The 114,806-nt window shown below is 46.2% G+C and carries 115 protein-coding genes and 3 tRNA genes (1 of these 118 running past the window's edge); 48 read left to right on the forward strand and 70 right to left on the reverse strand.

Features of this window, described 5'->3' with window-relative positions; translation table 11 throughout:
- Positions 1 to 154: 154 nt before the first annotated feature.
- The 8 genes from D6024_RS16185 (at position 155) to D6024_RS16220 (ending at position 5,638) form a co-directional block, all read left to right on the forward strand.
- Positions 155 to 943 (forward strand): hypothetical protein, encoded by a 789-nt coding sequence (locus tag D6024_RS16185; protein ID WP_162944806.1) that lies wholly within the window; start codon positions 155 to 157, stop codon positions 941 to 943.
- A gap of 121 nt (positions 944 to 1,064) precedes the next feature.
- The gene (locus D6024_RS16190; RefSeq protein ID WP_162944807.1) at positions 1,065 to 1,538 is read left to right on the forward strand and encodes a hypothetical protein; all 474 of its coding nucleotides are present in this window, start codon (positions 1,065 to 1,067) and stop codon (positions 1,536 to 1,538) included.
- Between the two features lie 169 nt (positions 1,539 to 1,707).
- Positions 1,708 to 2,271, forward strand: coding sequence for a hypothetical protein (locus D6024_RS16195; protein ID WP_121355703.1), 564 nt, complete (start codon positions 1,708 to 1,710; stop codon positions 2,269 to 2,271).
- Positions 2,272 to 2,434: 163 nt separating this feature from the next.
- Entirely contained in the window at positions 2,435 to 3,046 is a 612-nt protein-coding gene (locus tag D6024_RS16200; protein WP_162944808.1) for a hypothetical protein, read from the forward strand.
- A gap of 237 nt (positions 3,047 to 3,283) precedes the next feature.
- Positions 3,284 to 3,706, forward strand: coding sequence for a hypothetical protein (locus D6024_RS16205; protein WP_121355705.1), 423 nt, complete (start codon positions 3,284 to 3,286; stop codon positions 3,704 to 3,706).
- Positions 3,707 to 4,059: 353 nt separating this feature from the next.
- On the forward strand, positions 4,060 to 4,338 hold the full coding sequence (locus tag D6024_RS16210) for a hypothetical protein (protein WP_121355706.1): 279 nt from the start codon (positions 4,060 to 4,062) through the stop codon (positions 4,336 to 4,338).
- A gap of 165 nt (positions 4,339 to 4,503) precedes the next feature.
- Positions 4,504 to 5,052: a hypothetical protein gene (locus D6024_RS16215; protein ID WP_162944809.1), complete on the forward strand. Its 549-nt coding sequence runs from the start codon at positions 4,504 to 4,506 to the stop codon at positions 5,050 to 5,052.
- A gap of 163 nt (positions 5,053 to 5,215) precedes the next feature.
- Positions 5,216 to 5,638: a UPF0158 family protein gene (locus D6024_RS16220; RefSeq protein WP_121355708.1), complete on the forward strand. Its 423-nt coding sequence runs from the start codon at positions 5,216 to 5,218 to the stop codon at positions 5,636 to 5,638.
- A 1-nt stretch (position 5,639) separates the two neighbouring features.
- On the opposite strand, the gene mobC is transcribed toward D6024_RS16220, so the two are convergent.
- The 4 genes from mobC to D6024_RS16240 form a co-directional block, all read right to left on the reverse strand.
- Positions 5,640 to 7,628, reverse strand: coding sequence for a conjugal transfer protein MobC (mobC, locus tag D6024_RS16225; protein ID WP_121355709.1), 1,989 nt, complete (start codon positions 7,626 to 7,628; stop codon positions 5,640 to 5,642).
- A gap of 12 nt (positions 7,629 to 7,640) precedes the next feature.
- Complete coding sequence (locus D6024_RS16230) at positions 7,641 to 8,930, reverse strand: relaxase/mobilization nuclease domain-containing protein (protein WP_121355710.1); 1,290 nt, start codon at positions 8,928 to 8,930, stop codon at positions 7,641 to 7,643.
- Positions 8,918 to 9,307, reverse strand: a complete 390-nt coding sequence (locus tag D6024_RS16235) for a plasmid mobilization protein (protein WP_121355711.1) — start codon at positions 9,305 to 9,307, stop codon at positions 8,918 to 8,920. Before D6024_RS16235 ends, D6024_RS16230 begins: the two co-directional genes overlap by 13 nt.
- Positions 9,308 to 9,556: 249 nt before the next feature.
- Complete coding sequence (locus D6024_RS16240; RefSeq protein WP_121355712.1) at positions 9,557 to 10,429, reverse strand: toprim domain-containing protein; 873 nt, start codon at positions 10,427 to 10,429, stop codon at positions 9,557 to 9,559.
- Between the two features lie 159 nt (positions 10,430 to 10,588).
- Between D6024_RS16240 and D6024_RS16245 the strand changes: the two genes are divergently transcribed.
- A complete protein-coding gene (locus tag D6024_RS16245) occupies positions 10,589 to 10,879 on the forward strand; it encodes a hypothetical protein (RefSeq protein ID WP_121355713.1) in 291 nt (96 codons plus the stop codon).
- Entirely contained in the window at positions 10,869 to 11,216 is a 348-nt protein-coding gene (locus tag D6024_RS16250; protein ID WP_121355714.1) for a hypothetical protein, read from the forward strand. The genes D6024_RS16245 and D6024_RS16250 overlap by 11 nt, the downstream gene beginning before the upstream one ends.
- 36 nt (positions 11,217 to 11,252) lie before the next feature.
- Here D6024_RS16250 and D6024_RS16255 read toward each other — a convergent pair whose 3' ends face one another.
- The 10 genes from D6024_RS16255 to D6024_RS16305 all read right to left on the reverse strand — a co-directional run bounded on the left by D6024_RS16255 (position 11,253) and on the right by D6024_RS16305 (position 23,456).
- Positions 11,253 to 11,780: a hypothetical protein gene (locus D6024_RS16255; RefSeq protein ID WP_162944810.1), complete on the reverse strand. Its 528-nt coding sequence runs from the start codon at positions 11,778 to 11,780 to the stop codon at positions 11,253 to 11,255.
- Between the two features lie 76 nt (positions 11,781 to 11,856).
- Positions 11,857 to 12,327: a JAB domain-containing protein gene (locus D6024_RS16260; RefSeq protein WP_121355716.1), complete on the reverse strand. Its 471-nt coding sequence runs from the start codon at positions 12,325 to 12,327 to the stop codon at positions 11,857 to 11,859.
- 375 nt (positions 12,328 to 12,702) lie between these two features.
- The gene (locus D6024_RS16265; RefSeq protein ID WP_121355717.1) at positions 12,703 to 13,086 is read right to left on the reverse strand and encodes a single-stranded DNA-binding protein; all 384 of its coding nucleotides are present in this window, start codon (positions 13,084 to 13,086) and stop codon (positions 12,703 to 12,705) included.
- Positions 13,087 to 13,123: 37 nt separating this feature from the next.
- Positions 13,124 to 13,381 carry an endonuclease gene (locus D6024_RS16270; RefSeq protein ID WP_121355718.1) on the reverse strand — a complete coding sequence of 86 codons (258 nt, stop codon included), beginning with the start codon at positions 13,379 to 13,381 and terminating at the stop codon, positions 13,124 to 13,126.
- A 659-nt stretch (positions 13,382 to 14,040) separates the two neighbouring features.
- A complete protein-coding gene (locus D6024_RS16280) occupies positions 14,041 to 14,385 on the reverse strand; it encodes a DUF5763 domain-containing protein (protein ID WP_121355720.1) in 345 nt (114 codons plus the stop codon).
- A 12-nt stretch (positions 14,386 to 14,397) separates the two neighbouring features.
- Positions 14,398 to 17,517: a type I restriction endonuclease subunit R gene (locus tag D6024_RS16285; protein WP_121355721.1), complete on the reverse strand. Its 3,120-nt coding sequence runs from the start codon at positions 17,515 to 17,517 to the stop codon at positions 14,398 to 14,400.
- Between the two features lie 12 nt (positions 17,518 to 17,529).
- Positions 17,530 to 19,530, reverse strand: coding sequence for an ATP-dependent nuclease (locus D6024_RS16290; protein WP_121355722.1), 2,001 nt, complete (start codon positions 19,528 to 19,530; stop codon positions 17,530 to 17,532).
- 6 nt (positions 19,531 to 19,536) lie between these two features.
- Positions 19,537 to 20,808 (reverse strand): restriction endonuclease subunit S, encoded by a 1,272-nt coding sequence (locus D6024_RS16295; protein WP_121355723.1) that lies wholly within the window; start codon positions 20,806 to 20,808, stop codon positions 19,537 to 19,539.
- Between the two features lie 6 nt (positions 20,809 to 20,814).
- Complete coding sequence (locus tag D6024_RS16300) at positions 20,815 to 21,861, reverse strand: PDDEXK nuclease domain-containing protein (RefSeq protein WP_121355724.1); 1,047 nt, start codon at positions 21,859 to 21,861, stop codon at positions 20,815 to 20,817.
- A 38-nt stretch (positions 21,862 to 21,899) separates the two neighbouring features.
- Positions 21,900 to 23,456: a class I SAM-dependent DNA methyltransferase gene (locus D6024_RS16305; protein WP_121355725.1), complete on the reverse strand. Its 1,557-nt coding sequence runs from the start codon at positions 23,454 to 23,456 to the stop codon at positions 21,900 to 21,902.
- Between the two features lie 275 nt (positions 23,457 to 23,731).
- Between D6024_RS16305 and D6024_RS16310 the strand changes: the two genes are divergently transcribed.
- The 19 genes from D6024_RS16310 to D6024_RS16410 all read left to right on the forward strand — a co-directional run bounded on the left by D6024_RS16310 (position 23,732) and on the right by D6024_RS16410 (position 39,955).
- Positions 23,732 to 24,298 (forward strand): Crp/Fnr family transcriptional regulator, encoded by a 567-nt coding sequence (locus D6024_RS16310; RefSeq protein ID WP_121355726.1) that lies wholly within the window; start codon positions 23,732 to 23,734, stop codon positions 24,296 to 24,298.
- A gap of 71 nt (positions 24,299 to 24,369) precedes the next feature.
- Positions 24,370 to 25,689, forward strand: a complete 1,320-nt coding sequence (locus D6024_RS16315; protein ID WP_121355727.1) for a hypothetical protein — start codon at positions 24,370 to 24,372, stop codon at positions 25,687 to 25,689.
- Positions 25,690 to 25,702: 13 nt separating this feature from the next.
- Positions 25,703 to 26,131: a hypothetical protein gene (locus D6024_RS16320; protein WP_121355728.1), complete on the forward strand. Its 429-nt coding sequence runs from the start codon at positions 25,703 to 25,705 to the stop codon at positions 26,129 to 26,131.
- A 70-nt stretch (positions 26,132 to 26,201) separates the two neighbouring features.
- On the forward strand, positions 26,202 to 27,359 hold the full coding sequence (locus D6024_RS16325; protein ID WP_162944811.1) for a hypothetical protein: 1,158 nt from the start codon (positions 26,202 to 26,204) through the stop codon (positions 27,357 to 27,359).
- Positions 27,360 to 27,686: 327 nt separating this feature from the next.
- A complete protein-coding gene (locus D6024_RS16335) occupies positions 27,687 to 27,920 on the forward strand; it encodes a helix-turn-helix domain-containing protein (RefSeq protein WP_121355731.1) in 234 nt (77 codons plus the stop codon).
- 152 nt (positions 27,921 to 28,072) lie between these two features.
- Positions 28,073 to 28,576, forward strand: a complete 504-nt coding sequence (locus tag D6024_RS16340; protein ID WP_121355732.1) for a hypothetical protein — start codon at positions 28,073 to 28,075, stop codon at positions 28,574 to 28,576.
- Between the two features lie 152 nt (positions 28,577 to 28,728).
- Positions 28,729 to 29,007, forward strand: a complete 279-nt coding sequence (locus D6024_RS16345) for a DUF4134 domain-containing protein (RefSeq protein ID WP_240410065.1) — start codon at positions 28,729 to 28,731, stop codon at positions 29,005 to 29,007.
- A 35-nt stretch (positions 29,008 to 29,042) separates the two neighbouring features.
- On the forward strand, positions 29,043 to 29,375 hold the full coding sequence (locus D6024_RS16350; RefSeq protein ID WP_121355734.1) for a DUF4133 domain-containing protein: 333 nt from the start codon (positions 29,043 to 29,045) through the stop codon (positions 29,373 to 29,375).
- Positions 29,359 to 31,836, forward strand: a complete 2,478-nt coding sequence (locus D6024_RS16355; RefSeq protein WP_121355735.1) for a TraG family conjugative transposon ATPase — start codon at positions 29,359 to 29,361, stop codon at positions 31,834 to 31,836. Before D6024_RS16350 ends, D6024_RS16355 begins: the two co-directional genes overlap by 17 nt.
- Before the next feature lie 44 nt (positions 31,837 to 31,880).
- On the forward strand, positions 31,881 to 32,558 hold the full coding sequence (locus D6024_RS16360) for a conjugal transfer protein TraI (RefSeq protein ID WP_121355736.1): 678 nt from the start codon (positions 31,881 to 31,883) through the stop codon (positions 32,556 to 32,558).
- Positions 32,559 to 32,565: 7 nt separating this feature from the next.
- Positions 32,566 to 33,213, forward strand: a complete 648-nt coding sequence (locus tag D6024_RS16365) for a hypothetical protein (protein WP_121355737.1) — start codon at positions 32,566 to 32,568, stop codon at positions 33,211 to 33,213.
- Positions 33,214 to 33,215: 2 nt separating this feature from the next.
- On the forward strand, positions 33,216 to 33,848 hold the full coding sequence (locus D6024_RS16370) for a TerB family tellurite resistance protein (RefSeq protein ID WP_121355738.1): 633 nt from the start codon (positions 33,216 to 33,218) through the stop codon (positions 33,846 to 33,848).
- A 9-nt stretch (positions 33,849 to 33,857) separates the two neighbouring features.
- Positions 33,858 to 35,078 carry a conjugative transposon protein TraJ gene (traJ, locus tag D6024_RS16375; protein WP_121355739.1) on the forward strand — a complete coding sequence of 407 codons (1,221 nt, stop codon included), beginning with the start codon at positions 33,858 to 33,860 and terminating at the stop codon, positions 35,076 to 35,078.
- Between the two features lie 19 nt (positions 35,079 to 35,097).
- On the forward strand, positions 35,098 to 35,715 hold the full coding sequence (gene traK / locus D6024_RS16380) for a conjugative transposon protein TraK (protein WP_121355740.1): 618 nt from the start codon (positions 35,098 to 35,100) through the stop codon (positions 35,713 to 35,715).
- A gap of 259 nt (positions 35,716 to 35,974) precedes the next feature.
- Positions 35,975 to 36,220: a hypothetical protein gene (locus tag D6024_RS26775; protein WP_162944812.1), complete on the forward strand. Its 246-nt coding sequence runs from the start codon at positions 35,975 to 35,977 to the stop codon at positions 36,218 to 36,220.
- A 1-nt stretch (position 36,221) separates the two neighbouring features.
- The gene (gene traM / locus D6024_RS16390) at positions 36,222 to 37,571 is read left to right on the forward strand and encodes a conjugative transposon protein TraM (RefSeq protein ID WP_121355742.1); all 1,350 of its coding nucleotides are present in this window, start codon (positions 36,222 to 36,224) and stop codon (positions 37,569 to 37,571) included.
- A 39-nt stretch (positions 37,572 to 37,610) separates the two neighbouring features.
- Positions 37,611 to 38,462, forward strand: coding sequence for a conjugative transposon protein TraN (gene traN, locus D6024_RS16395; RefSeq protein ID WP_121355743.1), 852 nt, complete (start codon positions 37,611 to 37,613; stop codon positions 38,460 to 38,462).
- 29 nt (positions 38,463 to 38,491) lie between these two features.
- Positions 38,492 to 39,292: a hypothetical protein gene (locus tag D6024_RS16400; protein ID WP_121355744.1), complete on the forward strand. Its 801-nt coding sequence runs from the start codon at positions 38,492 to 38,494 to the stop codon at positions 39,290 to 39,292.
- A 345-nt stretch (positions 39,293 to 39,637) separates the two neighbouring features.
- Positions 39,638 to 39,955, forward strand: a complete 318-nt coding sequence (locus tag D6024_RS16410; RefSeq protein ID WP_121355746.1) for a helix-turn-helix domain-containing protein — start codon at positions 39,638 to 39,640, stop codon at positions 39,953 to 39,955.
- Positions 39,956 to 40,261: 306 nt separating this feature from the next.
- Here the strand turns inward: D6024_RS16410 and D6024_RS16415 are convergent.
- The 4 genes from D6024_RS16415 to D6024_RS16430 form a co-directional block, all read right to left on the reverse strand.
- Positions 40,262 to 40,347 (reverse strand) — tRNA-Leu (locus D6024_RS16415).
- Between the two features lie 79 nt (positions 40,348 to 40,426).
- A tRNA-Gly gene (locus D6024_RS16420) sits at positions 40,427 to 40,499 on the reverse strand.
- An 86-nt stretch (positions 40,500 to 40,585) separates the two neighbouring features.
- The gene (locus tag D6024_RS16425; RefSeq protein WP_121356014.1) at positions 40,586 to 40,819 is read right to left on the reverse strand and encodes a hypothetical protein; all 234 of its coding nucleotides are present in this window, start codon (positions 40,817 to 40,819) and stop codon (positions 40,586 to 40,588) included.
- Positions 40,820 to 40,867: 48 nt separating this feature from the next.
- Entirely contained in the window at positions 40,868 to 41,914 is a 1,047-nt protein-coding gene (locus tag D6024_RS16430) for a glycosyltransferase family 2 protein (protein ID WP_240410066.1), read from the reverse strand.
- A gap of 117 nt (positions 41,915 to 42,031) precedes the next feature.
- Here D6024_RS16430 and D6024_RS16435 point away from each other — a divergent pair, with 117 nt between their 5' ends.
- From D6024_RS16435 to D6024_RS16445, 3 genes are all read left to right on the forward strand, one after another.
- On the forward strand, positions 42,032 to 43,210 hold the full coding sequence (locus D6024_RS16435; protein WP_121355747.1) for a sensor histidine kinase: 1,179 nt from the start codon (positions 42,032 to 42,034) through the stop codon (positions 43,208 to 43,210).
- A 26-nt stretch (positions 43,211 to 43,236) separates the two neighbouring features.
- Positions 43,237 to 43,320, forward strand: a tRNA-Leu gene (locus D6024_RS16440).
- Between the two features lie 368 nt (positions 43,321 to 43,688).
- Complete coding sequence (locus D6024_RS16445) at positions 43,689 to 44,798, forward strand: site-specific integrase (protein WP_162944813.1); 1,110 nt, start codon at positions 43,689 to 43,691, stop codon at positions 44,796 to 44,798.
- 52 nt (positions 44,799 to 44,850) lie between these two features.
- On the opposite strand, the gene D6024_RS16450 is transcribed toward D6024_RS16445, so the two are convergent.
- From D6024_RS16450 to D6024_RS16575, 27 genes are all read right to left on the reverse strand, one after another.
- Positions 44,851 to 45,090, reverse strand: coding sequence for a hypothetical protein (locus tag D6024_RS16450; protein ID WP_121355749.1), 240 nt, complete (start codon positions 45,088 to 45,090; stop codon positions 44,851 to 44,853).
- A gap of 12 nt (positions 45,091 to 45,102) precedes the next feature.
- Positions 45,103 to 46,038 carry a P-loop NTPase family protein gene (locus D6024_RS16455; protein WP_162944814.1) on the reverse strand — a complete coding sequence of 312 codons (936 nt, stop codon included), beginning with the start codon at positions 46,036 to 46,038 and terminating at the stop codon, positions 45,103 to 45,105.
- A gap of 532 nt (positions 46,039 to 46,570) precedes the next feature.
- Positions 46,571 to 52,066: a JAB domain-containing protein gene (locus D6024_RS16460; RefSeq protein WP_162944815.1), complete on the reverse strand. Its 5,496-nt coding sequence runs from the start codon at positions 52,064 to 52,066 to the stop codon at positions 46,571 to 46,573.
- Complete coding sequence (locus D6024_RS16465; RefSeq protein WP_121355752.1) at positions 52,066 to 52,782, reverse strand: hypothetical protein; 717 nt, start codon at positions 52,780 to 52,782, stop codon at positions 52,066 to 52,068. Before D6024_RS16465 ends, D6024_RS16460 begins: the two co-directional genes overlap by 1 nt.
- A 2-nt stretch (positions 52,783 to 52,784) precedes the next feature.
- Positions 52,785 to 52,955 carry a hypothetical protein gene (locus D6024_RS26780; protein ID WP_162944816.1) on the reverse strand — a complete coding sequence of 57 codons (171 nt, stop codon included), beginning with the start codon at positions 52,953 to 52,955 and terminating at the stop codon, positions 52,785 to 52,787.
- Positions 52,956 to 52,969: 14 nt separating this feature from the next.
- Positions 52,970 to 53,620 (reverse strand): hypothetical protein, encoded by a 651-nt coding sequence (locus D6024_RS16470; RefSeq protein WP_121355753.1) that lies wholly within the window; start codon positions 53,618 to 53,620, stop codon positions 52,970 to 52,972.
- Positions 53,617 to 53,868: a hypothetical protein gene (locus D6024_RS16475; RefSeq protein ID WP_121355754.1), complete on the reverse strand. Its 252-nt coding sequence runs from the start codon at positions 53,866 to 53,868 to the stop codon at positions 53,617 to 53,619. Before D6024_RS16475 ends, D6024_RS16470 begins: the two co-directional genes overlap by 4 nt.
- A gap of 73 nt (positions 53,869 to 53,941) precedes the next feature.
- Positions 53,942 to 54,541, reverse strand: a complete 600-nt coding sequence (locus D6024_RS16480) for a hypothetical protein (protein ID WP_121355755.1) — start codon at positions 54,539 to 54,541, stop codon at positions 53,942 to 53,944.
- Positions 54,542 to 54,561: 20 nt separating this feature from the next.
- Positions 54,562 to 54,957, reverse strand: coding sequence for an N-acetylmuramoyl-L-alanine amidase (locus D6024_RS16485; RefSeq protein WP_121355756.1), 396 nt, complete (start codon positions 54,955 to 54,957; stop codon positions 54,562 to 54,564).
- Positions 54,958 to 54,966: 9 nt separating this feature from the next.
- Positions 54,967 to 55,908, reverse strand: coding sequence for a peptidoglycan-binding domain-containing protein (locus D6024_RS16490; RefSeq protein ID WP_121355757.1), 942 nt, complete (start codon positions 55,906 to 55,908; stop codon positions 54,967 to 54,969).
- A 4-nt stretch (positions 55,909 to 55,912) separates the two neighbouring features.
- Positions 55,913 to 56,608 (reverse strand): hypothetical protein, encoded by a 696-nt coding sequence (locus tag D6024_RS16495; protein WP_121355758.1) that lies wholly within the window; start codon positions 56,606 to 56,608, stop codon positions 55,913 to 55,915.
- A 23-nt stretch (positions 56,609 to 56,631) separates the two neighbouring features.
- On the reverse strand, positions 56,632 to 56,814 hold the full coding sequence (locus tag D6024_RS16500; RefSeq protein WP_121355759.1) for a hypothetical protein: 183 nt from the start codon (positions 56,812 to 56,814) through the stop codon (positions 56,632 to 56,634).
- Positions 56,815 to 56,819: 5 nt separating this feature from the next.
- Positions 56,820 to 57,647: a hypothetical protein gene (locus D6024_RS16505; RefSeq protein WP_121355760.1), complete on the reverse strand. Its 828-nt coding sequence runs from the start codon at positions 57,645 to 57,647 to the stop codon at positions 56,820 to 56,822.
- Entirely contained in the window at positions 57,631 to 57,969 is a 339-nt protein-coding gene (locus D6024_RS16510) for a hypothetical protein (protein ID WP_121355761.1), read from the reverse strand. The genes D6024_RS16505 and D6024_RS16510 overlap by 17 nt, the downstream gene beginning before the upstream one ends.
- Entirely contained in the window at positions 57,966 to 58,910 is a 945-nt protein-coding gene (locus tag D6024_RS16515) for a hypothetical protein (protein WP_121355762.1), read from the reverse strand. Before D6024_RS16515 ends, D6024_RS16510 begins: the two co-directional genes overlap by 4 nt.
- The gene (locus D6024_RS16520) at positions 58,910 to 59,287 is read right to left on the reverse strand and encodes a hypothetical protein (protein WP_162944817.1); all 378 of its coding nucleotides are present in this window, start codon (positions 59,285 to 59,287) and stop codon (positions 58,910 to 58,912) included. The genes D6024_RS16515 and D6024_RS16520 overlap by 1 nt, the downstream gene beginning before the upstream one ends.
- Positions 59,288 to 59,306: 19 nt before the next feature.
- Positions 59,307 to 59,840 carry a glycoside hydrolase family 24 protein gene (locus tag D6024_RS16525; protein ID WP_205573303.1) on the reverse strand — a complete coding sequence of 178 codons (534 nt, stop codon included), beginning with the start codon at positions 59,838 to 59,840 and terminating at the stop codon, positions 59,307 to 59,309.
- Positions 59,841 to 59,843: 3 nt separating this feature from the next.
- Positions 59,844 to 60,560 (reverse strand): hypothetical protein, encoded by a 717-nt coding sequence (locus tag D6024_RS16530; protein ID WP_121355765.1) that lies wholly within the window; start codon positions 60,558 to 60,560, stop codon positions 59,844 to 59,846.
- A gap of 38 nt (positions 60,561 to 60,598) precedes the next feature.
- On the reverse strand, positions 60,599 to 61,198 hold the full coding sequence (locus D6024_RS16535) for a hypothetical protein (RefSeq protein ID WP_121355766.1): 600 nt from the start codon (positions 61,196 to 61,198) through the stop codon (positions 60,599 to 60,601).
- Between the two features lie 24 nt (positions 61,199 to 61,222).
- Positions 61,223 to 63,085, reverse strand: a complete 1,863-nt coding sequence (locus D6024_RS16540; RefSeq protein WP_121355767.1) for a hypothetical protein — start codon at positions 63,083 to 63,085, stop codon at positions 61,223 to 61,225.
- Between the two features lie 10 nt (positions 63,086 to 63,095).
- Entirely contained in the window at positions 63,096 to 63,578 is a 483-nt protein-coding gene (locus D6024_RS16545) for a hypothetical protein (RefSeq protein ID WP_121355768.1), read from the reverse strand.
- The gene (locus tag D6024_RS16550; RefSeq protein ID WP_121355769.1) at positions 63,575 to 63,760 is read right to left on the reverse strand and encodes a hypothetical protein; all 186 of its coding nucleotides are present in this window, start codon (positions 63,758 to 63,760) and stop codon (positions 63,575 to 63,577) included. Before D6024_RS16550 ends, D6024_RS16545 begins: the two co-directional genes overlap by 4 nt.
- A 12-nt stretch (positions 63,761 to 63,772) precedes the next feature.
- On the reverse strand, positions 63,773 to 64,009 hold the full coding sequence (locus tag D6024_RS16555; RefSeq protein ID WP_121355770.1) for a MerR family transcriptional regulator: 237 nt from the start codon (positions 64,007 to 64,009) through the stop codon (positions 63,773 to 63,775).
- A gap of 21 nt (positions 64,010 to 64,030) precedes the next feature.
- Positions 64,031 to 64,588, reverse strand: a complete 558-nt coding sequence (locus tag D6024_RS16560; protein WP_162944818.1) for a hypothetical protein — start codon at positions 64,586 to 64,588, stop codon at positions 64,031 to 64,033.
- Between the two features lie 215 nt (positions 64,589 to 64,803).
- A complete protein-coding gene (locus D6024_RS16565; RefSeq protein ID WP_121355772.1) occupies positions 64,804 to 66,246 on the reverse strand; it encodes a hypothetical protein in 1,443 nt (480 codons plus the stop codon).
- 57 nt (positions 66,247 to 66,303) lie between these two features.
- Positions 66,304 to 66,546, reverse strand: a complete 243-nt coding sequence (locus tag D6024_RS16570; protein WP_162944819.1) for a DUF4248 domain-containing protein — start codon at positions 66,544 to 66,546, stop codon at positions 66,304 to 66,306.
- A 10-nt stretch (positions 66,547 to 66,556) separates the two neighbouring features.
- Positions 66,557 to 67,588, reverse strand: coding sequence for a helix-turn-helix domain-containing protein (locus tag D6024_RS16575; protein WP_121355774.1), 1,032 nt, complete (start codon positions 67,586 to 67,588; stop codon positions 66,557 to 66,559).
- A gap of 1,083 nt (positions 67,589 to 68,671) precedes the next feature.
- Between D6024_RS16575 and D6024_RS16585 the strand changes: the two genes are divergently transcribed.
- The 4 genes from D6024_RS16585 to D6024_RS16600 all read left to right on the forward strand — a co-directional run bounded on the left by D6024_RS16585 (position 68,672) and on the right by D6024_RS16600 (position 71,317).
- Positions 68,672 to 69,715 carry an SH3 domain-containing protein gene (locus D6024_RS16585; RefSeq protein WP_121355776.1) on the forward strand — a complete coding sequence of 348 codons (1,044 nt, stop codon included), beginning with the start codon at positions 68,672 to 68,674 and terminating at the stop codon, positions 69,713 to 69,715.
- A 7-nt stretch (positions 69,716 to 69,722) separates the two neighbouring features.
- Positions 69,723 to 69,968, forward strand: a complete 246-nt coding sequence (locus tag D6024_RS16590) for a hypothetical protein (RefSeq protein WP_121355777.1) — start codon at positions 69,723 to 69,725, stop codon at positions 69,966 to 69,968.
- 419 nt (positions 69,969 to 70,387) lie between these two features.
- Positions 70,388 to 70,636 (forward strand): hypothetical protein, encoded by a 249-nt coding sequence (locus tag D6024_RS16595; protein ID WP_121355778.1) that lies wholly within the window; start codon positions 70,388 to 70,390, stop codon positions 70,634 to 70,636.
- Between the two features lie 105 nt (positions 70,637 to 70,741).
- The gene (locus D6024_RS16600) at positions 70,742 to 71,317 is read left to right on the forward strand and encodes a D-sedoheptulose-7-phosphate isomerase (RefSeq protein WP_121355779.1); all 576 of its coding nucleotides are present in this window, start codon (positions 70,742 to 70,744) and stop codon (positions 71,315 to 71,317) included.
- Positions 71,318 to 71,319: 2 nt separating this feature from the next.
- On the opposite strand, the gene D6024_RS16605 is transcribed toward D6024_RS16600, so the two are convergent.
- The 16 genes from D6024_RS16605 to D6024_RS27625 all read right to left on the reverse strand — a co-directional run bounded on the left by D6024_RS16605 (position 71,320) and on the right by D6024_RS27625 (position 88,244).
- Positions 71,320 to 73,002, reverse strand: coding sequence for a DUF262 domain-containing protein (locus D6024_RS16605; protein ID WP_121355780.1), 1,683 nt, complete (start codon positions 73,000 to 73,002; stop codon positions 71,320 to 71,322).
- Positions 73,003 to 73,058: 56 nt separating this feature from the next.
- On the reverse strand, positions 73,059 to 73,376 hold the full coding sequence (locus D6024_RS16610) for a ferritin family protein (protein WP_121355781.1): 318 nt from the start codon (positions 73,374 to 73,376) through the stop codon (positions 73,059 to 73,061).
- A 35-nt stretch (positions 73,377 to 73,411) separates the two neighbouring features.
- A complete protein-coding gene (locus D6024_RS16615; protein ID WP_121355782.1) occupies positions 73,412 to 73,639 on the reverse strand; it encodes a hypothetical protein in 228 nt (75 codons plus the stop codon).
- Positions 73,640 to 73,649: 10 nt separating this feature from the next.
- A complete protein-coding gene (locus tag D6024_RS16620) occupies positions 73,650 to 74,978 on the reverse strand; it encodes an Nramp family divalent metal transporter (RefSeq protein ID WP_121355783.1) in 1,329 nt (442 codons plus the stop codon).
- A gap of 543 nt (positions 74,979 to 75,521) precedes the next feature.
- Positions 75,522 to 76,409 carry a cation diffusion facilitator family transporter gene (locus tag D6024_RS16630; protein ID WP_121355785.1) on the reverse strand — a complete coding sequence of 296 codons (888 nt, stop codon included), beginning with the start codon at positions 76,407 to 76,409 and terminating at the stop codon, positions 75,522 to 75,524.
- 17 nt (positions 76,410 to 76,426) lie between these two features.
- A complete protein-coding gene (locus tag D6024_RS16635) occupies positions 76,427 to 77,047 on the reverse strand; it encodes a DUF305 domain-containing protein (protein ID WP_121355786.1) in 621 nt (206 codons plus the stop codon).
- 40 nt (positions 77,048 to 77,087) lie between these two features.
- Positions 77,088 to 77,333, reverse strand: coding sequence for a hypothetical protein (locus D6024_RS16640; RefSeq protein ID WP_121355787.1), 246 nt, complete (start codon positions 77,331 to 77,333; stop codon positions 77,088 to 77,090).
- 7 nt (positions 77,334 to 77,340) lie between these two features.
- Entirely contained in the window at positions 77,341 to 79,344 is a 2,004-nt protein-coding gene (locus tag D6024_RS16645; RefSeq protein WP_121355788.1) for a heavy metal translocating P-type ATPase, read from the reverse strand.
- Between the two features lie 10 nt (positions 79,345 to 79,354).
- A complete protein-coding gene (locus D6024_RS16650) occupies positions 79,355 to 79,936 on the reverse strand; it encodes a hypothetical protein (RefSeq protein WP_162944820.1) in 582 nt (193 codons plus the stop codon).
- A gap of 50 nt (positions 79,937 to 79,986) precedes the next feature.
- The gene (locus D6024_RS16655) at positions 79,987 to 80,436 is read right to left on the reverse strand and encodes a hypothetical protein (RefSeq protein ID WP_121355790.1); all 450 of its coding nucleotides are present in this window, start codon (positions 80,434 to 80,436) and stop codon (positions 79,987 to 79,989) included.
- A gap of 58 nt (positions 80,437 to 80,494) precedes the next feature.
- Positions 80,495 to 80,962 (reverse strand): MgtC/SapB family protein, encoded by a 468-nt coding sequence (locus D6024_RS16660; protein ID WP_121355791.1) that lies wholly within the window; start codon positions 80,960 to 80,962, stop codon positions 80,495 to 80,497.
- A gap of 199 nt (positions 80,963 to 81,161) precedes the next feature.
- Positions 81,162 to 81,533 (reverse strand): four-helix bundle copper-binding protein, encoded by a 372-nt coding sequence (locus D6024_RS16665; RefSeq protein ID WP_121355792.1) that lies wholly within the window; start codon positions 81,531 to 81,533, stop codon positions 81,162 to 81,164.
- A gap of 50 nt (positions 81,534 to 81,583) precedes the next feature.
- The gene (locus D6024_RS16670) at positions 81,584 to 82,009 is read right to left on the reverse strand and encodes a hypothetical protein (protein ID WP_162944821.1); all 426 of its coding nucleotides are present in this window, start codon (positions 82,007 to 82,009) and stop codon (positions 81,584 to 81,586) included.
- 56 nt (positions 82,010 to 82,065) lie between these two features.
- Positions 82,066 to 83,253: an efflux RND transporter periplasmic adaptor subunit gene (locus D6024_RS16675; protein WP_162944822.1), complete on the reverse strand. Its 1,188-nt coding sequence runs from the start codon at positions 83,251 to 83,253 to the stop codon at positions 82,066 to 82,068.
- A 21-nt stretch (positions 83,254 to 83,274) separates the two neighbouring features.
- Complete coding sequence (locus D6024_RS16680; protein ID WP_121355795.1) at positions 83,275 to 87,666, reverse strand: CusA/CzcA family heavy metal efflux RND transporter; 4,392 nt, start codon at positions 87,664 to 87,666, stop codon at positions 83,275 to 83,277.
- Positions 87,667 to 87,920: 254 nt separating this feature from the next.
- On the reverse strand, positions 87,921 to 88,244 hold the full coding sequence (locus D6024_RS27625) for a DUF6660 family protein (RefSeq protein ID WP_394338470.1): 324 nt from the start codon (positions 88,242 to 88,244) through the stop codon (positions 87,921 to 87,923).
- A 629-nt stretch (positions 88,245 to 88,873) separates the two neighbouring features.
- Between D6024_RS27625 and D6024_RS16685 the strand changes: the two genes are divergently transcribed.
- Entirely contained in the window at positions 88,874 to 89,344 is a 471-nt protein-coding gene (locus tag D6024_RS16685; RefSeq protein ID WP_162944823.1) for a DUF305 domain-containing protein, read from the forward strand.
- A gap of 629 nt (positions 89,345 to 89,973) precedes the next feature.
- Here D6024_RS16685 and D6024_RS16700 read toward each other — a convergent pair.
- Positions 89,974 to 91,020 carry a hypothetical protein gene (locus tag D6024_RS16700; RefSeq protein ID WP_121355799.1) on the reverse strand — a complete coding sequence of 349 codons (1,047 nt, stop codon included), beginning with the start codon at positions 91,018 to 91,020 and terminating at the stop codon, positions 89,974 to 89,976.
- 233 nt (positions 91,021 to 91,253) lie between these two features.
- Between D6024_RS16700 and D6024_RS16705 the strand changes: the two genes are divergently transcribed.
- The 4 genes from D6024_RS16705 (at position 91,254) to D6024_RS16725 (ending at position 97,289) form a co-directional block, all read left to right on the forward strand.
- Positions 91,254 to 92,768, forward strand: coding sequence for an SMEK domain-containing protein (locus D6024_RS16705; protein WP_162944824.1), 1,515 nt, complete (start codon positions 91,254 to 91,256; stop codon positions 92,766 to 92,768).
- Positions 92,768 to 94,213, forward strand: coding sequence for an argonaute/piwi family protein (locus D6024_RS16710; protein WP_121355801.1), 1,446 nt, complete (start codon positions 92,768 to 92,770; stop codon positions 94,211 to 94,213). Before D6024_RS16705 ends, D6024_RS16710 begins: the two co-directional genes overlap by 1 nt.
- 814 nt (positions 94,214 to 95,027) lie before the next feature.
- Positions 95,028 to 95,561, forward strand: a complete 534-nt coding sequence (locus D6024_RS16720) for a hypothetical protein (RefSeq protein ID WP_121355803.1) — start codon at positions 95,028 to 95,030, stop codon at positions 95,559 to 95,561.
- Positions 95,562 to 95,876: 315 nt separating this feature from the next.
- Entirely contained in the window at positions 95,877 to 97,289 is a 1,413-nt protein-coding gene (locus D6024_RS16725) for a sugar porter family MFS transporter (protein WP_121355804.1), read from the forward strand.
- A 307-nt stretch (positions 97,290 to 97,596) separates the two neighbouring features.
- Here D6024_RS16725 and D6024_RS16735 read toward each other — a convergent pair whose 3' ends face one another.
- The gene (locus tag D6024_RS16735) at positions 97,597 to 97,974 is read right to left on the reverse strand and encodes a hypothetical protein (protein ID WP_121355806.1); all 378 of its coding nucleotides are present in this window, start codon (positions 97,972 to 97,974) and stop codon (positions 97,597 to 97,599) included.
- A gap of 261 nt (positions 97,975 to 98,235) precedes the next feature.
- Between D6024_RS16735 and D6024_RS16740 the strand changes: the two genes are divergently transcribed.
- Complete coding sequence (locus D6024_RS16740; protein WP_121355807.1) at positions 98,236 to 98,820, forward strand: WG repeat-containing protein; 585 nt, start codon at positions 98,236 to 98,238, stop codon at positions 98,818 to 98,820.
- A 341-nt stretch (positions 98,821 to 99,161) separates the two neighbouring features.
- Here the strand turns inward: D6024_RS16740 and D6024_RS16750 are convergent, their stop codons facing one another.
- Positions 99,162 to 99,569, reverse strand: a complete 408-nt coding sequence (locus D6024_RS16750; protein ID WP_205573304.1) for a hypothetical protein — start codon at positions 99,567 to 99,569, stop codon at positions 99,162 to 99,164.
- A 343-nt stretch (positions 99,570 to 99,912) separates the two neighbouring features.
- Complete coding sequence (gene cphA, locus D6024_RS16760; protein ID WP_121356019.1) at positions 99,913 to 102,552, reverse strand: cyanophycin synthetase; 2,640 nt, start codon at positions 102,550 to 102,552, stop codon at positions 99,913 to 99,915.
- A gap of 246 nt (positions 102,553 to 102,798) precedes the next feature.
- Here cphA and D6024_RS16765 point away from each other — a divergent pair, with 246 nt between their 5' ends.
- The gene (locus D6024_RS16765) at positions 102,799 to 103,668 is read left to right on the forward strand and encodes a cyanophycinase (RefSeq protein WP_121355810.1); all 870 of its coding nucleotides are present in this window, start codon (positions 102,799 to 102,801) and stop codon (positions 103,666 to 103,668) included.
- Between the two features lie 25 nt (positions 103,669 to 103,693).
- On the opposite strand, the gene D6024_RS16770 is transcribed toward D6024_RS16765, so the two are convergent.
- From D6024_RS16770 to D6024_RS16780, 3 genes are read right to left on the reverse strand one after another with little or no spacing between them, the layout of a single operon-like run.
- A complete protein-coding gene (locus tag D6024_RS16770; RefSeq protein WP_121355811.1) occupies positions 103,694 to 104,425 on the reverse strand; it encodes a tRNA1(Val) (adenine(37)-N6)-methyltransferase in 732 nt (243 codons plus the stop codon).
- Between the two features lies 1 nt (position 104,426).
- Positions 104,427 to 105,431, reverse strand: coding sequence for a tRNA (adenosine(37)-N6)-threonylcarbamoyltransferase complex transferase subunit TsaD (gene tsaD / locus D6024_RS16775; protein WP_121355812.1), 1,005 nt, complete (start codon positions 105,429 to 105,431; stop codon positions 104,427 to 104,429).
- A gap of 26 nt (positions 105,432 to 105,457) precedes the next feature.
- On the reverse strand, positions 105,458 to 106,702 hold the full coding sequence (locus tag D6024_RS16780; protein WP_121355813.1) for an ABC transporter permease: 1,245 nt from the start codon (positions 106,700 to 106,702) through the stop codon (positions 105,458 to 105,460).
- A gap of 129 nt (positions 106,703 to 106,831) precedes the next feature.
- On the opposite strand from D6024_RS16780, the gene D6024_RS16785 reads away from it, so the two are divergent.
- Positions 106,832 to 107,197, forward strand: a complete 366-nt coding sequence (locus D6024_RS16785; protein WP_121355814.1) for a response regulator — start codon at positions 106,832 to 106,834, stop codon at positions 107,195 to 107,197.
- A 47-nt stretch (positions 107,198 to 107,244) separates the two neighbouring features.
- Here the strand turns inward: D6024_RS16785 and D6024_RS26785 are convergent, their stop codons facing one another.
- A complete protein-coding gene (locus D6024_RS26785; RefSeq protein ID WP_162944825.1) occupies positions 107,245 to 107,445 on the reverse strand; it encodes a hypothetical protein in 201 nt (66 codons plus the stop codon).
- A gap of 424 nt (positions 107,446 to 107,869) precedes the next feature.
- Here D6024_RS26785 and D6024_RS16795 point away from each other — a divergent pair, with 424 nt between their 5' ends.
- The 4 genes from D6024_RS16795 to D6024_RS16810 all read left to right on the forward strand — a co-directional run bounded on the left by D6024_RS16795 (position 107,870) and on the right by D6024_RS16810 (position 113,691).
- Positions 107,870 to 109,456, forward strand: a complete 1,587-nt coding sequence (locus D6024_RS16795; RefSeq protein ID WP_121355816.1) for a peptide chain release factor 3 — start codon at positions 107,870 to 107,872, stop codon at positions 109,454 to 109,456.
- 231 nt (positions 109,457 to 109,687) lie between these two features.
- Complete coding sequence (locus tag D6024_RS16800) at positions 109,688 to 111,355, forward strand: T9SS type B sorting domain-containing protein (protein WP_121355817.1); 1,668 nt, start codon at positions 109,688 to 109,690, stop codon at positions 111,353 to 111,355.
- Positions 111,356 to 111,493: 138 nt separating this feature from the next.
- A complete protein-coding gene (gene bshB1, locus D6024_RS16805; protein ID WP_121356021.1) occupies positions 111,494 to 112,225 on the forward strand; it encodes a bacillithiol biosynthesis deacetylase BshB1 in 732 nt (243 codons plus the stop codon).
- Between the two features lie 155 nt (positions 112,226 to 112,380).
- Positions 112,381 to 113,691 carry a serine hydrolase gene (locus tag D6024_RS16810; RefSeq protein WP_121355818.1) on the forward strand — a complete coding sequence of 437 codons (1,311 nt, stop codon included), beginning with the start codon at positions 112,381 to 112,383 and terminating at the stop codon, positions 113,689 to 113,691.
- A 292-nt stretch (positions 113,692 to 113,983) separates the two neighbouring features.
- Here D6024_RS16810 and D6024_RS16815 read toward each other — a convergent pair whose 3' ends face one another.
- Positions 113,984 to 114,806, reverse strand: partial view of an AI-2E family transporter gene (locus D6024_RS16815; RefSeq protein ID WP_121355819.1) — the 3' portion only. Its footprint extends 326 nt past the window's final position; 823 of the gene's 1,149 nt are visible here — the last part of the coding sequence; the start codon falls outside the window, past its right edge; it ends in the stop codon at positions 113,984 to 113,986.

Genomic DNA, 114,806 nt, shown 5'->3' on the forward strand with positions numbered 1-114,806 from the left:
GCCTGCAACATTTTCATCGACTTTTTACTTGTGCCGGAAAAAGACCACCGCCGTGAGCTTTTAAATCACTTTATTCATGCGTAGTTTTGGAAACTAACCGTAGTTTTTAGACAAACTGACGTTGGCCGCAACGTATCCTAACGACAATATCGTAATGAAAAAACAAGACGTTCTAAGAATTGTTGCCTTATCATTAGTTCTCAATGTTATTCTCATTTTGACTATCTGCTTTTTACTTGGTTCGGCATTCCAAGACCTCAAATCTTCGCCAGACTTTGTAATCAGTTGGCTGAATCGCATGGTCTTAATTGCTAGTATATCCACGGCTTTTGGATTTATTATAAGCCTCCTTCTTCCATTAATGTTGTACCATCCCAATAGGCTTAAAATTGCGATAGGCAGTCAAATCGGCTCTTCTCTCATTTTATGGCTGCTTCTTTGCTGGGCTACCTTGAATGGTTTGCCACCAGACGAAAAACGAACGAGTGCAGAAATTGGAACCGGCGCTTCGACAAAAAATTTATCTTTGCAAAGCACATTGAATTTTCTGGTGAAAGATTTCGAGCACAATTATTTAACTGCAACAAGCGCAAACAGGCCAAAAATTTATCATGCTACTGTTGCATCAGTTGATTCGATTTTGAAATATGTAGGCGCAAACGAGTTAGTGTATTCCTACAACGAAATTGAAAAGAGTGGTAATTCAATAACATTTGGTAAATCGGGCGAATACTTATCAATACAATGTAAGCACGGTAATTACGTTGATGCTTCTAAGTATCTAGATATTGATTCAGTAGGAAAATTTGTTTTGACGGGTGAAATCAGACTAGTTGAACCGACCGATGGTAAGCGTGCCAACTTGATTCTTTTTCGAACTCAAAGATTCCTCAATGAGACTGCGGCCAACAGTAGCTTTGCTAAAGTTGGGCTGATGAATTAAATTTAAACACTCAATATCTATTCAGCATTTGTGCAATTGTTAAGCGGGCGAACAATAAATGCCCAGCCTTTGCAAAGCTGATAAATGTTATGGGAAACCCAGTTCAAGATTTCTTATGGCAATGGGGAAATTTGACAAGACTGTACTTTCGATAAGTGACGACACGGGCCTGTTAGCACTTGTAAATGCAGAGAGATATATTTCCTTTGTTTGCTCTGACTGGAGCTTAGAACAACTACAGCAACGTTTTACAGAACAGGCAGAAGCTAAAACAATTCTTATTTGGAGAACAGGCGGCGAGGGCTTTCACAAGGTTGCAATTCTGCCAGAGTCTACCAAGAGAGATGCTACAAAACAATTTAGTGGCGAAATAGAAGTTACAAGCGGATGTCTACACCTAACCAATTATGAGGACTTGTCGATGGCGGCGCAGTTCGAGGACGAAACACTACCGGCTGCGCACAATAGTGATTTGCTAATCTCACTTCCTAATGCTCTTTACAATGTAACCGTTCGTCAACTGAATTACCGTGACGATGCAATTGAGGAAGAGGAAAAGATAGACTTTGAAATATGTCTGACCGCGCAATTCTAACGGGTATGCCCAAAACACAGGCTTTTGCCAATACAGGCAGAAGAATATGGCTTAAACTAAAGAATTACTATTTTGCTTCGGCAAATGAGCAAGGCGGTAGAATACAAAATACCTGTACTGGCTAAAGCCTCTGCCCATTACCAGCAAGGCTAAAGGCAGTCCTTTAACTATGACATACGACTTTTACGCTGACCAGAGTGACAAACTCTCTATACTTAACTATATTTTCAATGAAACAGACCTGCAAGTCTATGATTTGGCTTCTCTTTACGGACAGCAAATCCGCCACTACAAAAGCTCCGATGAAATAGCAGCAAAGTTTGACCTTATTAACGGAGACAAATTTGCCGTGGCCTTTCAACTTTGGACACCACGACACGGGAGCAAACCTATAATCAGAAAAGTTGACCTCGACCCAAAGCATTGTAATGGACACACCTTTCGGTATTCAACAGATGGTTTGGGAATGATACAATTGTATTTTGGCGGCGTAAAAAACGGCACGTTGTCGCTGTCACACATCGGACATTTTAGCGAGAAGGATGCAGCGAAATGGGAAGAAACAAATAAACTCAATGGCAGTATAGAGGATTGGGACTGGAAAGAAGTGCAGGCAACATCAAAAAAGTTGAAACAATACGTTCGTAGTAAACTTGCTGTACAGAAATTGGGAATTTTAGATATTTTACCTGGAGCAAGCAGACTGCAAGAGCTAGGAATAAAATTGCGGTAAATATCAACTGACAAGAAGCCCTGCTGGTAACATGGGCTTCAAAAATTACGGCTGAAAAACTATATTTAACCTGCAAACAAAAATTTGGCTGTAGTGCAAAGTTGAAGCAGCGTATATTCAAATGCCGCTACTTCTTAAAGCCCCACACGTTACGCGCAACTGAATGAAAAATTCCGGCACTATAATATGGAAGGATGAAACAGTCGGCACGGTAACGAATATCATATCCGACATGTGGTATCTGGATGCCGATTGGATACCCAATCATTCTGACGCCTGCGCAAAGTTTATAGAATTTGCTTCCAAGTTAAAAGGAGAAGATGTTATAAAGGAGCCGTCAAATGGTGTTGTTGCACGCTTACAATACAATGAAGCTTTCGCAAGTGCTCACTACGTTTTGATTTTATCGGTTGACAATTCCAAAATCTTCATGCGCAGCATCAGCGACGAAGTCGCCGACTATGCAGACAGACAACTTTTAAAACCTTGGCAACCGACGGATAATCCTTCTTTTTATGAAACGGAACTCAAAAACGAAGTCAGCTTTTTTCACCCTCTTTACTGGAAAAGAGTTCGGGCAATCGCCAACCGCACAGACCGTGACGACGTTCTTTTTGAGTTGCTCGATGAAAAGTCAAAATATGCGGTCGTACACCTGACTTGGAGAAAAGAAAGTTTAAGAAAGTGGCCAACGACACATTTCTACAAAGATTGGCAAGAAGTTTTCGTAAAATGCATAGTGGAAGACCATAAAGAATGGAAGGCTGACCCGTAATGCGCCTAACATTAGGCTTGGCGTTATGTCGGTGGACTGAACGCAGGTGCTCGACTTCACCTATCTATCAGCTTCAGTCCCAGCGTTACGAACAACGCCAAACTTTAGTTCTTGAAATCAACTTTTGTACATTTATCAGTAACAGTCTGGGCTGACGTTTTTCAAAATCCGCCACAAACGCCAAGCCTTTTCCGTTGGCTGCAACTTGGTCGTATAGAATACAAACATCTTTAAGAAATGACTGACTTACCCTACTTGTTTCCGTTCTTTTTTATCGGCATGTTTGTTTTTGTCCTATTCTTTCTCTCTAAAAAGGGTTGGTCAGATTTGGCGAAGGAATACCAATTTGACAATACATTTGAAGGTGAACGTGTAGGAGTTATTTCAGCAGCTATAAACGGTGTAAACTACAACAACTGCCTCTTATTGAAGTATAACGATGAGGGTTTCTATTTACGGCCAGTTTTCATCTTCCGCCTCTTTCACAAGCCGCTGTTCATTCCCTGGAAAGCAATCAGAGACATTCGAGACAAAAAGATACTTTTTGTACAACTGAAAGAACTGGTGATTGGTAAGCCGACAATAGCTATTATGCAAATCCGAAAAACTGCGTTTTCTAAGATTGAGAGAATAGCGATTTTAAAGGCACATACGAAATAGCGATGCGCACAACACAGGCTTTCCCAAAATACAGGCGGCAGTCCAGGTGCCGAACAAGCCAATTCTATTTAACTTTAACTTAATCGTGAGGCTGAAGAAACACAGAATGCCTGTACTTCGGAAAGTCTCGTTACGTTAGCGGCGAATTGCACACCTCCCATAGATTACATCCCTTTATGGAAAAAGTACAAAAAACCTAGAAAAATAGAATGAAAGAGCGGCTTGGGGTATAGCGACCAATTCTTTTATTCGTTGTCATTGGCTTCATAGTCTGCATTTTCGTTTCCGAGAGTGCCTACACAACTGACCAATTTAGCGCATTACAAGGAAAAGAACCCACAATCAAAGTTGAATTGACTGTAACATCGGATGCTGGCGTGAACAAGGTTGTGTTGACTGATCGAAAACTATTGGACAGTATCGATAGCGCTTTTAAAACAGCACAGCAGCAAGATATTCAAAAGGGCGGTGCCTTCGAGAAATTAGCAAATGTTACCGTTTATAAAGGCAGCAAAAGGTTAGAGGTCTATATCGCATTTTCAATCTATGATGGTTGGTTTATAGAGGTGGGAAACGAGATGCTCATTAGCGACCATATGTTTGCTTTGGTGAAGCGTTATGAGAACCAGTAGCAGAGAAACAGCGCCGTTAACAGGCACTTGTCAAAAAAGCGGCTGGACGAATTGATTTGAGGCTGACGAATAAATTGTAAACGCAATATCTTTAATTGGCGCTTGTGCCCAATGCCTTCGGTTGGGGTAGGCTCTTGGCATAATAGGGAGATAAAAAATATTGCAGTGACTCTTGACACAGCCGAATACCACCAGTACATAAGTACGCACCTCGGACTGTTGTACTTTGTAGGGATCAGGGAACACGTTATTCCTGCAACGGTGAGTTTTATGGATTTTCTCGACTACCATTCCGACCGAAAGTTTCGCTGTCGAGAAGCCTTTTACCGCAATATGGGAGAGCTATTGGATGTTTACATCAAGGAAAACAAGGGGAGGCTCTCAGCAGCTGACCTGCAGATTCTCAATAACTTTCGCAGGAGCATCCAAGGCGATTTCGTCATCCTGAAGTGCTTGAGCAAGCACGCGATCTTTATGGACACAAGTAGCAGCTCCTTTTATGCGGTGAAAGCCTTGGCAGACCCCTTCCCGGTCTTTTTCAGGACCTTTCCGGCTATGTGCAGGACCACGCTTTTTCCATACGGAAACAAGATCATATACGATGGCTTTCTTGAGCCGTACGACATCCTGTTGGGCCCAAGAATTAAAAGAAGCCTGGAAGATGATTATAGGAAAGCCAGGGCCAATAAAGCCATTATCACCGAGATCATCTGAGCGACTGCCATTAACAGTTTCTTACCGAAAAAACTGGCTGAACGAACCACCATACGGCTGGCAAAAAATCGGTAAAAAGTCTAATTTTATAGAGCAATGAAGCTGCCGGCGCCGCTCCTTCGGCCAGCGGAAGCCGCCAGGAAAAAGCAAAACCGACATTCTTATGACCCAGATTCCACAAGAGACGGTCCAGGAAATTGCCGACCACCTGGGTATGGGCTTCCGGGTTTTTCTTCACCGCGAGACATGGGAATTGGTCACTTATCCCAACGAGGACAAGAGCGCAAGTTTTGAACCCTCCATGTGGAAAAAGGAAATCAAGGCTGTCAGAAAAGAAAGGGATAAATACCATGAAATTGAGGGGATGGAGCCACATGACTCCTTTCGGATAATGGAAGATTTTATTGCCACGGTCAATGACCTGCCACTAAAGGACAGGCTTTTAAGGGCCATTGAGCAAAAAAAGTTCTTTGCGCACTTCAAAGGGCACATCGATCACTCAAGCGTTTACCGGGAGAGGTGGTTCCAGTTCCGGGACCAAAAAATGATGGTGTGGGTCCAAGAGCAACTGGGACGGCTTGCTTAGGCTATTCTCCTTTTTTAATAATCAGATGCGTCAATCCCGGATCGCTTAGCAATCGCTCCATCTGCGACTGCACCAGATCCGCTACATCCTGTTTGATCTGCAAATAATTCCGCTGAACGATGGCACTATCCAGCTTCTTGAATACAGGGATCTCTTTATAATTCTCTTGTTCCTTTTTTAAACTTCTATGGTCGTTCAAGATTTCACAATGAAAGGCTTTTAGTTCTATTTTTTGCTCCGGATTGTCTGCCACCATCCCTACGAACTCACCGGATGAAAGGGCTGCAATGCTGGAGGGTGGGATAGCGGCTTCCAGTTGTTTGGAATGGCTAATGGATGTATCGGCACTGTTGATGGAAAAGCTGGACCGGTCCTGCATGATTTTGCCAAATCGTTCGGAGAGTTGCCTGGCGGTATCACCGGTTACCTGCCCGCTGATGATGTTGCCGGTGATGTTCAGGATCACGTCTGCCTGCTCTCGGCCATAGTCTTTCCGGAGCTGGCTAAAGTCCTGAACACCCAGTGTTGTTGCCACTTTATTACTCCGTGCCGTGGCAACCAGGCTGTCCATGCCACTTAGGTAAATGGTGGGGAATTCATCGAAAATCAGGCTGCTTTTCTGCATGCCTCTTTGGTTTACCAATTTAACCAGCCGATTGACATACAGGGAAATGACAGCGCCATATATTCCGATTTTCTGTGGGTTGTTTCCCATGCAAAGGATTTTCGGGGCGTCAGGGTTATTGATGTCTAGGGTAAAATCACTACCGGACAAGACATAATACAACTGGGGTGAGGAAAGCCGGGCCATGGCCACTTTTGCTGCCGCAATTTGCCCTTCCAACTGCTCCATGGCATCATTCAGGTAAGCAGTGATAAAGGGGTTGATCAGTACCTCAATCTCCTTTTCGGTGCGGAGCACTGAAAAAAGTGTATCGTAGTCCACCTGCATAAGTTCAATTACATGCGGCAGCGTACAGAATTCCCCGTTACGGTACCGGCGCAAAAACCAGATCACGGCACAAAGGAAATTGATCGGCGATTCGACAAAAAAATCACCTTGCCGCTTGATCCACTCCCGGTTGAGCCCCACGAGGATCGTCCTGGCGGATTCGGCTGCATTGATAATGTCAGACATGGTGGATGGTTCCAACGGATTGCAGCGGTGGCTCCGGCTTAGATCGTCAAAGTTGATGACATAGAAGTCTGGTGCAACTGGGTAGAGGGGCTTGTGTTTTAAGTAGGTGTTGTAGGCAATGCAGGATAGATCTGAAAACTTGAAGTCATAAACAAACAGGGTGAATCCTTTTCTTATGTGCTGGGTAATAACATGGCGGATGACAAAGTAAGACTTGCCTGACCCGGGTGAGCCCAGGACCAGCAAGCCCCGGAAGGGATTTATGATGTTGATCCAGCTCCGGCGCCACTTGCCCCTTAGGTTATAACGAGCCGGCAGGTTGATGGAAAACTCGTTTTCAATGAGCCGCTCTTCCTGTGTAAACCTCTCCGCCTCCTTATTGAAAACGTCCCTGGGGCTGAGCTTTCCCTTAATAACACGGGACAAAAGGGTGCCTCCTGTCAGCATCAGAATAAAGCCAATCGTTGTTACAACCATATAGCATACAGTAGCTGTTCCAGGAGCTGAAATGGATTTTAAACACAAATGGCTACTGAAATAAAGCAACAGGCCAGCAGCGATACAGGAGCCCCCTTTTTTGTGGTTTACCTTCTCGTTCTTCCTTCCTTTGGCACCCAATAAGGAGATACCAAGAAAGGCAATTGCTATCAGTTTAGACGTGTAAAACCGGTTGAACAAACCTGTCCTTTGAATATTCTGGAGTACTCTATCCGTTAGGGCGGCTGTCAATTGCCACTGCGCAAAAGCGCTGTAGCAGTAATAATAAAAATGTAAGGCCAGTAACACGATGCCCATCAGCCGGGTCATGTCCAAGATCTTGCGCAAGCCATGCTCGTTTTCGCCGGTATGCATAGGTGTCCAATTTTATGGGTGATGAGAGATGCGTTTCCGCTTTTTCTTTTTGGCACTTTTGAGTTGATGAGGTACGTAAGTAGCAGCTTGTGTGGGCTGTAGCAGGTCATCCACTGCTTTCGGAATGGTTATCGAAGCAGCTGGCCCGATGGAAACTTTTTGGCCAGGGTCTACCGGCTGAATTTCTTCTGCTTGGCGCTTCACGAGGCTTTGCCCAACTGCGGCCCTCAGCTCCAGTTGTTCTTCCTGATAGCACCGTTCCTGGAGACCTTTTGCACTGTAGGCTTTTCCCAGATTGCTGCCGTTAAACACGCATTTGGTACGGTGGTCAACATAGGTAACACCATAGATCAACCCTTGTTCATTTTGCCGAATGGCGGAAGCAATGCCTTCCTTCTCCAACGACTTTGTGAGGCTTTGCAGGGTGTGTTTGGGGTTCTTCAGCAGGGCCAGGTCAATGGCATTTTTCACCCGTACCTTGTGCGATTGCCGTGCCGATTCATTCGGCCCAAACCGCTCTTGCAGGTATTTTAAAGTAGGCTTTTGGTAAAAATCGCTGGCTTTAATGGGTACACCGGTTTTCTTTCCCTCTGCATCCACGATCCGGTAAACCAGGCCGTTGCTCCGGTAAATGCGGGAATGCTCATCGCCTCTGTCGGCCACCACGTTATACTGCTGCAGGACAGCATTCAACTCGGGTAGCGAGGTGTATCTATAGTTCGTTAGCACATGCTCCAGCACGCCAGTGATAGCTCTTTTTGTTTCAGTTTTCCCATATTGCACCTTCTCTGCATAGATGGGCTTTAGCTCAAAGGCCTGCTTTTGTTTGTGCGTATCTGCCTTTACCAGTCCAAAGGCCTGTTCAATTTCTTTTCGTGCTTTCTCAGACTGGTTGCGGCCGATGTTTTGGGTGTCTATCCGGCTACCGTCCGACCTTACTTTGATACTTACAATATGAACATGCGGATGGCCTGCATCATGATGCTGGTACACCAAAAAAGGCTGACCACTAAAGCCAATCTTCGTCATGTACGCTTCGGAGATTTCTCCTAATCGGGCATGTGAAAGATTCTTTTCTGAAGGGTCAAAGTTGAGTGAGATGTGCACACTGCCACGGGTTACATTTTCATTCAAAGTGGCTTGATTCAACAGACGCTGAAGCTTGTTGGAAAGGGTTAGTTGGGAAACATCCTTGGGGTAATTCACGGCTGCAATACACTCCGCCACGCCTGCTTTTACCTTCTGTTCATTGTACAGCAAGGTCCGGTGAATGGACGTTCCTGTTTTGATTACTGCAACCATTGATCGGCGATTTTGTTGATGCGGTTTTTGATTTCCTCCACCTTGTTAAAAAGGGTTTGCTTTTCCAGTTCGTAGGTAATGATCCAACTTCTGAATTCCGGAATTTGGCCCAGCGTGTGCAGTTTTTTTACAGCTTGGTTGACGTTATTGCCAATGCTGTTTAACTCACTTCGTAGCCTCATCATCTCTGTCATAAAGTCATCAAGGGACTGGTTGCGGTACGTGGAAACAAGGGGTTTTCTCAGCAGGATTTTACGGGAATAGTCACTGATTTTCCGGCAGGTTGTTTTCTTAAAGTCCTTGTGGAGTTTGTCGTATTCCTCCGGCTTTAGGCGCAGGTGCAACCACTTTGTCCGGTTATTTTTTTGTTCGCTCATCACATTTTCATTTTCATGGTTTACTCAATCATTCCTTTTTAGCAGCACCGCCCACGACTTCGGAGGTTGGGCGGCTAGTGGCGGTTGTGATACAACCGGACATCTGGCCGATTGCGAAAAGGCGGCAATCTTCCCAGCCTTTAAAAGTCTACAGAGGCTGGCTACACGTTTTTCTTGTTTTACTTCTCACTTTTGCTGTGCAAACCATTATCTATTAGCAAGCTTTTATTCAGATGGTGTTTGTTGATATTACTTGCCAATGTTCATCATCCAATCGTTCAAATCCTTGTGGTGCTTGTATAAGTCGCTGTTGTCTCTGTATTTTCCACTGAGCGATAAAGCATACCGGGTGTAATTTTGTCCGCTTTTATCCCTATCCAAATAGAGGTTTATCGCATCATGTCGCTCTATAAAAGGCCTTGCTTTTTCAAAAAAGGAAAGAGAGTTTAAGACAACTGTGCTGCTATTTGCAGGTGGTTGGTTCTGATGAATGGTTTGAAAAGAAAGAAAGTCAAAAAAACCTTCAAATACATCTACCTTCTTTGCTCCGATGTCGATCACAGTGAGATCTTTTGGTGTGCTGCTGCCTTTGAAATATGGGTTTCGTAGTTCGTATCCGCCAGCATTGTTTTTGAACCCAATGGCGAAGTAGGTTCTTCCGTTCAGTGCATACACGACTTCATTGCAAAACCGTTCGGCTACGGCAACCGGTATTCTCCGTTGATACAAATAGCGCAGGAGTGTGAAAGAAGTGAGTGTGTGCTCTCTTAGGATGGTTATGCGCTGCTCCTTCTCTCTTTTGGAACCTTCCAAATAGAGGAGCGCAGGCTGATGAAAGAAAAGAGCAGGGTTGATTTTACCAAGAAACTCCCCAACCGTACAATCGCTGTACAAAACCGCAAAGTCTATCAGGTTGCCACCTTTTCCCAAACCATGATCATACCACCGGTTCAGCTTACGATTGACTTTGAAAGACGGGGTTTTCTCCTGCCGTAATGGAGAAAGATACCAGTAGTCAAGGTTCCTGATTCGGACAGGCTCGTATCCCAATGAAGATAGATAGGTTACCATATCGATTTGCCTTGCCTCCTCGCAGGAGACCTGTTGCTTTCTGAAAACCATAACACATCGTTTATCGTTTGCACTCGTTCAGTTAAAGCGAATACGAATTTACTCTGGTGATATGGCAGAACCTATCCTCTTTAAATTTTAAAGGGGATCAGTACAGTGATTCAAAATACTTTTGTATCTGAAGTGATTGATGAAATTAAATGTGTCGTTATGCTTACCACAACAGATGTCGCCCAGGTGTATGGTACCATTTTGAGTATCCCGGGCATGAATGAAACCGTGAAGATTGATTTGAAGATCTCCCGTAAAAACATTTTGCTTTTGAACCAGGTTATCGAACGGGGATTATCCCTCAAAGGCGATGAGGTTTCGTCCAATCTACTGGACATCATGCCTGAAGACTCTTTGCAGGAGTTGACCACGATTTCGGATGATTGCCTGAAAAAAGCTGGGTTGGTGGAATTAAGTGAGAAGTTGAAATCTTTCAACCATGGAAAGTAATGTGTTGTCCTGGAATGCTGCTTTACAAAAAGGGCATGAGCCACGGCTATATCCTTACGCAACTGAGACTGTACCCTTCGGTAGATATTACGCGGTACTTGATTTTAAAATATGGGCAAAGAAGGCGATAGCCATTGGCTGCTATTTTACACAAAAAAGCACAGGAATAAAATTTCAAGTCACGGTGTACCGGAGACAAACAGACAAACTGTACCGGTTGGAAGGAGGAGATGTTGATTTCAAAGTTTGTCCCGTTTGTGCTGTGTATGCCATCACTGTGTTTCTGAACGGGGCAGGGAACGTGGCTCTTAGAAATGCTGTCTCCTGCGGGAAGTAGCCAGCAGCAAATGGATGCAGTTGGTAAGAAAGTGCGCTATTTTGCCAATCTCCACCCATCGTCATACAGCACGACGTTTGCTTTACGGGGGGACTGCTGCTTGAAATCCTTCGAGGATAAACCTGCAAACGGTGTGATGTTTTTAAAGGCAGTTGTGTATTCGACAACTGCCTCTTTTCCGGATGATCCGGTGTTGACGCCGGTCACTTCAACCAACTCTTCATCGGCCAGCTTTACCTTCTGAATGTTACTGGATTGATCACCTGGTGGTGTCGGGAGTAAATAAGGCTTGGCTTTGTCCGTGAACCGGATCAGTGGTTGGCCAGCTTCTCCTAATTTCTGTGTGCGCTGTACAGTAACAAGGCCCTGGGTTTCCAACCCTGCGTCGATCACTTTTTTCGCAAACAACGGGTCGCCGCAGTAAAGATCATACTCGATAATCCTGGGATAGTTCCAGCCTTGCCGGATGATCCGGAAAGCTTCTTTCCGGCTTATTTCTTTCTTTGAGCTACATCCGACGATCATCAAGGATAATAGACAGAGGAGGTGGGGCAGCTTCTTCATGGCCAGAGGTGTTTTTACATTCGTAAATTTACTAATTTCTTTTGGCGGCAACATTCAAGAAGCGTTAAAAGGAGCCTTACAGCAGCCCTTCGTCTGCGAAGGAGAAGTATCGTTCGCTGGAAACAATCAGGTGATCCAGTACTTTCATGTCCAGGAACATTCCGGCACCTTTGATCTTTTGAGTCAGTTCTTCATCCTGGCGGGAAGGTTTCAGGGCGCCGGAAGGATGATTGTGACAAAGAACCAAACTGACCGCATTCACCTTGAGCGCTGCCGAAAAGATCAGTCTTGGATCGGCCACTGTGCCCGTAATGCCACCTGTTGAAAGATTGTAGAGGCAAAGTACCTTGTTGGCCCTGTTCAGGAAAAGGACCTTGAATTGTTCAACGAGGTTTAGTTTCCCTTCTTCCCAAATCGCGATAAGAATTTCATAGGCATCTTTGGAAGAAGCAACTTGCGGCCGTTCAGAGGGTTTTACTTTTGACCTGTACACCAGCTCTACTTCAGCTACTTTACTCAGAATGTCTGTAATGATTTTCTTTTCCATAATCTAGGTTTTTATTTGTTTTGAAATGATTATGGAGCCTCCGCCGGTCTTCCCCGCCACCTGGCGCAAGGAGGAACTGAATAAATCCGTGGGTAACGAATGTTGACGACTTGTTTTAGCCCGTGCAGGGTAAAAAGCAGAACCGGTGCCGTGGCGTTTTATGCGGTAGTTCCTTGTCGCTTGTGGCGGGGAAGACCGAAATTTGTGCAATGATCCAATGACAATACCTCCCTCTTTGAATCATCTATCATCGTAAACCACCGCCCGTAAGGGCGCATTTTTTTTAGGCCGGATCCAGAAACGGTTGAAAGCGATTCGTCTCCCCAATAGGTTGGACAATGCACCGGCAGGCGAGCTGCCGGTGCCGGTGAGGGTTTAAAAAGGATCGTCGTCGCTACCGGTGTCGTTGGCAAATGCGTTTTGTGTTGCTGTGCCAATCACGTCCACTTCCTTTGGCCATGCGTGAATTTTCAGGCTGTTCACATGGCAGTTCAGCGAGGCCTTTGCTGTTCCGTCTTTGCCGACATAGGGAGCAACGTAAATGCGGCCGGCCGCTTCAACCAAGGTTCCTTTTTTCAGGTGCTCAGCCATCTTCTGGTTGAGCCAATAAGAGCAGTTGCAAAAGGTGGTAACCTTTACCCGTTCCCTGCCTTTTGGTTTGTAGCTTTCATTAATGGCAATGGAAAAGTTCACGACTTTCCGGTCGTCTTTTAGCGTGTTGACCACGGCATCTTTTGTGATACGTCCAACGATTGTCATGGCTGTTTATTTTAAAGTGAAGAAATACGGTTATTCATTACAGGTGACCGCCGCAGATGGGGCAAAAACAGCGGGCTTTTTTGTAGTTCTTTAGCTTGCGTTCAAAGCAGCGGTCTGCACCCCGCCAGATGCGCACCACGTGCCATTCGATTCCCTGTTCGTTGACAGCTGCTAACAGTTTGGCCCCTCTGCTCATTTTGTGTTGGGCAATGCGCTGCCCTAAGTCTCCTTCCACAAACCCGATATAATGCTGTGCATGATACAGTTTGCTTTCGAAGTGTATCAGGTAAACCATAAAAAACTGTTTTGAAAAAGAAAAAAGGGAAAAAAAGAAAGCACAGGAAGGAGCGGCTTCGGGGATAAGCCAAAAGGAAACGGAATAAACGATGGCCTTTTGCGGGTGGGTTTTGTGTTTATGCCGTAAGCTTTTGGCCGGCGGGCTTTAGCCTTGTTTGGCTCTGTTGTGCGGAGGGGAAGCCGCTAACTTCGCGACCCTTTTGATCCCTTTGTTTTTTCAAAACGGCTTGAAGAAAAGCTGGAAAGATTGTCTTTTCAAAGTCTCGCCGGCTCTTGTGAGGAAGGAGCATGTGCCGGCGCAATGGCTTAATAAGTTGCAGTTCCTGAAACTCTTTGTTGCTCAGTCATATCCTTCAGGTACTGCAACGGTCTTGATAATATTTCAAATTCTTTTCTCCTCTGTGTAAAATAGTTATAGAAGTGCGGTTCAGTCTTCATGGTTTGAGAGAATCCTATTGGGATCAATTTGATGCTGGAAGCGAGTCTGTTGAATTTAAGTGCTATGACAAAGGAAATGCTTCTCCCTACGGGAACCCGAATTGCAGCATAGGCTTACTGAACGTAGAAGTGGGTGACACCGCGGAAGTTCATTAGGGGAATCGAAGCAGGAGAAAGGAGGAGTATTTACCTTTTTAAACTTGGGTTGTTCCAGAAGACCTATTCTTTCGGACGATGTTGGAAACAATAACCATCAGCGATACTGGTCATGTGCCGGCAACGGGTACCACTTTTCGTGTATCCTTTGCATTGGACCGTTTTGCTTTCTCCTTTGGCTTTGTTGACCAGGTTTTGCTGTACGGGAACCACGTCAGGCTTGCATATTTTACAGGGTTTAAGCCCTAGTTCAGCCGCTTCCTGCAGGGTGATCTTTTGCGAGACGTTTTTCACCGTTTTACAGGTCTCCAGATGATACTTTTTTCCGCTGGGTGTTTTATACACCGATTGCGCCGGGCTCCATAAGCCGGTAAAAAGGAGAAGCAGCAGAAGGGTAAGTCGGGCCATAAACTTTTTTTCCTAGGATGTACTCCAGTAATCTGCCAGCAACTCCGCCTGTGCCAGCACTTTGCTTACAGAGGTGGTATATTCACCGGTTGCCGGGTCATCCGGGGGGTATTTGTATTTACGCAAAATGCGTTTGATCAAGGTCCGCATCTTGGCCTGCACGCTTTCTTTCAGCTGCCAGTCAATGGAGGTATTTCTGCGCACGCTTTCCACCAGCTCATGGGCAATGGCTTTCAGCGTGGCATCGCCTAAAATCGTTTCAGCCGTTGGGTTTTCCGCCAGTGCATCATAAAAAGCCAGTTCGTCCTCCCGTAAGTTCATCTTCTCGCCACGGTCACTGGCCCCGCGAATGTCCTGCGCCATTTTAATCAGTTCTTCGATGACCTGGGCGGCTTCGATCAATCCGCTTTGGTAGCGCTTGACGGCCGCTTCCAGCATTTGGGAGAACTTCTTGCTTTGCGAGAGATTGCTCCGGGCCCGGCTCGTAACCTCATCCTCCAGCAGGCGTTTGAGAAGTTCCAGTGCCAGGTTCTTTTGCGGCAGCCCTTTGATCTCGGCCAGGAATTTGTCATCCAAAATGGAGATATCCGGCTTTTTGATGCCGGCTGCATCAAAGACGTCGATCACATCTTCGGAGATCAGGGCATCGTTGACTATTTGGCGAAGGGCTGTTTCAATTTCCTGGTTCGTTCGTTTGCGCCGGTTCTCGTCAAACTTTGAGATGCGGGCTTTGATGGCCTGGAAGAAGGCCAGGTCATCGCGGATGGCCATGGCATCGGGATGGGTGATGGCAAGGGCAAACGCCTGCGAGAGCCGTGTTACGTGGTCTTTAAACCGCTGCTTGCCGTTGCGGGTAAGATTGCCTTCCTTATCCACTTCAGTAAGGCTTAAGATGTAGTTTGCGGCTTCTAGGATGAACTGCATCTTCTGCCGCGGCGTTTGGGAAAAATAGGCCCTGAAGTGAAAGCCGTCAAACAGCCCCACCACAATCTCGTAGAGCTCCATCATTTTGGCAGTCGCCTCGTTGATGTCATGGGTCAGCTTACCCTTACCCTTGCTCTCGGTGTAAATGGCCAGGGCTTTTTTCAGGTCTTGGGCAATGCCAATGTAATCCACCACCAGCCCGCCCTGCTTGTCGCCAAACACCCGGTTGATGCGGGCAATGGCCTGCATGAGGTTATGGCCGCTCATGGGTTTGTCCACGTAAAGGGTATGCAGCACCGGTGCGTCAAAGCCGGTGAGCCACATATCGCGGACGATCACAATCTTTAGGCCATCCTCCGGGTCTTTCAGGCGGTCGCCGATTTCGGTGCGGCGCTTTTTGTTCCGGATGTGCTCCGCCCACTCGGGGCCATCCGAACTGCTGCCGGTCATGATCACTTTGATGGCGCCTTTGTCATCGTCCTTACTGTACCACTGGGGACGAAGCTTCACAATCTCGTCGTGCAGTTCCACCGCAATGCGGCGGCTCATGGCCACAAACATGGCCTTACCCTTGCTGCCCCTGGTGCGTTCTTCAAAATGACGCACCATGTCAGCAGCTATTTGCTGCAATCGCTGATTGCTTCCCACTACGGCTTCTTTGCTGGCCCATTTGGCAAAGCGCTTTTGTTTGTCCGTCAGTTCTTCGTCTTCGGTAATCTCTTCCACCTGCTGGTCCATCACGGCCTTGTCGGCATCGCTGAGCCGGATCTTTGCCAGCCTGCTCTCGTAATAAATGCGCACCGTGGCACCATCGGCCACGGCCTGCTGGATGTCGTACACGTCGATGTAGTCACCAAACACGGCCTGGGTGCTGGCGTCCTGCTTTTCAATGGGGGTGCCAGTAAAGCCAATAAAGGAGGCATTGGGCAGGGCATCCCGCATGTGGCGGGCAAAGCCGTCAATAAAATCGTACTGGCTGCGGTGGGCTTCGTCGGCTACCACTACCACGTTGCGCCGTTCAGTGAGGGTAGGGAAGGTGTCGCCTTTTTCCTCGGGCAGAAACTTTTGAATGGTGGTAAACACAATGCCGCCGGAGGCAACCGACAGGAGTTGCCGGAGTGTTTTGCGGTCAATGGCCTGTTTGGGCTCCTGCCGCAGGAGCTGCGAACAGTTGCAAAAGGTATCAAAAAGCTGGTCGTCCAGGTCATTGCGGTCGGTGAGGACAACAATGGTGGGATTGTCCATGCGGGGCTCCACTACCATCTTGCCGGTGTAAAACACCATGCTGAGGCTCTTACCGCTGCCCTGGGTGTGCCAGATCACGCCGGCCCGTTTGTCGCCCTGCTGCCCGGAAGCTGTTACAGTAGTGACAATGGCTTTGTTTACGGCGTAGTACTGGTGATAAGCCGCAATCTTTTTAATGGTCTTGTCCTTTCCTTTTTCAAACACGATAAAGTGGCGCAGAATATCCAGCAGCGCTTTTTTATTGAGCATGCCTTTGAGCATCGGCTCCAGTTCTGCTTCATGTTCGGTGTCTACAATGTGTTCGCCATCGGCGGTTTTCCATTCCATGAAGCGGCTGTAATCGGAACTGAGCGTACCGGCTTTGGCAAACCAGCCATCGGAAGCGATCAGGAAGGCATTGTAGTGGAACAGCGAAGGAACCGTTTGCTTATAAGTTTGCAGTTGCTGGTAGGCGGTGTAAATGTCGGCGCTTTCGTCGGTGGCGTTCTTTAGCTCCATCACCACCAGCGGAAGGCCGTTGACGAACAGCACAATGTCTGCCCGCTTGTTGTTGCCGTTCTCAATCACGGTGAATTGGTTCACGGCCAGGAACTGGTTTTTGGTGGAGTTGGGTGTATAATCAATAAGCCAAACCTTATCGCTGCGGGTGCCGCTTTCAGTGCGAAACTTCACATCAATGCCATCGGTGAGCAGTACATGAAAAGCCTCGTTGTTGGTGAGAAGATAAGGGGAGAGGGTGCGCAGCACTTTTTTATAGGCTTCTTCCCTGGCTTCTGCAGGGATGGAAGGGTTGATGACATCAATGGTCTGGCGAAGACGATGGGTTAAGACTACCTCATGATAAGTGCGTTCGGCGTTATCGCCTTCGGCAAAGTAGGGACCGAAGAGGGTTTCGTATCCGAGATCATCCCGAAGGATTTCTAGGGTAAGTTGTTCTATTTCGTCTTCTGTGAGTAAGTTCATTGATTTCTTTATTTAGTCAGCATTTGCTACTCCTGGTGTAGCACTTAAAGAAATGACTGGGCGAAGTACTTCTTCTTCATTTATCAACCTCTTTAGGTTAAGGAATTTTTCGATAAAAACTTCAAAAAGGTTAAAGTACTCTGTTACGTCAACGTACTCGCTTAATGGTTTTTGTTGTTCAATAACTTTCCCCATTGTTTCTACCACTCCTGCTTCTTTAGTGAAGGCAGGGCTTTGTAGGTAAAAATTTTCTAATTCGCCTGTAAATACAAACACTGAATGTTGAAGCATATTTTGAAAGAATGCTCTTACATTGATTTGTAGTTCGTCTGGCAATTCACCAATGTTTTTATACTTGCCGCTGACTTCGCCGGCAATTTGCGACTTAAGTGCATTCAAATCGTCACATAGGTCTTGTTCAAATCTTAATTGGGTAAGATAGTTGCTAAGTCCATCCCGTAAAAAGTCAAAGTCTGCAGTTGTAATAAAACTAATGTGTAGCTCTTTCAAAATCTCAACATATTTCCACAACTCTGCTTTTCCGCTACAGTTAACAATAGAAATGTTATACTCGTTTAACCAATTCTCATTCAGCGTAACTAGCTTCCCATCCGGCGTCAAAAATTTCGCTTTCAAAGCATATTCTTTCGCTGCCTCTTCGATAAAGTATTTTTCGGCCCCTTCTGTTAAAATGACCGTATCAGCGAAAAAGAGTTCTGCGTTTTGCTTTTTTATTAAAATTTGTTTCCGCTTTGGTGTATCAAAGCGAATATTTCTTGCTTCAGTTGCAGTATTATTCTTTTTTACTGCAATGATGTTTTGAGATTCGGAAATATTAGAAATAAATTCCGGAGTATGGGTTGTAAGAATTACTTGGTTCTTGCCGTTGCTTGCAAATCTAGATAAACGATCAGAAATAACTCTACGTCCATGAGGATGCAAATAGAGTTCTGGCTCTTCAACACCTAAAAGTGAGCTGCCAGAATGGGCGACATTTTTTATGTAGAAGTCATAAAGACTTATGGTAACGGCGCTTTGAATACCTGCACCCTTATCTTTTAATTCACTATTAAATCCGTCATCTACATAGATTAAGGTGCTTTTATGAATGTCTTGCTTTGTATCAGGGTTAAATTGAAATGAAATTGTTGTATTTGGAAAAGCCACATCAATCTCCTTGTCGGTAACTTTTGTTTTCAGTTCCTTAAACATTTCATCTGAAGCAGACTTCACTGAAGCGAAGGCATTTTGCAAGTCTTCATTATCGCTTTTAACGTAGGCCTTTAAAAGCTTTCCAAACCATGAATAGGAATTTATGCGGAGTTGATCTTTGGGATCTCTAAAAGCAGGAATTACTGCGCTTTGTAGTAATATATTTCTGATGTTGCAATTGATACCTTGGATCCATTCTACTTGCTCATTTTCACGATAGAGAATTACCAAGTCTTTTTCTAATTTTTTGGTGTCATTCTTTTTGCAAAGAAATGCAATAGCGAATCGTGCTTTATCTGAAAATTCAGTTCTGAAACTTGACTTGCAATACTGTTTCCCACCTATCCATTTTTTACCAAATTGGTTGCTATCAATTTTCATTTGACCGTCTTCTGAACAGAATTCAAATATCTTTTCCTTCTCGGCTTGGGGAAAATTTGTTGTGGAAATTCGTATTTCTTCATTTAAATATTTGTCGAGATAGACACGAAAGAAGGCTGTTTTCTCAACATCTGTAAAATCAATTTTCTCTAGTGAGTTATCCGGCAAAACATTTCGAGTTAACTCACACCAAATAAATATAGGTTCATCTGTTTTGCCGCAGTGGAAGTCGTTCTCTGTAACATTCTCCGTCTTACTGTAAGTAGGCGAATATTCCCCTAGCACGAGATCAATAGCCTTCAGGATATTACTCTTGCCGCTGTTGTTGCGACCTACGATCACGTTTTTACCTGGCTCAAATTTCAAGTCAAGTTTTTGAATTGATCTATAGTTTTCAATGTATAGCCTCGATAGATACATAAGCAGTTATAATTTAATTTCTCCCTTTACCAATTTCGGCAACAAGCTATCTCGCAGTTGGGTAAGTGTTTTAATTTGTTGAAAGTTTGCTTCTATCATATCTATTATTGGTTGAATAACCAGGTTAAACCTATTCAGAATTTCTACAGGCGGAATTACGCTTCGATACTCACAAATTCTGGAAGGAGATGTATGCCGAACAGTTGATCCCGTTGCGCTCCCTAATACGAAATTTCTGTAGTCATCTTGCTGCAGTAAGAAATATATGTAATGGTTAAACTCCTTTTCGCTGAAAAGAATCTTTCCAATCCGTTGATTATGCAATAATCGTTTGCCTTCTATATTAGGAACTAATGCGGAATACCCTAATGTGTCACCGTCTTTGCTCAAATCAGTCATTGTGACAACGATATCACCTTGATTGAGGGTGTATTCAGATGGAAACTCTCCTTTGTAGTATTTGAACTTCGAGTAATTGAATCCACCACCGATTTTGAAATTTCCTGGGGTCAAAAGAATATCATTTGTTTCTTCATCGGAAAAAAATTCTCCTTTAAAGGCGAAGCCATGTTTTATGCTTATTACTTCTGATAAAGCTCCAACTCGCCATCCTTTCGGTATCTCACCCAATTCACTTTCCTGCATTTCACCGGTAGCACCGGGAAAGTTGAAATCCACAAACCATTCTTTAAAGATGGCTTGGGCAATGGCTTCAAGGGTTTGTGCTATTTGACGGTTGAGTTCTATTTTTTCATCTAACGAGGAAAGAATGGATGCAATTTGAAGTTGAACATCAAGTGATGGAATTGAAATGTCAATTTCTTTCAAGGATTTTGTAGGGCTGGCAATGGCAGGAACTCCTACTTGGGAAGTATTCTTCAGTAGTTCATATTGTCCTATTGGAGATCGAAAAAAGTAGTAAAGGAAACGTGGGTGTAAATATTTTTTATTTACTGTCAGTTTCATTTGACTTTGAGAGACAAGATATTTTGGATGCTTGTCTTTTGGAATTATTCCTACTTGCCCGATTGTTCCTCTATGAGTAAAAACCAAATCGTCGGGGAATGCTAAACTTCTTTTTAATGATTGAGCTTTTTCTTCAGAAATAAATACGAAATGGTTATCCTCAAAATATCCTTCATTAAGGTTAGACCCTCGTATCACTGGTACTCCTGAACTGATAAAGTTGTCAGTTTTAATATTTGATCCAAATGGGCCCATTGCAATGTCGTCAACAATGTCTCCTAACTTATAACTTCTCCATTCATCCATATTCATATGCACTCAAAGATTTTCTATTCGCTTTCTTTCGGTTTCAATTACTGCATGTAGCTTTTGTTGCAGCAAGCCTTTATCCGGCAGTTCGGTTAAATACTCCGCTACCTTAATTCCGGATTTGCCCAGTTGCAACAGCTCTATTTGTTCCTTGTTGCCTTCGGCACAAAGGATAAGGCCAATGGGCGGCTCTTCGCCGCTTTCCATTTCATGCTTTTCCAGCCAGCGCAGGTAAAGCTCCATCTGTGCTTTGTAGGCCGCTTTAAACTTTCCCAGCTTCAGGTCAATGGCCACCAGGCGGCGCAGGCGGCGGTGGTAGAACAGGAGGTCGAGTTTAAAATCTTCCCCGTCAATGATCATGCGCTTTTGCCGCTGGATAAAACTAAAGCCCTGTCCCAGCTCCAGGATAAAGCGTTCCAGTTCCCGCAGGATGGCTTCTTCCAGGCTTTTCTCGCTATAGGTATTCTCCAGGCCCAGAAAGTCGAGGATATAGGGGTCGCGGAACACCAGGTCGGGTGTCACGGTGCCTTCTTCCCGGAGGGCTTTGAGGTCTTGTTGGATCAGCTTCTCGGGCTTTTTGCTGATGGCGGTGCGTTCGAACAGCAGGCTATCTATTTTCTCCCTTAAGGTTTTCACGCTCCACTTCTCCAGGCGGCACATCTCGGCGTAAAACTCCCGCTGCAGGGGATCTTTCAGCGGGATGAGGGCAATAAAATGCGTCCAGCTTAATTGTCGTATCGCCGATACGACAATTGCTTCGTCGGGGAACACCTCGTGAAACTGCATCATGCGGCGGATGTTCTTTTCGGAAAAAGAGGGTCCGTATTGCTCGGAGAGTTGTTTGCCCAAGGTGGCCACCACCGCCTTTCCGTAACTGGCCCGCTTGCCCTCGAGCACTTCTTCGTTGATGCGCTTTCCGATGCGCCAGTAGAGCATCGTCAGGGCACCGTTTACCGTTTGCGCCACAAAGGATTTGCTCTCGCTGATCAGGCGGGCAATGTCGGTCAACAGCGCCTCGGGCTTTTCGATATGGGTGCTGCTTTTACGGGGCTCCATGTTTTACTCCCTGTTTTAAAGTGCTGTTGGTATAAAGGCTAAAATTCATAGCCAATGCTTTTGAGGTTTTCGCGGATCTCCGCTTCCAGGGTGTGGCCTTTGGCAAATTGCTCGGCCAGTTTGGTGGTCAGGGCAGAAATCTTATCCTTGAACAAAATGCCGTCGTCTTCTTCGGCTTCGGTGCCCACGTAGCGGCCAGGCATCAACACATAGTTGTTGCTGCGCACTTCGTCCATGGTCGCCGCCTTGCAAAAGCCGGGAATGTCGGCATACTCGCCATCGGTGTTTCGCCAGTTGTGGTAGGTGCCGGCAATCTTTTGGATGTCGGCGTCAGTGAGTTCGCGGTTGCGGCGGCTGATCATGACACCCAGCTTGCGGGCATCGATAAACAATATCTCGTTGCTTCGATCCCGGTACTTGCCATTGGTCTTGTTTCGGGCGAGGAACCAAAGACAGGCCGGGATCATGGTGTTGTAAAACAGTTGGGCGGGCAGGGCCACCATGCAGTCGATGAGGCCCGCTTCAATCATGGCCTTGCGGATCTCGCCTTCCGAGCCGGTGTTGCTGTTCATGCTGCCGTTAGCCAGTACAATGCCCGCCGTGCCGTTGGGCGAAAGCTTGTGCACAAAATGCTGCAGCCAGGCATAGTTGGCATTGCCCACCGGCGGTGTACCGTATTTCCAGCGGATGTCTTCCCGCAGTTGCTCACCGCTCCAGTCCGAAATATTGAAGGGCGGGTTGGCCATGATGTAATCCGCCTTCAGATCCTTGTGCCGGTCGTGCAGGAAGGTGTCGCCAAGTTCAATTTTGGCATCAATGCCGCGGATGGCCAGGTTCATTTTGGCGAGGCGCAGGGTGGTGGGGTTGCTTTCCTGCCCGTAGATGGAAATATCACCCAGGCGGCCGCCGTGCTGCTCGATAAAGGTTTCCGACTGCACAAACATGCCACCCGAGCCGCAGGCACCATCGTACACACGGCCCCGGTAGGGCTCCAGCATTTCCACCAGTAGCTTGACAATCGAGGCCGGCGTGTAGAACTGGCCACCGCTCTTGCCTTCGGCATCGGCAAACTGGCCGAGGAAATATTCATACACTCTTCCCAACAGGTCCTTGGCTTTGTGTCCGGGTTCGTTAAAGCCGATGGTGCCCATGAGGTCAATGAGTTCGCCCAGGCGCTGTTTGTTCAGGTCGGGATCGGCGTAGATCTTCGGCAGTACGCCTTTTAGTGAAGGGTTGACCTTTTCGATTTCGTCCATGGCGTCGTCCACCAGCTTGCCGATCTCGGGTAGCTTGGCTTTGGACTGCAGGAAGCTCCAGCGGGCTTTTTCGGGAACATAAAAGATGTTATGGCTGGTGTATTCGTCCTTGTCGTTCAGGGTGTGGTAACGGGCCTCTTCCTCCTCCACAAACCATTCGCTTTTGGGGTCTTCCAGTTCCAGCTTCAATTGCTCGTAACGGCCGTTGAAGGCATCGGAAATGTATTTGAGGAAAATAAGGCCAAGCACCACGTGCTTGTATTCGGCGGCGTCCATGTTGCTGCGCAGTTTGTCGGCAGCGGTCCAAAGGGTTTTCTCCAGATTCTTGAAATCACTCATTCGGTTTGTGGCATTTAGTTCCGGTGAAGCAAAGTACAGAATTTAGAGTTCCTAAGCCTATGATTAACAGCAGATTTTTCCGAATACCCCTTTTGGGGTATAAGGGCTGTAACCCGCATGGAACCGGGTAAGGTGAATTCAGTATGTCCTGCCTAAATTAAATTGCTTCCAGCCAAGATGTAAATGCAGAAGATTTGTTACCTTAATAAAATCCTTCTTTTTCGTATTTCTCAGTTTTGAATAAATGTTATCTCATCACGCCGAAAAGCTAACCTATGGATGAGCTACTCAAATATTTAGAGTCCATTCATGCCATGAGCGATGGATTAAAAGAGCACCTTGCTGTCACGCTGAAAGAAAAGCGGCTCCTCCGCAAAGATTATCTTTTGAGAGCTGGCCAGGCCTCCCGGCAGATTTACTTTATTTCCCGTGGCCTGCTTCGTTGTTTCTACATCAAGGAGGATCAAGAGGTGAGTTCGTGGTTCATGAAAGAAGGCGACGTCATTGTTTCCGTAGAGTCATTTTTTGGTCAAAAGCCAAGCTATGAATCGATTGTGGCTCTGGAAGATTGCCTGCTGTATTACATTACCTACGACGAACTTCAATACATCTACCGGCATTTTCCTGAGTTCAATTTTATAGGCCGGGCACTACTTGAAAAATATTATACGCTAAGTGAGCAGCGGCTTTATTCCCTGCGCATGCAGCGTTCACAGGAGCGCTACGAGTATCTGCTAAAGCATCATCCTGATTTGGTGCTTCGCGTGCCCATGAAACACCTGGCGTCTTATCTGGGAATAACCGAAGAAACCCTTAGCCGTATCCGAAGCAAGCTGAATTAATTGACAAATGTCAATACGAGTGACATCTCTTCAGAAGTAGCTTTATACCACCATCAAAACACCCATGAATTATGAAATACCTTCTACTCATTGGGTTTTTATCACTAACTATATTTAGTTGCCGAAAAGACCAGCCACCAGGCAACAGCGATTACCTGGAAACAGCGAAGAAGGCGTTGGGCGATAGCCTGCGTAGCACGGATTTTACTGCTTTGGATTTTGAGAAGGCAGCCCGGTTGCGGGTCGATAGCATTGGTTTTTTTGCATTGCGGGTGCCATTCAAAGACAAAGTTCCCCGTACGGATTTTGTGATAGTCAAAACGGATGCGTGGGGCCATATTTTAAACGGCAAAATTGTCCATCTGGAAGGCAAGGCCAGCGACGAAGTAAAAGGAGAGGTGAGGAGGAAACGATGGGACGGGCAGGTTCTCCTTAGCTCATTGGATAGAAAGGATGCCTTTCAATCCCCAGTTGTCAATGGCTATATCACCGGCTATCACCAAGGGTGGACCTACCGGGCGGCAACAGAAGTGGTCGAGGGGCTGATGCCGGAGATAATCATTACGTACACAAGGACCTCTTATGGATTGTCTTGGTCAGACATGTACATGATCCAAAGCCTTTTTGGAAGTGGTGGGGGCATTGCCAGTGGCTATTACACACCGTTTTCTGGTGGTGGCAGTGGTGGCGCTGGTGACCCCTGGAGCGGGGGAGGGTCTGCCGGAAGTGGTTCCAGCGATCCTGTATTCCTCATCGACATGGAAACTCAGGATGAGGACCAGCCCATCGACCTCGAGAAATTTCTCAACTGCTTCAATGCCATTCCTGACGCAGACGCGATCTGTTCAATTGAAATTTTTGCTGATATTCCAGTGGATACCGATCCTGATAAAATGTTCAATCTGGGAAGCCAATCGCCCGGGCATACCTTCCTGAACATTCGCAAGAGTAATGGCAGCCAAAGTGTTTCACAGAACATTGGCTTTTATCCAAAATACGGTTGGAAGACCCTTTTATCTTACGGACCCGTGGAAGGTAAATTTGTTGATAACGGACAGCACGAGTTTAATTGCGGGTACAAAATCAACGTCTCCCCGCAACAGTTGAAGGCTGCGCTTGTCCAAATGATCCAGAGCAAGGACGTTGAGTATGACATTGATGATTTTAATTGCACGGATTGGGCGCTCAACGTTTTCAATTCGGCTGGTGGCGATTTGCAGGTGCCATTCTACAACATTCCGCTGGATCCAAGCCCTGGCGGAACAAGGATGCCCAATGGTGTTTATAAAAAGCTACAGGAACTCAAAGCCCTTGGCGGACCCAATGCGGCAAACATCCAGATTGGCTTTCTGAAAGGATATGCAGGAAACAGCACCGGACCCTGTAACTGATAAATAGCTTACTATGAAAATCATCAGGATTTTTGGACACCCGGTAAGTGTCATGTGTGTTTATCTTCTATTGCTGATCAGTGGAAAAAGCATCGGCGGCTTCTACGTGCTCTATATTCTAATGCGTTTGCGTTACGGTGTGCCGGATGCAATTGTTTCCTCGCTTGGTTTGGTGGTCATGCTCGCTGCCTCTATGGTTAGCCAAAAGAAGTTGCCGCCGCTGAAACCTACGCTCTGCATCTTAGCGGATATTGTATTGATTGTTGGGCTTTTGCTGTTTTTTCAAGCCAGTGAAGGTTACAACGATGCCACTTTCAGGCAGACTGTGCCATTGCTCTCCTTTACGCTTTTCGCTGCGTGTATGTTCAGCAATGTTTTGCTTTCGGTCATGCTGTTTGGCCAGGGTGGCAAAAGTGACGTCAAGCCGGTACAAACATCCTAAATACTGTAGGGGAGAAATGCCACAGGTACAATTGTAAGCTGGCTTGTGAATTTGTGGTTGAATAAACAGGGTGGTTATGCCAGTAACAGTCCAAAGTTGGGAGGAGCTTATTACCGGTAGTTTGCAGCCATCCAGACTCACCCTCATTCCTCTGGCAGATGAGGTTATTGAGGCTTTTATACGGCAATCAGAAAGGGAAAGGGACCATGCACGCAACTTACTTATCGAGGGCATCATCAACCGGCCGGAGATCAGGGACAAGCAACAATTTGTACAGCTTAACCAGGCTTTGCTGATACGGCTGCTGGACCGAGTTTACAATTATAGACAAACAGAAGGCCTGGACCGGAAGCTTGTTGAGATGTATAGCATCATTGTTCAGCATCTTGAAGCAACCTTGCAATTTATCGAGGACTTTTTCGGTACCTATTTTGACCAGGACGAAAACGTTCCGTTGCCTTATTTCTTTTACGCAACCAGTGAACTTTCCAGGCAAGCGCAATTGTTGAAAACAAAGCTGGAAACCAGCGATGACGTAGATGCTTTACTGATTGCTATTCTCCTTAAAAATTTCAATCGAATTTGCGAGAAGAAAACGGGGACAGCCACTTACAACGAGCTGGTTTATCAGCGGAGTTTGATGAATGGGCTGCTATCCGAAGAAACACCTGCATCAGAGGTATCTATCCGGCAGGTTTTGTACTTCTTCAATTTTAATGATGACGACTACATCGCTTACAACTATCGTCAGTTCACCAACCTGTTGGACCTTCAGGCTACAAAGCAGGAAAAGATTGCTGCTTTACGGTACGAGCAGAAGATGATCAACCAGCTTCGAACAAAACTCCATACACAATTCAACCCTGATATGCCGTCACTTAAAGAACAGTTGAACCAATGGATTACTGAAGAGATAACGTTTTTGCAAGCAGAACCGGCAAGTGAAACCAGTCCAAAAGCGGAAAATGATCCGGAGGATAAAATCCATACCTCATTATCCGTCGCAAAGCTTGCACTGATATTACGGCTGATGGTCATTGATAAAATTATCGTTAACCGGGTAGTCGCACAGGTGTTGCGGATAACAATAAAAACGGTAACGACTGTCAAGAGAGAAAATATTGCCTTTGGGAGCATTGAAACAAAGTATCACAACCCGGACAGGGGAACGATCAGTGCTGTCAAGGATATGCTTTTCAAGTGGATCAATATCTTGAACAAGCTATGAGTTGGAGGTTTTCAGCAGGTGCAAAGAGTTATTCTGTATAAGAAAATTTCGCAGTTCCTGGAATTGGTGTTGGGTAAAGTCCTCGTGCATCAATAGCACACTTGCCGGCCAAACCAATATATCCTGTAATGTGCGGAAGTCGTGGCGGTGTGCCATTTCCTTGAAGCTGTTAGAAAGGGGAAGCTCTGGGATAGGTTTTTGTAAGATTGTCTGGTCCATCGCTGAAATAAAGTTATCAAAGTAACGAACAAATATTGAAGTGCGGTCTTTTTAGGCCGCACTTTATTTATTGCTTTTTTACAATTTGCGTTCCTCATTCAACAAGGTTTGGTTAGGGACAGCGATAAAAAAAATTTAGAAAAGCTTGGTGCAAACATCAAAAGGCTTCGGGAAGCAAAGGGCTTTAGTCTTCGGCAGCTTTCCAATTCCTGTCATGTAGATAATAGCAAAATCGCCAAGATTGAAAAAGGTCAAATCAATGTTACGTTTACCACGTTGATGCAACTCGCTAATGCGCTGGAAGTGCACCCTTCTGAACTGCTTAACACGGATTTTGCTTAGAATTTTAAAATTTTATCTCCTTCATTTTCACTGAGGTAAGTGGGGTTGTCCTACCTCGTTGACTGTTCCGGCGCTGTCTGTCAACCGCATATTTGCATTGAAAAGTAACACTGGCTGCCGAGCCAGTATCATTCAGAATAAAAGTGCGGAATATGCTGAACACCATTTCCTGGGCCGGTTACCTGTCCTTTGTCGTTTTGCTTTTGCTGGTGTATTACGCTGTCGTTGGATGGAGGTTTTACTCCGTGGAAATAAAAGATTGGTTGTTCGGCAAACGTCTGTCTTCCCTTCCTCGAGCTTCTGCTATTTCCAGTGTCCGGGAAGAAGTAGAATCGGACATTGACCTTAAGCCGGTACAGCCGGTGTCACCTGAATCCAAGACTAAACAGGAGCCCGCCGTTGAAGAAAAGGTAGATATCCTTGAACAAATAATGGAGCTGACTCCTAGCTTAAAAGCAACGATTGCCAAAGCTGTGGAGAAAAATTACATCAAAGAGGAATTCTTTCTTTCCCTTCAAGTGCTACTCAAACGATATGCTTTTTTAAAAGGTACGCCTTCGTTTGCTGCCATCAACAACCTGATCGCGTCGGAATGCGAAAAGTATGGCTACCACCAGCTCAGTGCTGAAGACTGTGTGTTGTTATGGAATGACTGAACGGAACGCCAATACCCCGGGAGTCTCTCTGCCTCCGGGCAGAGGGGCGAACGGGAGCAAAATCCTGACTTTTTTTTAAAAAATAGTGATGTATGAAAATGAGGCGACCGAAGTTGATAACTCCAACCAAAAGACAATTGTTGATGGTTAGTATGGCCATTGTTCTTACGCTGGCCGAATTGAGCACTATGGCGCAGGATGCCAATGCGGGAATCAATGAAGCCAACCAAAAGGTGAGAAGTTATTTTGACTCCGGCACGAAACTGATGTACGCCGTAGGGGCCATTCTTGGCATCATTGGCGCTGTGAAGGTGTACCAGAAGTGGAATGCCGGTGACCCGGATACCTCCAAAGTTGCTGCTGCCTGGTTCGGCTCCTGTGTGTTCCTGGTGGTGGTGGCGACAGTGATCAAGTCCTTCTTTGGCTTGTAAGCGTCGGGTCAATTCATGTGTAAAAAACGTGTGTGATGGGAAACAGTGTGTATCCAATCAACAAAGGCATTAATAAGTCCATTGAGTTCCGTGGCTTGAAGGCGCAATACATCTGGTATCTGGGTGGATGCATCCTGGCGTTATTGATTCTTTTTGCCATCCTCTACATCCTGGGCATTAATCTGTTTCTCGGCATTGGTTTGATTCTTCTCCTTGGAACCCTTTCCATCATCAGGATTTACGGCATGAGCAACAAATATGGCGAGCACGGATTGATGAAGAAAGTAGCCAGACACCATGTCCCCCATGCCATCAAATCTTATTCGAGGAAAACCTTTAAAAAACAAAGCAATGGAAAAGCATCTTGAAGACTTGTTTCCCCTTATGGGGGTGGAGCATGATTGCATTCTTTCCAAACAAGGCGACATTACCGTTGTTTTTGAGGTGGAGTTGCCGGAGATATTCACCCTTTCCGACCAGGAATACGAGGCTTTTCATCAGGCGTGGGTAAAGGCAGTAAAAGTGCTTCCCAAACACAGCGTTTTTCACAAGCAGGACTGGTTTGTTCGTAGCAAATTCCAGCCTGACTTCACCACAGGAGACACCAGCTTTTTGAGCCGGAGCAGCGAACGGTTCTTCAATGAGCGCCCTTTCCTGGATCACAAATGCTACATTCTTCTTACAAAAAAGCCGATGGGCAGAAAGGTTTCCACCTCCTTGTTCTCGAACCTGCTCCGCAAATCCATTGTACCGCCACAGGTCTTAAACCCTCAGCTTTTGCAGGATTTTCTGGACAGCGCCGGTCAATTCAAACGCATCCTGGAAGACAGCGGTTTTGTAACGCTAAAAAGGTTAAAGGAAGGAGACCTGCTGAGCATGGACCGGCGAATTGGCCTGATTGAAAAATATTGCTTCTTGTCCGAAAATGATCGCGAATTCTTCACCAGGGACATTCATTTCAAAGAGGGCATCCAGGTCGGTGATCAACACTGTCAATTGTACACCTTGGGTGACGCAGCGGATTTGCCGGCCTTGTGCGGTTCGCGCATCAATTATGACAGATATTCTACCGACAAGGCAAAGTTCAGCGTTGGCTTTGCTTCTTCGCTCGGTCAGCTGTTGCCGTGCAATCATATTTACAACCAGTACATTTTTATTGAAAATGCCGGGAAGACAGTTCAGAAACTTGAAAGCAAACGGTTGCGCCTGCAGTCTCTTTCGGCTTACTCCCGGGAAAACATGATTGCCCGGGATGCGACTAATGACTTCCTGAACGAAGCCATCAGCCAGCAGCGATTGCCAGTCAAAGCCCATTTTAATTTACTCGTCTGGACAGACAGCAAAGAAGAAGCAAAAGACCTGAAAAACCTGGTGTCTTCTGCTTTGGCCCAGATGGATGCCGCAGCCAAGCAGGAAACCATCGGTGCCCCGCAGATCTTTTGGGCCGGGATCCCGGGCAACGAAGCTGACTTTCCCATCAACGACACGTTTGACACGTTTGCAGAGCAGGCCACCTGCTTTCTGAACATGGAAACAGCTTATCGGTCATCCCTGAGCCCTGTAGGGATTCGCCTGGGAGACCGGTTGACCGGCAGACCGGTGCATGTTGACATTTCAGACGAGCCGGTGAAAAGAGGAATTTGCACCAACCGGAACAAGTTCATCTTAGGGCCAAGCGGAAGCGGTAAGTCCTTTTTCACCAATCACATGGTCCGCAGCTATTATGAGCAGGGAACGCACATCGTTCTGGTGGATGTAGGCCATTCCTACAAAGGACTGTGTGATTTGGTGAAAGGCTATTACTTCACCTATGATGAAAAGAACCCAATCCGGTTCAATCCTTTTTACATTGGCGAAGGCGATACCCTGGACACGGAAAAGAAAGAAAGCATTAAAACACTCTTGCTTGCACTTTGGAAAAAGGACAACGAGTCGTTTAACCGGTCCGAATACGTGGCGCTGAGCAATGCCTTGCATCTCTACTACGAGAAGCTGGAAAAACAACCGTCTCTTTTCCCCTGCTTTAATACGTTCTATGAATTCCTGCAGGTGGAATTTGTCTCCGTATTGCAAACCGATAAAGTCAAAGAGAAAGACTTTGATGTGGCCAATTTCCTTTATGTTCTCCGGCCTTATTACCAGGGAGGTGAGTTTGACTACCTCCTCAACGCAACCGAAAATTTAGACCTGCTAAATGAACGGTTTATTGTTTTTGAACTGGACAACATCAAAGAACATCCCATCCTGTTTCCGGTCGTGACGATCATCATCATGGAAGTGTTTATCTCCAAAATGCGAAAGCTCAAAGGCATTCGAAAAATGATTTTGATTGAAGAAGCCTGGAAAGCAATTGCCAAAGAGGGGATGGCCGAATACATCAAATACCTGTTCAAAACCGTGCGCAAATTCTTCGGCGAAGCGGTGGTGGTCACGCAAGAAGTGGAGGACATCATTAGCTCACCTGTGGTGAAACAAGCGATCATCAACAACAGCGATTGTAAGATCCTGCTGGATCAATCGAAGTACCAGAACAAATTTGAGCAAATCCAGGAGCTTCTTGGGCTGACAGAGAAAGAAAGGGCATTGGTTTTATCGGTGAATAAGGCCAATGATCCCACAAAGAGGTACAAGGAAGTCTTTATTAGCCTGGGTGGAATGCTCTCAAAGGTGTACCGGACAGAAGTGAGCATGGAAGAATACCTGGCCTATACCACGGAGGAAACCGAGAAAGTAAAGGTGACGCAATATGCCCTGAAGTATGGAAGCATTGAGAAGGGAATAGCTGCCATTGTCAACGAAGCAAGGAATGAGCTATTCCACAAGAATTGAAGTGTGTCAATCCTTAAGTTTTTATTGTGCGAAATCCATGTGAGATGAAAAAGTTCTTGTTGTGCAGTGGTGTTTTACTGATTGTATCCATAACTCCCTTTGAAGGCGTGGATGCACAAGACCCGATTACGTTGATTATCAAACAGGGTATTGTAAAGGTCATTAAAGCAGTGGACCTAAAGATTCAGCGTCTGCAGAACGAAACCATTTGGCTGCAGAATGCACAAAAGGTGCTTGAAAACGCGATGTCCAAGATAAAACTGGATGAAATCACCGACTGGGTGGAAAAGCAGCGTACGTTGTACAAAGACTATTTTGATGAACTCCGACGGGTGAAAAGTATCATTTCTTACTACCACCGCATCAAAGACATTTCTGAAAAGCAAATCCGGATGGTGGAAGAGTATAAGCGGGCATGGGCACTCTTTCGGCAAGACAAACACTTTACCCCGGATGAACTCCTTTACATGGGGGAGGTGTATGCTGGGATCTTAAATAAGAGTGTAAATAACCTGGACCTGCTTTTTTTAGTAGTTAACTCCTCTTCAACTCAAATGACGGACGCCAAGCGGCTGGAGATCATCAACACTGCGGCCGATGGGACAGAAGCAGCTTGCGATGACCTGAAAGTTTTCAATCAGCAGAACATCTTGCTCAGTCTGCAACGTTCCAAAGATGAAAGTGATGTGAGTGCAATAAAACAACTCTATGGACTTAAATAATCAAGCGATGAAGCAACTATCAGTCCTGGCGCTGTTTGTCCTTGCAGGCAATGTCTGCCAGGCGCAAACTTCTGATGAATGGATCCGGCAGACGGCAACCCAAAAGAAATACCTGATTCAACAGATTGCGGCACTTCGGGTTTACCTGGATTATGTTCAAGAGGGATACGTCCTTGTGCAAAAAGGCCTGACAGCCATCAGCGGGATCAAGCAGGGAGAGTTTGACCTTCATCGGGCTTTTTTGGGTTCGCAAAAAAGCATCAATCCGTTGATAGAGAACTATGCGAAGGAGGCAGACATGATCGCTCATCAACAAAAAGTTGTACAGCTATCTCAAGCAGTACGCAAGCAGGTACGAGCGGATAACCTGTTTAACGCTGCGGAGGCGGATTACGTTTCCAAGGTTTTTGAAAAGGTTTTGGACGATTGTAATGAGCTGATCAGCGGCTTCACTTCGGTGATGACTTCCCATCGCCTGGAAATGAAAGATGACGAGCGGTTGCAGCGGATTGGTGCCCTGTACAGCATGATGCAGGAGGCCTGCGCTTTCGCGCAAGACTTTGCGTCGGAAATCAAACTCCTTTGCCTCCAACGGATGAAAGAACAGGCTGATGTGCGGGCAAGTCGTGCATTGACTAACAGTAAAAACGAATGATGATGAAGCGAATGATTTTTGTGCTCTTGCTTCTGCTAACAGGAGCAACGGTAAAAGTCTCGGCACAGCAGGCTGAAATCGAGCAACTGCTACTGAATGTGGAAAAGCTGGCGCAGCTCAGGCAAATCCTCGCTGACCTAAAGAAAGGCTACGAGATCGTCACGACCAGTTACAATACCGTCAAGGAAATTTCGGAAGGAAGTTTTGACTTGCACAAAACATTTCTAGACGGCCTGCTCGAAGTCAGTCCGGCCGTTCGCAACTACAAGCGGGTCGCTGACATTATCAATGGCCAACTCCTAATCGTAAAAGAATACAAAAATGCCTACCGGCGGTTCAGGCAGGATGCAAATTTTACTCCCGAAGAAATCAAATACCTGGGCAGTGTTTATGCCAATTTATTCAGGCAAAGCCTCAAAAATTTAGAGACACTGGCGGTCCTCCTTACAGATGGTGACCTGCGGATGTCGGATGATGAACGGTTAAGAGCAATTGATGATGTTTTCCGCTCAATGGAGGACAAGCTTTTGTTTTTGCGGCATTTCAACAACAATACAACCATTCTTGCTGTCCAAAGGGCAAGGGAAAAGAAGGATGTTGCCACGGCTCAAAAAATCTATGGTATAGCGCAATAAAACCTTGATATGAATATCAGTAAAAAAGCTGCGCTGATCGCAGCCTTAGGAATGCTTTTGCCCATTCTTTGCCAGGCCCAAAGCCTGTCTGACCAGGCGAAAGGACTTCATGTTGTGCTGGATCAAATCTATGATGAGATGTTGCCTCTGTGTAGCAAACTGATTGGCGTGGGGCAGGGCATTGCCGGTTTTGCTGCTACCTGGTACATTGCTTCCCGCGTGTGGCGGCACATTGCCAACGCGGAGCCCATTGATTTTTACCCCCTGTTTCGCCCCTTTGTAATCGGCTTTGCTGTGGTCATCTTCCCTTCTGTCATAGCCATGGTGAACGGTGTGATGAAGCCCACGGTAACGGCGACTGCCTCGATGGTAACCGACTCCGATAAAGCGATTGCCGTGCTGCTGAAGCAAAAAGAGGAAGCGATTAAAAACACGCAGGTGTGGCAAATGTATGTAGGCGAATCTGGTAGTGGCGACAGGGACAAATGGTACCGGTATACGCACCCTGATGATCCGGACCCAAACAACGAGGGCTTGTTTGCCGGCATTGGCAATGACATTAAGTTTGCCATGGCAAAGGCCTCCTATAACTTCCGCAATTCCATCAAAGAATGGATGAGCGAAGTGTTGCAGGTGCTTTTCCAGGCGGCAGCGCTTTGCATCAACACGCTGCGAACCTTTCAACTGGTGATCCTTGCCATCCTGGGGCCACTCGTCTTTGGCATTGCCGTCTTTGACGGCTTTCAGCACACCCTTACCGTCTGGATCGCCCGCTACATCAACGTTTTTCTTTGGCTGCCGGTGGCCAACATCTTTGGAGCTATCATTGGCAAGGTCCAGGAGAAGATGCTCCAATTGGATATTCAGCAGGTACAGGATGCGGGTGATACGTTCTTTTCTCCTACCGATGTGGCGTACCTCATATTCATGATCATCGGCATTGTGGGCTATTTCACCGTTCCTTCTGTGGCCAATTACATCGTTCATGCCGGTGGCGGCAATACCCTACTTTACAAGGTGAGCAGCCTGTTTAGCGGTACGTCACGGGGAGCCATAAACACGGTGACTGGCAGTGCGGGGATGGTAGCGGATGTCCTAGGCGGCGCAGCCGGGAGGATGACCAATAGCATGAGTGGTTACGCTGTCGGTTCTGGCTATTTCAACGAAGCCACTCCATCCGGCGGCTCCGCCTACATGCAGGATAAAATTGCAGGGAACAAACAAGCGTAAATCGTAAACGGCAATGGTCATGTTCAAACAAATGAAAAATATCGATACGGCATTTCGCCATGTGCGCAGCTTCACCTTGCTAGTGGTGCTGGGGAGTATCCTTCTCAGTGGCTTTACCCTTTACAAGAGTTATCAACTGGTTGGCACCGTGCAGAGCAAAATTTACGTCCTGGCAAACGGAAAGGCACTGGAAGCCTACGGGGCTGAACGGAGAGAAAACGTCCCCGTAGAGGCGAGGGATCACGTTAAAACCTTTCATGAGGACTTCTTTACACTCGACCCCGACGAAAAAGTCATTCAGACCAATGTGACAAAGGCCCTGTATTTGGCTGATGCTTCTGCAAAGCGAGCCTATGACAACCTGAAAGAGGCCGACTTTTTTACCAACTTAATTTCCGGCAACATCAGCCAGCGAATAAAAGTCGACAGCGTACACGTGGACATCGCCCAATACCCTTATTATTTCCGTTGCTATGCCACACAAGACATCATCCGCACCACCAGCACCGTCTCCCGGAGCCTTGTCACGGAAGGCTACCTGCGAAGCGTCAGCCGCTCGGACAACAATCCACATGGCTTTTTGATTGAACACTGGACAACGCTTGACAATAGAGATGTCAAAACGGAAAATCGTTAATATGTTCTCCTTGTTTAAACACATAAGGCAACAGGAACAGCCAGGACCAAACGGGTTTTTGGACAAAGTGGCCGCTGGCATTGTGGCGAGATGCATACGGGTGCAAGGAGAATGGGCTGACTGCCTGCAACGCAAAACCAATAGCCTTTCGCTTAAAGCAAGGAAATGCAGTTTGGTGCTTTTTTGCCTGCTTTCGGTTGGGTCCAGCTTGTATCTGATTGTGGAGAGTGTGACTGGTACCTCCAACAAAAACCTTGGCGTGGCCCCCATTCGGGTACCGGTGCATGCCACCCAAAGTGGTGAAGAGAACACGTGGTCGCCGCTGTTGATTACCAAAATGGAAGTTGAACGAATAGAACGATTCCGCCGGTACATGGACAGCCTAGGCGAAAGTCCAACGGGTAGAAAACACAGGGACAGCCTTCTTGCACTTAGTCATGGGCTGATGGACAGCCTCCGGATGATTGAAACGCTATATCAATTACAAACCTTGAAAAATAAATGAAATGGAAACAACCCTGCATTCCCCGTTGTTTTTGCGAAAACGCAAATTTTTTCTCTTTTTCCCGCTGTTGGTTTTGCCCTTTACCACACTTTTGTTTTTGGCCTTGGGTGGTGGAAGGGGAGGTGAGGCTGGGGCAAGCCAACGGGAAGCAAAAGGCGCCTTGAACATGCAATTGCCCGATGCTAACCTCAAAGAGGATCAGTCGCTTACAAAGCTAAGCTATTACGAAAAGGCGGCTTCCGATTCACAGAAGCTGGAAGAGCAGTTAAAGAACGATCCTTATTACCTTGGGCATGGTGGAACCCTAACCGGAGGCCTGCACCAAACCAGCGATACCGGTTTTTTCTCCAGGAAGGGCAAACAGATCGGTTTACACACCAATACTGGCTTGAACACCTCTCCTTACAACCCTTCTGCTTTTTCGGACCCCAACGAGGCCAGAGTTTATGCGAAGCTGAACGAGCTAAACCGGGCCATGAGTGCGCCGACAGTTCAATCTAACCGAACAAACGATTATTCGACGATTAGTCGACGGAATTCTACTTCGGTAGGTGGTGCTGACATCGACCGTTTGGAGCAGCTAATGGACAGGGCAAGAAATGGCGATCACGAGGAAGATCCCGAGATGAAGCAGCTTAATGGCATGATGGACAAGATCCTTGCCATTCAACATCCCGAGCGGATAAAAGCGAGCACGGCGCAAACAGCAAACGAACATAAAGGAGAGGTTTTTACTGTCTCGGCAGGTGGTCATAGTGACTATACTTCTTTGCTCCAAAGTGGCAAGCATGGCACTGAACGGGACACGTCAAATGGCAATGATTTCGCTGCAAATGGCTTCTTTTCCCTGGAGGATGAGCCAGACAATAGTTCTAAGCAGGCAAATGCGATACAGGCGGTTGTGCACGAAACCGGGTCGGTCGTAGAGGGTGCTACCATCAAGCTGCGGTTACAGACCGACGTGTTGGTCAACGGCACCCTGATCCCCAAAGGAAGCTTTGTTTTTGGTACCGCCTTACTGAACGGTGAACGGCTGAACATCAGGACCAGTAGCTTGCGTTATCAAAGCTCTCTTTTCCCTGTGCAGCTTTCTGTCTTTGACCTGGACGGACTGGAAGGCGTGTATGTGCCAGGAGCAATTACCCGTGATGTGGCCAAGAACTCCGCAGACCGTGCCATCCAAAGCATTGGGATGAACACGTTAAATCCATCCATTGGTGCACAAGCTACCACTGCGGGCATCGATGCAGCCAAAACCTTGTTGAGCCGAAAGGCAAAGCTGGTTAAAGTAACCCTGAAAGCAGGGTACCGGGTATTGCTTCGGGACGAGAAGCAAACAACTTCTTTTTGAATTCTGCAAATCAACAAAAACACTCAAAATTCCTCGTGTATGAAACGAATCAGTACAGTTGTAGTAATGGGAATATTCTTTTTTTCTTCAAGGGCCGTTCTCTGTGCTCAGAAAACCGCTGAAATGTTGAAGGCGACCATTGTTGAACCGTATCCACTTTCGGTGACACTCAACAAAACGACCAATCTCATTTTTCCTTATGCCATAAAAAGTGTGGACAGAGGAAGCCGGGATATATTGGCACAAAAAGCAAAAGGCGTTGAAAACATCCTCCTCGTAAAAGCCGGAAAGGAGGCTTTTCCGGAGACCAATCTAAGTGTCATAACAGCAGATGGGAAACTCTATTCTTTCCTGCTGAATTATACCGGCAATCCTGCGTTGCTCAATATATCTTTTACAAAGGACACACTTCACCAGGACATGGTAGGGGCAACAGGACGAGAGAACAGTGTGGCGCGGATTGAACGGGCTGCGGGACATGTGGCAGAAGAGAAAAAAACATTGCATGGTCCCAAAGACAATGCTTATGAAATGAGGCTTCGCTTAAATGGGATCTATATTCAAAATGATATTCTGTACTTCCAACTGGAACTGCGCAACTTCTCCAGTATTGCTTATGACATTGATCTGCTCCGTTTCTTTATCAGGGATGAAAAGAAGGCCAAACGGGAAGCGTCGCAGGAAATCGAGCTCCCGCCATTGTTCGTCTACGGAGACACGTCTTCTGTGAAAGAGCAATCGACAAGGATCCTTGTTTTTGCCCTGCCCAAGTTTACCATTCCCGATAAAAAGTACCTGCTCATTCAACTCATGGAAGGGAATGGCGGCAGGCATTTGCACCTTGCTATTCACAACCGGACGATCGTGAACGCAAAACGAATTGGAGGATAACCATTTTTTTATTTCTTAAAACCGATTTTATGAACGAGAAGAATTTTGATTACCTGAAAGATCAGGTAAAATTCACTGGTTTCGGTGACGCCTTGGAAGTTGAACTCCGGGAAAAAATGCAAAAGCAATCTCCAGAGTTCCAGATCTACCACAACACCAAGTTTGGAAATGACGTCGCCACCGCTACGCTGCACTTCAAAAAGTCAGAGCAAAGCGAGATGTATTTTTTCAACAAATACGACCTGACGGTAAAGCTGGAAAATAGTCCGGACATGCTGAAGCAGACCTTTTTCATCAATAAGGGCAACAATATTACCTTGAAAGAAGGCTACAACCTGATGAGCGGTCGGGCTGTCAACAAAGAGCTGACCAACAAAGAAGGGCAGCGGTACAATGCCTGGCTGCAAATGGACTTTAAGGAAACCGACAGGAACGGCAATTACCAACTCAAGCACTATCATCAAAACTATGGTTTTGACCTCCAGAAGGAGCTTGCGAAACATCCCATCAAGGAGTTAGGGAGTGAGCAGGAGAAAGCAAGACTACTGGAGTCTTTGCAAAGAGGAAACAGGCAGGCCGTCACCGTTATCAAAAAAGGTAATGAGCAACGCATGTTCATCGAGGCCAATCCAAAGTTCAAAACGCTGAACATCTACGACAGCTCCATGCAACGGGTGTACAGCCTGGCCCAAAAGGAAAAGAATGCTCCAGAGCAGTCGGTGAAGCAGGAGGCAAAAAAGGAAAGCCGGAAGCAGGGTGCTGATGAGGAAGACGGTTTTGCTGAACCAAAACAAAAGCGGAGTCGCAGGAAAGGGCAATCCATTAGTTAAAACGCTTGTCTGTGGTGGAACGGGAACAATTTTCTGAATTCTTTGCGGCCATAGCCGATGATCCACGGATTAATACAACGCATGTTAGTCTTTACATGGCTTTGTTGCAATGTTGGAAAGAACAAGGCTTTGCCTGTCCCATGTATGTTTTTAGCCATAAGATTATGTATGTGGCCAAAATCTTTTCCAGTGCAACATACCACAAGCGAATCAGGGATTTAAGTGATTTCGGTTATATCCGGTACAAGCCCTCTTATAAAAGAACCCAAGGCAGTAAAGTATATATGTTTATTAGAGTAGCGCCAGGAGTTGCGCCGTAAAGCTCTAAAATTAATTGTAATCTGTATGGAAGCATTCTATGTACCAAGTGAGGGTGATTTTAAACGCTGGGTGAAAGAAGCGGTGCAGGAGTATTTTCAGGGTGCGTTGTTTCAAACGCCAGCGGTTCCAGACGGCCAACACGATCTCATGAATCGAAAAGATGTGGCTAAACTCCTGCAGGTCTCTTTGGTCACCCTTACTGATTGGATGAAAAGAGGATTGCCCTTTCATAAGCAAAGGGGACGTGTTTATTTTATCAAAGCTGAGGTTCTGGACTATATTCGGGAAAGTCAATCGACGAAAGCGAGGTACTTGTCCGGTATAAACCATTTTGGTTGCTAGGGCATGGTCGTTGTGTTTTCAAAAAGATATTTATAGCCTGAGTTTTGCTCAGGCTATAAATTGTCATAGCCGGGTATTTCAGCCGCAGCCAATTTTTTAGCGCGGATGAAAGGACAACAGCCAAGAAATAAGTACGATAGTTTTGGTACGATTTGGCAAGAAGCTTTGGTAACTTTGGGCAAACAGCTCTTTTCATCAAAATTTGAAACCAAGCTGCCGTTGGCACTTGTTTGCAAATTGTTTGCAAATGCTCAGAAAACAACAAAGGTTCACGTTCGTGAACCTTTGTATAAGATTGAAAATCAGTGCCCCGGAACGGACTTGAACCGTTACTCGCATTGCTGCGAACAGGATTTTAAGTCCTGCGTGTCTACCAATTTCACCACCAGGGCAAACGGCTGAACAAATGAACAGCAAATTCTGCAAACGTGACCTAAAAAAAAATCCTCCGCGAAGGGAGGAAATTTTTAGAGCGGAAGACGAGATTCGAACCCGCGACCCCGACCTTGGCAAGGTCGTGCTCTACCAGCTGAGCTACTTCCGCATTTGTTATTTTCTAAGAGCGTTGTTGTCGATTGGGTTGCAAAAATAAGAGCCGGAACTATTGCAACAAAAAAAATCTTGAAAAATTTATTTGTACTCCGGTGTGAACTTGGTGCTCGGCTGCACAACCACTTCCTGCTGCGGACCATTTTTCTCAAAACGCTTTGTGTACAGTTGATAGCAAGTGCCAAACGCAAACGCGATCAGGGTTGCAATGGACAGGTAAAAAATAAACGCAGACGAAGAAACCCAGTTGTGGGTAAAGTCGCGGTCCTGAACTTTCTGCAATTCCTGTTGATATTCTTCCTGGCGGTAATCCATGTTTTGAAATTGTGGTGCAAAAATAAGGGTTAACGTTTTGCCAAACAATTAGTGCTCAACTTTTTTCGTCTGCACAATTTGCGTGAAAAATTTTTTCTTCAACACGAAGTGCTGCCACACCAGGTTGCCCCGGTAAACACCGGCAAGGAGGTGCAGTTTTTTGCATGCGACCGGCTTCCATTTTTTATTGCCGAAAACAATCCAGTAGAGAAAAGCGGCATGGGCTTCCACAATGGCCACGAAATAGCCACCCTCGCCGGACAGCAAACCTTTCCCTGCCGACAGATGATCCAGCAGGAGGCGATAGGGAATCTTCCACCACTTCTCACTCCAGGGTAGGTTTTTGGCCAGCATGATCTGGTTGTTGCGAAAATTGAGATAGGTTTTTTTGGTGTTGCCCCGCGGCAGCGTGCCGCCACCCACGTGGTAAACCACCGACTGCGGGCAGCAATAGACCGCATAGCCTGCCAGTTGAATGCGCCAGCACAAATCAATTTCTTCCTGGTGGGCAAAAAAGTATTCGTCAAAACCGTGCAGTTGGTGAAAAACGGCGCTTTTAATGACCATGGCCGCACCCGTGGCCCAAAACACCTTTGCCGTGTCGTCGTATTGTCCACGGTCTTCTTCGCACACATCGAAAATGCGTCCGCGGGCAAAGGGGTAGCCATAGGCATCCAGCCAGCCGCCGCAGGCACCTGCATATTCAAAATACGGCCGGTTTTTGTAGGCCCTGATCTTGGGCTGGCAGGCGGCTGCGCTTTGCTCGTTTTCGAGCAGGGCAATCATGGGTTGCAGCCAACCGGGAGTGACCTCCACATCGGAATTGAGCAAAACATAATAATCCGCCTGCACCTGCTTCAGCGCTTCGTTATAGCCTTTTGCAAAGCCGTGATTTTCCTGCAGCACCAGGATCTCCACGTTGGGATACTGTTGCTGCAAAAACAGCAGCGATTCGTCGGTGGAGGCATTGTCGGCAACGATGACACGGGTGTTCGGGTAGGTCGTGGTAAAAACAGAAGGAAGAAATTGTTCTAAATGATGTTTCCCGTTCCAGTTCAAGATCACTACGGCAACAGATGGTTCAGCGGTCAGCAAGAAATTTTTTCCAAATATAAAGACCAAGTCCGAAGTTCGGGGGTTGAAGTGCGAAGGGACCGATCGTGCATTTGCCTGCGATACCCGACGCTAAACCCGTACTTCGTACTTTGCACCATGTTTCGGCAACTGCTTAACTGGCGTACACTCCTGGCACTGATTGCCATCCTGATCGTGAGCGGCACGATCGCTTACTCCACCTACCTGGCCAACAAGATCGCGAGGGACGAGCGGCGGAAGGTGGAACTGTGGATCGAGGCCGGGAGGTCGCTCCTCAACACCGCCAGCAACGATGTAACTCTGCCGCTGCTGGTGACGCGGCAAAACGACATCCCCATCATCGCCACCACCGAAAAGGATTCCATCATGGAATGGGTCAATTTAGACTCGGCGAAAGTGGCCAACGGCTGGCCCGCAGGAGACACTACCCGGAAGCCCAACGACAACACCTACCTGCGAAGCCGCCTGGACGCTTTCCGGTCGAGCAAGCTTTCCTTTGAGTGGATCAACCCGCTGGACTCCACGCAACGCAACCGCTACTATTACGGCGAGTCGCGGCTGCTGAAAGAAGTGCGGTACTACCCGCTCATCCAGTTGTTTATTGTCGGCCTGTTCATCTTTATTACCATCCAGGCCATCCGCACCTCGTACCGCTCCACGCAAAATGGTGTTTGGGCTGGCATGGCCAAGGAAACGGCGCACCAGTTGGGCACCCCCGTCTCATCGCTCGAGGGCTGGGTGGAGATATTAAAAGAGACCCACGGCCGGGAAGATTTTGTGTACGAGATCGAAAAGGATGTGAACCGCTTGCGGCTGGTCTCGGACCGGTTTGGAAAGATCGGGAGCACACCGCAGCTCGAAGAAAAAAATATCGTGCTGCAGGTAGAGAGCATGGTGGATTATGTTCGGAAGCGGGCCAGCGGTAAAGTGTCGTTCGACATCCATGCTCACGAACAGAATATCCGGGCCCGCATCTCGCCGCCGCTGTTCGACTGGGTGATTGAAAACCTGCTGAAGAACGCCCTGGATGCCATGGAAGGCCGGGGCCGAATCAAGGTGGATATTTCCGACACGACAAAGGAGGTGATCATCGATGTGGCCGATACCGGAAAAGGCATCAGCCGGCGAAACCTGGGCAAGGTTTTCAAGCCGGGTTTTACCACGAAAAAAAGAGGGTGGGGCTTGGGCCTGAGCCTGTCGAAACGCATCATCGACCAGTACCACCGCGGCGCCCTGACGGTGAAAAATTCCGAATTGGGAAAAGGCACAATTTTTCGCATTGTTTTGAAAAAATAACGTTTACATTTGCGACCTCTTCGGGGGCCCAGGTGTTGAAACTGGTAGACAAGCCACTTTGAGGTGGTGGTGCTCGCAAGGGCGTGCTGGTTCGAATCCAGTCCTGGGCACGTTTATGGCCCTGTAAGTGTTGACTTACAGGGCTTTTTTATTTCGAGGTAGTCAAATAGTGTCGCTTTTTTTCGCTTTCTACCACAATTCTTGACACATAATTGACACACGAAATGACACACGAAAAATGCTGCGGTGGTAGCAGCAACCGACCAGAAAACAGCCCGCAATCTGACACCCTTTTTTGTCAGGATTTCCTTCGCCTTTTTGTCGCAACATTAGCACAAGGGGTACTTACTTCTTCCCGGTTTGGCTCAAACGTTCTCGGTTTCAAAAATGCCGTCAGGCTGGCCCTTACAAAGCTGGCAGGACTGCCTGGCACGGCATGGTCATTGAGCCTTTTCCTCAACCAAAAAACTGCTACCCTATGAACATCCTGAAACGAGCAAATGCAAAAGGCGACAAGATTACCTTCTATTATGACTTTGGCCGTGGCCCTGGTCAGCGTCCATCAACCGGCATTTTCATCTATGCAAAGCCCAAAGACCAAATCCAAAAGAACCACAACAAGGAAGCATTGGCACTGTTGGAAACAAAAAAGAGCCAGTGCATCATTGAAAAACAAGCCATCGGTTCGGCTTACATTCCAAAACACAAGTTCAAAGAAAACTTTGTGGACTATTATGAAGAGTATCTGGAGCTAAACAAACGTAAAGGCAACCGCCACTTAAAGAATAGCTTCACTCAATTCAAAGAGTTTATTAACCGGGACTTTATTGCGCCTGTGGAGATTACCGAAAACTTTTGCAAACGCTTCCGTCAATTCCTGCTGGACAAATACACCGGCGAAACACCCGGCGGCTATTATGCACGTTTCAAATGGGTAGTGAACGCAGCCACCAAGGATGGCTACTTTCATCAGAACCCAACAGAAGATGTCAAAGCCAAGTTCAAGCCTTCTACTAAGATCAAAGAGAATTTGGAAGTGGGTGAATACTTGGCACTGCTAATAACACCTTGCCTGAACGAAGAAGTCAAAGCTGCCTTTACTTTCTCTTGCTACACCGGTTTACGTTGGGTAGATGTCAAAAAGCTGGAGTGGAAAGATATTCGGGACGGTGTACTCACAACTCGGATTATACAAGCAAAAACCGGCAAACCTGTAACGCTAACCCTTCACCCCATTGCCCAAAGCATTTTGGATAAGCAACGAGCGAAAGGAGATTTAGGGGACAAGCAAAGCAGGTTTGTGTTTTCGCTGCCGACCGCCAACGGTGCCAACAAAGTGTTGGGGACTTGGATGGAAAAAGCAGGCATCGAGAAACACATTACCTGGTCTTGCGCTCGTCTTAGCTTTTCTATTCTCTTACAAGACCAAAACGTTGATGACGCAACGGTAGCTTACCTAATGGGCCACGCTACCACAGAGCAAGTAAGAAAAACTTACAAACGTCATCGTCCTAAAAACCAAGCAGCATCCATTAGCCACTTGCCTTCGCCCGATAAAGTCCCTTACTTCCTAAGCATTGCCAGCTAAAACAAGAAGGGCTGTCTAAAAAGACAGCCCTTTTACTTTTCTGTTTTATCATTTAAACTTTCAGCTTGCTTGCAGATTCCGCAATCGGCGACAATGCGCCAGAGAGCATTTTGTCTAAATCCTCTTTTTTAAAATAGCCTGCGTTGTTTTTGTAAATGCCAAATTCCTCGCAGTTCTTGGCAAATTGTGTCCGCCCTAAATTGCAATAAATAAGTGCTTCTTCGGGTTTTAAAAACGGCTTAAAACAAATGGCGATTGCCCGCATAGTGATGAGTTCATCTCGTTTTATCATACGATTGTTTTTTTATGCAGCTTGAGAATAATTATTAAAGATGGAGATTTCACCGCCCTGGTTGAACCGTCCCATTTGCACGGCTTTTCCTTTTTGGGGTACTTCAATTACTACATCCACATCATGTTGAAAGGAATTTGCACCCCGAAAGTTTCCGTCTTTGGTGGTTTGAAAAATGAACACAAAAGACTTCGTACGGTTCTGCGCTTTGAGGCGGTTTAAATCTTCGGGTTTAAGACCAAGACGGTTTACACTATCCAGGAAGACAAAGTCATACTTGGCTAAAGAAGATGGTAAATAAGAGGCTACATCAAGGTTAGGATGGGCAACCGCTTTATTATTCAATTTTTGTTGTAGGGTCAAATCCAATCCTTCTTCTTTCGCTACGTAGAGCACCCTTCCGTGATGACGAGCCAGGTAGCCGGCGAAGTCAATGCAAAGAAAAGATTTGCCCATTTTGGGCCTGCCGAATACCATAGCTGTGAAGTTGGAAGATGGGTCACCGATCAACTTCAACCACTTGCCCTGGAAACCCAGGGTATCAAATTCCATGTTCGCGAAATCCACGCTGTTCATTAGCGAAGGCTTGCCGCCAAAGCCATTCAGATTTTGGCAGGCGCAACCAAGTATGCCTTCCAACCCATTCAGCGTTGCTTGCTCAATTTCCAATGTCTTCATGGTCTTATCGGTTGTAAAAGCTTTGAGGTTTTTCTTCAGTTCATGTATTTCCACTATGTACGGGTCGTTGTCACTAATTTTTCCTTTCTCCATTGCTTTGTTGATTTGGTCAAGCAAAGCCTTTGCTTTCTCTTTCATGCCTGGCTTCTCATTCATGGAAATGTAGCGTTTGATAAATCCGATAGAGGCCATTACCTTTTCGCCGCCACACAACTTCTTCAAGGCTTCGGCAGTTTCCGGCTTTAGCTCCAAACTGATTTTGCCTTTCATGGAATTATACACTTCAAGTAATCGTTCCTGCACGTACTTAATTTGTTCGGCATAAGGCGACGTTTTGCGGATGCGTTTTTCTACGATTGCCTTTTGGAGAGAGTTAATAAACCGCAGAATATCTTCTTTGCTTTTTGTCTTGCCGTCAAGGTTTACATACCGTTTGATGAAGCGAAGTTCCTCCGGCATTCGTTCCACCCACTGCACGGCCTCTTGCTCCGGCTTTTTTGTTTTTTGTTTTGCGGTGGGCTGGTGTGTTTCTTGATTTTCCGTGTTCGACGGTGGTACTTTTTTGGGTGACTTTCTTGCTGGTACTTTTTTGGTATTGGCAATGTATTCGCCAAGCCTTTCAAAGTAGAGTTGAATGGTTTTGCGAATGGCAGTGCTGTTGTGGTAGGTATTCCAATCCGTAGCGTTTGCAGTCGCTTTCATTAAGAACTCATGTCCCTTTTGCAAAGGCATGGGCAAAGCTGATAAATCAACAGCAGCTATTTGTGTTAGATAGTTTTCAGGGTTAATCATTGTTATTGGTTTAAGCAGCGAGTAATTCTAATTCAAGGGCAAGAGCTTCGGCTTCCAGTTCCAACAGCAAAACGTTGTTTACTGGCAGATCTTCCTCTTTATCGGGAAGCAGGATTGGCTTTCGGTTCTTAATTCGTATAGCGTCAGCCTTTAGGTCTTTGAGCTGATAGGAATGAATGGTTACGGACAGCGAATGATTGTTTTGCAAAACTTCTACTGCCTTATCAATGGTCGTATCGGGCACAAGGGCTACCATCTTATCAGAAGTCTTTTCAAAATTGCCACCCTGTACCAACTCCAAAAGTTGCCGGTCTAAATAGATGTCACCACCTTTAACTCTTGAGGCAGACACAATCAAACGGAAAAAAGTTCCTTGTTTAAAAATGGAAAGTCCGTTGTTGGTAACAATGTGTCCGCCGTGTTGAAGTGATTTGATAAGCGGCAATGCTTTCAGAATGGGCACAACAACCTTGTCTTGCACTTGTTCTGTAGGGTTCCAATTCTCCGGCATCAAAATCCCCTTCTTGGTTTGGCCGTCGTTGGTTGTATAGCTCACTAACTTTCCTTTGAAATCAGAGAAGGCTTGTAAGAGGTTTCCGGTGATGATGTGCCGTATTCTGCGGTCCACATTGTTCCCGTTTGTGTATTCTTCCCATTGCGTTAGCAAGACAGGTAATGAATGTTCCGGCACGTCAACGCTGGCTCCAATTATGGCCATGATGTCCTCGGAGTAAGAAGCAGGAATAGCCAGGTACTTGGAACTGTTGGCGATGGCGAACCGCAGCTTGATAGCCGAAGGTGCATAAGGGTTCTTTTTCTTACCGTCAATCACAAACCCGACAAAAATGGCAGGCACCAGCTCATTACCGCCCTGGTAAGTTTCAATTGGATAATTTAATCCCCTGCCCACGTAATAAAAGGAAAACATTTTCATCAGGTACTGCCGACGGTTCTCAAAAACCCTATGCGTTTGGGCCTTTTTTAGTTCCCTTGCTGTTTCCAGTTCCTTTCTGCGTTCTGCACAGGCTTGCAGGTACGCACCTTCCCCTTGCTTGGCCTGAATTTTCAGCATAGCCTTTTCATCAGGAATGGCGAGGATAAGGCCTTTATATTTAGTCTCAACTTCGGCAAGCTCCGCTTCCAATGCCTGCCCATTGAAATGGCCGAACTGCTGAATGAGTTCCGCTTGTTGCGTTTTCGGTTCAACGCCTTTCAAGGCATCCATCACCATGTTCTCGACTTCTGATTTTGTGAACGGCTTTTTCAACACATTTGCACGAACCGTTTCCAAGTTGCTGTCATCACCAAAGGCACTGTCACTTCCCTTTCCTATTTTAATGACTTTGCTGCCCACGGTTTCAGCTTCAAGGTTCATGGCTTCCACTTCCAAGTCATACTCGCCAACTTGCTTTAGATAATCTACATAGTCATTATACCGCTCCGAAATTTCATTGTAAAAGTCCTGCTGCATTTTGGTAGATAACACGGCGACACGTCCAGAAACCTTGTGTGCAGCATCTTCGGTTGCGCTTTCGTTCATGCTGCCGCTATCCGCTTTGCTGTCTTCTAATTTTAATGGGTCATCCAGCAAGGCATTCACGTCCTTGTTTTCTACCAAATATTCTTTCACGACCTTATCGCCGTACTTGTTCAAAAAGTCCGGCACATCTAAAATCTTGTTGGATTGTTTTTGGTTAGAAGCGGTATTTGCATCTAACGATTTTAATTTCTTTTGGAGCATCATCATTAACCGCTTTTCGGCAGGAATGGCCGAAGTCATGTAGTCGTAGATGGGTTTTAGAATTTGGCCGGTACGGTTGATGCGGCCACGCTTCTGCACTTCGGTATTAATGTCCAGTTCTGCTTGCAACACAATCATTACCCGTTGCCTTACTTGGTCTTTTGGAACTTTGGCGGTCGGAATGGCATGAGCCGAAGCACCCGTTGAGCCGGATTGGTTAATCATCAACACATCCACTTCGTTGTTGTTGAACTGGCGGAAGGCATCGTTGGTGTTGATGCGCCTGCGGGATAGAACAAGCCCTTTACCAGTCTTTAGATTTAATTGGACTTCGTACTTTCTGCCGGTCACTTCTGCAACAGAATAACCGGCTGCCTTTAGTTTGGTAATGATAACATCTATGGGTGAGATGGTAATGCCGGTAGAAACATTTTGAATGCGGTTGTAAATGCGGTGGTATTCCGCCTGTGCTTCTTGCGACAAATCAGACAGTGCAAAACGCTTGTGAATGGATTGACCGTTTACATCCTTTTCTGTGAAGCGAAGCACACCGTCCAAACCACGCATGAGAACTTCTGTAAAGTCGGCATTGATGGTATCACCGTCACTCACCGGCATTCCGTGTTCATTCTCCATTCCCTCAATAAAGCTGCCCATTGTGGAAGCAAAGGCAATCACGGGCTTCTTGCCCTCCTTCAACCGTTGGATGGTGCGTTCTGCAACAGCTTCGGCTTTGAGCGAAAAAAGCATTTGGTTAATCACCTGAAATACTTTGGAGAAATAAGGTTGGTTATCTACGCCTGCTTGCGAGGTTCCTTCCCGCAAATCCACTTCTTTTCCTTCGGCAACGGCAATTTTGTCCAGTTCTTCTACTTCCTTGTTAATAAACTCCCCTTGAAAGCTGATAATGGAGCGTAAAATCTCCGTGATATTGTCGGCGATAGCCTTGTGTTCTTCAGCCTTTGCATCCAAGTTGATGTAGTTGACTTCAACACCTTCAAAACTCCGTTCTCGTCGCACCATCTGACCTTCGGCCACAAGCTGCGAAGAAAGAATTTCCTGCAGAGCCACGCCGCCCCTGGTAATGGCATCCACCAAATCATCCCGGCTCATGTTGCAGTCCGCAATGGACGTTTTCATGGCGTAGATGGGCATGTTATCAGGACGTTTGGCAAACGTGGCTGATAAGAACACAACGCCTTTTGTATTTGCAACAACCTTTTGCAAAAACTCGCCTGTGTTGGATGAACCGGACGAGTTGTGCGCTTCGTCCAAAATGAAAATGTTGTTATCAGCGATTGCGCTAAGAAAAGCTGGCTTTTCCGGCTTCTTTTCGGGTGAGTTGAATTGTGAATAGGTGGCTACAACAAAATCGTAGTTGGCGGGAACATGCAGGTCTTGAAATACCCGGTGTTGCTCTGTTGGTGGCGGTGCAGTGTAAACCACTTCGCCGTCTTCATCCTTGATGTCTGTCTTGGGTTCACGTCCGTTCACGATGAAAGGACGCAAATGTGATGAACCAATAGCCGATAAGTCACGGTATATGTCTGAAAATAGGTTGGCTTTCTCCGTGAGGAAAACCGGTTTATGGCCTTGCACTACTGCATAGCGGATCATGGCAGCCGCCACACGCCCTTTTCCAATCCCAGTTTGGTCACCGATAATCATGCCTTGTCCTCTGGCTTCAATGTTGTAAATCGCCATTGCAACAGCGTCTATTTGTTCGGCAGAGAGAACTTTGCACAAAGCTGTTTTGGTAGGATATTTTAGCCGGTGGCGAACAAAGTTGTCGATATCGCCACCTACTTCCCGCTTGATAGTAAGAATGGCTTGCCTCGTTTCGAACGCCATGCTATCCGGTACTTGGGTATTAAGCACGACGCAAGCCTCCGATGCAGGTTCATAGGGTGCGCCCAATCCTTCGCCACCAAAGAGCTTTTGCAGTTCTAATGCTTCTCGTTCTAACTCGTGTTGTAACATTTGAGCTTCTTTTTCAAGTTCTGAAACGGATGTCATGGGTGGCAAGGTCAATTCGTCGGCAATGGCCAATTTGTAACCGGCTTTAGTCAATAGGTTTTGGTAGTATGGAAGCGAGTGGTGAGGAAACTTAATGAGCCGAACTTTTTTCTCATCTATCACAAATTCGCCTGCAATGAGCAGATCCGTATTTCTTGCCAGTTCCAGCGCATCATCTCCAAAGATTTTGTACTCGTTTTCGCTTCGGATTAAAATGATGGCATCCGGGTAACGGGACTTAATAGAGAGATACTTGTTGTATAAATCTTTTTCGGGTCGGTGTGGCGTAAACGTCTTTGTTCCTTTTGTTGCATCCATCACCCGCTCGTATAGCTCATTGAATGTTGTTACAACCTTGTCCTTGTAGGGGTTGTAAACAGGGGCAGCGCCGGATGGCTTTTCTTTTCGTCCGTCAATTAGAATTAAGCGAACGTCAAACGAAGTCCCCTGCCGGGAATAGAGCTTGTGACCGTCAATGTTTATCACGTCCATTACATTGTAACGGCTGTACAAGTAATTGAAGAAAATGCGGTTTTTCCCAGCCTGTATTCTGCCTTTCTCGTCCCAGCTTGTATGTCCGCCAATGATGATGGCGGCTTTCCCGCTGTCCTTTAGACACTCCAATGCACGAAGCGCCATCACATGCTCCAGGGTTTTGATGGGAAAAGTATCAAATAGCACTTCCAAGTCCATCTTGCCAAAGGGCGGATTGGTCAGAACAGCATCGAAAACCCTTCTGCATTTAATCCGAGTAGCGTCTTCCTGCATCACATGGAAAAAGCCCTGTCTGTGAAGGTTGCTGTTTCGCAGAGGGTCAATTTCGTTTACTTCAAAACATTCAGGCTTGCCTGCGATAGTGAGCATTCCGTTACCGGCAGATGGTTCAAAAGCCTTTTGGTGAAGCGGCATTTGATCAAGCCCGCAAAACACACCGGCTAAATAAGCAATTGGCGCTGGTGTAGAGTATTGTTGGAGTAAGATGGATTGGGAAGTGCGGTGCGAAAGATTGACTTGGGAGTTGTAAAGGTTTACAATATTCAGGAAACGGTCCCAAACACTATCACCTTGCCAGGCGAGTTTTCTCGCTCGTTTTACAATAGCAAGTTCGGTGAGTTCTTTTACTTCTGTTTTATCCTTGATACCGAAAGAAGCAGCCAGCTTCTCAAGGGAAATTTTATTGTGTTTCGTGTGGGTTAAAAGGCTATCGGTTACAGCAGCCACGAACTTGTCATGTACGTCAGCTAAACCCACAAGCCCTTCCAATCCCAACAAACCTTCATTAGCAAATGACAGGTGCCCTTCTTTGGTAATGATTAGGTGGTCAAGCAGCTTTATGTCATGAAGTGTTGCCGCTTCCTTCAGCCTTCGGGTCAGTTCTTCATCTGCACGGCTTGGCTTTAGGTTGCCGGAGGGATGATTGTGTGCAACAATCATGGAGATCGCCGCACATTTTAAAGCAGTGCCCAAAATGATGCGTATATCAGCGACAGTGGCATTGATGGAGCCCTTGGAATGCTTGTAGTAGCCAATGACGTGATTGGACTGGCTTAGATATAGGACAATGAACTGCTCTTGCAACTCAACCTCATTTAAGCCAATAGTAGAACGGATAAAATCCGCAACACCGGATGCCTCTGTCAGTGGCCCTGAAAGAAATTTACCCGAACTCCGGTTGTAAGAAACCTGGAGTTCGGGAATTTCCACTTCCGGGACGTTACCTAAAACTATCTCTGGAGTGGTAGGGTACATCAGTCAACTGTAATTGGTTGTGATGGGTCTGAAGTAATTGGACGTGGTACAATGCCGGAGTTAGCATAGTCCTGGGTTACGTCTGCCACATAAGCTGGCGGCTGCGGTAATGGCGATTCAACCGGCAGATTGTGATCAAACGGAGCATAATTGAACGTAGCCCGCTCACTCCATGCATAGATAGCCTTTTTCGTTCCAAACGCCCACTCGTGAATGATCTCGTCATTCACCTGGCGGATGCGTTCAATGGCCCATTCGTGTTGCTCTGGAATGCCGAAGGCAGCGTGCCAGCCCCTGTAAACCATGTTGGGATTGGATTCGTCCAGACGAGAGGGTTCGTCCTTGGTAAGATCCAACTGGCGCAGGTTCATGGCAACCAACACGTTGGTTAGCTGTCCGACCTGATTTAAAATGGCCACTTGGGTTACCTCCTTGGCATCACCGCCCAGATAAGCGTCCGTAAGCATCATAGCTTTAATGGTGTCACGGAGTTCGTTGGCAGAACCAACTGCCGGTGCGCTTACTTCCTGGTAGTTGAGGAAGATGTTTTTGAGCGGTCCTTCGCCGATGTCAATCCGAACAATGTTTTCATGTACGGTGTCAATCGTCTTGACCTGATCTTTGGCAACGAGTAAAATCTTGCCATTCTTTTCGATTCGAATCACAGCACCGTCATTGGTGATCTGTGTGATGGGCAGAACTACTGCTTGTGTCATATTTACGGATTTGATTTGGTGACGTTTTCAGCGATGCTTTCCCCGATGATGGAACCAAGAAAACCGCCCATCATTACGTAGGGAACTGAGTCCTTCTCGGCCTCTTTCGAATACCAATAGGCAAGTAGTGAGGTAAGAAGGGTAACGGTAGAAACAATGGTTTTCTCTTTCATGTTGGTGAAGCATTTTAATGATAAATGAAATAGGTTGCGGCTGCACCGGACAAGGCAATAAGTACCGCAGAAAGCAGCTTGCATTTTACTTTTTGCCTCTTGTATTGTTTGCTCAACTGTTTGTTTTGGTCAACTAAAAGCTGCTGCCCCTGTATGCTTTTTTCAAACGCAGTTTTGAGGCCTGTGTATTGAGCATCCTTTAAGGAAATGGTTGTGTCCTTATTCGCCACCTGTTGTTCTAAATTGGCCGTTACTCCTTCATACAAAGTGTCCTTTTGTGCGTTGGATTGCAACAATTCGCTAACCGTCGCAGCCAACGAATCGCATGACGTTTTTGTGGAAATTGTGTCAGCTTGCTGCTTATCAAAGCGGCTGTCCAACAGGCTATAAACTTGACTTTGTAAGACTTGGCTTTTTCGCTTTGTCTTTTGGAGTTCAAATTTCGTAGCAGCCAGTTCAGTATGGAGCTTGTTGCTTTCTTTCTTCAGCGTATCAAAAGACTTTGCATAACCCGTTTCAAATTGTGTTACTTCTTTTTTAAGCTCTTTAGGTGCAGGGACAGATACAGGCAATGGGTTATTACAAAGGGCAGCAGTGCCGTACACAAGTCCCAGGAAAAGGCCAAGGAACACACCGACTGCAAAGCAGAGTAGGTTGTATTTCATGGATTGGAGGTTTGTTCGTTTGTCGTGTTTGTTGTGTCAAAAGTTTTCTTCTCGATGGAGTAGCCAAAGCAGCCCGCTGCCACCAGGCTTGTGAAGGAATAGAACATAAATTCGGGTATGTTCTTTCCAAAGAATTGCTGTGCAATCCAGCTAACAAGCATGAAGAAAACCAAAAGGGCGATGATGACTTCACGCAGCGAAAAGCTGCCGTTTTTATCCCGAAGGATTTGTTTTAGAAAATTGTTCATGAGGTATCAGAATTTAGAATTGAATAAGCATAAGCAGTTAGTCCGGCTGACACGGTAATGCCAGATAGCACCATCAGGAATTTTTTTTTGCTTCCCTGTTGATGGCTCGTTCGTCAATAAGGGTGTACGTGAAGCTGTTTCCATACAATCCTTTGTGCCGTTCACAGAGTGATAGGAACTGAACAAAGTCAGTGATGCTGGCAAATACCTGACAACCGGCAGAATAATGGTCAACGGTTTTAGTCGTTCCAGTCTCCGATGCCCGGTGTATGTTGATGCCAAACAGCCCCTTGTCTTCCCGTCCGTTGTTGAAGTCTAAAACGGCATTGCGGTCATAATCTCGGATAACGGTAACGGGACGTTGTTGTACAAGCGCCATGTATTTGCCACGGTGCAAACCCATTGCATGAGAACCGATATATTGGCCTTGCTTCAAAATGGCTGTGCCCTGTGGGTTCATGGGGTTTTGCAGCCAATACGTGCCAGGATCGGTGGTTGCGGGAAACTTGTGCTGAATGAGCTTGCCTTCTTTATCCAGATAAAACACATAGATGGCATCATCGAAGGCATTGGGTTTAGTGCTATCAGAGCGAACACCGACAATGTTTAGCTCAAAAGGACGTAGGAAGATTTTGTACCCTTTCTTTTGAAGGGCTTCTTGAATGGTATTCATAGGAAAATGTTTTTTAAAACTTAGGCTATTGTGATTTCAGGTTCATACGCTCGCAGCCAGTCTTTCACGTTGAAGCCAGGGCAACCGGAAGATGCTTCAAATTCGTTGTGGCCTACAATTCGTACAGAAGGGTATTTCAGCGTGAGAGCAATGAGCTTGTTGTAAAGCGCTTCTTCCTGCACGGGTGTTCGGGTATCGCCCAAATTGCCAGCTTTGTTGCGGCCACCTGCGTAGGCAATGTGGATGGCTTCGTTATCGGCAGCGGCTACATTTTTCACAACGGTTGTTTCGGGTTGTATGCGCTTGATCTCACCGCTCCTTTCTACCACGTAATGAAAGTCGCCATAGTATTGAGAAACCTTCGGGTCGAATGTGGCTGTAGAGTGTACGACGATGTATTTGATGTGTCTTTTCATGGGATATGCTTAGAGGTATTTTACAGTTTTGGTTTGTACAAGAAAGTGTTTGCCTTTGTTCTCAAAAAGGGTATAGTCAAGGCGCTGGGCTACTTCGTTGCCCAACACCATTCGGGCCGGAACCTTCACGCTTTCGGAAGCATTTATCCAAACAGAAGTTGGAACAATGGTCACAAGCGGCAAGCCATCTATTCCCGACAAACTCCACTTGCTGCCATCAAATTGAAGGCCCATTCGTAGGAACTCAAACTTGATGGCTCGCTTTTGAGCATCGCTGGTGAATACATTGAGCATTCCGTTCACAATGGTTTGCCGAATACCATTTATACGTTCCTGCTTGAAAATATTGTTGGCTGCCGTGTAATCATCAACGCTCTTCAACTTCTTCAGCAATCCAATGGCTTTGCTGTAATCCTTTGCAAAAGCCGCAGCGTATAAGTCTTTGCCGACCGTAGCTGGATTGGCGGTTGTGCCTTGCGCAATTACATTCAAGCTGCTTTGCGTGATGCTCGTAGGAAGCCCAAGTTTTTTCAACGCATTCAAAAGCTCCGTTCCAAAGTCGCCATCTGCACCGTACTTCGGTAAGACTTGCTTGCCATACTTGGCAATCAAAGCCTCTTGCAGCTTTCTAACGTTTTCGCCTTTGCTTCCTTTCGTTAGTGGAAAATCGTCGTTGCGCTCCACCGTAGCCGAAGGCGTGTAGGCAGGTGCTTTCGTCTTCGGCTTCGGGAGGCTTGGCGTGAGCACAATGGGTTGCTCCATGTTATTAATAAGCGTATCAATGTCTGCATTTGCCGCCTTTTGCTCCTTTTTCTTTTTCAGGTATTGCCAGCCGAAGTAGCCCAGGATGCCTGTGGCGCCGACGGCAAGTGTTGTGATGATTATTTTCTTTTTTCGTGTCTTCCGCTTGGAAGGTGCTTTTGTAGCAGAAGACTTTTTTGTTTTCGTCATAGGATTAGACTTTCGGTTTTTTATTGATAATTTCCATCATGGAGCCAAACTCCCAGAACTCCAACTCGCTCCTTAAATCGCTCATTAAGTCATTGCCGTATTCTTTCAGATATGCTGCTGCCACTTTCCCGAAATCGGCTTGGGTGGGTATTTCCATGAACACGGCTTTGATCGCTGGTTCATCTGTGCCCGGTACAAACCAATAGGTGATGTCAAAGGCTGCCTTCAATCGTTTGGCCCAAGACAAATACTGCTGTTGCGTAAGTATGGTTGAATAATTGCCGGTAATCTTATCAGGCTTACCCGCTATGATAGCCAACATCTCATTGTACTCTGATGATGTAAGCTCCTCTTTCAAATCCGCCATCAGGCTTCTTGCATAGAGCTTTTGATAGGAGTTGATGACTTGCTTGAAATAATCTTTGCTTGGCACTTTTCGTATCACGTCCCGAATGGCTACTTCATCCGTTCCCCACCCGAAATAGTTATCGTTTTCAAAAGCCATTTTTAATTGCTGCGCAAACGAAGCAGCATTGCCATCCTCATACGTTTTCTTTTGCTCACTGGTAGCTCTTGCACCTCTTACTACACTACGTCCGAGTAAAAAACTTCCTCCAAGAACAACCAGACCTACTATCGAATAGGTTAGCTTTTCTTTCAGTGTAAAGTCATCGTGCTCTTGGTAGGAAGCGGCTTTCATAGGAAGTCAGTTTTGGTTTCTAATTACACGCCCAAGTATTGCTTGGCAAGTGCTGTTTTTGCCGGGTCGGTTTTTACCACATGCGCAAGCTTGGTCAGTTCTTTCGTGCTTAGCTTCTTTGCCAGTACGGTCAGTGCTTCCACTTTAGCATCGGCTTCCGCTTCAGTTTTTTCCTCCAGCGCAATTTTGTAGTTGTAGCTTTTCATCGGATTTATTGTTTGGTTGTGATTAAATCAAGTACGGTTGGTATCAGCGTTGGGTCGTTTACCATTGCTTGCAAAATGAGGTTGAACATTTCGGCTTGCTCTTGCGTGAGATTTTTCTCAAATGCTTTGAGGTATGCCAAGTATCGTTTTTCTTCTTCCGTGATTTCGGATGTTGTTTCTTTTTGGAAGGAAACGTTCGGTTCGGGACCGGATTGTTGTTGTAAGAGCCGGGCTTCCTGCTCTTTATTGTCCTGCTCTACAAAGCCTGCCAGTGCTGCACCACCAGGCAGTTTGGTCAAAATTTGTGGGTTGCGTCTGACCATGCTTTCCAAGGCAACAGACGCAAATTCAGCGACGTTAATGTTACCCAGTTTGAACTTGTTTTGTTTTAAGTCTTGAATTTCCTTTTCCAGCTTTTCGGCATATTCTTCTGTTTCTTCCAGGTCTTGTTTTGCAGCTTCCAATTCTTCACGCAGCCGGTTCATTTCATATTCCCTGTCTCGTGCAGCCAGCTTTTCTTGCACGATGTTTTCAATCTCACCCAATCCGTTCAGTGATTTGCTTCCAACTGTCTTTTGCACCATAAAGCAATACTGGTCATTACGGGGCGATAGATTGGAGTTATAAATCAGGATGCGTACTTTCTCCGTGTCCTCGTTCATGTAAAACTCATAGCTGTCAAACTCTTTGGGGTCATCAGTCTTGGCAACCACTTTCAGGTTGTCCACAAAAATTTCAAAGGGCTTTGCAAATCCTTTTTCAGCATGTGCTTCCAGGAAATGTTTCAGCTTGTCTATTTTTAATTGGTCGTAAACATCATTTGTTACCGGCATGGCCTTCAGTGTTTATGGGTATTGCTTGTAAAAACCTTGCGTTCGTTGGTGACAGGGATAAGTTGGTTAGCGTGATGCGTCCCCGGTGTTCGTATTGGAGTTCGTTGGCACTGACTTCACTTAGATCAAACAGGCCGACATCGCTCTCAATCCGCAGTGTTGAAATGGGGTCAATGAGTAAAAAAATCTGATTATAGGCCGTCAGTTCTCTTGTTTCGCTTTCACGAAGTAGAATGTGACGAAAGCGCAAGAGATATTCTTTCCCATAGCCCATTTCCTGCATTCTTCTCTTTATATAATCAAGGGCCAATTCCGCTGTCATGCTGCCTCCATGTTTTCAAACCAAACAAGAATGTTCAGTCCATAGCTTACGTCCTGGTTGTAATACACCCCCCAGCTATCCTTATAGTAGGCTTCCAATATTGGCGAAGCTGTGGTGATGTCAACTTCGGTGGCATTGCGCTTTCTGCCTTTCAACCATTCGTCCTGTACTTCACCAGGAAAGCTGAAATCGCCGAAGTTGATATTCTTGTCCTGCCGCCACGCATCGCACTGAAAGAAAATGTCTGTTGCATCAGGGCTTTGCAGCGAAAGCACACCGGCCCTTTCGTTGCTAACAATAGTAAACAACGGGTCGTAGTCCAAAAGCTGTGGCATTGGTGGAGGAGGCGGTGGCGGAGGTGGTGGCGGTGCTCCGGTACAAGAACCTTGGCCCGAAGCGAAAAACGAGTGCTGCGAATCCACCGTCAACGTAAGCAAGTCGCCGTTGTTGGAAGCAGTTGGTTTGTAATTATGGTTGTTACTACCATATTGGCTCCAGGCAGCAAGGGAGGTATTATTTACTTCGGTTGCAAGCTTTGCTGCAATGGAGGCAGGTGTATCGCCGTCCAATGCGGTTACTGAAACCGTTACAGAGTAAACGCCGCAGCTATAAACAAAAGTTGGGTTCACGACTGCACCGATACGGAAAACCTGCGTTATTATGCCGCCTGCTGTATTGGAGCTTACCGGGTCAATCGTTGCACTGCCAGGGTTTGGACAGTTGTTCGATACAGGTGCCGGAGCAGGTGTGGGTGTTGGTATAGGTGCTGGCGCTGGTGTCGGCTTCGGGGTAGTAGAAATGTCTGGCATGTTGGAAAACAGAAAGGCACTAACCTCGACCGCTATAATTTTCAATGCCACTCCTTGCAAGGGAATTTGGAAATATTTTATTTCTCCTTTGCGGCTGACTTGTTCGCTATGCAGGATAACCTTCTGTTGCATTAGTCTTTTATTTCTACGTCCAGATAAATAGACACACGGTAAGCGGCAAACTGAAGTCTTGTATCAGGTGTGTCCTTGTATTCAATCTTGAGCTTGAAGTTGCCGGGAGCAATGCCGCCGAGTACATAGTAGCGGTCATTGGGCGAAACATTCAACCCACTCATTAAAAGCTTTGTTTCATAGCCTTCAGGAAAAATCTCGTCGCTGTTCAGTTCTACTTTTGCTGAACCCCGGTAATACATCAAGTCGTCCCGGTCAGAGGCGAACAACAACCCGTGCACTTTCGCTACGTTTTTATCCAACTCAAACGTTTTGGTGTGGATAGCGTTAGCTGAAGTCACGTCTATGTCGTACCGCTTTTTTATTCGTTTTGGCATTGTCTGAATTTGAAAAAGGTTAAGCAATCAATCCACCGGCAACCTTGATAATAGCAAGCAGGTTTTGCACATTCTTTTCGTTTTGCCCGTACCCTGCACCGGGTAACGAAGCCCATTCTTTCCGACACTTGGCAATTGCTTCTTTGAAGTGACCTGCATACACATCATCCAATGCTTTTCTGCGGCGAATAAGTTCAATAGCAGCTTTGTCTTGGTTGACAGGGCTGAAGTCAGTGAGACCTAATTTGCCTTGCAATTCAACCCATGTTTTATTTAGGATTTGATACGCTCCGGCGGCGGTTGAAGTAATGCCCCACTTAGTTGTCGGTGTGTTGGGATGCTTTGAAAAATCATTGAAACTTCCACCGCCATACAATTTGCGGTATCCATCTTTTCCATAAGTGCCTTCCGCGTATTGTATCATAATCAGGAAAGCACGAATGTTTTTATAGGCTACTTCTGTCTTGTCCATTTTGTGTTTGAGAAGGAACAGTAGTGCAGGTAGGGTTAAGCCTGCGACTACCATTCCGGTTTTTGTGTTGAGAAGGTTCATTCATTAGGGTGTGGTAATGGTGCCATGCAATCCAACGTAGATGTAGGTGTTCTGTGGGATGCTGTCCATTGAGCCAAGTTCCACCGTCATTTCAATTAGAATGTCATCTTGAATTAGACGAGGATTAGCAAGCTTGTAGTAGCCCACGGGCACGTTCTTGTTCCCTGATGTTTTAAACACCACATTGCTGGTTTCAGGAACAATCTGCTTTTTATTGCTGCGAAGGGAAAACTCACCATTGGCTATGGTATTGAAGTTCTCCAAGCCCTTGAACTCCGTCGCAATTATTTTATCTTTTGAGCCGTCCGCTGACACTCCCGCCAAAAGGAAAATGCCGCTGACTAAAAATGCCTGGTTTTTTGGCAGCTTTGCGTTTGATACGTTGCGCAAGCCCACTTCTTTGTCGTCCTGCGTTTCAAACAGCTTGATGGTTTTTGATGTAACAGGCTTGATAGAATAAATGGTACTGTCAGCGAGGCGTAGTTCACCTTTTACTAATCCTTCTTTGATGTGCGGCGGCAGTTCGCCAAAAAATTTTTCCATTTCTGCACGAGAGCCTTTGCTCTGTGGCGTGTTGAACATTTTGTTCATGGTCTTCACCCGTTGCACGGGGTTCATGCGGCGGAGTGCGCCGAGCAGTTCTTGGTCGTCTGCTCCTTCAAGGCCAAGTAGTGCGCCCTGGTTGTTGTATTCTTCAATTCCTTCGAGTAAGCCTAACATAGTGTAGGGTTTTAGTTTGTTATAGGATGTTGTTTGGTTTAAAAGTTTTGTTCTGATACGTCGCCGAAGTCTCCCAAATCATTTTCAACGTCGCCAAAATCGCTTTCCGGCAAGCTGCCTTGAAACTGCATGGCGCTGTCGGTAAGCTGGTTTTCAATGGCGTCAAGTGCAGCCAGGTCATTGTTTGGATAAGAGAAGTATTGCAGTTCGCCAAAGCCATTCGCGGTACTGCTAACAAGCCCTTTCTTTTTAAGTTTATCCAGGTAGATTTTTTCTGAAAAGCTTTCTTTAAAAGCTTGTAGGCGTTCTTTTACACCGTCCAATCCTTCAATACCGCTCACGGCAGTGTTGGTCTTTGCAAAACTGTTTGCAGCCATCATTCCGATACCGAGCATCTGTGTGAGCTTGTTGCCGGAGTAGTGACCGACACCTGTGGTGATGATGCCGACAACAAAAGAGGGTTTCCCGATGGCTGCACCAAGCAGCCCACCGCCTAAGACACCTACCAGAATGCCTTTGCCGGTTTCGATGGCCGTGTTTTTTATATTGCCTTCGGTCTTGAGTTCAGAGCCAAAGCCCTGCATCATGGTTTGCCGCTTCCCCTTTTTGGTGTAACGGCCCTTTTTACGTTTTGCCATTTTGTTTTGTTTTTGAGTTTGGATTTAGAGCAGGGCAACTGCTGTTTTCTTTTGATGTTTATGTTTTGCTTTGGATGTGTGCTTTGCTTTCCGCTTGTGGTTTCTCTTCTTTGGTTTAGGTATGCCGGAAAGCGAACGAGAAGATGATTTTGCCGGGGATGGCTTTGGTTTTAATACTGCAAATCCTATCGCAAGGAGACTAACACCACCGACACCGATAGCCACAGGTTTAAGCCAGCTTTTGTTTTTGTCCCAAAAGGTTTCTTTCGTAGGTGGCGTGTCAGTTGTTGTATTGGCCATTGAAGTATTTGCAACTGCATTCGATGTAGTAACAACTGCATTGCTTTGCGGCACAACGCTACTTTCTTGTTCTTCACTGGACGTTTCGCTTACCGGAGCAAGTGCATTGGTTTGCGAGGAGTATGCACTTTCCTCGGACTTCATCATTGCGTTATCCGTTCTTACCAAAGCGGTGTTGGTTGATGAAGGCGCGATGTTTTCTACTGAGACACTTGCACCCGAACTGTTCATTACTTCTTTTGCCGCTTCTTTTGCTTCACCTTCAGGGATGGGAGTTGTATTGGGAACAGGTTGATTGTTTTCAGCAGCTTCGTTGACCTGCGGGTCAAAGTCTTTTGAACCTTCCCCTTTTCCACCAAAAATGTTACCGATTTGTTTTAGTGAGGCCACAATGCCGGCCAGCACTCCCATTGCAGCACCAACCGATGCAAGCGTAACAGGTTCACCCAATTGCCCAAGTCCTTGAAAGCCTTCCATACCATCTACGTTTTCCGAGCGGTAGATGTCGGGGCCAAGAAGCTGCGGGAGCGGCGTGTAAGCATTCATGTACTCGATGCCAGCGAATGAAATCCCATCCAAGCCTGCAACGGCTTTGTCCTTGTTGCCTTTGCCGCCAAGCATGGCCTTCTTTAAGTTCTTTGGGTTGCCACCTGCACCGTAAAAGATTTTCTCCAGCTTTTCACGGGTGGCAACAAGCCGCCCAAACTTCTGCGGATCAATTCCTTTTCCAGCCGCTTGTTCTGGTGCGAGATAGCTCCAGCGAAGCCGTCCGGCAACGTTCTTCACGTTCAACTTCATTGCAGCGAGTATGCCGTTGCGAAGTAGCACTGTCGCCGGATTAACACGATTAACAGTGTTTAGTACCTTTTTGAAAAAGCCTTTTTTCTTTGGCTTTGCATTGTTGGATGCAGCTTTTGCTTTTGTCTTTTGCGCTTTTTTAGCACTCAACTTTTGTAGAAGTGAAGGCTTCTTGGTTTTGGCTGTGGCATTTGCAGACTTGTTTTTTTTCTTGCCGTATAGTTGGCCCAAGTCGCCATCAAAGCCATTGAGATATTGTAAGTCCATAGGATAATCTTTCTTTTCTGAATAGGGTACTTCGTAATTGAACTTGTCGGTTACACAATCAATCGGAATTTCTTTTCCATTGAGCACGACAACGGGGTAGATATGCTGAAAGTAGTCCCGGTGGTATTTGGTTATCCGTAGGACGTGTTGGATTTTGAGGTTACTTAGGATAGAGGATATAAACACCGAGTAACAATCGCAATCCACCCCGCTTTTTCTGTCGTGCCAGGCTCTTGCCGGACTTCTTATCTGCTCATAGCCCTCTTGGTCTTTTTTATAAGCGATGTGTTGATAAACGAAGTGCCAAATGTTCGAGCATGTTTCATAGGTGTTATTCGTTTTAAGCAGTTGTGTAATCATTTTTGTTTGGTCAAGGGTTTCACTGACCACCTTTGGAATGAAGGCAACTGTATGTGTTACATCTGCATTGGTGCGAATGGTTTTGTTTGTTCCTTCCGCTTTGGGAAAGAGATGAGAATACTGCTCACCGCTGCGGATGTTACGTTTGCGTCCTGCTTCCATTGGGTACGGATTATTTCTTTATCGTAATGTCTTGTTTGTTTTCGTAGGGCAGCTTGATAATGCCCAGGTTTATCGTTGTCATCGTGCGAACGGTTATGATTTCCGTACCGCCACCAATGAGCGTTTTTATTAGTGTAAAAGCCATCGAGAAAACATTGCTCATTGGAATTTGTACCATGATGTTGTCAATCATTAATTCACCATGAGCAGGTAACTTGAACTCTTTATTCAGCGGCGTTGAGCTACCAATCACCGTGTCCTTGTAAAGAAGTTTAAGAAAGGGAGCAATTAAAGAAAAGCTCCCGTTGCTTGGGTTTTTCAATAGGACATCGAGGCGAATGGTAAGCCCATTCCAGCTAAGCGAATGGATAGATGCCTTCGGCACGACAACCAATTCAGCTCCGGCAGTTTTTAGGTTTTTCAAGTAGGTCCATCCTGCGTAAGCGCCAGCGCCAAGTACAGTAGTGGTCAATATCTTGGTGGCAAGGCTCATTTTGCTTTGCTTCTGCGTTTGTCAATAAGGTCAGCAGCCAGTTTGTAACCGAGCCAGATGCCGCCACCGATGATGGCTTTTATGGCGTAATCTGTTAGTCCCGTCAGATCAATGTTGGCGAGGAAGATGCACCCGGTAAGCAGCATATTGCTGCCGACGTTTTCGGAATGTTTGTTATCCATAGGATTTATATTTTAAGCGGCTGTTTTAATCGCAATTTTCTGCGGTAGGCCAATGGCGTTCACAATCTTCGCCACATCGTGCACCGTGAAATATTGGCTGTCTTTTTTTTCTACATCGGGAACTTTCGTAATCCATTTGCGGATGGTCTTGGTGGACACATCGTAGATTTCAGCGAGGTCTTTTATCCGGTACGGCTTGATGAGAAGACAACCTTCCTCATCGAAGTAATTTCGTTTGACAATTTTCATAAGCAGGAAAGGAAGATGGGTTTAGTTGCAGAGTTGTTGAATGGCCGTCATTTGAAAAAGGCTCAGAAGGCCAGGTGTCTTCTGCTCAATGAAATAGCCTCTCCAGTACTGGTAGTTTTTAACAGTCGGTTCTTCAGAAAATTCCAACACGGCTTCTGCGAGTGCTCTAATTTCCTGCTTGTAGTTGGGTAGCGACTGACGAAGGTCTTTTACTTCTTGCAGCCATTTGCGTGTACTTACAAAGCCGTATTCATTGCCCTTGTCAAACCACATCGAAGGAAGTGGCATGTATCGTCCCTTCACACTGTTCACATAGTAACGTGCAAGCAACACTCGCTGGCAAAAAGACACAAAGGCTTTTCGCGTGTCTTTGGCAAGCATAAAATATTCAAAGATTTTTTCCTTTGCACCATCGGCTTCTTTTGTAGAGAACAGTGTGCTGTTCCAAAGTGAGGTGTACGCAAAGTTCCAGGCGGCATCTACCAACTGTGCGGTGTGCATGTGTGCATCTACATCACCTACAACAATGGAAAGATGGGGTACAGATAAGGTTTGGTTTTTCATGGAATTGTGTCTCATTTGTGGCGTGTATTTTTTGTTTATCACTGATGACAACACAAACATACTATCACTGCAAACGGTCACTTTTCACTTTGTGCAAGTTTGTTTAAGTTCTTTTAAGAAGTTGTAAGAAGTTGTGAGTTTGGGCACGTTCCTTCCCGAATTTTCCCGATAAGGTTTCCCGTGAAATGGTCATGAATTAATAAAAAAGCCGCTTAAAGAGCGGCTTTTTGTTACTTAATAAACTTTACGGCTTCCTTATACCGACTATCACTTGCGAGTTTTTCGAGTGCTCGATTTGGGAAAGCGACAATTAAGTCAAGCACCTTATTAATTTGAACGTCTTTGGTTTTTGTTTTTAGAAATGTAGCCAGTTGTCTTAATCTTTTATCGGGTTTTGTGTGCCAAAAATCAGAAACGAATTCTGCATCATTAAATAGAAAGATGAACTCTTTCACTTCGTTCACGCCAAACATTTCAATGAATTGCTGGTAAAACGGTATAGCCCCTTCATCTACGCCTTCTTTGTACCCTTTGCCATTGCCTACATAGCAAATCGAAACAACTTTTACAAACAACTTCCGAATACTATCAGGGATGCCGCCTTTAGGTATAGATGTACTGATTGATTGAGCATGAGACCGTTCATTATAGAAATTGTTCCATTCATAATGGACAGTTTTCAGGTTTTGAAGTTTTTCAAGCAATTCGGCAGCTAAACTGTCTTCATCTTTATAGTCAAGAGCATTAACGTTTTCAAGAAATTTTTGTACAGCGTCTTTACGGTCAACATCGCCATTGTTTCTATACACGCCGTATTTGGCTCCAATGAAATAACGTACATCATCCGTTGTAACGTGCCAAATCTCGCGCATCAAGCGTTCAATATTTTTTTTGACACTCTGCTCTTGTTTAGGATTGCAGTACAAGCCAAACACCGAAAGAACAAAATCATTTATTCTCTCCTGCGATTGTTTTTGCATGTCAGCACCGATGGATGGGAAATCCTCTTTTGGAATTTCCTTGGTTCGTATGTTGTCAAACAGTTGTTTTATCTGAATAACGGAGTGGTCTGGCTTCGCAGTAATAGCATATCGTAAACAATACTCCAGAAATGAAAGCATTTCTGTACCTGTTATTTCATTTTCGTTAGGGTGTGCGGCACTTGCATGATTACGGAAATAGTTAACGTGTTCTAAGCGACGAAACGTTACATCACTAAGCAGGCCAATCCTGCGACATATTTCAATTAAGTCATGGTCGGAGATGACCGGCAAATCTTCGGTGGAAATAAGTCCCTTATATTTTGGGTTAGTGGTTGCTGCTATATTGAAGAAATACTGCAAATCAAAATTGCCAGCCAGTCTTCGTATCGCATTAACTGTTTCGTCCCAAAGAAAATTCAAAGCGCCGTCAAACAAGCCCACTGAAATGGCAACTGTAAATTTTGAAAGATATACGGCTTTGTATCTTTCTTCACGTGGTAGCAGGTCTAATGTACTTTCGAGAGCGAAAATTACTTTTCGCCTTTCTTCCACGGACGTAAGTATGTTCTCCGTCGGCAAACCAATATGGGTAAGTAGATTTGCTAACGGTTGGTTGAACGCCTGTATAGACGTATCAATTTTTTCGGGGGTGTTGCCCGCAGGTATCAGAATAATCTCATTTCCTTCCATAGCGTAAATTTTTGGGCGACAAATTTACTGAAAATGAAACGGATGAGATTAAGAAACTTATTCATGTGCCTGCCCCGGCAACCCCAACTTTTCAAAAATGATTTTCACTTGTAAAGCCGTGTATAACCGTCCTATTTTTTTGCCAACGGCTGTATGGTGCGGGGTGATCCAGTTTTTCATGGTGTGGTTACTCACTCCATAAAGGCCCGATAACTCCGTCAAACTATACGGCCTAATCTCTACTGCGATACTCGTAGTGCTCATTTCAGATTTGGTTTTATTGGTTTCACTTTTTTTCATGGCTTCACATTTATCCGTAATAGTCAAGGTAATCCTGAGGCGGTATGGCGAAGATGGCGGCCATCGCATGAATGTTTATCTCGTACTCAACGATGTAGCGGTTCACCAAATGCTTTAGAAGTGCCGGTTGTTCAATGGGCAAATCCAACTCCACGGGTTCACGCCGTCTAATTTTTTGTTCATTGAATTGTTGAATGAGGTAACGTTTTTGGTTCGCGGTCAGATAGCCCAAATCGTCTGCACGATAAAGCAGCGAAATCATGGACACTTTCCACTTTCGTTTGAGATCGGCAAGGATGGAAAGAGTGATGCCGTTTTCAAAATCCTTTCGCACATCGTCTTCCGGCATTAGGAAAGCAGCGGCAAAATGATTGGCCTCCCTCGAAATATCTCGCTCCGCATTCACCGGAAAGAAGGTGTGCATCAACAGTTGCCCAAGTTCATAGGCCAGCGTGTAGCGAAGCCTGTCTACAAGCAAATTTTTGTTGATGAAAATGATGGGGTATTTATCATCCGTCAACATACACCGGCTGTCCACTCGTTCGGTTCCAAAATCAAAAGCACTGATGACGATGCCTTTTGCTTCAAGTAACGCTACCAAATTTTCAATCGTTCCGTTTCCAACGTTCCAATCCTTCCTTACCAAATCCGCTATCTGCGCTGCTTTTCTTTCTTCGGTTACTTCATACAAAGGAAGTTTAGGAATGTCTTTGTCCAATGCTCCTACAATGAACTGCACGTGCCTTCTGATGATGTTCATTTTGGCCTCGATGGGATTAAGCAGTTTTGCTGGAACATGCTCACGTTTGCGGTAAGCCAGGTTCACCGGCATGAACATTCCTTGTTGGGTAAAGAATTGCGGAGGAAAAGAAGTAGCTGCCGAAATAGCGAGTAGTGTGCCCTGCTGAATAGGCGTCTCGCCCTTCTCTAATCGGGAAACGTTTGCCCGGTGAACATTGAGGCGTTCGGCAAGGTCTTGTTGCGTAAGCCCTCTTGCTTCACGGGCAAGCACAATCATGTTAGGGTTTACAACGGTTTGCATTTTTCAAGTGGTTGATTTTTAATTACTAACAAACTTAGCAATTTCATTTTGTAAATGCCAATAATTTAGTGCAGAGAGTTATTCACATTGGAGCTAAATACATTGAAAATGAACGTCTTATTATGCTAATAATGTTAGTAAATCATTTTCGGCGAAATATTGAAATCCTACGATGAAGATTTAGGGAATGATTGCGGAGCGATTGACCTGCCATCCCAAATGGTTTCGTTTTGTAGCGAAAGGTTTGGGGAATGATTGGGGAAGATTTCGGGACCTAATACTGTGCGCCTGAGCCGTATAATAAATCTGATAGCCTATGGACCTCTTAGATTCAAATCCTGCACGAAAGAACTGGCTTTTACGATTGTTCTATACACGCTTAAAGCAGGCGAAGGCTGATTTCTAAAAAGCAGGACAAGAACGATGACAAATGTCATAGCCAAAATCATAATCAGTAATATTTCTGTTATAGTCATCTCGCCCTCCAAGCGAATTATGCCAAGAATATTTATTTTGCGAGGCTTCTTTTCTGTTTGCATTGTATGTTTTTTAGATTATACCATCAACTGGCGTTTTTGTCAACCAAAAAGCCAAAGTATTTTACCCCATTTGAATTGAAAAGGACAAAAAACGGCGGAACTTGCTTGAGCTACGCCTTCAACTTCGTGTTACCGCCAGGGCAAACGCATCTAAATTGAATTTTGCCACAGGCGTATAAAAAAGGTAAAACACGTTTGTTTTTGGCTCTTCCTGTTCACACAGGCCGCCAAACTTTTTAGATGGTGGGTTGGAAGGGTCATATAAACCGTTACAGTTGTAATCGCTTTAAATCAATTCACAGTTTTATTAAATGAAACAGCTATTTTTCATCTCATCCTTGAATATTGTCTAAAATTTAGATGCGTTTGTCCTGGTGTTACCGCAATGTGGATAGCTGCTTTTGATTGAAAACATTTGCCAAGCTACTTTTGCTACCCCGTTCGGGAAAGGACACGATGGGATCATTGAAATTCAACACGTTAGTAATTTTTCAGTTTTCTGCCCCCAACACTTCTTGAGCGATTTAAAAAAGAAACACAACCTATGAATGAAGATTTACAGGATTTCTTCCGCAAGACCACTGCAATGCAAGCGGCTATTGCGCCGATGACCGCATGGCATAAAATGTTTTCCAGCCCTGCGACTGATTTGTTGCAGAAGAACAGGTATGCAACCACTACAATGGCTGATATTGTAGGGCAGATGTTTAAAAAACCTTCGTTTTTTGATGAGGAGGCAGTAATCAAAATGCATAGCCAGAGAAATATCTCCAGAATCATTTTGGACAATACCAAACTTTTAGATTCGGTTGGAATTATCGCCCGGAATCAGAAAAGCATCAGTTCCATGTTTTCAACAAGTGCTTTCTTGCAAAATCGACTCATCAAATCCCAAATAGCAACACCATCATTTGCCGCTGCTCTTAACCCAAGTCTTTTAGGCTATAATACTAAAGTTACAGCCTTGCAATCAGCACTGAAAGGGTTGGGTAGTCAAATGGCGGTAAAAGGCATTGCTTTGGCGGACGAAGACTTTTTTGAACGTTTTCAATCTACAACAAACGAAGCCTTAGCCATTACACAAGAACTTACACAAACAGAGTATGTTACTACTGAAAGCATTGCCAAATTGGAGGCTTTTATTGGTACATCACTTGAAAAATTAAGTGTTGAGGTAACACAACAAATAAAAGCCAGCGATAAGTCTCCAACTGCACTCCTTAATTTGTGGGTTGGCATCTTAGGTATTTTATTTACTATCTACACCATCATCCAGCCACTTTTAGTGAATGATAAACCTGAACAGAACGTTGTTGTCAAAAAAGAGGTTGAGGAGCTGAAACAGTTTGTAGGTGCCAAGTTTGAAGAAGCATTGAAAAGTTCTGCACCTGCGGCAGTGTTGCGGTTGGATTGCAACCTGCGCTACAACCCTTCACAAAAAGACAGTGGCTTTTTTAGGGTACGCGCCGGCCAAGAAGTTCACATACTGGACACAAAACACAAATGGGTTCGCATCACGATAATTGATACAGCCGACAATTTGCCGGTAATGGGTTGGGTGATGAGAAAATACCTTCTACGCAAATAATTAATTCATGATGAAGCATACCATACAAGTCAGGGTAAGGGGGATGAAAGAATCTATTGTTGAAATTAAACTTCATCCCGAAACTGAAAAGGACAAACAACTGATTGAAGGCGCAAAAAAAGCAGAACTGAATGAACACGACTACGAGTATTTCAACAATTTACTCGTAAGTATTTGTTTGAACAACAACTTTACGCCCATCGCGTCAGCGGGTGAAGAAGGAAATACATTCTTCTTTAGGGTGATGAGTTAGAATTATATATTTACGCTAATGCGGAACAGATTGCTAAGAGCGATTTGCCTCATCTTGTCATAGCTTTTTATAAGCAGTTAGTTTTGGTTGCGACCTCTGTTTTAACTAAGGTCTCGTTGTTTATAGTTTGCGGTTATGCTTATTGAAAGAGGCAGATGCGCAAAGCATGATATGGCGCCAAAACCAAAAAACGGTATGGCAGGGCTGGACAACTGACGAAGTGAAGAGCAATAGAATTTTGTTCGATAAGGACATTCAGGCCGGTGTTCGTAACATTTTTTGCAAGTTCGATGTAGCCAAGAACTAATTACGACAGCACAGAACCCTTTCAAACCCTCATTTGCGAGAGGATTTTTTATTGTTCCTACCGGTGGCTCTGGCATACTTTTTTTTACCTCTTTTTCTCAAACATTTCAATTATGGAAAATAGAAATCAAGACCAATCTCAAGGCACTGGAAATCAAGGCATGGGTAACGCAGCTGGTACGCAAGGCGGGCAAGAGCGGCATCAGCACTCCGAGCATCACCAGGAGCAGGAGCATCATCCACACAAAGAACACCATGCGGGTTTTGACCCTAACCAGATGGAGCAACACAGTGAGCCGGAACATCATGACCACCCTGAACACCATCAGGAAAAAGAGCACCACAAAGGCGGCAGCATGTAAAAAGCTAACGAGAAAAGCGATTAACCTGGCTATATGAACTGCCAGGTTTTTTTATGCGAATTTTGGCGTTTACAATGCGTTAGCCCCTATTCCTAAATTTTATTTATGAAGGAACAATTTAAAGAGCTTATTGCAGCGTCCATTGCGGTGAAAACAGCATTGCTATCCAATGAAGAATTGCTGGACACGCTGGAAAAAGTAGTGGACGTGATTGTGACCGCTTATCAAGCAGAAAAGAGACTGTTTTTCTGCGGCAATGGCGGTAGCGCTGCCGATGCACAACACTTGGCGGCCGAATTTACGGGGCGGTTTTACAAAGACCGGCTTTCACTACCTGCTGAAGCCTTGCACTGCAATACTTCATATTTAACGGCGGTAGGTAATGATTATAGCTTTGACGACATCTATGCCCGAATGATTAAAGGCACAGCCCGAATAGGGGATGTGTTAATTGGTTTTTCCACTTCTGGCAATTCAACCAACATTGTAAAGGCATTTGAAGCGGCAAAAGAAAAAGGCGTGGTTACTATTGGCTTTACGGGCGCAAGTGGTGGAGCAATGAAAAAAGTAACTGATTATCTGTTAAACGTGCCTTCGGCAGATACGCCCCGGATACAAGAGTGCCACATTTTGTTAGGGCATTTGATGTGCCAATTTGTGGAAGAAAGATTTTTTGGATAAGTTCAATTGAGCTTGAAACGATCAATGCAAAAGTCAATAATGTTCTTGCGCCTTCTATCAACATTCTCTTTACAGTAATTACCCTGTTGGATTTCCCCTGCAAGATTTCTCGTTTCTGCCACGATTGAATTTAGATAGCCGCCAACCTTATTTATTGGCGGCAAGTTTCCAAGTCCGGCATTCAAGCCCTGTTCTAAAAGTCCAAGATTTCCAAGTCTATTTTTTTCATAGTCGTAATCCTCTGCAAAGCCATAGCTCGTTGGGTCAAAATTTGGGTCTTTACTGAATATGTGCTCAACCTGAAAGTTCTTGTATGCGGGGATAGTAAAACTGCCTTGGCTATATTCCGATAAAATATATTTTACGGCTCCATTTCCATGAAGCGCTCCATCCAGATACGTCCCCAAGACATGATTGTTTACGAACTTTTCACTGAAATTGATAAGATAGGTTTTGATCTCATCCGCAGGCGGCTCCTTTTCAGCAACATAAGAACTTAACCAATAAACGTCAGCAATCGGGTTTGTTCCTCGCAATTTGTAAACCCGGACTTCAATCGCTTCTAACAAGGGAAGTAAATCATTCAACTTGTTTTGAATGTACAATCTTACAAGCAAGGGGTATAATGTGGCGCTAAATTCAAGGAACCTGAAGGGTTTTTCATAAATGGTTCTCGTTTCTACTTCCTTTACAAGATTAGCATAACCCACTGCGAAACCTTCAAAGTCATTGATGTATTCTCTTATGAATTGCTCCAGCAATTCTGGATTGTCTTTAAGTTCTTCACACCTGATTTTCAAATTGTCAAATACGGTTTCTGCCCCGTCCCTATTATTCCATGTTTTTGGAAAAAGTTTTCTTGCTGAATAATAGTGCTGGGTAAATATTGTGTTCTCCTCAATGCGACCTAATATCCCAAGTTTATCTTTCCAAACGAGTAAGTCGTCGTAAGCGTCAAAGATTTTTTCAAAGCAATTGTTGATAGTTTCGTTTAACGTCTCCCGTAAATGAAGGGTTGAATAAAGCATGAGAATACTCTTCGTTTTGTCCAATATTCTTAATGGCAATCCCCTGTCGTTGATGATGGAAAACATCTTGACCGCCTGTGCTTGATTTTCAACATTGAAAACCAAAACTTCCATCTTGTCACGGATGAATTTTATTCTCTGCTCTATTTCCTGCTCTGAAAGCGGGTTAGCAAAAGCAGAAAACAATTGGAAAGCGGAATACATGAATTTTTGGCTTCTTTTATTAAGGCTATCAATATTTATGGCATCAAAATCAAAAAGAAGCGTGTTCAGAAAATCACCATCAGCGCCAAGTGGTGTGAGCTTAAGATTTTCCCTTGAACCGATAAAGGCGTTCATTAGACTTTCTCTTACAGCTTGCTTTTTCAACTTATCTATTAGAACTTTTAAAAGAATGAAGAGCGTTGTTATTCTTTGTTGACCGTCAATGATTTCATAAACGGTATCCGTCGTTAAGCCAACAGCCTCGTTCTCCTTAAATGAAAGTGTGCCAAGAAAGTGGTTCATTTTGTCTTTAATGCTCTCATCTATATCCTGCCACAAATCTTTACGCTCTGTGTCTGTCCAACTATACTTACGTTGGTAGGTAGGGATGATAAATCTATTTCCGTTGAATATTGAACCAATTTTTTCCGTTTGGCTTTTGGTAATTGACATGCTGCTTTGATTTTTTTAAAAAAAATGGACGGGTAATAAAGAGTTGCAGTGCAATGTCACTTCTCTACCTTTTCCTCCCCCTTCTTCGCATTCTCAATGATGTCTCCCTTTGTAAAAAGCACCGCTTTTAAAATCGTCCGCCACTCCGGTTTTTTGCGCAGCAAAAATTCCAGGTCCATCCCAAAATGTTTCATTTCTTCCTGTTGGGCATTTTGCATAATGGCCTTGGCTTCTTTATCGGTTTCAACGGAGATGCGCTGCTCGTACCAGCCGATGGCCTCGGCTTCTTCAATTACCGAAGTAATCATGCGGGCAAAGGTTCTGGTCTCTTTTGAAAGTTCTTCGGGCGGCTCATGATACTGATGAAATCCCATAAATTGTTGGTTTAAAGTGAACAAAGTGTTTTTGTTTATCGGGCAGGTTTTGTTTTGATAAAAGCTTCCGTTAACGCCTCTTCAATCTTTCTTGGCAAGCCGTGGGCCTGGGTAAAATGTAGCGAAAGCAAGTGGCCGTTTTCATCTCGGTGAAAGTCGTAATAATCAGAAAGATTTTTGCTTTTCAGAAAGGCGTCAAATTCAATTTGTATCGCCTTTACCCGCTCATTAAAAGCCGCTATCCATTGCTCATCGTCGTTCATAAAAATCAATTTAACTGAATTGAAAATAAATCAACGCTACTGCCGCTGCCGACATTAACACCAAGGTAACAATCCCAAGCACATTGGAAAGAGCGCCGTTTTTGTATTCGCCCATGATTTTTTTGTTGTTGCCAATGTGCAGCACAATGGCGATGATAACCGGCGATGTGATGCCGTACAAAATAGCGGTGTACACCAATGCCTGTATCGGGCTTAAACCAATATAGTTGAGCAAAAGACCAACTCCCAGCGAAACAATGATGACAAGGTAGAAGGCTTTTGCCTGTCCAAACTTTTTATCCAGATTTCCCTTCCAGCCAAAGGTTTCCGAAACGATGTAGGACAGTGAGCCGCTCAACACCGGGATGGCTAAAAAGCCGGTGCCGATTACACCAAGCGCAAAAAGCAAGTATGAGGCTTTGCCGGCAACCGGCTCTAAAGCTTTCGCCGCTTGTTCAACCGTTTCAATATCATTTGTGCCTTTGCCAAAGAGGGCCGTGCCGGTAGCCAGAATAATAAAGAACATCACCATGTTGGAGAGCAACATCCCAAAGTTTACGTCCATCTGCATCTTTTGTATGAGCAGGCGAAAGAAGTTTCGTTCTCTTCTTTTCACCACTTTTTTGTCTTCTGCATCACGCACCAATTTGCGGCGGGCCAGCACCAATTGCTTGGCGCCCTTAACATCCTCGGCTTCCATTGTTACCTGCCAAAAAAATAGATAAGGTGAAATGGTAGTACCCAGGATGGCGACAAGTACGCCAAAAAAATCTTTGTCAAACCGAATGTGCGGGATAAAGGTGGCCTTGGCTACTTGTGCCCAATCCGGATGCGTGAAAAAAGGAACGGCTATGTATAAAAAGAGCGATAAGCATAGGTACTTTAATATTGCCACAATTCTGCTGTACGGCAAATAAATAATCAAAACCAGAAGCAAGGCAGTAAACACCAGGCTGAATATGGTTGGGGAAATGGAAGGAAAGAGCAAATTAGCCACTGCACCCATCCCTGATATATCGGCCCCAATATTTAAAATGATGGCCGGGATAGAGAAAGCCATCATCGTGTAAAGCAGCACTTTTGAATAATGCTTCTTCAGCGTTGTTGTCAGCCCAACGGATGTTACCAAACCAATCCGTGCACACATTTCCTGAATGGCCGCCATCAGCGGAAAGGTGATGAGCGATGTCCACAACGTACCCATTCCAAACTTGGCCCCAGCTTGTGAGTAGGTGGCAATGCCCGAAGGGTCATCGTCACTGGCGCCTGTAATCAATCCCGGCCCTAAAATCTTGAATACCTTCCTAATTTTTGCTGAAAAGCCCGTTGTGTTGTTCATATTTTTTCCTACGTTTTTTTCTTTTATAGAGCCATACCAAAATATAGACGGCTACGAGGGTAAGGGTTGTGGTATGGACAACACCGGGGAAGGCCCGTCCATAAAAATATTTATCGAAAACAGACGAAACCGTAACCAAAATTGAAAAGATGATTGCGGATAGTATCAAACCGAAAAAAAATTTCATTTCAGAAGTTAACCAGGTAATATCAAAACACTCAAAGGTATTTGTGTGCACCATGCAACCCATTTGCATTCCTACTGTGTTTATCGCCAATTTCGTTGATGCCAAAATCTTGCTTTTTTAATTCTTACTAAAACGCTTTTGCTGTTGGTCAGATAGCTTCTTTCTAAGATTTTTTCTGTATTTGAGAACAAGCAGCAAGTAAGCGATAAGTGCAAATGGGGTAAGAACCAGGATTACGGTAAATATCATGTTGGTGACGTGTGGATTGAACAGCCGGTATAAGTCAATGACGGCACATGCAGCCAGCAACATCATCAAAATCCTATACACTATTCGTATGTTCTGCATGGACAGCCTCATATTGCTATTTCATCTTCCTGAAAGCCGAGTTCTTCAATTTGGACGGTGGTATGCGCTATTTTGAAATTGACTTTTATTAACTCCTGTATTTTTTCAAGAATGGACTTTGGAGAAATCCCTTGACTAATGGCAACGTGGGCACTCATGGCATTCATACCGGATGTCAAGGCCCATACGTGTAGGTCATGAACATCTTTCACGCCGTCAATCTTCTTGATGGCATCTTGCAGGTCGGCTACGTTTACATCGCTGGGTGTGCCTTCCAACAATACGCCTACAGCATCTTTTAGCAAAATCCAAGTACGGGGCAAGATGAACAGGCCAATACCGGCGGAGAGTAAGGGATCTGCATAATACCAGCCGGTCGTGAGCATAATGATGCCCGCAATGATAACGCCGATGGACGTAAGCATGTCGGACAACACTTCAAAATATGCCCCTTTCATGTTGAGGCTTTCTTTTGAGCCTTTGCGTAAAATCATCATCCCCACAACATTCACAACCAGTCCAACGGCGGCTACCACCAGCATGATTTTGCTTGACACTTCAGGCGGATTTTTAAACCGTTGATAGGCTTCATACAAAATGTAAAACGAGATGCCGATAAGCACCACAGCGTTTGTGAGTGCGGCCAATATCTCGGCCCGGTAATACCCGTAGGTTTTTTGCGGCGATGCCTTGCGCTGCGTTAGGGTAATGGCAAATAAGGACAAAGCCAGCCCGCCCACATCGGTGAGCATGTGGCCTGCATCGGCCAGTAACGCAAGGCTTTTAGTGAGAATGCCGCCGATAACTTCAGCCACCAGATAGCTGCCCGTTAAAAGCAATACGGTAATAAGCTTTTTTTTGTTTCGATAGCCCGCAGAGGCGTGATTTCCTGACATAGAAAGGGGTTAGTGTTTTAGTTTTTTGATAGCCACGATTGAAACCATTTTAATTCCTCCGCTTGCTTCGGCAGCATATTCCTTGCTTCTATCTTCATGGTTTGGTGCGAGCCGTAATCCAATTCGGCCCGCAACATTTGAAGACCTGCTTTGTGATGAATAATTATCAGCAAAGCAAACAAATGGTCAACTCCGGTTTCGCCGAACTCATTGTTCACCGCCATTTGGTTCAACGCACTTTTCATGGTCTGTTGAAACTTTTCGACAGTTGAGGATTTTCCGGCAGGTTCATCTTTTAAAAAATTAGATAGCATCAGTAGCTCTTGCTTCAAATCGGTGATAGTCGCTTGAGAAAATGATTTCAATTCCTTTTGCTTCCCATGAGCAACTTGAAGCCTTGCCATGTCAATAGCGCCATCGTAATACTCCCTCATCAAAGAAGCAAAATCCCTGTCATTGTTTCCCGAAAACGGGATTGACTTCATCCGTTTCATCATGTCGTTCATTGTTTGCGGCAGGGTTAGATGAAAGCTTTTTGTATCCGTTGCGTTATGGGTACTTTCTTCAAAGGTTGCCTTGTTCTTGTTTTTGCAAGAAAAAGTGATTAGCAAAATGAGGAGGAAAACCAACCGGCTCATACTTATTGTTTGTTTGAATACGGTATAAGGCCAACACACTTCATTCAATTAGCTTAAACCGCGGCTTTGACCTCAAAAGTGCTACCGTGATGGCGTCAATGATTTCTGTGGGCAGTTCCTGCCTGTTTAAAATCTCAATGCTGATGTAGCCAATATCGTCGTGTATTTTGATATGATAATAGGCCTTCAACGGCTTGCGTTTGAAAAACGATTTGAACTCCAACTCCACCAATGCAATTTCTTCATTGAATTTTTTAGTCCACTGCTGAATGCGCTGCTCTTTCATGCAATGCTTAGACTTTTATTTTTTGAATTCGCACTGCATTCAAAATGGCAAGCAAGGCCACACCCACATCGGCAATCACGGCTTCCCACAACGTGGCAATACCTCCGGCGCCTAACACAAGCACAATAACCTTTACTGCCATTGCCAGGATGATGTTTTGCCAAACAATGCTGCGGGTAATTTTTCCGATTTTAATGGCAGAAACAATTTTTGAAGGTTGGTCGTTTTGTATCACTACATCGGCGGTTTCAATAGTAGCATCGCTGCCTAAGCCGCCCATTGCAATGCCTGCATCGGCCAGTGCCACGACCGGTGCATCGTTCACGCCGTCGCCAACAAAAGCGATGTGCCGTCCGGCATTTTTCAAGCTTTGAACTTTCTCTACCTTGCCTTCCGGCAGCAGGTCGCCAAAGGCTTCATCAATACCGATTTGTTTGGCCACATTGTCTACTACCGTTTGTTTATCACCCGATAGCATAACGGTTTTGATGTTTAAAGCTTTCATGGCTTTTACAGCGGATGCAGCGTCTTCTTTTATTTCATCGGCGATAGTAATGTAACCGGCAAACTTTTTATCAATGGCCGTTATTACTATTGTATCTACAATGCTCTCCGTTTCTGCCGGATAATCAATGCCGAATTTTTTCATCAGCTTTAGATTACCTACTAATATTTCTTTACCATCCACAATGCCTTTTAACCCATGCCCCGCAACTTCCTCTACGTTCGTTGCCGCTGTGCTGCCAATCGCATCACCAGCATACTTCACTACCGCTTGCCCAACCGGGTGGGTGGAGTTTTTTTCCAGCGCAGCCGTAATGCGTACCAATTCCATTTCATCAAGCCCGTTAGCCACCACTTTTTGTACATTGAAAACCCCTTTGGTAAGGGTGCCGGTTTTATCCATCACCACGGCGTTAATCTTCGTCATCACATCCAGAAAGTTGCCGCCCTTGAACAAAATGCCGTTGCGCGAAGCAAGGCCAATGCCGCCGAAATAACCAAGCGGAATGGATACAACTAAGGCGCAAGGGCAACTGATAACTAAAAAGACCAAGGACCGGTAAAACCAGGTGTAAAAACTATAATCTTCAACAATAAAATAAGGCACTACAACTAAGGCCAGGGAAAGAAAGAAAACAATAGGCGTATAAACTTTTGAAAAGCGGGAAATAAATAACTGCGTTTGCGATTTGCGTGCCGTTGCATCCTGCACCATCTCCAGTATGCGGCTTAACTTACTGTCTTTAAACAGTGCGTTCACCTTCACTTCGGCAACGGTGTTCAGGTTGACCATCCCGGCATACACAGGTTCGCCTTTGTATTTTGTGTCGGGCTTACTCTCGCCGGTGAGGGCAGCGGTGTTGAACGAGGCGCTTTCGGAAAGAAGCTCGCCATCCAGTGCTACTTTTTCACCGGGCTTCATTTGAATGCTTTCGCCTAACTGAACTTCCGATGGATGCACATCTTGCGTGGCTCCGTTACGCACCACCGTTACCTCTTCGGGTCGTATATCGAGCAAGGCTTTGATGCTGGCTTTGGCTCTAGTAACCGCTGCATCCTGAAACCATTCGCCAATGGCATAGAACACCATTACAGCAACGCCTTCAGTATAACTACCGATGGCGAAGGCGCCGATGGTTGCCACGCTCATTAAAACAAACTCATTGAAAAAATCGCCCCGTTTGCTTTTGCGAAAGGCGAGGCGCAATACGTTCCAACCTGCCAATAGATAGGCCACTGCATTTACCGCAAAGGCAATGGATTTAGGCAGCACAATTTTGAAACCGTATTCCAGTACCAATAGCAAGGCGAGAATGGCAAGGGCAATCAACAAATTCAAATGTGCCTTCCATCCAGATTGCTCCCCGTCGCCGCCGTGGTCGTGGTCGTGCCCGTCGTCGTGGCTGTGCCCTTCTTCTTCATCATGGTTATGGTCATGCCCTTTGTGTTCATCCTTTGTTTTCATCTGCACAACAGGGGCTTCGTCATGATTGTGTTCTGCGCTCATAAAACTCTATTTAATGAATAAAAAAACTTAGTATTCCTACGCCAATTAATATGCCTCCGGTCAGGCGTTTTTCGTGGTGCTCAAAAAAATGCGTGTCCAATAGCTTGATACCTTGAAAAGCAAATACCACCAAGGCCATGATGCTGAATACACTGACGATAGCATAGGCAAAGGCCATTGCAAAAACGTGGTCCATGCCATAAGCGCCGGCCGACAAAAACAAACTTTCCACTTCCAGGCACGGTGATAAAAACATCATGGCTACAAAAATCAAAACCCATCTACGCTTTGATTGTTTATAAGCTGCTACGTCCTGCTGCATTGAATGGTGATGGTGCGGCAGGTTGATGGTGAAATAAATAAGCCCGAACACGATGAGCAAAACCGGCGCAATAATGTGTACATAATCATCGTAACGATGCGCCAACGTTTGCCCCACATTGCCCAATACAATTCCTAACAACACCGTTCCAGACACATGCGCCATTGCGGAGACAAACGCAATCTTTGTCACTTCTTTTTTTGACCAGCGTTCCGCCTTCGCCACGGCAACCAACGGCAGCCAATGGTTTGGTATCAGCGCATGTACCAAGCCCAATAGCAAGGTGCCCAGAAGTATCTGTATCATTTACTGCCTTTCATTTAAAACATACTTTTTACTATGCCGTGTTCTTTCCACAACAACACTAATTTTTCGGGTGGTAAAACTTTCAAAAGTTTTGGCCTTTCAAGCAAGACCACGTTGCTGTTAAAATCTTCGCTGAAATAATAAACCGGATGCGGCGCATACGATTTGTAAAAAACAATCACCCCGCTGTCCACGATTTCAAAAATTTCCCCATCGTATAACCGCAGTTTTTTACCATCTTTTTCAAATCCCCATATTGCTCTCTCACCAAACACGGCCTCGCAGCCATCCATATAATTTACCCGAATGGTTTTGCCGAGCCGTCCCCAGGGTATTTTAATCTTGGCAATGCCGTGGCCTTCTTCACCAACGTTTGCGACGTCGGAAGAAGAATAAAAAATTTTGTTTTGTGCATATCCGCTACAACAAACAAAAAGGCAACAAAGGCAAAGCAAGGTTTTCATTCAGCTTACTTATTTATGATTGATTGTTTTCATCCATTTTGAATTTTTTCCGGCGTAACTAATCGCCGGTTTTATCAACGCCATACTTGCTTGTCATTTTTTTCTTCCACCGCATGTACCATTTTTGGTGGTGCAACGACAACAAAAAATAAAGCGACGCAGAACCTACCACCGCTATAATGTACATATCTAACCCTACTGCCACACCCACAGCGGAAGTACACCAGACCGTTGCAGCCGTCGTTAGCCCATGAGATGACCCGGAATGCCCATTGCGATAAATTATTCCGGCTCCCAAAAAACCAATGCCGGTAACGATGTTGGCTATTACTCTTGATGCGGCGGCAACATCGTTTACCAAATGGGCGGCAATGGCAGTAAATAACGCCGAACCGATACAAACTGCCGCATACGTTCTTATGCCTGCATCCATCCCGTGCCGCTCCCTGTCCAGACCAATGACACCACCCAACAGAAATGCGATGATGGTTTTAATAACAATGGTCAATTCGGTACTTACATCCATTTTTCAACTTTAATTGGCGGGTGTAAACCCTGCACAACCATTACCTGGCAGATGTAAGGCGGCAGGGTTTCACCCTAAATTCATAAAGTGGCGGATTAAGTTCTTAGTTGTAGAAGAGGGGACTTAAGTGCTTTCCGCATTCGTACTGCAAACAATAGCTCTCATTTTCGGCGCTATCAATCGCAACACGCTTGACCACCTACTTCATCTGTTGCTGGCCGTGATGTTCGTGGCAAGCCTGTTCGCACCTTCTACATGCTTCGGCGCAACGCTTGCAATGGTCGTGCTCGTGCATACCGCATTCTTCGGCGCATTCGCGGCAGGCTTCCTCGCAAATCACGAGGAACTTGTGCGAAATTTCGCTGTCCCGTAGCAAGAGCTTTGCACCGAGAAAGCAGATTTCCGCACAGTCTCTGTCCAGTTCAATGCAGTGGGCCATTGGCGTTACGTCTTTTTCATCGAGGCAGGCGGTAGCGCATTCTTCGCAAGCTCTTGCGCAATCCAATAGGGTTTGGATGAGGGCTTCGTGTTTGTGGCCTGAATGGTGATGGCCGGGTTGCTGCTGTTCCATTTTAATTGATTTTAAGAGTGATTAAATGAGAGACCCTGTTTTAACTGAACTTAATGATGCCGTCCGTGATGGCCGTAGCTGCGAAATCCGATATCCACATGATGCCCCAAATCAATGTGCGGGATGACGATGGGAAAAGGATTGTAATACCGGTACTGGCGCACAGGCTGTTCAATTATGACCGTTTGCGGCGTAGTTTGCGGAACCACTACCACGTTGTTTGCTGGCTGGTTTGATACCGTTGCGCCGAATACGTCCTTTGTGCCATTGGCGTATTGAACTTGTGCCACATTGGTTTTGCCGGTTACATATTCCGGCCCCGTTAAGTTCGTAGCCTTGTAATATTTTATTTCGTTGATGCCTACTTCTGAAACCTTGCCGTTGATGATTTCCCCTGTTTTTAAGGTAATGACATCTTGCGCTTTCATTGCTGATACGAAACCAACCAGCACCAACAAGCAGATAAACTGTTTCATGACGTTAGATTTTATATTAAAAAATACATGGTTCATTTCCTTTCATTGCTGTTTTTTTATCCTTCCTCTTCTTCTGCATTATTCATCTTGGAAAGCAGGTCATAAGCACCCTTGATAACCACTTTGCTTTTCATGTCAAAGTCGTCGGGTAAGGTAACGGCGGTGAAACCGTTTTCTGTAACCGTTACCCCTACTTCTACCCGGCGAAACGAATAGTGTTTTTCACCCCCTTCCTTTATTTTACCTGTGCTGTCGGTTTCCGGCTTGCCTTCTTCCTGAACGAAAATGTAGTTCTTACCACCTGACTGTACTACGGCAGCTTGCGGCAATGCCGGTACAGACGCAGCACCTACTTCCATAATGGCGTTGATGAACATGCCAGGCAGCAGTGTAGCCACAGGGTTCGTAATTTTTCCGTGTACTTCCACGGTGCGGTCGGCATCAATATCTTTCCCGATTAGAAATACTTGGGCAGTGCGTTCAATGCTGTCGCCGGTGGCCCGGAAACGGATGGTTTGTCCCATCTTCACGTGCGGCAAATCTTTTTCAAACACCTTTACCCGCACCAAAATATTGCTGGTGTTTGCCATGTCCGCCAGAAGTTCGTTAGCGCCGATGTATTTGCCCACGTTTGAATAAACATGCGTGATGTAGCCGTTGCTTGGTGCGACGATGGAAATGCGTGAGGTAAAATTCCCGGCTCTTACTTTGGCTGGGTTGATGTTGGCAATGCGTAATCTTGACCGCAAACCTTCCACCCTTGCCACCATGCTATTGTATTCACTGCTCGCCTTTTGCAATGACTTGCGGGCCGCAATGTTTTCCCGTACCAGTTCTTCCTGCCTTGTTAAGTCCTGGCGCAGAAATGAAAGCTGGCTGCTGCTTTCCAGAAAGTCCTGTTGCAGTTGCACAAATTCAGGGTTTTCAATAGTGGCTAACACTTCTCCCTGACGAACAAACTTTCCCTCGATAACAGTGGTGCTGCGAATGGTGCCACCGTAAGGTGAGGCCACGCTTATTAAATCCTTCGGCGGAACGTCAATGGTGCCGGATGCTTTTATGTAGTTACTCAAGTTGGTGGGTGTTACGCTTCCCAATTGCACACCTACCGTAGTGTATTGTTCATGGGTAAATTCAACCAGGTTCGGGTCGTGCTCTTTTGCTACCGGCGGCTTTTCTTCTTTGGTTTTTGAGGAGCAGGCAGCGAGAAAAAAGGCGGCAAAAACAATTATTTTATATGACATCTTATACATCATCATTTTAGTTTAAAGGCCAAGAATTAGTTCCAGTTCTATGGCTGATTGGTTGTATTGATTTAAAATTTCTATGTACTGGCGGCGAACGTTGTTGGCATTGTTGAGCGATTGCGAAAGCTGGTAATAATCCATCTCGCCAACTTCAAATGCCCGTTGCGACGTGCGAATGAGCAACTCGGCGTTTGGAAGCGCCGTATTGCGATAGTAGGCAAGTTGAATAGAGAGACGCCGCAATTCAGACAGCAAAAGATTACCCCGTTGCGACACGCCAAAATAGAAGGCTTGCACTTCGGCTTCCCTGCGCTGTTGGTTTACTTCTGCGGCTCTAATCCTTGCCTTCTGCGGCTTGGAGAAAAGAGATAAGCTGATGCCGGCCTCAATACCCTGAAAGCGTTTGCCCGCCCCGTAATATTTCTGCCTGCCGTCAACATCGTAAGTACCTACCAGGGATTGATTGAAATATCCAATGCTGAAATCAGGCAGCAACTTGCTCCGTTCCACTTTTATCTCTTTTGAAGCCACGGCGATTTGGCTGCGCAACACTTGCAATTCCGGGTTGTTGTTTAATTGGCCGCTGTCAATCGTCAAGGCAATTGGCTTTTCCCTCAATAGCGTATCGGCTATTCCGCTGATGGCTGTATCTCTTGTAAAGAGGGTTAATTGTTGCAAGTCGGTCCGTAACTGCTCATTGAGTTGCGCCTTTTGTGCTATAGCTTCCTGCAACTGCGTATTGGCATTGTACTTCTCCAGGATGTTGGTTTCACCCGACTTGAAGCGTATGTCCGCTGCACGCAATACCCGTTCGTAAAGGTTGATTAACGTATCGGCAAGCCTGCGCTGCTCGGTACGGTAAATAAGCCGATAGTACAGGCTTTTTACCTGGTAGTTTATCTGGCTCTGATACACCTTTAGTTGCAAGCGACTGGCATCAATGGTAGCATCGGCCAGTTCCGTTAACCGGCGCAGATAAACCGGGTTGGGGATGTTTTGAGTAACGGTGATGTTGTTGTCATAGGGTACTAGACTGTTGTACTGTCCATAGGTAAGATTGATGTTGGTTTTCCCAATATCTCTTGTAGATGCACGTAACGTCTGTAGGTATTGTACATCAAGATTACCCACCCGGATGTTTGGATTGACACCCAATGAACGGCCGATGGCTGTTGGCAAGTCAATGGTAGGGGAAGTTGTTTGAGCCGTTACAACCGTTCCTGCCAACAACAATAAAAACAAGCCCAAAACTTTTGGCGCTACTGAAGCGGAAGGCGTGTGATTGGTATCAATTTTCTGTTGCTTTTTCTTTCCAAACCCTTCAAAGAAGGTGTAAAGCACCGGCAACACAATCAAGGTCAGAAGGGTTGCCGTTAACAGACCGCCGATAACTACGGTAGCCAACGGCTTTTGCACTTCGCCACCGGCACCAGTTGATAAAGCCATTGGTAAAAAACCCAAAGAAGCTACCGTCGCCGTCATCAATACTGGACGCAATCGAACGGCAGTTCCGGTGAAAATGATTTTAGCGAGGTCAGTCATGCCCTCTTTCTTTAGGCGATTGAACTCAGTAATGAGAACAATCCCGTTCAACACTGCTACGCCAAAGAGTGCAATGAAACCTACACCGGCAGAAATACTAAATGGCATCCCTCTTAGCCACAGAGCAAACACGCCGCCGATAGCCGACATGGGAATGGCCATGAAAATGAGGATGGAATACTTGAATGAACCGAAGGTGAAATAGAGCAGCAAAAGAATTAGCCCAAGTGCAACGGGTACGGCAACAGACAAACGTTTATTTGCTTCTTCTAAGTTTTTAAACTGGCCGCCATAGGTGAGAAAGTAGCCAGTAGGCATTTTTATTTTTTGGTCAATCTTCTGCTGCATTTCCTTCACCACTGAAGCGATGTCTCTACCTCTTACGTTAAAGCCGACGATAATTCTTCGCTGCGCCTGCTCCCGCTGTATTTGGTTCGGGCCTAATTGCAAGCTCACATCGGCTACTTGCTCCAATGGGATTTGCATACCATCAGCCGCCGTAACAAAAAGCCTCTTTACATCTTCAATGCCTTGCCTTTCGCTCTCTTGCAGCCGCACGACCAACTCAAATCGCTTTTCGCCTTCAAACACAGTACCGGCACTGCCACCGGCAAAGGCAGTATTGATGGCTTGATTGATGTCGGAAACATTCAAGCCATGTTGCGCTATTTTATCACGGTTAAGCTTGATGGATATTTGCGGCAACCCGCTTACTTGCTCAACGTATAAATCTTCAGCGCCCTGCACGGTAGGTACAATGGCACCTATTCTTTTTGAAAGCTCGGAGAGCACCTGCATGTCTTCGCCAAAGATTTTAATCCCCACATCTTGCCGCACACCAGAAATTAATTCGTTTGTACGCAACTGAATGGGTTGGGAAAAACCAAAGCTTACGCCGGGAATAACTTCCAATTCTTTTTGCATTTTTTCAGCTAATTCCTCTCTGCCATGCGCACTTGTCCATTCGTCCTTTGGCTTCAAAATGATGGTAAGGTCAGCCGCTTCAATCGGCATTGGGTCGGTAGGTATTTCCGATGCGCCGATTTTGCTGATTACCTCTTTTACTTCGGGAAATTTTTTATGAAGAATGTTTGAAGCCTGTTCTACCTTGTCAATGGTCTGGCTTAACGAACTACCGGTAAGCAGTCGGGTTTCTACTGCAAAATCACCTTCTTCAAGCGTCGGTAAAAACTCACCCCCTAAAAACGTAAAGAACAACCCTGCCAATCCAAGCAATGCCACGGCAATAACCACCACTAATTTTCTGAAACGCAAGGCTCCTTTAATAAGTGGTAGGTACAGCCGTTGAATGCGGTCCATCATTTTGTCAGAAAAATTCTTTTTGTGCTTGATGTTTTTATTCAAAAACAAAGCACTCACCATCGGCACATAGGTCAATGAAAGCAGGAAGGCACCAAGTATGGCAAACGAAACCGTTTGTGCCATTGGGCGGAACATCTTTCCTTCTATGCCTACCAAGGCAAGAATAGGGAGATAAACGATAAGAATAATTATTTGTCCAAAAGCAGCGGAGTTCATCATCTTCTTTGCGGAAGCCCCTACTTCTTCGTCCATTTCAGGCTGTGTTATTTTTCCTTGTCGCCGGTTAGCAAGATGGTGCATGGTTGCCTCTACAATAATCACCGCCCCATCTACAATCAACCCAAAGTCAATGGCACCCAAACTCATTAAGTTGCCGGAAACGCCGAACAAATTCATTAGCGAAATGGCAAACAACATAGCCAGAGGAATAACGGAAGCGACAATTAAACCCGAACGGATATTGCCTAAGAAAAGAACCAATACGAAAATGACAATCAAGGCGCCTTCCAAAAGGTTCCTTTTTACCGTATCAATAGCCCTGCTAACAAATTCGCTTCTGTCTAAAAAAGGTTCTACGGTCACGCCTTCGGGTAGCGATTTTTGAATTTGTACCATCTTCTCCTTCACCCGTTGTACAACCTCGCTGGAGTTGCTTCCTTTCAGCATCATTACAATGCCGCCAACGGCTTCTTTATCGTCACGGGTTAAGGCGCCATAGCGGTTTGCAGAGCCAAAACGCACTTGCGCAATGTCACGGATGGTAATCGGAAAGCCTGTTTCCGTTTTCTTCACCACAATACGTTCTATGTCGCCGAGATTGTTTATCAATCCTTCGCTGCGAATAAAGTAGGCGTTAGGCTTTTTGTCAATATAGGAACCGCCTGTGTTTTGGTTGTTTTTTTCCAACGCTGTGAAGATGTCAGAGATAGAGATATTGTAGCTCCGGGTTTGGTTGATGTTCAGGGCTATCTCGTACTGCTTAAGAAAACCACCAAAACTGTTTACTTCGGCAATGCCGGGCGTACCGAGCAACTGCCTACGCACAATCCAGTCTTGCAGGGTACGTAAAGCCGTGGCGTCATACTTTGTTTCGTAACCTTTTTTGGGGTGAATGACGTATTGGTAAATTTCGCCCAAGCCGGTTGAAATAGGCGACATCTCCGGCTCGCCAGCGCCTTGCGGAATAGCGTTCCGGGCTTCGGGCAGACGTTCTGCAACCTGCTGCCTCGCCCAATAAATGTTAGCGTCATCATGAAAGATTACCGTGACCACAGAAAGGCCAAAGCGAGAAATAGAACGGACTTCCTGAATTTCAGGAATAGTGGACATGGTTTGCTCAACCGGGTATGAAATCAATTGCTCTACTTCCTGCGAAGCAAGAGACGGGCTGACGGTAATAATTTGTACCTGATTGTTAGTAATGTCAGGAACCGCATCGATGGGTAACTTTTTTAGAGAATATACACCCCAGATGATTAGTGCAAGGGTAAATATCCCGATGACGAGTTTATTCTTTATAGAGAAATCAATAATCTTGTTTAACATGCCGATATTATTGTGTGACCAGGCGGTAATATTTGATGATGGCCCGAATGATGGCTAAAATCATCAAGATGGTGAGTACAACACCCATGATGGTCATAAAAACTTTTTTGTTCTTTGACCACTTTGGCTCTTTGATTTTTTTGCTGTACTGCCTACGGTTAGCTCGTACACGAGACTTAGCCATTGTCAGTGTTGAAAATGATAGAAACTAAAGGGAATAATAAAGGGAAATCCGCTAAAGAAGTAGGCGGAAATCAGGCATGTAATTGAGGAGGCTGCCAAATGGCAAAAGACACCATTTGAATAGCATAAGAAGGAGTAATAGCGAACTTCTGACGAGTATCAAATAAGGGAGCAATTTCTTGCGAAGCAACAACGTGGTTTATTGAAACATTTGTGCAACAATTGCATTGGCAGAATGGGGGGCACAAATCGTCTTTGTCATTATGCTGTCCTGAACTTTGGCTAACAACGGTTTTGTCGTTCGTACCCAAACGTGAAGCCCTTGTGTCAGAGCAAGGTATGCAACTGACCACCAGAACAATAAAGGCTAAGAAATATGCCAAAGCTTTTTTCACGTGGAGCAAAGGTATTAAGTGCCTACCAATCAACCAACAGAATTATTGAAGTAAGGTTGCATTTCAGAACACCTGCTTTTTATTCACCTCCGCTTCATGCCCTGCATGAGGTTTGGTTAACTGTTTTTAATGGCAGGGAAGCGGCCTGTGCTTTTAAGGTATGTTCGCAGACCAATGGTATCGTTTTAGTATATTGTGGCAAGCGCAGCCAATAGAAAAAGGCCGGCAATGTAGCCAGCCTTCAGAGAGATATGGATTGAGACTTAAAGATTGGCTAAAGCGTATAAAGCGGATAACAACATTACGCACTTCCAGCAGGTTAGTACATTCAATTTCTTCATGTTTCAAAGCTACAAGTGATTTTGCAAAGGATTTTGTAATTATGCTTAGCGATGGCTTACGTAAAAATTTTTTCCAATTTTGGATAGAATATGAAGCGCAAAATTTATTTTTTGATGACCCTCATTGTGGTGGTTATGGGTTCGTGCAAAGACGTTGACAAAGCAAGCGAGAAGGAAACCCCTTTGCCCATTCAGCCCCCTACAAAGTCAACGGGTTCCTCACAGGTCAACGTGAGCAGCACCGAAACACAGGATTACAAAAACCGGCTGCATAACATCGTAGAACGAATGAACAAAGGCTTTGGCAACGTTCCTACAACCGGCAATCCCGAAGATGACTTCTCAAAGCTCATGATTACAAATCACTTTGCTGGTATTGAGTTGTGCGAGCTGCATTTAAAAGCAGGGCAAGACTCCTTACTAAAAATGGTGGCTCAAAAGAAAATATCGTTATTGAAAAAACAGGAAGATTTTTTCGACACTTATCAATTTAATTTTACGTCTGGTTATAGGCCGCCCGTGAAAGCAACGTTTCCAAAAATAAAACATTTGGAGATTCCCGACTCTTTAGACAAAGATGCCGTTTTCGCGTATGTGCTTTCAGAGTACAATCAAAACACGATTGCCATTGCGAAAGACTACTTACAAAAAGGAACCGATCCTTCAATGAAAATGGTAGCGCAAAACATCATTAAAAAATTTGCCAGTGAGTTGCAGGAGATGAAAAAAATCATGAACAATCATTGGAACTACAAATAGTTGAAGCAAAGTTGCAAGATGCCTTTATACATTAGTATGTTTGAATGTTCGTACCAACCCCAAAAGCACCGAGTTCCTTTATTAGCCAAAAACAAAAGCGGCCATCAGCCGCTTTCAAAAGGTCTTAGGCTAATTCTCGCTTTTTGTTCAGCTTTCCCGTCAACGGCATGTTTGTCGGGCATTTTGGGTTAGGGCATTTCGTCTGGCCTTTCGGAATTACGGTTCCGCACTTAGGACACATTAGTTGGTCGGCTGTAATTTTCATTGGTTTCATTTACAAAATTTTAGGACATGTAATTTACGCCAGAAATGCCGAGGTAGAAATTTAGCTTTCAAGATTTGGAAAAATTGGCCTTTACCTTTTTGCCAATTTCCGCCACCTTTCCACTAAAAAAATTTTGTACAAGAAAGCCCACGACCCATTCTTTTAATAGTAGGGCAATCAGAAGCAGAAATACTGCCATTAGAAATAGTACCGCAAGCCGGTAAGCCAAGGGTTCGGTGGTGAAATTGGCCTTTCCTGAAAGGAGATTGAAATGAGATTGCGTCTTCATTCCACAAAGAAAGAATATCACCCGACCCATTGATAGGGAAAAATGCCAACAATATCAGCGGTACGTTTTTCCCTATCAAAAGAGTTCATGGAAAAGCTGAACTCTCAGCATTCCGTCTTCTGGATTACTATTGTGTTCTTCAATTTCTTTCTGCGTTTTTTTGTTTGACCGCATTTTTGGAGTGAGCTTCTTCTCGATGTTTTCTATAACATCTTCATCTAAGCTTTCTTCCTTCATAATCAAAAGTCCTGAAAGCATCATAAGTTTTCCAATGAACAAAAATCGCTTTCGCCGTGAATACATTTTTTGAAGACGAGTATATTCCTTTTCATATTTTTCAGGCAAATTCAATAGGTCAAATAGTCCGTTGAAAAGTTGCTGACGTAAATAATCAAACATGATGGAAGCATAGTACCCCTGCGACTGTTTTTCGGCGTTTTTATGCCCAAAAAACATATCAGGTTTCCCATATTGTTTCCTATGGTCGTACATTGATTGGGCTGTTTCATAGCCACTTGATGCTTTGTAGTTCTGAAGCACCTTTTCAATAAATTGCGCCGCCACGTGACCTTTTATCTTCCTGCTTTTCAATATCCCGTATTCTGGGGCCAGGTTCCTGTCGCCGTCACGAATTTTTTCTTTAAATTCAAAGGAGATGCCTCTAAGCAGGATTTTACCCGTAGCAAAAGCTTCAAGAAGTTCCAGAGCGTCAAACAATTCCTTTTGGTTTCGTTCCGATTGCTCGTAAAAGTTTGTGCTGAAAGTTGCTTCGCAAGCTGCAAATACCATATTTAAGTAAACCCATATGAGGTCATGGTGCATAGATTCAGGAATGACAAACTCCTTAAAAAGCTCGTGAATTTTGTCGTGCTCCTTTTGAGGAATGTAATAATACGCAAGGTGGCCGCCTTCTCCTTCTGGAGAAAACCTTCCGTCGCTGTCCACTTTTACAAATGGCCTGTCATGCCCAATGCTCTTGTTAAGATAGGTTTCTTTGGGCGGCTGAAATTCTATTGTGCCTTTACGGGGAACAATAAAGGAAAATTTTCGGATGGTGTCTTCGTCAATCTTTTTTTGAATCTCCCTTTGGTTCAACTTTTTTCTTGTGGGCTTTTTCTGCATACGCTCTCCAAATTTGCCGGAGAAAGTTACGAACTGTTTGCTTGGCCAGCGCTTTTCAGAAAACCGAACTCTTTGAACCAAAATTCATTCAAAGAACAATAAGTGAACCTGTTATGGGGATAGTTTCTTACTTTTTTTCTAAAAATCTTTAAGAGATTTGGAGATTGGTGTTAGCCGACCAGTCCAGACGAGGGAGCGATGGGGAGGCAGCCCTTAACCCAATCAATTTTTGAATGAAACGGAAGGATTGTATAGACAAAATCGCCAAATATTTGGCAAGGTTTGTTGAAGAAGTAAAAGCTTACAATTCTGCAAACCTTTATGACATCAACATTCACGCTGAAAATGCGCTGATACCCATTTTCAATTTGGTCTTTGACCTTAATCTTGTAAATGCTAATGCACTTGCGAAAAAGAATTATCCGGCAGTGGATTTGATTGACGACGCCAACAGAATAGCCTTTCAAGTAACCGCAACCCCGACCCTTGACAAAATCAAAGGAACGTTAGATAGATTTCAAGAAAATAAGCTCGATGAAAAATACGATACCCTTTACATCTATGTGCTGACCGAAAAGCAATCGTCTTATTCTGAAACAGGGTTACAGCCTCTAATTCCTGATGGGTTTTCTTTTGCGGCTAAGGATAATATTATTGACCTTGGTGATTTGCTTCAACGCATCAACTACATACAAGCGTTGGACAAGCTGGAAACCTTGGCCCGGCTTTGTGAACACGAGTTTTCGGATACGCAAATAGAACAACGGAAAAAGAAGTTTCAGGCCGGCTACCTCAAAAATGAGCCGGAGAAACTTTACCTGAATTTTCTGCCGATTGCGTTTCCAGAAGCCATTTATATCGCTGATTTAGATGTTGACTTTGCTACTGTTAAGGCAAGAATTAATCAACGAAGAATAGATGCAGGTATGCGCAAGCGAACTATGTTTAAGCAAGGAGAACTTTTGTGGGATGAAATGTTGGAAAAGAAGATTTACGGCAACGATTTTATCACCAGGGAAAATAAGCTGATAACCTTTCGTGATTTGTATGATTCAAATGAATCTCTAACCCGGTTGATTGACAAAGGCACAGCAACACGAATCAATACAGAAGAGTACTATTCACAGAGCAATGCTTATCTCAACAACTTTAAGCACCTGCTCCGGCAAACACTTATAGAATTTTGTAAAGCAAAAGGATTACAATGGATTAATGCCAAAGAAATCCTCCGTTTCAAAAATCATAAGGAAGTACCGAACATCAAGCAAATAAGATGGAAAGGTAAAAAGGAAGCGACGAAGACCGTGATTTTTGAAATGATGAGCAAAAAGGATAAGGAGGGCAACAGCCATATCATTTGCTACCGTAATATGGCCTTCAAGCCCTCATTCGTCAATTTCGGCAAGGATTGGTATTTGGTGGTTAACCCAACATGGAGCTTTACAAATCCTGGCGGTCATTACCCAAGCAGATTTGAGGAAGCCTATCTGTCTGGCTTAAAACGCCAAGAAAACAATCAGGCCGTATATTACCAATACAGGTTTTTTGGTTACTACTTATCGTATTCCGATTTGTTCACCGAACAAAATAAATACCCTCACTTGGCTGTAAATCAACTGACGCCCTTAAACTTCATTCCCAAAATCGAGGATGAAAAATGGCGACCACCTAAAGAATTTGCGCCCCTCAATGAGAGAGAAGCCGAATTATCTGCCGATAAAGAACTTAACAACACCCTTTTTGAATAATGAACCTACGTTACATAGAGGAGCCATCTTTACAGTTTGGATACAATCAACATCTTTGCCCGAAAGCCGGTATTGCTGATTATTCTCCGTTTGACATTGGAAATGTCAGGCCGGAGAAAATCGTTGTAGGCATGGTTGGCAAGAGCGAAAGCATCGAAAAAATTTGCACATGGATGGAGGGCTGTCGGACTGAAGTGTTGGCTAAGCCAGCCAAAAAAGGCAAGCAGCAAAACCTGAATCTATTTCCGGCGTTTTGTGGCTTCAATACTTCAAACGGCTTCCACAGCGAAGTGAAATGGGATGACAATTATTTACGAAAAATCAACAACTCTGATTTTGAAGATATACACAAGAGGGAGATTGATTTGAGCGATTCCATTAAGGAAGTTGCGAATCTCTACCTAAACGAAATAAAGTACCTCGCAAAGAATAAAAACCCAAATGTAATTCTCGTAATCCTACATGAAGATTTGATGAAGCATATTATTGCCGCAACGTTTTCGCCTCAAACAGACGAGGAAATGATTGTTTCAAAAGAGGAGGAGGAGGACATAACGGAATACGAACAAAATTTTAGGCGGTATATTAAGGCCAAAGCGATGCAGCATAAAATTCCCATCCAAATCGTCCGGGATAGAATTTCCAACCCAACCGGAGAAATGCAAGATCCAGCGACAATTGCTTGGAACTTTTTTACTGCATTGTATTACAAAGCCGCTGGTACACCTTGGGCCTTAATTAGAAAAGATATGTCCGAGTCCACCTGCTATGCCGGCATCAGTTTCTTTAAAAGTAGGGACAAGAAATCAACGCAGACAAGCATTGCCCAAATCTTCAATGAACTTGGCAAAGGAGTGATACTGCGAGGGGAAGAAATTAAGATACCCAAGGATGACAAAACACCGCACTTAGGTGAATTGCAGGCTTACAATCTGCTTTCCCAATCGTTGAAAGAATACTTGGAGGCAGTTAAGCAGACCCCTACACGGTTAGTGCTGCATAAGACTTCAAATTTTAACGACGCTGAAATTGACGGCTTTAAAGCAGCAGCGAAGGAATATCACATTGCCCAAGTTGACCTCATCACAATTTTAGATACAAGTTTCAGAATGTATCGGGAGAATGCTTACCCGCCATTGCGAGGAACACATCTTTCCTTTTCAAACAAGCATCACTTGCTTTATACTCGTGGTGCAGTGCCGTATTATGAAACGTATGCAGGAATGTATATTCCTGCACCAATTGAGGTTCGTCTTTACCATTACGACGAATCGCCAAACACCATTTGCGATGAGATACTCTCCCTGACCAAGATGAACTGGAACAACACACAATTCGACCGGAAATACCCCATTACCATTGAGTGTGCAAGGAACGTGGGTGAGATTCTTAAGTATTTGGAGGAAGGCGATAACATGGAATTGAAGTATGCGTTTTATATGTAGTGCGAAGGCTTGTAAGTCACAATCGGAAGCGTATATTTGTACCGACAGGTAGAAAGTGATAAAAAGCCAAACAAACCGGCACACTTTAGAAGTTCTTTTGGTTTCCGACACAACATTGACACACTTACGGTATAAATAACTGATTTCCAAGGCTGGATGAATCCAGTCCTGGGCACAAGTAAAATGCAGAACCCTTATCAGGCGTGAGTTTGATGAGGGTTTTTCTTTTTAGTTTTCTTTGGCATTCTTCCAAAAACAAGAATGAGGTCATTGGTGTTTAGGTGTTGGCAATGTGCAAGGCCTACCAACGGTAGGAAAAAAGTACAGCACCCACGATTTGCAATTTTTTCTGCAATTCAATTGTTGATCCAGCTTTCACACAAGTCTAAAGCAGAACACCAAGAACGGTGTAAAGGGAAGTGCACAAGCGATTTTTACATTGTTTGTTTTAAAATGTTTTCCAAACGCTTTTTAAAACTTCCCGGCAACAGGATTTTTGTCGCAAGATTTCCCGGATTCGCAGCATTTGACAAACCGGCTGTCAAAGCGGTGATTAGTTTCATGCTGTATTGAAAATTTATATGCTTTGCCATGAAACAAATCCCTTCCTTCCGGAGATCATTCCATGCCGCTTTCTCTTTCAACGCAGGCATCGGCAGCACGGCGGTGCATGGGACTGGCGGGGTATATCTACACCGTTTTTGTTACAAGCATTCTGTTTTTGAATGTCTGCCTGCAAAGAAAAACGCAAATTAAGTCACCGCCTTCTTTACATTGCAAAACATCAATAAACGATCAACTATTAGCAATTAACATGGAACAAAGAAAACCCAGGACAAGAAAAAACATCCGTTGGTACATGCGGTACCTGCACAACAAAATCGGTTTCTTTATCGTAGGACTGGTCATCATTTATGGGCTCAGCGGTCTCCTGCAAACCTATCGCGACACGGACCTTTTAAAACACGACGTGGTGCACGAACAAAGGCTTTCACCCGGACTGACCGAGGCGCAACTGGGCACCAGCCTGCGTCTGCGCAACCTCAAGGTCGATAAAACCGAAGGGGCAGTGCTAACGTTTAAAGAAGGCACCTACAACACGCAAACCGGCGTGGCAAACTATACTACCAAGGAATGGTATTCGTGGCTGGTGCCCTTTACCGAATTGCACAAAACGGCCAGCAAAAGCGCAGCACATTATTTTACCACGCTGTTCGGGATTGCCTTGCTTTTCATGTCTGTTTCGGCGTTCTGGATGTTCAAGCCGGGGACCAAACTGTTTAGCTCGGGTGTTTACCTCACCATTGCCGGCGTTATCGCTGCCCTGCTTTTGTTGTTTGCCCGTTAAGGCGGCTTTTGTGAAAGTGGTTGCGAGGAGAGATCCTGGGTTTTCCGATACAGGAATGATAACTTGAATCGTTCCTGGCAATGCAGTAGTGCTGCCTGTTTGACCGGTTTGCACCCGGTGTGCAGGGAACATTGCTGTATTGAACATGCAGGCCCGTGATCCGGGACTGATGCAATTGTGAAGACCGTTGCGGTAGCGTGCGGTGCTGCCGCTACCAGCTTACCAAACAAAGAGTTTTTCGTCTTGTGCGGCAAAACCGTAATTTAAGATGCCCAATCAGGGGCCGATCATCATCCACGCATAAAAGACCAACACATGTTTATCGAATCAAACAAAACTGCACACGTTCCCAACCCGGCACAAACGGCGGCCGCCGCAAAGGGCTATGTACAGCGCATCTCTATCACCGCCGCTCTTGCCGGTTTTATTTTCGGCTTCGACACGGTAGTGATTTCCGGTGCCAATCTTCCCATCAAGGAGCTGTGGCACACTTCCCCCTTGTTCCATGGATTCTTCATCATGTCGATGGCACTGTGGGGAACCGTGATCGGCGCCATTTTCGGAGGTCTCCCCACAGAGAAATGGGGCCGCAAAAAAGTGCTGATCTGGATCGGCGTCTTGTTTTCGCTGTCGGCGATCGGGACGGCGTTCGCTCCTGATCCCTATACCTTTTCTTTTTTCCGTTTTATCGGTGGCCTGGGCATCGGCGTGTCGTCGGTGGCCGCGCCAACGTATATTTCCGAGATTTCCACGCCGGCGAATAGAGGCAGGCTCGTTGCCCTGTACCAGTTCAACATTGTGTTCGGCATTCTCATTGCTTTTCTTTCCAACTACTTTCTGAAAGGCGTTGGTGGTGCCAACGACTGGCGCTGGATGCTGGGCGCACTGGCCATTCCCTCCATCATTTACTCGGCTCTTGTAGTAGGAGTGCCCGAAAGTCCCCGATGGCTCATTACCAAAAAGAGCGGCACAGCGCTGGCCAAAACCATCCTGTCAAGGTTGGGTATCGTGGACGTGGACAAGGAAGTCGATACGATCGTACGGAGCTACCAGCATGAAACCTCCTCGGGTCACCGCAGCCCCAATCTTCTCGACAGGAAATACCACCGCATCATGTGGCTGGCCTTTTTTGTGGCCTTCTTCAACCAGTGGTCGGGCATCAATTTCATCTTGTATTATGCGCCTGAAATCCTGGAAAGAGCGGGGCTTGCCGCCAGGGAAAGCCTGTTCAATTCCATTGCCATTGGCGGCACCAACCTGGTGTTCACCTTCGTTGGTCTTTACCTGATTGATAAAGTGGGAAGAAAGACCTTGCTGACCGTTGGTTCGCTGGGCTATATCGTGAGCCTTGCAGCCGTTGCCTGGTGTTTTGCCTCGCATGCCGGTGCCGGTGTGCTCCTTACCTTCCTGCTGCTTTTTATTGCGTCCCACGCCATCGGGCAGGGTGCTGTGATCTGGGTGTTTATTTCGGAGATTTTTCCCAACAATGTCCGGGCCATCGGGCAGTCGTTTGGCGCCAGCGTGCACTGGGTGTTTGCCGCACTCATTACCTTAGTGACACCGGTTTTCCTGGATTCGCAAAACGGTATTTTCAAGGACAATCCCTGGCCCATTTTTGCCTTCTTCGCGTTCATGATGGCGCTTCAACTGGTGTGGGTTTTGACGAAAGTGCCGGAAACAAAAGGCGTTTCGCTGGAAGAACTGGAAAAGCAATTGGTGAAGCCATAAAGCTCCTGGAAAGTTTAATTCGCATGTGCTGCTGTCGTTTCGCAGGACGGCAATGATTTTTTCTGCCTTCTTTGGTTGTCGTCGCAAGCCGATTCACTGCTGTTTGAACCTGGCGGGACTGCAATTGCAGGGCAGGTCGTTTTGCAAAATGCAAAGACCTTCGACTTCACAATGTCATCACAATAAAACGATGGCCTGCCGCATAAAGCAGCGCTTTTTTCCCTGTGGTTACCTGTCAACAAAAAACTTTTGATTTTGAAACGACCCTGGTAACAGCCAGCCACATTTGCCGCAATGCCGGACACCATCAGTTGCACAGGCCCGGTGTAAACCCGTTGGCAAACTGGCCCAGTTGCTTCAGGGTCAGCGTATCGCTTAAGGTCGTCTGGATCCAGCACCCGATCGAATCGTAACGGAAGATCTGGATATTGAGGCCAAACTGGTCTTTCATTTTTTGCTCGATGGATGCGGTCGTGTCCCAGGACTTGATTTCCAATTCGCCGTTGCGGTGTTTGCGGCGGATATGGCCAATGCGGAAGTCGGGAGCATACAGGTCTTTTTTTTCCGAACCTTGCCCTGATTCGTGTGGTTTGGAATAAAAGCGAATCTGCAGGTAAGGAAAGCATTCCTGGAATCGATCCTGCACTTCGTCGATGGTCATCGTATCATCAATTTGCAGCAGCATCACAAACGGTTTTGCGGATTAGATAGCCGAACTGATTCCGCCGGCTTCTTTACCTTTAAAGCTACTTTATTACACCGGCACATGAACTGACAAGGATTAGGTTCGGAATTGATCAATCTCACCTTTCAACTTTCGTCGAACAGGTCCGCCCAGCAGGGTAAAAATCATCGCACCGGGTGACTGTCATCATCCTTTGCAGCCAAATAGCCTCGCTATCTTCAAGGTAGCTTTTTCAATTCTTTCACATTAAAACGAGCAGTTATGAAACTCTATCTCCCCGTCGTTCTCATGCTGCTGCCGACCGCCATCTGGTCGCAACAATGGACGAAACAATTCGAATTCGTTGATGATGCCTCCTGCGGGCTTTCCCTTGTGGGGAAAGGCGCCAAAAAAGGATTTGTCGACCAAACAGGCAAGATCGTCGTGCCCCTTGTCTACGACGATGCCATGCACTACAGCGAAGGCATGGCGGCGGTGAGCAAAGGCACCAAATGGGGCTTTGTCGACAGCACCGGAAAAGAGATCATTCCCTTTGAATACGACGAAGCATTTTGCTTTACCGAAGGACTGGCACTGGTATACAAAAACCACCATTACGGCTTTATTGCAAAAAACGGCGACGTGGTGATTCCCTTTGTGTATGAAAATGCATCCAGCTATACGGAAGGACTGGCCGTAGTGAGTAAAAAAACAGGGTGGGGGTTTATCGACGCCAAAGGCAATGAAGTCATTCCCTGTAAATATGCTTATGCCGTGTCGTTTGCCGATGGCTATGCAAAGGTTTCAAAAAACGGCAAATGGTGGAAGATCGATAAAACCGGGAAGGAGCTTCCGGCCGACCAGTGATACCCATTTGCAATGAGCGCTTCCGGTTTGATATTGGGTATTCATTATTGGATATTTTGTTACACCAATATCACAATATCCAATGTCATGCATCTTGAAGTGAATAAGACAGCAGCGTGATAACAACTCCTCAGCACTGCTCCGCCTCCGAAAGGAAACATATAGTTGGAATGGTGAAAAACAAAACCCGGAAGAAGATTCCGGGTTTGTGCTTTTTGCCAGTTTCTTTGTCGGGTTGTTTCGGATTTTTTGTTAGTGAAAGAAAGACTACATGAATCGGGTGTTTCCATCCGCGGTTTTCAACGACTTCACCAAACAATCATGTTTGTTTGCGCGGCGGATTACTTCTTGTCCATGCCTTCTGTTTTCTTGGCCACTTCCACCTGCTTCATAAAATCACCCGTATCGTCATCGGAATAATTACCGTATGCATCCGTCAGGGTGCCTTTGCATCCGTCGCTGGTTTCAATGGCGTAAAGAATGCTCATGTCATCGGGATCCGAGATACCTTCGAAACGATAAAAGTTGACGGCTTTTACGTCACCGGGCTTATAGCTTTTTTTGCTCTCGATGCCCAGCAGCTTTCCTTTCTCCACCCTGAATTGTTCTGTATAGCCATATTTTTCCAGGTTGGCCTGAACTTTCTCCAGGTCTGTCATGAACGTCACGCGGTCATTGGCCTCGGTATATTGATCGGTCCTGTTGTCGGTTTCGTGTTGTTTGTCTGGATTATATTGATTCTGTTCCATATCGTGTGTTTAGCGGGTATAATGCAGTTTTTATGCCTATTGCAGGCTATCCACAAAAAAAAGGCTACCTGTGGATTTCGACCGCCATAATGGGCCTTTTTCGTATGGCCGGAACAGGATGGCCCGCAGGTGTAGCGCCGGACCCGCAATCAACGCCGTTTCTATCGATGGGTTTAATTGCCTGTCTTCCTTTGTTTTCCGGTGCGGTCTCAATCCCGTGCAGATCGCCTGGCCTGCGATCCTTACCCTGCGCTACCATCACCGAACGACGGCTTTTTGTGTGCTTCTGAAGTACACCGTAGCAGGCTGTTATTTTTACTGCTGAAACTATTCTACAGTTCAATTAAACCGCTTTTTGCAGGCTCATCAGCTCTTTTTGATGATCCTTTTGCATGCGTAACAGGAACGCTGTCATGGCCTGCACATTCTCCACCAGCACCACCAGTAAAGACCGGGGTTTGCAAAGGGCCATGGCCTTTTCCAGCGCCTCGCATTCCTGGCCAAAACAGGAAATGGGAATCGCCGGATCCACGCGGCGGATACCTGTCGTCAGCAGGCCTTCCAACTCTTCGTGGCTGCGGCCTCGCATGTCGCTGTCGTGGCGGATGATGATCTCGTCGAACACCTTTGCCGCTTCTTCTCCCAGTGCAATGATGTCTTCGTTGCGACGGTCGCCTACGCCGGTAATGAGGCCGATCTTTGTCGTTGCGTCAAATGTTTTGACAAACTTGCCAAGCGCTCTTACGCCATGGGGGTTGTGGGCATAATCGAGTAGAACGGTAAACTCCTCAAACTCGTAAATGTTGATACGTCCCGGTGTGTTTTCATTCGACGGTAGGAAGCTCCGCAAGGCTTCGCGGATGACGGAAAGCTTGATCTTCGACGTATAAGCCGCCAGCGTTGCCGCCAGTGCATTGGCAATGTTGAATTCGGCCCTGCCGCCAAACGTAATCGGGATATTGGCTACTTCTTCAACCGGGATAAAATGATTGCCGATCCGCAGGAGAAGATAGCCGTTGTCGTAAACGGCGGCAAGCCCACCTGCAGCGCAATGCTCCTCGACCCGGATATTGTCGGTAAACAGGGAGAACAGGGCCACTTTCCCGTTCACATTTTCCCGCATTTGAAACACCAGGTCATCGTCGGCATTCAACACGGCATAGCCATTGGCATGTACGGATTCCGGTACCACCGATTTCACCCTTGCCAGTTTTTCCAGCGTGTTGATACCCCCGAGGCCAAGATGGTCTTCGGCCACGTTGGTTACAACGGCGCAGTCGCACTGGTCGTAGCCAAGACCGGAGCGAAGTATGCCGCCGCGGGCCGTTTCCAGCACGGCAAATTCCACGGCCTTGTCCTTAAGCACCATTTGTGCCGAGCCGGGGCCGGAGCAGTCGCCCTTCAGCACCAGTTCATCGTGGATATACACCCCATCCGTCGAGGTAAAACCGGTAACATAGCCGGCCGATTTGACCATGTGCGCCACGAGCCGGGTCGTGGTGGTTTTACCGTTTGTGCCGGTGATCGCCACAATGGGAATGCGGCCGTTGTTTTTTCCGGGGAAAAGCATGTCCACGACCGGTTTGGCCACATTTCTCGGCTTGCCTTCCGTTGGCTCGAGGTGCATACGAAAGCCGGGGGCCGCATTGACCTCCAGCACGGCGCCGCCGTTTTCTTTCAATGGGGTGGAAAGGTCCTGCGCCATCACGTCGATGCCGCAAATATCCAGGCCGATGTTCCGTGCAATGCGTTCAAACAGCAGCCTATTTTGCGGATGTACCTCGTCTGTCACGTCTTTTGCGGTGCCGCCTGTACTTAAATTGGCTGTGGGTTTCAACGGCAGTTTTTTGTCCATTGGCAGGATGCTGTCAAGCGTATAGTTGCATTTTTGGAGCAACTCGATCGTAACCTCGTCGGCAATAATTTCAGTTAAAACATTCTCGTGGCCATTGCCGCGGCGGGGATTCCGGTTTTCGCGTTCGATCAGTTCGCGGATCGTATGCACACCGTCGCCTTTTACACAGGCTGGCGTGCGGCAGGCGGCTGCTGCAAACTGGTTGTTAATCACCAGCACACGGAAGTCGCAACCGGAGATAAATTTTTCGACGATCACCTGGTCACAATACTTCTTTGCCCGTCTGAATGCACATTCCGCATGTGCCCAATCCCGGATGTTGATGGTTGCGCCGTTGCCATGGTTCCCGTTGAGCGGTTTGATGACGATGGGATAGCCGATTGCCTCGATGGTTTCTGCAAGTTCGCCTTCATCATCAATTACCTCTCCCTGCGGAACCGGCACATGGGCATCGATGAGCAACTGCTTCGTGCGGGCCTTATCGCAGGCAAGATCCACGGCCAGCGAATTGGTTTGCGACGTGATCGTTGCTTCGATACGTTTTTGCTGGCAGCCATAGCCCAGTTGCACCAGCGAATTGTTGTCGAGGCGCATCACCGGGATTCCTCTTTTTCCGGCTTCGCCGGCAATGGAACCGGTGCTGGGACCCAGCCTTTCTTTGTGCCAGAGGCGACGGATTTCATCAACGTCTTTTTGCACATCATAGGGCTCACCGGCTATCAGCGCCTCAGCGACCCGGATGGCAGCATCAGCGGCATAGCGACCTTCCTCTTCCTCGCCGTATTCAAATGCCATGTGGTAAACGCCTTCCACACCGGTGCCCCTTGTCTGGCCAAAGCCAACTTCGATCCCGGCCAGGGTTTGAAGTTCGAGGGCAATGTGTTCAATGACATGTCCCATCCAAGTGCCCCTCCGCACCCGTTCAAAAAAGCCGCCCGGCTCGCCAACGCTGCACCGGTGATCGCGGAGGGAAGGCAACAATTGTTGCAGCCTTTCCAGGAAACCGGGTATGCGATCGGTTGGCCGGTGTTCAAGTTCTTCTAGATCGATGGTTAGTTGAATAAGCTTTTGCCGTTTAATCGACCAGTAATTCGGTCCGCGCAGCACATTAATTTCTTTCACCCGCATGCAAGCAATATTTGGTAGAGGAATCAAGAGAAAAATTTTGTACCAGAATTCGCTTTTGGCCAAACATTATTTTTTTGTTACCGCCAGGCACTTGATCTGTGTCACAGGCGGTCTGTGATTTTCCCGGTCTCGTTTGGCCAAGAGGGCCAATCGTGGAAGGATTCAGCCATGCATGGGTAATCGGAATGGACCTGACAGAGGTTTTGAATACTCTTCTGTTGGCATGTTTTTTCATGCCTTTCCCTCATGCAGCACCCGAAAGGTTATTTGATTGCCGTTGGCGGCGCCGAAGACAAAGGCACGGAAGAAGAAAAAGAACGGCAAAACAGCCTGGATTTTTTTACCCAGGGAATCCTCAACGAGATCGTGGGTTTGGCGGGCCGGAAAGGCGATCCAAAGATCGAAGTGGTTACCGCGGCGTCCTCCATTCCGCATGAAGTAGGACAAATCTACAAGCGGTCGTTTCGCAAATTGGGCTGCATTGAAATCGGGCATTTAAAAATCACCAAACGCGAAGAAGCGGACGCCAAAAAAACACTCGAGCGACTGGAAAAATGCAACTGCATTCTTTTTTCCGGCGGTGACCAGCTCAGGCTTTGCTCTGTGCTGGGCGGGACGGAGTTTATGGACATTCTCCGCGAACGGTACGAAACGGAACATTTCGTGATTGCCGGGACAAGTGCCGGTGCTGCCGCCATGAGCAATACCATGATTTGCGGAGGCGATGAGACAAAGGCCTACCTCAAAGGCCAGGTTGAATTGAGCCTTGGTTTTGGTTTTTTGCGGGAAGTGATCTTCGATACGCATTTCGATGCCAGGGGACGGTTTGGCCGGCTGGTTCAGGCCATCGCGGCGCAGCCTGGCGCTGTGGGGATCGGGCTGGATGAAGACACAGGGGTGATCATTGAAAAAGGCAGCAAAATGAGAGCGATCGGCTCGAGCAGCGTGGTGGTGGTAGACGGAACCAGCATCAGTCACAACAACATCGCTGATATCCGGAACGGCACACCCATTTCCGTTGCGAACCTGGTGGTGCACATCATGACGCATTCCGATGTTTTCGACATCAATAGCCGCGAGTTTACGGCCGTCAGTTCACCCATCCACCAAAATTGATTTGTTCAAAAATTGCTGCGACTTTTTACAGGTAGAGATAGTACTCGTTTAACAGGACGATAAAGCCGGGTGTGTAATTGTTGTTTTCGTCCCGTATAGTGATGTTTTTTTCCTCCACCTTTCCGGTTTCTTTCTTTCCACCCTCTATCAGCAGGCGAAAAGGCCGGTGCGCCGGGCTTTGTTGTACCCATTGTTTTTGGTACGGATAAAGCTTGTTTTTTTGCAACAGGCCTTCTATTTCTTTCCCGCGTTTTGCCGGTAAAAGCAGGAAAAAACAGCCGTGCTGCGAGAGGTGTTTTGCAATAAAGGAGAGGAGATCGTTCAGCTTTAAACCCGTGTCGTGATGCGCCGCGTTCTTGGCAGCTTTTGCCGACTTCAATTCATTTTCATAAAACGGCGGGTTCGAAAAAATACAGTCGTATTTCTTATTCGTCTGCCATTGCAGTACGTCGCCGTTAATGATGGCAATGTCCTTTTTCCAGGGCGACGCTGCCACATTTTCACAGGCCTGTTGTGCCGCCGACGGGTCGATCTCGATGGCATCGATGATACCACTGGCCTTCTGCGCTACCATCAGTGCGAGGAGCCCTGTGCCGGTACCAATATCCAGCATTTGCCAATCGCTGTTTGCCGGTTGCCGGCTGCGGATTGAATCTGCAACCCATGCACCAAAAAGGCAGGCGTCGGTGGTGACCTTCATGGCGCAGTGCCCGTGGTGAACGGTGAATTGCTTGAACTGGAAATAGGTGTTTGCCATCTTAGTCCCACCCGGCTCTGGCCGACGCACTCACGGAAAGCGGCGTCAGTTGGTGATCGAGGAATTTGTGATAGGCCGTAATGGCGATCATGGCCGCGTTGTCGGTGCAATATTCAAACGGCGGCACAAATCCCTTCCAGTGATTGTGCCGGCACATTTCCAAAAATGCGTTGCGCAAGCCGCTGTTGGCCGAAACGCCACCGGCAATACACAAATCGGTAATGCCCGTTTGCAAAGCGGCCCGCTTGTATTTTTTCAGCAGGATGGTGATGATCCGCTCCTGGATCGATGCACAGAGGTCGGCGAGGTTTTCCCGGATAAAATCGGGATTGGCCTTTGTTTCTTTTTGCAGGAAATAGAGAATGGATGTTTTCAACCCACTGAAGCTGAAATCGAGCTCGGGAATTTGCGGTTCGGCAAAACTGAACCGCCTGGGATCGCCTTCTTTTGCGTACCTGTCAATCAGCGGCCCACCGGGATAGGGAAGTCCCAGTAGTTTGGCGGATTTGTCGAAGGCCTCACCGGCAGCATCGTCCAGCGTTTCACCGATGACTTTCAGCTCGGAAGGGCTGTTGGCCAGAACAATTTGTGTGTGTCCACCGCTGACCGTCAGGCAAAGAAAGGGAAAAGAAGGCCTGTCTTCAGGGATCAGGTTTGCCAGCACGTGGGCCTGCATGTGGTGCACGGCGATCAGGGGTTTGTTCAGGGCTAGGGCCAGTGATTTGGCAAACTGGCTTCCGACCAGCAAAGAACCGATCAGTCCCGGCGCCTGGGTAAAGGCGATTGCGTCGACATCGGTTAGCGAGGTTCCTGCTCTTTGCAGCGCCACGTCGACGACGGGAACGATGTTCTGCATGTGTGCCCGGCTGGCCAGCTCCGGCACCACGCCGCCGTATTGTTCGTGCACGGTTTGGTTGGCAATGTGATTGGACAGGATTTTTCCATCCCGGCAAACGGAAGCGGAGGTTTCATCGCAGGAGGACTCTATGGCTAGAATGACTGGCAAGGGAATTTTTTGCGCAAAGCTAAGGGCTAACTCCGAATCGCTTCCACGGGATTCAGTTGTGCAGCCCGGGAGGCCGGGATAATTCCCGCAGCAATGCCGGCCGCAATGCAAATGCCAATGGCGATGCCAACGATGCCGGGAGAAAGGAAGATCGGGAAGTCCAGGGCAGCCGTGGCAATTTTGGTAAGGACAAAGACCAGCAGGAGGCCGATCAACCCGCCAAGAATGCAGAGAAAGGCGGACTCAAGCAGAAACTCGGCAAGGATCAGGCGTCGCCTGGCGCCCAGGGCTTTCTTCAGCCCAATCTGGGCGGTCCGCTCTTTTACCGTTACAAACATGATATTGGCCAACCCAAAAATGCCCACGATAAACGAAAGGGCACCGATGATCCAGCCGCCCAGGTTGACATTGACAAAGGCCCTGCTCATTACATCGCTGAAGTCGGCGACGTCGTTCAGGGAGAAATTATCTTCTTCGGTCGGGCGCAGTTTTCGCACAGCCCGCATGCTTCCTTTCAGGTCTTCCTGCAGCACCTTGCTGCTGATGCCGTCCTTTGCCTGGACCATAATGAGCGGGTCGGCCTTGCGTTCGTTCATCAGGCTGCGGGCATATTTGTAGGGAAAGATCACAGCTTTGTCGAAGCCCCAGCCGCCAATGAGTTGCGTTCCCTGTTTCTTGCTAATGCCAACAATCCTTTGCCTTGCACCCCGAACGGAAATGGTGTGGTGCAGGGCGAGTGAAGCGTCGCCAAAGAGTGTTTCGGCCAGTGCATGGCCGATGACGGCAACCGGGGCGCCCCGGTAAAATTCTTCTTCGCTCAAAAAACGCCCATACTGGATCTCGATGGGCTGGATACTGGTAAACGCTTCGCTGATGCCATAGATATTGACGGCTGCGGCAATATTGCCGGCTGCTTCCACGTCGTTTCGGATACTGATCTTGAAAGCGGCATGTTTGGCGGAAGGCGTTCGCTCCATGATTTCGGCCAGTTCCTCGTAAGCCGGCGCCGGCCGTTTTACATATTTCCAGTACGGATAGTCCGGCCCGGCACTGTACTGCCATTTGTCCACGTAAATGGTATTGGTGCCAAGAGATTTGATCTCTGTCTGGAGGTTCTTTTCCAGGCTGCCTACCGTGGCCAGCACGCCAATGATGCAGAAAATGCCGATCGTGATTCCAAACAGCGACAGGAATGTGCGCAGCTTGTTCTTCCACAACTCCAGTAGGGCAAGTTTAAAGCTGCTTCCTGCAATTTCCAGTAACCGGCGCATGCAACAAATGTAGGGGAAAGGAACACGACTGTCCGTTCTGCAAAACCGCCATTTTGGTAAGATTATTTCTTTAATTTCGGCGATCACCTGTACGTCAGTGTTGGTTGTAACGAAATGTGAGCTCGCTTTATGGCAAAAATTTTTTTGATCGACGACGATCCCGATGTGCGCATCGTCATGAGCAAGTTGCTGCAAAAAGAAGGATATGAAGTGGAGACGGCTTCACGGCGGGAAGAAGCGCTTCAAAAATTGTCGCAGGCGGTACCGACGCTTATCCTGCTCGACGTTTTGCTGTCCGGTTCCGACGGCCGCGACCTGTGCCGGGAACTAAAGGCCAATCCGCAAACAAAGCATATTCCTGTGATCATTTTTTCCGGGCATCCCAGTGCCGGTCTGCAGATCCAGAGCTACGGCGCCGACGATTTTATTGCCAAACCCTTTCAAACGGAAGCACTGCTCGAAAAGCTGAGCCGGCACACCAAAGCAATTAAATAAAAAAGTCTCTTGCGCAGCAAGAGACTTAGATACGTTGTGATCAGCGATTAGCCTTCATCCGGTCTTTTAAAGTCGTTTCGTTCGTCGAATGAATGATTCCTGTTCCTGTGTTTCGGGTTATAGGGTTGGCGGAACTGCTCGTAATTCATGCCCTCAAATCCTTCGTAATTTTTCCGCTCCTGCTTTGTATGCAACGTGCTGTTTATGTCTCTTTCGCCCCCTTGTATGTTCCTTATTTCTTGTGACATAAAACTGATCGTTTACCTGTACTATCATCTCAAAAAATGGTACCAATTTTTCCAATTTTACCTGTTTCAGGGGCCAAAAACCTGTCAGGCCTGTCAAATGGAACTATTTGATGACGAACGGAGTGGTGGATTTTCCACAGTTAAAATCGATCTTCCTTTGTCTTTTCTTTTCCTTAACAAAAAATGGGGAAGCGTGGTGATCCTGTGGCCATCCGTGTGGGGCGGCAATTTCAGTTCTTCCTTAACGTTGGGAGACGTACCTTCGCGCCGCAAAAAAATCTGAACCGGCATGCCTGGAAAATAGGGGATTGATTGGATATGATCCGGTTTGCATGCTGGTTTATTTGCCTGTATACGGGAGGATCGTTGCATAAGAAACGACCAATTATCTCATTATCGATTTATCGCAATAGCACACTAGTCAATGAAGTATCAAAACGAAATACAAAAGCGCCGAACGTTCGCCATCATCTCGCACCCGGATGCCGGTAAAACCACCCTTACCGAGAAGCTCCTGCTTTTCGGTGGTGCCATCCAGGTAGCCGGTGCGGTGAAAAGCAACAAGATCAAAAAGGCGGCTACCTCCGACTTTATGGAAATTGAGCGACAGCGGGGTATCTCCGTCGCCACCTCGGTCATGAGCTTTGAATACGACGGCAGCCTGATCAACCTTCTGGATACGCCGGGTCACAAGGACTTTGCGGAAGATACGTACCGCACCCTGACAGCCGTCGACAGCGTTATCCTCGTCGTTGACAGTGTGAACGGGGTAGAAGAGCAAACCCGCCGCCTGATGCAGGTGATCAGCATGCGCAAAACGCCTGTTATCGTTTTCATCAACAAGATGGACCGGGATGGCAAGAACCGTTTCGACCTGCTGGAGGAAATTGAAAAAGAGCTTTCCATTTCGCTTCATCCCATGACCTGGCCCATTAACCAGGGAAAGGATTTTAAAGGTGTTTACGATCTGCACAACAAAAGCCTCCGGCTGTTTACGGCCAACACAAAAGCCGGCGATGAAGACACGGTTCTGCTGGAAGACCTCTCGTCGGCTACCCTCGATGCCAAAGTGGGTGAACGCGATGCCGCCATCCTGCGGGAAGACGTGGAATTGATTCACGGGGTGTACGGCGAACTGGATGTGGATACCTACCTGGCCGGCGACGTCGCACCGCTTTTCTTTGGTAGCGCCATCAACAATTTTGGCGTGAAGGAACTGCTCGATACGTTTATCCGCATTGCGCCGCCGCCACAGGACCGGGAGACCAATATCCGCAAAGTGGACGTGGACGAAGACAAGTTCAGCGGTTTTATTTTTAAGATCCATGCCAACCTCGATCCCAAGCACCGCGACCGGATCGCCTTTTTGCGTGTCTGCTCCGGCAGGTTCGAACGCAACAAATATTTTCACCACGTGCGCCTTGACAAGGATGTACGTTTCAGTAACCCGTATTCGTTTTTGGCAAGGGAAAAAAGCATTGTGGACGATGCCTACCCCGGCGACGTGGTGGGTTTGTTCGACACCGGCAACTTTAAGATTGGCGATACGCTGACAGAAGGGGAGGAGTTTTATTTTACGGGCATCCCTACATTTTCTCCCGAGATTTTCAAGGAAGTGGTGAACAAGGACCCGATGAAAACCAAACAACTCGAAAAAGGCCTGATCCAGTTGACCGACGAAGGCGTGGCGCAGTTGTTTACCCAATACGGCGGGAATAAAAAGATCATTGGTTGCGTGGGAGAACTCCAGTTCGAAGTCATCCAGTACCGCCTGCTGCATGAATACGGCGCTTCGGTGGTTTTCAACTCCCTTCCGTTTTACAAGGCTTGCTGGATCACCAGCAAAGACCCCAATAAGCTGGAAGAGTTCATTCGCTTTAAAGGCTCCAATATTGCGGAGGACAAAGACGGTCACCTGGTGTACCTGGCGCAAAGCGAATGGTTCCTGAATACCGAGCGATCCAATAATCCCGATATCGAATTTCATTTTACATCGGAAGTGCATAAATAGCGAATCGGAAGAAGTGAGTACCGAGTAGCCATTTGGGTTTTACCCGTACGACAAGAACGGACCTCTTGCATTTGCAGGAGGTTTTTTTGTTTGCCGAAAGTTGCGATCGCTCATGATCCAGCTATTCGTAGTAACCTGGCGATTCTGTTTTTATTCTTGTTTTTTTATTTTTAACGAACAGGGACAGGTCTTTTTCTTCAACATTGATCGGTTCAACGAAAGCTTGCAACAGTGAAAGATTTTATATGCGCTAAAAATTGTACAGGAAATTGCTTTGTTTTCCATCGGAACAATGGCACTCCGTCCATTGCCAAAGCGGTCTTCCTTTTTTTTCTCCTTAGTGTATACACAACCTATCAGGCGGAAGCCCAACTGCCTGTCTGCAATGACTCCTTTCCGTCTTCGTTGCTGATAAACGGCTCTTTCGAACAATACTCCGGCTGTTCGGAAGAACAGCCCTATTTGGAAGGCGGGTTTATTGATGGTCCACGCTTGTATGGTGGTGTTTCGGTGAATGGGTGGCGCTCTTTCCGCGGCAACACCTGGGAGGTTCATTATATCAATGCCGACTGCAGATCCGATAAAGTCGGCAGTATGTTCGATACCCGCCCTTTTTTTACTGATCAGGCCTGTGCGTATTTTTTCCCCCGTGTGCCGCTTCCTTTGCCGGATGGCAAGGGATTCATCGCTGTCACCGAAAACGGTATTCTGGTCAGTAACGAAAAAAACATTGTAAAAAATTATCTCACCCAGTGTCTTTCGCAGCCGTTATATGCCGGGCAAACTTACCTGCTCACTTTTTACCTGGGATTTGGCACAAAAGGAATCGGCCGCTGTCCCAGGGGACCTTTATCGGAATCACTGCCGACGTATGGGGTTGCGCTTTTCGGCCGTAAAGATTGTCCTGATTATCCCCTGAAAGAAGCCACAGTAACTGCCGGTTGCTTGAAGCATGAAGAAGGATGGGTTGAATTGGGCAGTGTCACTCTCCGGGGTGAAAACGAATGGGTTACCGGTGTGATTCAGTTCACGCCACAAGAGAACATAGCCTGCATCGGCATTGGCCCGGATTGCGCTAACCGCAGCAATGATCGGGATTTTTATGCGATGCAATACCTGGACAAGGCCGTGCTGGCACCAGTGGCTGATTTTTCATTTCGCACCATCACAGCTGTATCCGGCAATGCCTGTACGGGCAACTACCGCTTAAAAGCACCTGCATACGGTGCGGCTACTTACCAGTGGTACAAAGACGGCGTTGCACTTCCCGGAGCAACCTCGCAGAACTATGCTGTGCCAGACAATGCGGATGCCGCCGGGACTTATGTTGCCAATATCAGCCTTCCTTACAACACTTGCCTCAATACCCTGCCTTTTACTGTAGTGTTTTCCGATTTAAGCAGGTTCAACCTGGGAAAGGACACCACGCTTTGTGCGCCTGCCACAACTAGTCTGGATGCACATTGGGGCAGTGCCGTCACCTATCTGTGGCAGAACGGCAGCCAAAACGATACAATTGCAGTAAACAAAACCGGCACATATTGGGTGGAATTGACAGACAACTATGGTTGCGTTAAAAGAGACAGTATAAACGTTATCGTTCAGGGCTGCGATGAATGCCTGTTGTTCGTCCCCACGGCATTCACCCCCAACAATGACGGGCTAAATGACGTGTTCAGGGTAAAACCCGGGTGTGCCAATATCGGTTTACAGGACTTTCATTTGCGCATCTTCAATCGTTGGGGCCAACTGGTGTTTCAAAGCAACGACGTCTCGCTGGGGTGGAATGGCCGGTACAAAGGGAAGATATTGGCGGGAGCTTATGTTTACCAAATAGACTATTCGTTCCGCCACAATCAACCCTTGCAACAAAAGGGTACGGTCGTCGTTGTGCAGTAGTCGTCGTCTTTGTACTGCTATACATAAATAGATAAAACGTCAAACGTGTGATGTAAAAACAAAAGAGCCAGCTTTTGCAAGCTTGCCTCTTGTTTCACATTTGACGTTTGACGTTTGACGTGGTCGTATCTTGCATTCATGAAACTCGATATACTCGCCATCGGCTCTCATCCCGATGATGTGGAATTAGGTTGCTCCGGGACATTGATCAACGAAATCAAGCGGGGCAAAAAGGTTGGTATCATTGATTTGACCCAGGGCGAACTGGGTACCCGCGGAACCATCGAAACCCGCTACCAGGAAGCCGCAGACTCGGCCAAAATCATGGGCGTTGCCGTGCGGGAAAATTTAAAAATGCGGGACGGCTTTTTCCGCAACGATGAAGCACACCAGATGCAACTCATCAAAGTCATTCGTCAATACCAGCCGGAAATCGTGATCGGCAATATCCTAGAAGACCGTCATCCGGATCACGGCCGTGCAGGCTGGCTGATCTACGACGCCTGCTTTTTCTCCGGCCTCCGGCAGATTAAAACGGTTGGCGATAACGGCGAAGAGCAGGAGAAATGGCGCCCCAAAATGCTGCTGCACTATATCCAGGACCGCTTTTACGAGCCGGATATCATCATCGATGTGTCGGATGTATGGGAGCAGCGCATGGAAACGGTAAAAGCCTTTCGTACACAGTTTTTGCCGGACGGCAGCAACGATCCGCAAACCTATATTTCGTCTCCTGAATTTATGGAAGCGCTGACGGCAAGAGCCCGTTCACTGGGCAAACGCATCGGCGTTAAATATGGTGAAGGTTTCGTGTCAAAGAAAAACATCGGCCTCCGCGACCTGGATTCGCTGATCCTGCAGGAAACATAAGCAGTGCAAAGCCTGGCAGGATTTGGCGTGGTCATCCGGCGTAAAGAAAGTCCTCGCTATTTACCGTTCATCTAAAAAAAGGGCGGGTTGATCCGAAAAAATGCGCTGCCTGTAACCTGGCAAAATAAAACGGTGTCCCAAAAAGAAACTTTTCCATGAGACCGTTTTTACTGGCACTTTTTGTGTTGCCCCTCTTCGTCAAAGCCCAGGCCATTGCCGATAAAGCCGATGCTTTGTTAACGGCCTACGCCGACCAGCAGAAATTCAGCGGAGCCGTACTGATTGCAAAAGAAGGCAAGATTGTTTTTGAAAAAGCCTATGGCTATGCGGATCGAAACGCCCAGCGATTGAATACCGTGCAAACGGAGTTCAGGGTTGGGTCATTGACCAAAATGTTTACGTCTACGGTGATTCTTCAGTTGGCAGCAGAGTCGAAGCTGTCCCTGGCAGATCCCGTTTCAAAATATGTTCCTGGTTTTGCCAACGGCAAAAAAATTCAATTGATCCACCTGCTCAGTCACACCTCGGGGATCAAGGGGCATACCGAGTCGCCGGAACCCCAGACACTGGTGCAATCCGTGGCCCGTTTCAAAACCGAAACGCCGGCCTTTCAGCCGGGTGCGCAATTCGAATACAACAATTTTAATTACATCCTGCTAAGTTATATCGCTCAAAAAGTGACCGGGATTCCTTATCCCCAACTGGTAAAAGAAAGGGTATTGGACAAGGCCGGCATGACCCATTCGGGGCTCGACAAAACCGACCGCAAATCGGAACAGAAAGCGCTGGGTTATGTAACCAACCCGGAGACGGCCGCCTGGCAGGAAGCCAACGCCGGCAATGTTGCCCTTGCGTCCGGCGCGGGTGCTTTGTACAGCACCGTTGAAGATTTATACAGGTGGTCGCAGGCTGTGGCGAAAAAAACGGTGTTGCCGGAAGCGACCCTGGCGAAGGTCATGAAGCCCGTCCTGAATAATTACGGCCTGGGCTGGATGACGAGCAAAGACAATGGACATGTGCAAGTGGGCCACACCGGTTCCATTCCCGGCTTCATTGCGAATTTTATGCGGTTTCCGCAGGAAGATGTAACCATCGTTTTTCTTTCCAATTACCAGGACCTCGATGGCAGGCAACTCACCAAAGACCTTTCGGCTGTGGTCTTTGGCAATCAGTATGCCCTGCCGGTGAAGAAACAGGCCGTTGTGCTTCCTGCGGACGTATTGAAACGGTATGCCGGCGAATACAAACTGCCCAATGGTTTCGGTATTACGGTTACGGTTACTGACAACAGGATTTATGCACTTGCACAGGGAGACCAAAGCGAAATCGAACTGACCCCCGAAAGTGAAAAGAAATTTTTCTTAAAAGGACCGGAAACGACGATTGAATTTATCGAAGAAGATGGCGCCGTGAAATACATGTTTGTTGACCTGCAAGGCGGGCAAAAGTTTACAAAAGTCAAGTAACCGAAAGAAGACGAAGGGTGGATTGCGGCCGGAACGCAATCTTCTTTTTTTATCCACTCTATTTATGCCACTTTTCATTGGATAGTATGGATAGCTGAGAGAGTTAGCGTTTTACAGATGGCAGTCTTAGTGCTGTCGTTGGCGTCCCCGCCAACGACTTGCAGGCGGCTAACCACTTTACACGTTGGCAGGACGCCAATGTGAGCGGATGGGTAGGAGGCGTGTAGATGTGACTGTCAAATATCAAATATCAAATGCCTTCTCGCCACCAAACTTTCATTGTTAAACGGTCTTATTCCTTTGGCAGATCCACATCATTTTCCCGCTCCAGTTTTTTCTGTACGTTCCGGCTTTTGGAGCGGAACACCGGCCATTGCATGGGACTGTGTTTGGGTTTTTCATCGCCCAGGAGCACGCCCCATTGCTTCAACCGTTCGGTCCTGTCGAAGACGATCTTCAAAACAGCGATCACCGGCAGCGAAAGAAACATGCCCGCCACACCGGCCAGCGCACCGGCCACGATTACGCCAACAATGGTCGCCAGCGCATTGATCTTGACTTTGGAGCCCACGATACGGGGCATCAAAATATTGTTGTCTAAAAACTGCACAAACGCAATCGTGCCCAGCACCGCGAAAATGGGCCATAGTTCCTGGGTGGACGAAACCGTTAGCAACACGCCGATGATGTTGCCTATGAGTGCACCCACGTAAGGAATTAAATTCAACAGGGCGAAAATGGCCCCGATCAGGATGGCATGCTTGATGCCGATGACGAGCAGAATGCCGCCCAGCAAAATCGTGATGTAGGTTATTTGGATCAGCAGGCCAACCAGGTAGCTTTTAATGATGATCTCCGATTCCCGCATCACGTCTTCCACTTTGTGATGGCTTTGGCGGGGAAACCACAGAAAAACGAATCGAAGAAGCAGGTTTTTGTAGTAGAGCATCAGGAAAATATAGATCGGCAGGAGGCCCAAAAAAATAAAAATGCCCGTCAGCGAGGATGCCGCACCGCCGAGCAGACTTCCCGCATAATTCAGGAGCTTGTCATTGTAATTGTTGATCATTTCCGTTTGCCTTTCGGCCGTGATGCCAAAACGGTTGCCTACCCAG

Origin of the sequence: Flavisolibacter nicotianae, from assembly GCF_003628535.1 — a bacterium.
In the GTDB taxonomy this organism is placed as follows: Bacteria; Bacteroidota; Bacteroidia; order Chitinophagales; family Chitinophagaceae; genus Flavisolibacter; species Flavisolibacter nicotianae.

Excerpts from the sequence above, each read along its gene's own strand:
- D6024_RS16185 (WP_162944806.1), top strand. The coding sequence starts at position 155 with ATGAAAAAACAAGACGTTCTAAGAATTGTTGCCTTATCATTAGTTCTC.
- D6024_RS16190 (WP_162944807.1), top strand. The coding sequence starts at position 1,065 with ATGGGGAAATTTGACAAGACTGTACTTTCGATAAGTGACGACACGGGC.
- D6024_RS16195 (WP_121355703.1), top strand. The coding sequence starts at position 1,708 with ATGACATACGACTTTTACGCTGACCAGAGTGACAAACTCTCTATACTT.
- D6024_RS16200 (WP_162944808.1), top strand. The coding sequence starts at position 2,435 with ATGAAAAATTCCGGCACTATAATATGGAAGGATGAAACAGTCGGCACG.
- D6024_RS16205 (WP_121355705.1), top strand. The coding sequence starts at position 3,284 with ATGACTGACTTACCCTACTTGTTTCCGTTCTTTTTTATCGGCATGTTT.
- D6024_RS16220 (WP_121355708.1), top strand. The coding sequence starts at position 5,216 with ATGACCCAGATTCCACAAGAGACGGTCCAGGAAATTGCCGACCACCTG.
- mobC (WP_121355709.1), bottom strand. The coding sequence starts at position 7,628 with ATGCATACCGGCGAAAACGAGCATGGCTTGCGCAAGATCTTGGACATG.
- D6024_RS16230 (WP_121355710.1), bottom strand. The coding sequence starts at position 8,930 with ATGGTTGCAGTAATCAAAACAGGAACGTCCATTCACCGGACCTTGCTG.
- D6024_RS16235 (WP_121355711.1), bottom strand. The coding sequence starts at position 9,307 with ATGAGCGAACAAAAAAATAACCGGACAAAGTGGTTGCACCTGCGCCTA.
- D6024_RS16240 (WP_121355712.1), bottom strand. The coding sequence starts at position 10,429 with ATGGTTTTCAGAAAGCAACAGGTCTCCTGCGAGGAGGCAAGGCAAATC.
- D6024_RS16245 (WP_121355713.1), top strand. The coding sequence starts at position 10,589 with ATGCTTACCACAACAGATGTCGCCCAGGTGTATGGTACCATTTTGAGT.
- D6024_RS16250 (WP_121355714.1), top strand. The coding sequence starts at position 10,869 with ATGGAAAGTAATGTGTTGTCCTGGAATGCTGCTTTACAAAAAGGGCAT.
- D6024_RS16255 (WP_162944810.1), bottom strand. The coding sequence starts at position 11,780 with ATGAAGAAGCTGCCCCACCTCCTCTGTCTATTATCCTTGATGATCGTC.
- D6024_RS16260 (WP_121355716.1), bottom strand. The coding sequence starts at position 12,327 with ATGGAAAAGAAAATCATTACAGACATTCTGAGTAAAGTAGCTGAAGTA.
- D6024_RS16265 (WP_121355717.1), bottom strand. The coding sequence starts at position 13,086 with ATGACAATCGTTGGACGTATCACAAAAGATGCCGTGGTCAACACGCTA.
- D6024_RS16270 (WP_121355718.1), bottom strand. The coding sequence starts at position 13,381 with ATGGTTTACCTGATACACTTCGAAAGCAAACTGTATCATGCACAGCAT.
- D6024_RS16280 (WP_121355720.1), bottom strand. The coding sequence starts at position 14,385 with ATGGCCCGACTTACCCTTCTGCTGCTTCTCCTTTTTACCGGCTTATGG.
- D6024_RS16285 (WP_121355721.1), bottom strand. The coding sequence starts at position 17,517 with ATGAACTTACTCACAGAAGACGAAATAGAACAACTTACCCTAGAAATC.
- D6024_RS16290 (WP_121355722.1), bottom strand. The coding sequence starts at position 19,530 with ATGTATCTATCGAGGCTATACATTGAAAACTATAGATCAATTCAAAAA.
- D6024_RS16295 (WP_121355723.1), bottom strand. The coding sequence starts at position 20,808 with ATGAATATGGATGAATGGAGAAGTTATAAGTTAGGAGACATTGTTGAC.
- D6024_RS16300 (WP_121355724.1), bottom strand. The coding sequence starts at position 21,861 with ATGGAGCCCCGTAAAAGCAGCACCCATATCGAAAAGCCCGAGGCGCTG.
- D6024_RS16305 (WP_121355725.1), bottom strand. The coding sequence starts at position 23,456 with ATGAGTGATTTCAAGAATCTGGAGAAAACCCTTTGGACCGCTGCCGAC.
- D6024_RS16310 (WP_121355726.1), top strand. The coding sequence starts at position 23,732 with ATGGATGAGCTACTCAAATATTTAGAGTCCATTCATGCCATGAGCGAT.
- D6024_RS16315 (WP_121355727.1), top strand. The coding sequence starts at position 24,370 with ATGAAATACCTTCTACTCATTGGGTTTTTATCACTAACTATATTTAGT.
- D6024_RS16320 (WP_121355728.1), top strand. The coding sequence starts at position 25,703 with ATGAAAATCATCAGGATTTTTGGACACCCGGTAAGTGTCATGTGTGTT.
- D6024_RS16340 (WP_121355732.1), top strand. The coding sequence starts at position 28,073 with ATGCTGAACACCATTTCCTGGGCCGGTTACCTGTCCTTTGTCGTTTTG.
- D6024_RS16345 (WP_240410065.1), top strand. The coding sequence starts at position 28,729 with ATGGCCATTGTTCTTACGCTGGCCGAATTGAGCACTATGGCGCAGGAT.
- D6024_RS16350 (WP_121355734.1), top strand. The coding sequence starts at position 29,043 with ATGGGAAACAGTGTGTATCCAATCAACAAAGGCATTAATAAGTCCATT.
- D6024_RS16355 (WP_121355735.1), top strand. The coding sequence starts at position 29,359 with ATGGAAAAGCATCTTGAAGACTTGTTTCCCCTTATGGGGGTGGAGCAT.
- D6024_RS16360 (WP_121355736.1), top strand. The coding sequence starts at position 31,881 with ATGAAAAAGTTCTTGTTGTGCAGTGGTGTTTTACTGATTGTATCCATA.
- D6024_RS16365 (WP_121355737.1), top strand. The coding sequence starts at position 32,566 with ATGAAGCAACTATCAGTCCTGGCGCTGTTTGTCCTTGCAGGCAATGTC.
- D6024_RS16370 (WP_121355738.1), top strand. The coding sequence starts at position 33,216 with ATGAAGCGAATGATTTTTGTGCTCTTGCTTCTGCTAACAGGAGCAACG.
- traJ (WP_121355739.1), top strand. The coding sequence starts at position 33,858 with ATGAATATCAGTAAAAAAGCTGCGCTGATCGCAGCCTTAGGAATGCTT.
- traK (WP_121355740.1), top strand. The coding sequence starts at position 35,098 with ATGTTCAAACAAATGAAAAATATCGATACGGCATTTCGCCATGTGCGC.
- traM (WP_121355742.1), top strand. The coding sequence starts at position 36,222 with ATGGAAACAACCCTGCATTCCCCGTTGTTTTTGCGAAAACGCAAATTT.
- traN (WP_121355743.1), top strand. The coding sequence starts at position 37,611 with ATGAAACGAATCAGTACAGTTGTAGTAATGGGAATATTCTTTTTTTCT.
- D6024_RS16400 (WP_121355744.1), top strand. The coding sequence starts at position 38,492 with ATGAACGAGAAGAATTTTGATTACCTGAAAGATCAGGTAAAATTCACT.
- D6024_RS16410 (WP_121355746.1), top strand. The coding sequence starts at position 39,638 with ATGGAAGCATTCTATGTACCAAGTGAGGGTGATTTTAAACGCTGGGTG.
- D6024_RS16425 (WP_121356014.1), bottom strand. The coding sequence starts at position 40,819 with ATGGATTACCGCCAGGAAGAATATCAACAGGAATTGCAGAAAGTTCAG.
- D6024_RS16435 (WP_121355747.1), top strand. The coding sequence starts at position 42,032 with ATGTTTCGGCAACTGCTTAACTGGCGTACACTCCTGGCACTGATTGCC.
- D6024_RS16445 (WP_162944813.1), top strand. The coding sequence starts at position 43,689 with ATGAACATCCTGAAACGAGCAAATGCAAAAGGCGACAAGATTACCTTC.
- D6024_RS16450 (WP_121355749.1), bottom strand. The coding sequence starts at position 45,090 with ATGATAAAACGAGATGAACTCATCACTATGCGGGCAATCGCCATTTGT.
- D6024_RS16455 (WP_162944814.1), bottom strand. The coding sequence starts at position 46,038 with ATGAAAGGCAAAATCAGTTTGGAGCTAAAGCCGGAAACTGCCGAAGCC.
- D6024_RS16460 (WP_162944815.1), bottom strand. The coding sequence starts at position 52,066 with ATGTACCCTACCACTCCAGAGATAGTTTTAGGTAACGTCCCGGAAGTG.
- D6024_RS16465 (WP_121355752.1), bottom strand. The coding sequence starts at position 52,782 with ATGACACAAGCAGTAGTTCTGCCCATCACACAGATCACCAATGACGGT.
- D6024_RS26780 (WP_162944816.1), bottom strand. The coding sequence starts at position 52,955 with ATGAAAGAGAAAACCATTGTTTCTACCGTTACCCTTCTTACCTCACTA.
- D6024_RS16470 (WP_121355753.1), bottom strand. The coding sequence starts at position 53,620 with ATGAAATACAACCTACTCTGCTTTGCAGTCGGTGTGTTCCTTGGCCTT.
- D6024_RS16475 (WP_121355754.1), bottom strand. The coding sequence starts at position 53,868 with ATGAACAATTTTCTAAAACAAATCCTTCGGGATAAAAACGGCAGCTTT.
- D6024_RS16480 (WP_121355755.1), bottom strand. The coding sequence starts at position 54,541 with ATGAATACCATTCAAGAAGCCCTTCAAAAGAAAGGGTACAAAATCTTC.
- D6024_RS16485 (WP_121355756.1), bottom strand. The coding sequence starts at position 54,957 with ATGAAAAGACACATCAAATACATCGTCGTACACTCTACAGCCACATTC.
- D6024_RS16490 (WP_121355757.1), bottom strand. The coding sequence starts at position 55,908 with ATGACGAAAACAAAAAAGTCTTCTGCTACAAAAGCACCTTCCAAGCGG.
- D6024_RS16495 (WP_121355758.1), bottom strand. The coding sequence starts at position 56,608 with ATGAAAGCCGCTTCCTACCAAGAGCACGATGACTTTACACTGAAAGAA.
- D6024_RS16500 (WP_121355759.1), bottom strand. The coding sequence starts at position 56,814 with ATGAAAAGCTACAACTACAAAATTGCGCTGGAGGAAAAAACTGAAGCG.
- D6024_RS16505 (WP_121355760.1), bottom strand. The coding sequence starts at position 57,647 with ATGCCGGTAACAAATGATGTTTACGACCAATTAAAAATAGACAAGCTG.
- D6024_RS16510 (WP_121355761.1), bottom strand. The coding sequence starts at position 57,969 with ATGACAGCGGAATTGGCCCTTGATTATATAAAGAGAAGAATGCAGGAA.
- D6024_RS16515 (WP_121355762.1), bottom strand. The coding sequence starts at position 58,910 with ATGCAACAGAAGGTTATCCTGCATAGCGAACAAGTCAGCCGCAAAGGA.
- D6024_RS16520 (WP_162944817.1), bottom strand. The coding sequence starts at position 59,287 with ATGCCAAAACGAATAAAAAAGCGGTACGACATAGACGTGACTTCAGCT.
- D6024_RS16525 (WP_205573303.1), bottom strand. The coding sequence starts at position 59,840 with ATGAACCTTCTCAACACAAAAACCGGAATGGTAGTCGCAGGCTTAACC.
- D6024_RS16530 (WP_121355765.1), bottom strand. The coding sequence starts at position 60,560 with ATGTTAGGCTTACTCGAAGGAATTGAAGAATACAACAACCAGGGCGCA.
- D6024_RS16535 (WP_121355766.1), bottom strand. The coding sequence starts at position 61,198 with ATGGCAAAACGTAAAAAGGGCCGTTACACCAAAAAGGGGAAGCGGCAA.
- D6024_RS16540 (WP_121355767.1), bottom strand. The coding sequence starts at position 63,085 with ATGGAAGCAGGACGCAAACGTAACATCCGCAGCGGTGAGCAGTATTCT.
- D6024_RS16545 (WP_121355768.1), bottom strand. The coding sequence starts at position 63,578 with ATGAGCCTTGCCACCAAGATATTGACCACTACTGTACTTGGCGCTGGC.
- D6024_RS16550 (WP_121355769.1), bottom strand. The coding sequence starts at position 63,760 with ATGGATAACAAACATTCCGAAAACGTCGGCAGCAATATGCTGCTTACC.
- D6024_RS16555 (WP_121355770.1), bottom strand. The coding sequence starts at position 64,009 with ATGAAAATTGTCAAACGAAATTACTTCGATGAGGAAGGTTGTCTTCTC.
- D6024_RS16560 (WP_162944818.1), bottom strand. The coding sequence starts at position 64,588 with ATGAGACACAATTCCATGAAAAACCAAACCTTATCTGTACCCCATCTT.
- D6024_RS16565 (WP_121355772.1), bottom strand. The coding sequence starts at position 66,246 with ATGGAAGGAAATGAGATTATTCTGATACCTGCGGGCAACACCCCCGAA.
- D6024_RS16570 (WP_162944819.1), bottom strand. The coding sequence starts at position 66,546 with ATGAAAAAAAGTGAAACCAATAAAACCAAATCTGAAATGAGCACTACG.
- D6024_RS16575 (WP_121355774.1), bottom strand. The coding sequence starts at position 67,588 with ATGCAAACCGTTGTAAACCCTAACATGATTGTGCTTGCCCGTGAAGCA.
- D6024_RS16585 (WP_121355776.1), top strand. The coding sequence starts at position 68,672 with ATGAATGAAGATTTACAGGATTTCTTCCGCAAGACCACTGCAATGCAA.
- D6024_RS16590 (WP_121355777.1), top strand. The coding sequence starts at position 69,723 with ATGATGAAGCATACCATACAAGTCAGGGTAAGGGGGATGAAAGAATCT.
- D6024_RS16595 (WP_121355778.1), top strand. The coding sequence starts at position 70,388 with ATGGAAAATAGAAATCAAGACCAATCTCAAGGCACTGGAAATCAAGGC.
- D6024_RS16600 (WP_121355779.1), top strand. The coding sequence starts at position 70,742 with ATGAAGGAACAATTTAAAGAGCTTATTGCAGCGTCCATTGCGGTGAAA.
- D6024_RS16605 (WP_121355780.1), bottom strand. The coding sequence starts at position 73,002 with ATGTCAATTACCAAAAGCCAAACGGAAAAAATTGGTTCAATATTCAAC.
- D6024_RS16610 (WP_121355781.1), bottom strand. The coding sequence starts at position 73,376 with ATGGGATTTCATCAGTATCATGAGCCGCCCGAAGAACTTTCAAAAGAG.
- D6024_RS16615 (WP_121355782.1), bottom strand. The coding sequence starts at position 73,639 with ATGAACGACGATGAGCAATGGATAGCGGCTTTTAATGAGCGGGTAAAG.
- D6024_RS16620 (WP_121355783.1), bottom strand. The coding sequence starts at position 74,978 with ATGAACAACACAACGGGCTTTTCAGCAAAAATTAGGAAGGTATTCAAG.
- D6024_RS16630 (WP_121355785.1), bottom strand. The coding sequence starts at position 76,409 with ATGTCAGGAAATCACGCCTCTGCGGGCTATCGAAACAAAAAAAAGCTT.
- D6024_RS16635 (WP_121355786.1), bottom strand. The coding sequence starts at position 77,047 with ATGAGCCGGTTGGTTTTCCTCCTCATTTTGCTAATCACTTTTTCTTGC.
- D6024_RS16640 (WP_121355787.1), bottom strand. The coding sequence starts at position 77,333 with ATGAAAGAGCAGCGCATTCAGCAGTGGACTAAAAAATTCAATGAAGAA.
- D6024_RS16645 (WP_121355788.1), bottom strand. The coding sequence starts at position 79,344 with ATGAGCGCAGAACACAATCATGACGAAGCCCCTGTTGTGCAGATGAAA.
- D6024_RS16655 (WP_121355790.1), bottom strand. The coding sequence starts at position 80,436 with ATGAAAACCTTGCTTTGCCTTTGTTGCCTTTTTGTTTGTTGTAGCGGA.
- D6024_RS16660 (WP_121355791.1), bottom strand. The coding sequence starts at position 80,962 with ATGGATGTAAGTACCGAATTGACCATTGTTATTAAAACCATCATCGCA.
- D6024_RS16665 (WP_121355792.1), bottom strand. The coding sequence starts at position 81,533 with ATGGAACAGCAGCAACCCGGCCATCACCATTCAGGCCACAAACACGAA.
- D6024_RS16670 (WP_162944821.1), bottom strand. The coding sequence starts at position 82,009 with ATGAAACAGTTTATCTGCTTGTTGGTGCTGGTTGGTTTCGTATCAGCA.
- D6024_RS16675 (WP_162944822.1), bottom strand. The coding sequence starts at position 83,253 with ATGTCATATAAAATAATTGTTTTTGCCGCCTTTTTTCTCGCTGCCTGC.
- D6024_RS16680 (WP_121355795.1), bottom strand. The coding sequence starts at position 87,666 with ATGTTAAACAAGATTATTGATTTCTCTATAAAGAATAAACTCGTCATC.
- D6024_RS16685 (WP_162944823.1), top strand. The coding sequence starts at position 88,874 with ATGAACAAAGGCTTTGGCAACGTTCCTACAACCGGCAATCCCGAAGAT.
- D6024_RS16700 (WP_121355799.1), bottom strand. The coding sequence starts at position 91,020 with ATGCAGAAAAAGCCCACAAGAAAAAAGTTGAACCAAAGGGAGATTCAA.
- D6024_RS16705 (WP_162944824.1), top strand. The coding sequence starts at position 91,254 with ATGAAACGGAAGGATTGTATAGACAAAATCGCCAAATATTTGGCAAGG.
- D6024_RS16710 (WP_121355801.1), top strand. The coding sequence starts at position 92,768 with ATGAACCTACGTTACATAGAGGAGCCATCTTTACAGTTTGGATACAAT.
- D6024_RS16720 (WP_121355803.1), top strand. The coding sequence starts at position 95,028 with ATGGAACAAAGAAAACCCAGGACAAGAAAAAACATCCGTTGGTACATG.
- D6024_RS16725 (WP_121355804.1), top strand. The coding sequence starts at position 95,877 with ATGTTTATCGAATCAAACAAAACTGCACACGTTCCCAACCCGGCACAA.
- D6024_RS16735 (WP_121355806.1), bottom strand. The coding sequence starts at position 97,974 with ATGCTGCTGCAAATTGATGATACGATGACCATCGACGAAGTGCAGGAT.
- D6024_RS16740 (WP_121355807.1), top strand. The coding sequence starts at position 98,236 with ATGAAACTCTATCTCCCCGTCGTTCTCATGCTGCTGCCGACCGCCATC.
- D6024_RS16750 (WP_205573304.1), bottom strand. The coding sequence starts at position 99,569 with ATGGAACAGAATCAATATAATCCAGACAAACAACACGAAACCGACAAC.
- cphA (WP_121356019.1), bottom strand. The coding sequence starts at position 102,552 with ATGCGGGTGAAAGAAATTAATGTGCTGCGCGGACCGAATTACTGGTCG.
- D6024_RS16765 (WP_121355810.1), top strand. The coding sequence starts at position 102,799 with ATGCAGCACCCGAAAGGTTATTTGATTGCCGTTGGCGGCGCCGAAGAC.
- D6024_RS16770 (WP_121355811.1), bottom strand. The coding sequence starts at position 104,425 with ATGGCAAACACCTATTTCCAGTTCAAGCAATTCACCGTTCACCACGGG.
- D6024_RS16780 (WP_121355813.1), bottom strand. The coding sequence starts at position 106,702 with ATGCGCCGGTTACTGGAAATTGCAGGAAGCAGCTTTAAACTTGCCCTA.
- D6024_RS16785 (WP_121355814.1), top strand. The coding sequence starts at position 106,832 with ATGGCAAAAATTTTTTTGATCGACGACGATCCCGATGTGCGCATCGTC.
- D6024_RS26785 (WP_162944825.1), bottom strand. The coding sequence starts at position 107,445 with ATGTCACAAGAAATAAGGAACATACAAGGGGGCGAAAGAGACATAAAC.
- D6024_RS16795 (WP_121355816.1), top strand. The coding sequence starts at position 107,870 with ATGAAGTATCAAAACGAAATACAAAAGCGCCGAACGTTCGCCATCATC.
- bshB1 (WP_121356021.1), top strand. The coding sequence starts at position 111,494 with ATGAAACTCGATATACTCGCCATCGGCTCTCATCCCGATGATGTGGAA.
- D6024_RS16810 (WP_121355818.1), top strand. The coding sequence starts at position 112,381 with ATGAGACCGTTTTTACTGGCACTTTTTGTGTTGCCCCTCTTCGTCAAA.